Annotated in this window: 93 protein-coding genes, 1 tRNA gene and 1 riboswitch (2 of these 95 cut by a window edge); of the genes, 52 read left to right on the forward strand and 42 right to left on the reverse strand. The window is 61.4% G+C overall.

Annotated features, from left to right (window positions below; translation table 11 throughout):
- A protein-coding gene (locus ACRTG1_RS12335) for a DUF2865 domain-containing protein (protein ID WP_432516372.1) crosses the window boundary here: on the forward strand, nt 1-1052 show its 3' portion. It extends 49 nt beyond the left edge of the window; only the last 1052 of its 1101 coding nucleotides appear in the window; its start codon lies beyond the left edge, outside the window; the stop codon is at nt 1050-1052.
- Here ACRTG1_RS12335 and gltX read toward each other — a convergent pair.
- Both gltX and ACRTG1_RS12345 read right to left on the reverse strand, forming a co-directional pair.
- Entirely contained in the window at nt 970-2343 is a 1374-nt protein-coding gene (gene gltX / locus ACRTG1_RS12340) for a glutamate--tRNA ligase (RefSeq protein ID WP_432516373.1), read from the reverse strand. The genes ACRTG1_RS12335 and gltX overlap by 83 nt on opposite strands.
- Nucleotides 2344-2392: 49 nt before the next feature.
- Nucleotides 2393-3610 carry an MFS transporter gene (locus ACRTG1_RS12345; RefSeq protein WP_432516374.1) on the reverse strand — a complete coding sequence of 406 codons (1218 nt, stop codon included), beginning with the start codon at nt 3608-3610 and terminating at the stop codon, nt 2393-2395.
- A 162-nt stretch (nt 3611-3772) separates the two neighbouring features.
- Between ACRTG1_RS12345 and ACRTG1_RS12350 the strand changes: the two genes are divergently transcribed.
- Genes ACRTG1_RS12350 through ACRTG1_RS12360 form a run of 3 tightly spaced genes read left to right on the forward strand, consistent with a single transcriptional unit; the run spans nt 3773 to nt 5101 of the window.
- Nucleotides 3773-4087 (forward strand): ArsR/SmtB family transcription factor, encoded by a 315-nt coding sequence (locus ACRTG1_RS12350; RefSeq protein WP_113155380.1) that lies wholly within the window; start codon nt 3773-3775, stop codon nt 4085-4087.
- Nucleotides 4084-4440 (forward strand): SRPBCC family protein, encoded by a 357-nt coding sequence (locus ACRTG1_RS12355; RefSeq protein WP_113155381.1) that lies wholly within the window; start codon nt 4084-4086, stop codon nt 4438-4440. Before ACRTG1_RS12350 ends, ACRTG1_RS12355 begins: the two co-directional genes overlap by 4 nt.
- Nucleotides 4441-4480: 40 nt before the next feature.
- Entirely contained in the window at nt 4481-5101 is a 621-nt protein-coding gene (locus tag ACRTG1_RS12360) for an ATP-dependent Clp protease proteolytic subunit (protein ID WP_206546300.1), read from the forward strand.
- Nucleotides 5102-5230: 129 nt separating this feature from the next.
- Here ACRTG1_RS12360 and ACRTG1_RS12365 read toward each other — a convergent pair whose 3' ends face one another.
- The 8 genes from ACRTG1_RS12365 to rpiA all read right to left on the reverse strand — a co-directional run bounded on the left by ACRTG1_RS12365 (nt 5231) and on the right by rpiA (nt 13174).
- Entirely contained in the window at nt 5231-6916 is a 1686-nt protein-coding gene (locus ACRTG1_RS12365; RefSeq protein ID WP_432516375.1) for an NAD+ synthase, read from the reverse strand.
- Nucleotides 6917-7001: 85 nt separating this feature from the next.
- On the reverse strand, nt 7002-7595 hold the full coding sequence (locus ACRTG1_RS12370) for a hemerythrin domain-containing protein (protein WP_206546302.1): 594 nt from the start codon (nt 7593-7595) through the stop codon (nt 7002-7004).
- Entirely contained in the window at nt 7592-8023 is a 432-nt protein-coding gene (locus ACRTG1_RS12375; protein WP_297559782.1) for a GFA family protein, read from the reverse strand. The genes ACRTG1_RS12370 and ACRTG1_RS12375 overlap by 4 nt, the downstream gene beginning before the upstream one ends.
- A gap of 100 nt (nt 8024-8123) precedes the next feature.
- Nucleotides 8124-9500, reverse strand: coding sequence for a class II 3-deoxy-7-phosphoheptulonate synthase (locus tag ACRTG1_RS12380; RefSeq protein WP_206546304.1), 1377 nt, complete (start codon nt 9498-9500; stop codon nt 8124-8126).
- Between the two features lie 154 nt (nt 9501-9654).
- Entirely contained in the window at nt 9655-10236 is a 582-nt protein-coding gene (locus ACRTG1_RS12385; protein ID WP_206547465.1) for a gamma-glutamylcyclotransferase family protein, read from the reverse strand.
- Between the two features lies 1 nt (nt 10237).
- Nucleotides 10238-11623: a glutathione-disulfide reductase gene (gene gor / locus ACRTG1_RS12390; RefSeq protein WP_432516376.1), complete on the reverse strand. Its 1386-nt coding sequence runs from the start codon at nt 11621-11623 to the stop codon at nt 10238-10240.
- A 287-nt stretch (nt 11624-11910) separates the two neighbouring features.
- Nucleotides 11911-12462 (reverse strand): DUF2059 domain-containing protein, encoded by a 552-nt coding sequence (locus ACRTG1_RS12395; RefSeq protein ID WP_432516377.1) that lies wholly within the window; start codon nt 12460-12462, stop codon nt 11911-11913.
- A 22-nt stretch (nt 12463-12484) separates the two neighbouring features.
- Complete coding sequence (gene rpiA, locus ACRTG1_RS12400; RefSeq protein ID WP_432516378.1) at nt 12485-13174, reverse strand: ribose-5-phosphate isomerase RpiA; 690 nt, start codon at nt 13172-13174, stop codon at nt 12485-12487.
- Nucleotides 13175-13318: 144 nt separating this feature from the next.
- On the opposite strand from rpiA, the gene ACRTG1_RS12405 reads away from it, so the two are divergent.
- The 14 genes from ACRTG1_RS12405 to ACRTG1_RS12470 all read left to right on the forward strand — a co-directional run bounded on the left by ACRTG1_RS12405 (nt 13319) and on the right by ACRTG1_RS12470 (nt 30125).
- Nucleotides 13319-14002, forward strand: a complete 684-nt coding sequence (locus ACRTG1_RS12405; RefSeq protein WP_113155391.1) for an HAD family hydrolase — start codon at nt 13319-13321, stop codon at nt 14000-14002.
- Between the two features lie 79 nt (nt 14003-14081).
- A tRNA-Val gene (locus ACRTG1_RS12410) sits at nt 14082-14156 on the forward strand.
- 315 nt (nt 14157-14471) lie between these two features.
- Nucleotides 14472-15950 carry a pyridoxal phosphate-dependent decarboxylase family protein gene (locus tag ACRTG1_RS12415; protein ID WP_206546309.1) on the forward strand — a complete coding sequence of 493 codons (1479 nt, stop codon included), beginning with the start codon at nt 14472-14474 and terminating at the stop codon, nt 15948-15950.
- Nucleotides 15951-16193: 243 nt separating this feature from the next.
- Nucleotides 16194-17582, forward strand: a complete 1389-nt coding sequence (locus ACRTG1_RS12420; protein ID WP_297559786.1) for a GGDEF domain-containing protein — start codon at nt 16194-16196, stop codon at nt 17580-17582.
- Nucleotides 17583-17844: 262 nt separating this feature from the next.
- Nucleotides 17845-18051 (forward strand): hypothetical protein, encoded by a 207-nt coding sequence (locus ACRTG1_RS12425; protein ID WP_113156323.1) that lies wholly within the window; start codon nt 17845-17847, stop codon nt 18049-18051.
- A gap of 221 nt (nt 18052-18272) precedes the next feature.
- Nucleotides 18273-18476, forward strand: a complete 204-nt coding sequence (locus ACRTG1_RS12430) for a hypothetical protein (protein ID WP_206547462.1) — start codon at nt 18273-18275, stop codon at nt 18474-18476.
- A 113-nt stretch (nt 18477-18589) separates the two neighbouring features.
- On the forward strand, nt 18590-19075 hold the full coding sequence (locus ACRTG1_RS12435) for a hypothetical protein (RefSeq protein WP_113155395.1): 486 nt from the start codon (nt 18590-18592) through the stop codon (nt 19073-19075).
- A gap of 471 nt (nt 19076-19546) precedes the next feature.
- Nucleotides 19547-21349, forward strand: coding sequence for a hypothetical protein (locus ACRTG1_RS12440; RefSeq protein WP_432516379.1), 1803 nt, complete (start codon nt 19547-19549; stop codon nt 21347-21349).
- A 168-nt stretch (nt 21350-21517) separates the two neighbouring features.
- Nucleotides 21518-23491 (forward strand): type I secretion protein, encoded by a 1974-nt coding sequence (locus tag ACRTG1_RS12445; protein WP_432516380.1) that lies wholly within the window; start codon nt 21518-21520, stop codon nt 23489-23491.
- A gap of 20 nt (nt 23492-23511) precedes the next feature.
- Nucleotides 23512-25656: a type I secretion system permease/ATPase gene (locus tag ACRTG1_RS12450; protein ID WP_432516381.1), complete on the forward strand. Its 2145-nt coding sequence runs from the start codon at nt 23512-23514 to the stop codon at nt 25654-25656.
- 14 nt (nt 25657-25670) lie between these two features.
- A complete protein-coding gene (locus ACRTG1_RS12455) occupies nt 25671-27014 on the forward strand; it encodes an HlyD family type I secretion periplasmic adaptor subunit (RefSeq protein ID WP_432516382.1) in 1344 nt (447 codons plus the stop codon).
- Between the two features lie 88 nt (nt 27015-27102).
- The gene (locus tag ACRTG1_RS12460; RefSeq protein ID WP_113156324.1) at nt 27103-27597 is read left to right on the forward strand and encodes a hypothetical protein; all 495 of its coding nucleotides are present in this window, start codon (nt 27103-27105) and stop codon (nt 27595-27597) included.
- Between the two features lie 145 nt (nt 27598-27742).
- Nucleotides 27743-28537 (forward strand): methyltransferase, TIGR04325 family, encoded by a 795-nt coding sequence (locus ACRTG1_RS12465; RefSeq protein WP_432516383.1) that lies wholly within the window; start codon nt 27743-27745, stop codon nt 28535-28537.
- Between the two features lie 133 nt (nt 28538-28670).
- Entirely contained in the window at nt 28671-30125 is a 1455-nt protein-coding gene (locus ACRTG1_RS12470; protein WP_113155400.1) for a TrkH family potassium uptake protein, read from the forward strand.
- A gap of 109 nt (nt 30126-30234) precedes the next feature.
- Here ACRTG1_RS12470 and ACRTG1_RS12475 read toward each other — a convergent pair whose 3' ends face one another.
- Together ACRTG1_RS12475 and ACRTG1_RS12480 are read right to left on the reverse strand one after the other, a co-directional pair.
- Nucleotides 30235-32118, reverse strand: a complete 1884-nt coding sequence (locus ACRTG1_RS12475; protein WP_432516384.1) for a L,D-transpeptidase family protein — start codon at nt 32116-32118, stop codon at nt 30235-30237.
- A 190-nt stretch (nt 32119-32308) separates the two neighbouring features.
- Nucleotides 32309-33262, reverse strand: a complete 954-nt coding sequence (locus ACRTG1_RS12480) for an alpha/beta fold hydrolase (RefSeq protein ID WP_432516385.1) — start codon at nt 33260-33262, stop codon at nt 32309-32311.
- Nucleotides 33263-33310: 48 nt separating this feature from the next.
- Here ACRTG1_RS12480 and ACRTG1_RS12485 point away from each other — a divergent pair, with 48 nt between their 5' ends.
- Nucleotides 33311-33763 (forward strand): MarR family winged helix-turn-helix transcriptional regulator, encoded by a 453-nt coding sequence (locus tag ACRTG1_RS12485; protein WP_113155403.1) that lies wholly within the window; start codon nt 33311-33313, stop codon nt 33761-33763.
- Nucleotides 33764-33881: 118 nt separating this feature from the next.
- On the opposite strand, the gene ACRTG1_RS12490 is transcribed toward ACRTG1_RS12485, so the two are convergent.
- Nucleotides 33882-34709 carry an AraC family transcriptional regulator gene (locus ACRTG1_RS12490; protein ID WP_432516386.1) on the reverse strand — a complete coding sequence of 276 codons (828 nt, stop codon included), beginning with the start codon at nt 34707-34709 and terminating at the stop codon, nt 33882-33884.
- Nucleotides 34710-34844: 135 nt separating this feature from the next.
- Here ACRTG1_RS12490 and ACRTG1_RS12495 point away from each other — a divergent pair, with 135 nt between their 5' ends.
- Both ACRTG1_RS12495 and ACRTG1_RS12500 read left to right on the forward strand, forming a co-directional pair.
- Nucleotides 34845-36047 (forward strand): MFS transporter, encoded by a 1203-nt coding sequence (locus tag ACRTG1_RS12495; protein ID WP_224873418.1) that lies wholly within the window; start codon nt 34845-34847, stop codon nt 36045-36047.
- Nucleotides 36048-36119: 72 nt separating this feature from the next.
- Complete coding sequence (locus ACRTG1_RS12500) at nt 36120-36470, forward strand: VOC family protein (RefSeq protein WP_206546319.1); 351 nt, start codon at nt 36120-36122, stop codon at nt 36468-36470.
- A gap of 23 nt (nt 36471-36493) precedes the next feature.
- Here the strand turns inward: ACRTG1_RS12500 and ACRTG1_RS12505 are convergent, their stop codons facing one another.
- The gene (locus ACRTG1_RS12505) at nt 36494-37087 is read right to left on the reverse strand and encodes a pyridoxamine 5'-phosphate oxidase family protein (RefSeq protein ID WP_432516400.1); all 594 of its coding nucleotides are present in this window, start codon (nt 37085-37087) and stop codon (nt 36494-36496) included.
- A gap of 40 nt (nt 37088-37127) precedes the next feature.
- Entirely contained in the window at nt 37128-37481 is a 354-nt protein-coding gene (locus tag ACRTG1_RS12510) for a gamma-butyrobetaine hydroxylase-like domain-containing protein (protein WP_206546320.1), read from the reverse strand.
- 178 nt (nt 37482-37659) lie between these two features.
- On the opposite strand from ACRTG1_RS12510, the gene moaA reads away from it, so the two are divergent.
- From moaA to ACRTG1_RS12560, 10 genes are all read left to right on the forward strand, one after another.
- Nucleotides 37660-38664, forward strand: coding sequence for a GTP 3',8-cyclase MoaA (gene moaA, locus ACRTG1_RS12515; protein ID WP_206547454.1), 1005 nt, complete (start codon nt 37660-37662; stop codon nt 38662-38664).
- 418 nt (nt 38665-39082) lie between these two features.
- Nucleotides 39083-40003, forward strand: a complete 921-nt coding sequence (locus ACRTG1_RS12520; RefSeq protein WP_113155407.1) for a DMT family transporter — start codon at nt 39083-39085, stop codon at nt 40001-40003.
- 100 nt (nt 40004-40103) lie between these two features.
- Complete coding sequence (locus ACRTG1_RS12525; protein ID WP_113155408.1) at nt 40104-41309, forward strand: multidrug effflux MFS transporter; 1206 nt, start codon at nt 40104-40106, stop codon at nt 41307-41309.
- A gap of 9 nt (nt 41310-41318) precedes the next feature.
- On the forward strand, nt 41319-41948 hold the full coding sequence (mobA, locus tag ACRTG1_RS12530; protein WP_432516387.1) for a molybdenum cofactor guanylyltransferase MobA: 630 nt from the start codon (nt 41319-41321) through the stop codon (nt 41946-41948).
- Nucleotides 41945-42463, forward strand: a complete 519-nt coding sequence (mobB, locus tag ACRTG1_RS12535) for a molybdopterin-guanine dinucleotide biosynthesis protein B (RefSeq protein WP_432516388.1) — start codon at nt 41945-41947, stop codon at nt 42461-42463. The genes mobA and mobB overlap by 4 nt, the downstream gene beginning before the upstream one ends.
- Before the next feature lie 404 nt (nt 42464-42867).
- Nucleotides 42868-43653: an ABC transporter substrate-binding protein gene (locus tag ACRTG1_RS12540; RefSeq protein WP_113155410.1), complete on the forward strand. Its 786-nt coding sequence runs from the start codon at nt 42868-42870 to the stop codon at nt 43651-43653.
- 169 nt (nt 43654-43822) lie between these two features.
- A complete protein-coding gene (locus tag ACRTG1_RS12545; protein ID WP_432516389.1) occupies nt 43823-44536 on the forward strand; it encodes an ABC transporter permease in 714 nt (237 codons plus the stop codon).
- Nucleotides 44533-45357, forward strand: coding sequence for an ABC transporter permease (locus tag ACRTG1_RS12550; RefSeq protein WP_113155412.1), 825 nt, complete (start codon nt 44533-44535; stop codon nt 45355-45357). The genes ACRTG1_RS12545 and ACRTG1_RS12550 overlap by 4 nt, the downstream gene beginning before the upstream one ends.
- Before the next feature lie 24 nt (nt 45358-45381).
- Nucleotides 45382-46272, forward strand: a complete 891-nt coding sequence (locus ACRTG1_RS12555; RefSeq protein ID WP_224873420.1) for an NAD(P)-dependent oxidoreductase — start codon at nt 45382-45384, stop codon at nt 46270-46272.
- Between the two features lie 9 nt (nt 46273-46281).
- Nucleotides 46282-46872, forward strand: coding sequence for a DUF3299 domain-containing protein (locus ACRTG1_RS12560; RefSeq protein WP_432516390.1), 591 nt, complete (start codon nt 46282-46284; stop codon nt 46870-46872).
- Here the strand turns inward: ACRTG1_RS12560 and ACRTG1_RS12565 are convergent.
- From ACRTG1_RS12565 to ACRTG1_RS12580, 4 genes are all read right to left on the reverse strand, one after another.
- On the reverse strand, nt 46827-47321 hold the full coding sequence (locus tag ACRTG1_RS12565; protein WP_113155415.1) for an Lrp/AsnC family transcriptional regulator: 495 nt from the start codon (nt 47319-47321) through the stop codon (nt 46827-46829). The two genes, ACRTG1_RS12560 and ACRTG1_RS12565, sit on opposite strands and share 46 nt — an antisense overlap.
- Before the next feature lie 99 nt (nt 47322-47420).
- Entirely contained in the window at nt 47421-48053 is a 633-nt protein-coding gene (locus ACRTG1_RS12570) for a uracil-DNA glycosylase family protein (protein WP_432516391.1), read from the reverse strand.
- 2 nt (nt 48054-48055) lie between these two features.
- Complete coding sequence (locus ACRTG1_RS12575; RefSeq protein ID WP_432516392.1) at nt 48056-48667, reverse strand: glutathione S-transferase; 612 nt, start codon at nt 48665-48667, stop codon at nt 48056-48058.
- On the reverse strand, nt 48654-49280 hold the full coding sequence (locus tag ACRTG1_RS12580; protein ID WP_206552350.1) for a thermonuclease family protein: 627 nt from the start codon (nt 49278-49280) through the stop codon (nt 48654-48656). Before ACRTG1_RS12580 ends, ACRTG1_RS12575 begins: the two co-directional genes overlap by 14 nt.
- A gap of 68 nt (nt 49281-49348) precedes the next feature.
- Between ACRTG1_RS12580 and ACRTG1_RS12585 the strand changes: the two genes are divergently transcribed.
- Nucleotides 49349-50890 carry a sensor histidine kinase gene (locus ACRTG1_RS12585; protein ID WP_283800834.1) on the forward strand — a complete coding sequence of 514 codons (1542 nt, stop codon included), beginning with the start codon at nt 49349-49351 and terminating at the stop codon, nt 50888-50890.
- Between the two features lie 14 nt (nt 50891-50904).
- On the opposite strand, the gene ACRTG1_RS12590 is transcribed toward ACRTG1_RS12585, so the two are convergent.
- On the reverse strand, nt 50905-51873 hold the full coding sequence (locus ACRTG1_RS12590; protein ID WP_432516393.1) for a nicotinate-nucleotide--dimethylbenzimidazole phosphoribosyltransferase: 969 nt from the start codon (nt 51871-51873) through the stop codon (nt 50905-50907).
- Nucleotides 51874-52016: 143 nt separating this feature from the next.
- Here ACRTG1_RS12590 and ACRTG1_RS12595 point away from each other — a divergent pair, with 143 nt between their 5' ends.
- Both ACRTG1_RS12595 and ACRTG1_RS12600 read left to right on the forward strand, forming a co-directional pair.
- Entirely contained in the window at nt 52017-52241 is a 225-nt protein-coding gene (locus ACRTG1_RS12595; protein WP_206547710.1) for a DUF1289 domain-containing protein, read from the forward strand.
- A gap of 2 nt (nt 52242-52243) precedes the next feature.
- Nucleotides 52244-52945: a retropepsin-like aspartic protease family protein gene (locus ACRTG1_RS12600; protein WP_206547448.1), complete on the forward strand. Its 702-nt coding sequence runs from the start codon at nt 52244-52246 to the stop codon at nt 52943-52945.
- A gap of 66 nt (nt 52946-53011) precedes the next feature.
- Here the strand turns inward: ACRTG1_RS12600 and ACRTG1_RS12605 are convergent, their stop codons facing one another.
- The 5 genes from ACRTG1_RS12605 to ACRTG1_RS12625 form a co-directional block, all read right to left on the reverse strand.
- Complete coding sequence (locus tag ACRTG1_RS12605) at nt 53012-57703, reverse strand: DUF7507 domain-containing protein (protein ID WP_432516394.1); 4692 nt, start codon at nt 57701-57703, stop codon at nt 53012-53014.
- Between the two features lie 173 nt (nt 57704-57876).
- The gene (locus ACRTG1_RS12610; protein ID WP_432516395.1) at nt 57877-58836 is read right to left on the reverse strand and encodes a hypothetical protein; all 960 of its coding nucleotides are present in this window, start codon (nt 58834-58836) and stop codon (nt 57877-57879) included.
- A gap of 520 nt (nt 58837-59356) precedes the next feature.
- Complete coding sequence (locus tag ACRTG1_RS12615; RefSeq protein ID WP_432516396.1) at nt 59357-64924, reverse strand: DUF7507 domain-containing protein; 5568 nt, start codon at nt 64922-64924, stop codon at nt 59357-59359.
- 595 nt (nt 64925-65519) lie between these two features.
- The gene (locus tag ACRTG1_RS12620) at nt 65520-70052 is read right to left on the reverse strand and encodes a DUF7507 domain-containing protein (RefSeq protein ID WP_432516214.1); all 4533 of its coding nucleotides are present in this window, start codon (nt 70050-70052) and stop codon (nt 65520-65522) included.
- Between the two features lie 154 nt (nt 70053-70206).
- The gene (locus ACRTG1_RS12625) at nt 70207-75801 is read right to left on the reverse strand and encodes a DUF7507 domain-containing protein (protein WP_432516215.1); all 5595 of its coding nucleotides are present in this window, start codon (nt 75799-75801) and stop codon (nt 70207-70209) included.
- A gap of 337 nt (nt 75802-76138) precedes the next feature.
- On the opposite strand from ACRTG1_RS12625, the gene rpmG reads away from it, so the two are divergent.
- Nucleotides 76139-76306, forward strand: a complete 168-nt coding sequence (rpmG, locus tag ACRTG1_RS12630; protein WP_007008183.1) for a 50S ribosomal protein L33 — start codon at nt 76139-76141, stop codon at nt 76304-76306.
- A gap of 575 nt (nt 76307-76881) precedes the next feature.
- Here the strand turns inward: rpmG and ACRTG1_RS12635 are convergent.
- From ACRTG1_RS12635 to ACRTG1_RS12645, 3 genes are all read right to left on the reverse strand, one after another.
- Nucleotides 76882-78957, reverse strand: coding sequence for a TonB-dependent receptor domain-containing protein (locus tag ACRTG1_RS12635; protein ID WP_432516216.1), 2076 nt, complete (start codon nt 78955-78957; stop codon nt 76882-76884).
- Between the two features lie 372 nt (nt 78958-79329).
- Complete coding sequence (locus ACRTG1_RS12640) at nt 79330-80694, reverse strand: PleD family two-component system response regulator (RefSeq protein ID WP_297559912.1); 1365 nt, start codon at nt 80692-80694, stop codon at nt 79330-79332.
- Between the two features lie 42 nt (nt 80695-80736).
- Nucleotides 80737-81108: a response regulator gene (locus ACRTG1_RS12645; protein ID WP_113155424.1), complete on the reverse strand. Its 372-nt coding sequence runs from the start codon at nt 81106-81108 to the stop codon at nt 80737-80739.
- Nucleotides 81109-81333: 225 nt separating this feature from the next.
- On the opposite strand from ACRTG1_RS12645, the gene ACRTG1_RS12650 reads away from it, so the two are divergent.
- Complete coding sequence (locus ACRTG1_RS12650) at nt 81334-81618, forward strand: DUF3572 domain-containing protein (protein ID WP_113155425.1); 285 nt, start codon at nt 81334-81336, stop codon at nt 81616-81618.
- 21 nt (nt 81619-81639) lie between these two features.
- A complete protein-coding gene (locus tag ACRTG1_RS12655) occupies nt 81640-82293 on the forward strand; it encodes a hypothetical protein (protein WP_206546332.1) in 654 nt (217 codons plus the stop codon).
- A 184-nt stretch (nt 82294-82477) separates the two neighbouring features.
- On the opposite strand, the gene ACRTG1_RS12660 is transcribed toward ACRTG1_RS12655, so the two are convergent.
- On the reverse strand, nt 82478-83053 hold the full coding sequence (locus ACRTG1_RS12660; protein ID WP_432516332.1) for a GNAT family N-acetyltransferase: 576 nt from the start codon (nt 83051-83053) through the stop codon (nt 82478-82480).
- A gap of 112 nt (nt 83054-83165) precedes the next feature.
- Between ACRTG1_RS12660 and ACRTG1_RS12665 the strand changes: the two genes are divergently transcribed.
- Nucleotides 83166-84476, forward strand: coding sequence for a DNA polymerase IV (locus ACRTG1_RS12665; RefSeq protein ID WP_206546334.1), 1311 nt, complete (start codon nt 83166-83168; stop codon nt 84474-84476).
- A gap of 21 nt (nt 84477-84497) precedes the next feature.
- Here ACRTG1_RS12665 and ACRTG1_RS12670 read toward each other — a convergent pair whose 3' ends face one another.
- From ACRTG1_RS12670 to ACRTG1_RS12690, 5 genes are all read right to left on the reverse strand, one after another.
- Nucleotides 84498-85520, reverse strand: coding sequence for a M48 family metallopeptidase (locus ACRTG1_RS12670; protein ID WP_432516217.1), 1023 nt, complete (start codon nt 85518-85520; stop codon nt 84498-84500).
- A gap of 57 nt (nt 85521-85577) precedes the next feature.
- Nucleotides 85578-86681 (reverse strand): YjgN family protein, encoded by a 1104-nt coding sequence (locus tag ACRTG1_RS12675; RefSeq protein WP_299935402.1) that lies wholly within the window; start codon nt 86679-86681, stop codon nt 85578-85580.
- 100 nt (nt 86682-86781) lie between these two features.
- Nucleotides 86782-90306, reverse strand: coding sequence for a DNA polymerase III subunit alpha (gene dnaE, locus ACRTG1_RS12680; RefSeq protein ID WP_222474237.1), 3525 nt, complete (start codon nt 90304-90306; stop codon nt 86782-86784).
- Nucleotides 90307-90409: 103 nt separating this feature from the next.
- Nucleotides 90410-91093, reverse strand: coding sequence for an HAD hydrolase-like protein (locus ACRTG1_RS12685; RefSeq protein ID WP_206546337.1), 684 nt, complete (start codon nt 91091-91093; stop codon nt 90410-90412).
- Nucleotides 91094-91106: 13 nt separating this feature from the next.
- Nucleotides 91107-93119 carry an acetyl-CoA carboxylase biotin carboxylase subunit gene (locus ACRTG1_RS12690; protein WP_297560065.1) on the reverse strand — a complete coding sequence of 671 codons (2013 nt, stop codon included), beginning with the start codon at nt 93117-93119 and terminating at the stop codon, nt 91107-91109.
- Nucleotides 93120-93315: 196 nt separating this feature from the next.
- Here ACRTG1_RS12690 and ACRTG1_RS12695 point away from each other — a divergent pair, with 196 nt between their 5' ends.
- The 8 genes from ACRTG1_RS12695 to parE all read left to right on the forward strand — a co-directional run bounded on the left by ACRTG1_RS12695 (nt 93316) and on the right by parE (nt 103290).
- Nucleotides 93316-94443, forward strand: a complete 1128-nt coding sequence (locus tag ACRTG1_RS12695) for an S-(hydroxymethyl)glutathione dehydrogenase/class III alcohol dehydrogenase (protein ID WP_113155433.1) — start codon at nt 93316-93318, stop codon at nt 94441-94443.
- Between the two features lie 4 nt (nt 94444-94447).
- Nucleotides 94448-94912, forward strand: a complete 465-nt coding sequence (locus ACRTG1_RS12700) for a YaiI/YqxD family protein (protein WP_204360909.1) — start codon at nt 94448-94450, stop codon at nt 94910-94912.
- Nucleotides 94913-94916: 4 nt separating this feature from the next.
- On the forward strand, nt 94917-95756 hold the full coding sequence (fghA, locus tag ACRTG1_RS12705) for an S-formylglutathione hydrolase (protein ID WP_432516218.1): 840 nt from the start codon (nt 94917-94919) through the stop codon (nt 95754-95756).
- A gap of 221 nt (nt 95757-95977) precedes the next feature.
- Complete coding sequence (locus tag ACRTG1_RS12710; protein WP_113155436.1) at nt 95978-96361, forward strand: helix-turn-helix domain-containing protein; 384 nt, start codon at nt 95978-95980, stop codon at nt 96359-96361.
- A 125-nt stretch (nt 96362-96486) separates the two neighbouring features.
- A riboswitch (glycine riboswitch) is annotated at nt 96487-96585 on the forward strand.
- Between the two features lie 148 nt (nt 96586-96733).
- A complete protein-coding gene (gene gcvT / locus ACRTG1_RS12715; RefSeq protein ID WP_206548895.1) occupies nt 96734-97837 on the forward strand; it encodes a glycine cleavage system aminomethyltransferase GcvT in 1104 nt (367 codons plus the stop codon).
- 7 nt (nt 97838-97844) lie between these two features.
- Nucleotides 97845-98213 (forward strand): glycine cleavage system protein GcvH, encoded by a 369-nt coding sequence (gcvH, locus tag ACRTG1_RS12720; RefSeq protein ID WP_113155437.1) that lies wholly within the window; start codon nt 97845-97847, stop codon nt 98211-98213.
- 9 nt (nt 98214-98222) lie between these two features.
- Nucleotides 98223-101024, forward strand: coding sequence for an aminomethyl-transferring glycine dehydrogenase (gene gcvP / locus ACRTG1_RS12725; protein WP_432516219.1), 2802 nt, complete (start codon nt 98223-98225; stop codon nt 101022-101024).
- Between the two features lie 193 nt (nt 101025-101217).
- Complete coding sequence (gene parE, locus ACRTG1_RS12730; protein WP_206546342.1) at nt 101218-103290, forward strand: DNA topoisomerase IV subunit B; 2073 nt, start codon at nt 101218-101220, stop codon at nt 103288-103290.
- Between the two features lie 44 nt (nt 103291-103334).
- Here the strand turns inward: parE and ACRTG1_RS12735 are convergent, their stop codons facing one another.
- Nucleotides 103335-104450, reverse strand: a complete 1116-nt coding sequence (locus tag ACRTG1_RS12735) for a DUF2336 domain-containing protein (RefSeq protein ID WP_432516220.1) — start codon at nt 104448-104450, stop codon at nt 103335-103337.
- Between the two features lie 177 nt (nt 104451-104627).
- Between ACRTG1_RS12735 and ACRTG1_RS12740 the strand changes: the two genes are divergently transcribed.
- On the forward strand, nt 104628-105083 hold the full coding sequence (locus ACRTG1_RS12740; protein WP_432516333.1) for a MaoC family dehydratase: 456 nt from the start codon (nt 104628-104630) through the stop codon (nt 105081-105083).
- Nucleotides 105084-105085: 2 nt separating this feature from the next.
- Nucleotides 105086-105964: an HpcH/HpaI aldolase/citrate lyase family protein gene (locus ACRTG1_RS12745; RefSeq protein ID WP_317087890.1), complete on the forward strand. Its 879-nt coding sequence runs from the start codon at nt 105086-105088 to the stop codon at nt 105962-105964.
- A 58-nt stretch (nt 105965-106022) separates the two neighbouring features.
- Here ACRTG1_RS12745 and ACRTG1_RS12750 read toward each other — a convergent pair whose 3' ends face one another.
- Together ACRTG1_RS12750 and ACRTG1_RS12755 are read right to left on the reverse strand one after the other, a co-directional pair.
- Nucleotides 106023-106631 (reverse strand): flavin reductase family protein, encoded by a 609-nt coding sequence (locus tag ACRTG1_RS12750; protein WP_206548891.1) that lies wholly within the window; start codon nt 106629-106631, stop codon nt 106023-106025.
- Complete coding sequence (locus tag ACRTG1_RS12755) at nt 106631-107191, reverse strand: nitroreductase family protein (RefSeq protein WP_210343945.1); 561 nt, start codon at nt 107189-107191, stop codon at nt 106631-106633. Before ACRTG1_RS12755 ends, ACRTG1_RS12750 begins: the two co-directional genes overlap by 1 nt.
- 222 nt (nt 107192-107413) lie before the next feature.
- On the opposite strand from ACRTG1_RS12755, the gene ACRTG1_RS12760 reads away from it, so the two are divergent.
- Nucleotides 107414-108307, forward strand: a complete 894-nt coding sequence (locus ACRTG1_RS12760; protein WP_113155444.1) for a hypothetical protein — start codon at nt 107414-107416, stop codon at nt 108305-108307.
- Between the two features lie 77 nt (nt 108308-108384).
- On the opposite strand, the gene thrS is transcribed toward ACRTG1_RS12760, so the two are convergent.
- The 4 genes from thrS to ACRTG1_RS12780 all read right to left on the reverse strand — a co-directional run bounded on the left by thrS (nt 108385) and on the right by ACRTG1_RS12780 (nt 111692).
- Nucleotides 108385-110361 (reverse strand): threonine--tRNA ligase, encoded by a 1977-nt coding sequence (gene thrS / locus ACRTG1_RS12765; protein WP_432516221.1) that lies wholly within the window; start codon nt 110359-110361, stop codon nt 108385-108387.
- Nucleotides 110362-110485: 124 nt separating this feature from the next.
- Entirely contained in the window at nt 110486-110905 is a 420-nt protein-coding gene (locus tag ACRTG1_RS12770; protein ID WP_113155446.1) for a DUF2267 domain-containing protein, read from the reverse strand.
- Entirely contained in the window at nt 110902-111243 is a 342-nt protein-coding gene (yidD, locus tag ACRTG1_RS12775) for a membrane protein insertion efficiency factor YidD (RefSeq protein WP_113155447.1), read from the reverse strand. The genes ACRTG1_RS12770 and yidD overlap by 4 nt, the downstream gene beginning before the upstream one ends.
- 2 nt (nt 111244-111245) lie before the next feature.
- Nucleotides 111246-111692 (reverse strand): iron-sulfur cluster assembly scaffold protein, encoded by a 447-nt coding sequence (locus ACRTG1_RS12780; protein ID WP_432516222.1) that lies wholly within the window; start codon nt 111690-111692, stop codon nt 111246-111248.
- 243 nt (nt 111693-111935) lie between these two features.
- Between ACRTG1_RS12780 and folE the strand changes: the two genes are divergently transcribed.
- The 3 genes from folE to ACRTG1_RS12795 all read left to right on the forward strand — a co-directional run bounded on the left by folE (nt 111936) and on the right by ACRTG1_RS12795 (nt 114219).
- On the forward strand, nt 111936-112601 hold the full coding sequence (gene folE, locus ACRTG1_RS12785; RefSeq protein WP_113155449.1) for a GTP cyclohydrolase I FolE: 666 nt from the start codon (nt 111936-111938) through the stop codon (nt 112599-112601).
- A complete protein-coding gene (gene hisI / locus ACRTG1_RS12790; RefSeq protein ID WP_113155450.1) occupies nt 112601-113047 on the forward strand; it encodes a phosphoribosyl-AMP cyclohydrolase in 447 nt (148 codons plus the stop codon). The genes folE and hisI overlap by 1 nt, the downstream gene beginning before the upstream one ends.
- 188 nt (nt 113048-113235) lie before the next feature.
- Nucleotides 113236-114219, forward strand: coding sequence for a patatin-like phospholipase family protein (locus ACRTG1_RS12795; protein ID WP_371685904.1), 984 nt, complete (start codon nt 113236-113238; stop codon nt 114217-114219).
- Nucleotides 114220-114228: 9 nt separating this feature from the next.
- Here the strand turns inward: ACRTG1_RS12795 and recJ are convergent, their stop codons facing one another.
- A protein-coding gene (gene recJ, locus ACRTG1_RS12800; RefSeq protein ID WP_432516223.1) for a single-stranded-DNA-specific exonuclease RecJ crosses the window boundary here: on the reverse strand, nt 114229-115343 show its 3' portion. Its footprint extends 667 nt past the window's final position; only the last 1115 of its 1782 coding nucleotides appear in the window; its start codon lies beyond the right edge, outside the window; it ends in the stop codon at nt 114229-114231.

A 115343-nucleotide genomic window follows, 5' to 3' on the forward strand; every position in this document is an offset into this window, starting at 1 on the left:
TGAGCATGGTCGGCATGGCTGCAACCATTGCAGACGCCGAGGCGAAGTCGCGCACATGCAGGAAGCTTGAAACACAGCTCGCCGCAGCCTCTGGCGGATCGTCCAGCAAAGCCAAACGCTACGATCGGGCAATTGCCAAACAGAAGAAAGAACTCGGCGTCGTTCGCGCCCGGCTCAGTAAGATGCGATGCGGGTTCGCCATTTTCGGGGATAATGCCCGGCAATGCGCGCAACTCAACAGATCTGCCGCCCGTATGACGCAGAACATTGCCGAATTGCGGCGTCAGCGGGGCTGGAAGGGTGGTGGTTCTCCTGGCCAGCGCTCTCGAATCCGCGCCGCGCTCAAGGCAAACAATTGCGATGCAAAAACGGCATCCCGGGCTCGCAAGGCCAAGAAGGCGGCAAATTCGGGCACCACGAGCTCCCGGAAGCTGCGTCGCCCTGGCACGGTCTTCCAGACCATGTGCGTTCGCACGTGTGACGGATACTATTTCCCGATCTCGTTTTCAGTCTCGAAAGACAAGTTCTCACGAGATGCCGAGACATGCACGGCCCGGTGCCCGGGCGCAGAAGTGGCGCTTTACGCGCATGACGTGCTGAACGAAGAAGCCGAAAACATGATCTCGGTCGCGGACGGCACGCCGTATCGGGAGTTGCCCAAGGCTTTCAGCTACCGTGAAAACGGGGTCTCGAAAGCCGCGTGCGGCTGTCGCAAGGACAGGAATTTCACGATTGTTGCCGGCCAGAGAGCGGTCGAATTGCAAGGCTTCGCCCGCGGTGAACCGTGGCAGGAACCGGAAATGAAAGAGGAATTTCCGGCCAGTGAAGCTGCCAGCGCAAAGGAAACGAGCTTCTACATTGCAAAGGCGCCAGAACGAAAACCGGTAGACAGCGCTGGCGATGCATCAGCGCTTCAGCAGGGTCCTAACCCGGCGCGGTCGCTCGACGACGAGGCCGAGCAGCGCCGTGTCAGGATAGTCGGGCCAGCGTTTCTTCCCGACCCAAAAGGGGCAATAGACCTGCGAGCTCCGGCCCCTGCTCCCGCCCCGTAAGGGCAATCCGCAGCGGCATGAAGAGGCCCCGGCCCTTGCGGCCCGTCTCCGCCTTCACGGCGCCCGTCCATGCGCGCCAGGTCTCGACGTCCCATGGCTCCTGCGGGAGATGCTTCCCCGCCTCGCGAACAAAGTCACGATCCTCGTCCAAAAGAACGGCATCCTGAGCAGGTTTCACGCGAAGGATGCTCCACCAGTCAGCCGCCTCAGCGACCGTCTCCACATTGCCGCGCACGGCAAGCCAGAAGGCTTCTGCATCGTCTCCGGCAATACCAAGACCCGCCAGCCGCTCTTTCACATCGCCGAACGTCATGGCCTGAATGAGATGCCGGCTGAGACCTGAAAGCTCTGCCGGGTCGAACCTGGCAGCCGATTTCGATGTGGAAGTGGGGTCAAACAGCGCCGCCAGTTCATCCATGGATGCGGCAGCCGTTACGTTTTCCGACGTGCCGATCAGGACGGCCAGCGACGCCACCGCCATGGGTTCGATGCCGCTTTCACGAAGGCTCGCCACGGAAAGTGCGCCTGTGCGCTTGGAAAGCCCTTCGCCAGAAACCGTGGTCAGAAGATTGTGGTGACCGAAGGCCGGCGGCTCAGCGCGCAGCGCCCGGAACAGCGCAATCTGCGCGCCAGTGTTGGTGACGTGATCGTCACCACGGATGATGTGCGTGACGCCGAGATCAATGTCATCGACCACGGAAGGAAGCGTATAGAGATAAGTGCCGTCGCCGCGAATGAGGACGGGATCGGACATGGAAGCCAGATCGACCGTCTGCGGCCCGCGCACCACATCGTCCCAATGCACCTCGGTGCGGCTGGTCACGAAGGGATCGTCTTCGAAATTGGGCAGGAGGAAGCGCCAGTGCGGCTTGCGGCCCTCGGCTTCAAGCGCAGCCTTCTCCTCATCGGTAAGTTTCAGCGCCTCGCGGCCATAGACGGGCGGCAGACGGCGCGACAGGCGGATCTTGCGCCGGCGCTCCAGCTCTTCGGGAGTCTCGTAGCAGGGGTAGAGAAGGCCTGCGGCCTTCAGCTTTTCAGCGGCGGCGTCATAGCGATCAAAGCGCGCCGACTGGGCGACCGTCTGATCCGGCTCGATGCCAAGCCAGGTGAGATCGCGGGCAATGCCTTCGGCATATTCCTGTCGCGAGCGCTCCACATCCGTGTCGTCGAAACGCAGGATGAAACGGCCGCCATGCTTCTTCGCATAGAGCCAGTTGAAAAGCGCGGTGCGGGTGTTGCCGATATGGATGTGGCCGGTCGGAGACGGCGCGAAACGAACGGTGACTGTCATGCCTGCGGGCGTAGCCAAAAGTGCCGCAGCTGGCAAGAAGAACGTGGCCTCAGGCCCCTTTCAGCCGCGCGCTCAGAGAGCGCGAGACAAAGAAAAGAACCACGCATGCCGCAAGGCAATAGACGCCCATCACGCTGATCTGCAGCGGGTAGCTCACGCCACGGTCGATCAGGAAGCCGGTAATGCCCGGCCCCATCGCCGTGGCGAAGACCATGATGGCGACCGTCAGCGCGCGAATGGAGCCCAGATGCCGGATGCCATAGACTTCTGGCCACAGCGCACCGAACAGGGTGGACGAGAAGCCGTAGGACACACCCATAAGCCCCATGAAAGCGAAGGCGCTCCACTGGGCCTCACTGCCTGCCAGAATGAGACAGGCAGCCCCCAGCGGGATCAAGAAGCCGGGCAGAAGCGCGACAGCGGAGAAACGGTCAATCAACTGGCCCGAGATCAGCGCAAAAATGACCGTCATGGACGCCATGAAGGTGAAGGAAGATGCAAACACCTCCAGCGACCAGCCACGCAGATCCACCAGATAGATCTGATGGAAGAAGATGGTGGTGCCGATGAAGCCCGGCGCCATGACGCCGAGCAGCAGAAGATAGAAAACCGGATCGCGCACCACCTCGCCGCGCGTCCAGTCACGCACGGTGCTGCGGCGGGATACCGGATCGCTGTCGCGCGGGGCGCGCTCAACAGCGATCAGGCCGGTGATGACCGGTAGTGCGAAAACGAGCAGCAGGGCTGCGGCGATGAACCAGCTGTTGCGCCAGCCGACGACGGCTGCAACAGCAACGAAAGCGAGCGGCAGGATCGCCTCACCCACATTGTGCCCGAGCGTGGCGACGGAGACCGCACGGCCGCGCTGGGCAGAAAACCAGCGCCCCATGGCGGTCAGCGAATTGTGGGTCATCATCCCCTGCCCGAACAGGCGCAGCATGTAGATGGTGACCACCAGGACGATGATGGAATGCGACAGCGCCATCGATACACAGGCGAGCGCCAGAAGCGGGATGATGATGAAGGTGACCGTTCGCGCCGAGTGGCGGTCAACGATCTGGCCAAGCTTTGGCAGGGTGAACGCGCTGGCGAGCGTCGCCAGCATGTAGAGCGCGCCGAACGCCCCGTGGGACAGATCATATTCAGCGCGGATATCGCCTGCCGAGAGTGAGATGAAGAAGGTCTGCCCGAAAGAAGAAAACAGCGTGAGCAGGAAGCCGCCCGCAAGCCAGCGCGCATTTTCGCGAAGAAAGACGAGATAGGACATCGACGAACTCTGGAGCTTGGCGGCGCGCGCCGTGGGAAGACCGCGAAAGCGGCTTGGGTGCATCGTAGACGCAGGCACAAATATCGCAATGGCCGCGATGGCCCCATGAAATGCGCCAGAAGCCCCTTGCGTAAAACATAAGAATCGACTTATCTATTGCGCATGACAGAAACGGATATCTTCAAGGCGCTGGCCGACCCGACCCGCCGGCACATGCTGGAACGGCTGAGTGCTGGCGAACGCAACGCGACAGAGCTGCGCGAAGGGCTCGCCATGTCACAGCCGGCGATCTCGCAGCATCTGGCCGTGCTGCGCAGCGCGGGCCTGATCGAAGAGGAAAAGAGCGGCCGGCAGATGCGCTACCGCATCCGGCCCGACGGGCTCGCCCCGGTGGTCGACTGGCTCGCCCGCTATCGCGCCTTCTGGCCCGAACGGGTCGACAGGCTCAAAACGCTGCTCAGGGAGATGGACCAGTGAGCGACGCGAACGACGAAAAGACGAACGAAAACATCGTTCTGGAGTATGTTCTGGAATCATCGCCGGAGAAGGTCTGGCGTGCCCTCACCATTCCCGAACTGGCGGCAAGCTGGCTCGGCGAACCCGGCGACGGCGAGACATCGCCCGCCTATGAGATGGTGGACGAAGAGCCCTGCTCGCGTGTTCGCTATGCCTGGCGCGACCGGAACACCGACGCGCCGGATACGCTGGTCACCTTCGAGATCAGCCCCGCCCCCGGCGGGCACACGCATTTTCGTCTGACGCACAGCGCCAGCACGTTGCCGCGCATGGCCGCCAATGCCAATGGAGTGCCGATGGCGCGCGCCGCCTGACGCCCACGCAAACCGACATCGACAACAAAGGAGATCGCGCATGCGCGAAACGATGGCGCTCGTCCCCATGGTGGTGGAGCAATCGCCGAAAGGCGAACGCTCCTTCGACATCTTTTCAAGGCTCCTGCGGGAGCGGATCATCTTTCTGAATGGCGAGGTGAACGACGACTCGGCTGCACTGATCTGCGCGCAGCTTCTGTTTCTGGAATCGGAGAACCCGGAGCGGGAAATCTCATTCTACATCAACTCGCCGGGCGGCGTGGTGTCGAGCGGCTTTGCGATCTACGACACGATGCGCTTCATCAAGAGCCCGGTGGCGACCGTGTGCATGGGCACCGCCGGTTCGATGGGATCATTCCTCCTGATGGGCGGAGAAGCCGGCCGGCGCGCCGCACTCGCCAATGCAAGCATCGTTCTGCATCAGCCCTCCGGCGGCTTTCGCGGCCAGGCATCCGACGTACAGCGCCATGCCGAGGATATCCTCAAACTGAAGCGGCGGCTGATCGGGCTTTATGCGCATCATTGCGGGCGCACGGAAGACGAAGTGGAGCGCACGCTCGACCGCGATTTCTTCATGACCGCGCAGGAAGCCTGCGACTGGGGGCTGGTGGACCGGGTCTACTCAACGCGGGCGGAACTGGAAAACGAAAGAGAGCGATAGAAACGGGAAAAGACAGTAGAAACAGCACTCTGCACTTCATCCCGAACTCAATCTGCGAATAGAAATGCGGCCCGCATCGGTCTGGTGCGAGCCGCATAAAAATTCAGAAAGCAATTTCGAAACAGAGCCTTACGAACGGTCCCTGAATCTGTTCGTGATCGGATAGCGGCGGTCGCGCCCGAAATTCTTCTTCGTGATTTTGACGCCAGGCGCTGCCTGCCGGCGCTTGTACTCGGCGATGTAGAGAAGATTCTCGATGCGATGCACCGTGTCGCGGTCATGGCCGCGCGCGACGATGGCGTCGACGCTCATCTCGCCTTCCACCAGACATTCCAGAATATCGTCGAGCACCGGATAGGGCGGCAGGGAATCCTGATCCGTCTGGTCGGGGCGCAGCTCTGCCGAGGGCGCCTTGTCGATGATGTTCTGCGGGATGACCTCGCCGGATGGACCGAGCGCGCCGGGCGGCACAGTCGTGTTGCGCCACGCCGACAGGGCGTAGACCTGCATCTTGTAGACATCCTTGATGGGATTGAACCCGCCATTCATGTCGCCATAGAGCGTCGCGTAGCCGACCGACATTTCCGACTTGTTGCCAGTGGTGACGACCATGGAGCCGAACTTGTTGGAGACGGCCATGAGGATGGTGCCACGGGTACGGCTCTGAAGGTTCTCCTCCGTCACCCCTTCATTGGTGCCCTCGAAGAGCGCGGCAAGCGCACTCGAAAAGCCCTCGACCGGCTCTGAGATCGGCACGATGTCATAACGGCAGCCGAGCGCGCGGGCGCAATCCTGCGCATCCTTGAGCGATTCCTCGGACGTGTAGCGGTAGGGCAGCATGATGCAGCGCACCCGTTCCTCGCCCAGCGCATCAACGGCAAGCGCCGCGCAGATCGCGGAATCGATGCCGCCGGACAGGCCCAGCACCACATTCTTGAAGCCGTTCTTGTTCACATAATCGCGCAGGCCCAGCATGCAGGCGCGATAATCGGCCTCTTCTGCCTCCGGGATCTTCGAAAGCGGGCCGTCGTCGCAGCGCCACCCCTCGCCATCCCGCTTCCATGTGGAGATGGAAACGGCTTCCTCGAATTCGCTCATCTGGAAGGCCAGCGACTTGTCGGCCTGAATGGCGAAGGATGCGCCATCAAAGACAAGCTCGTCCTGACCGCCAAGCTGGTTGGCGTAGAGGATCGGCAGGCCGCTCTCGATCACTTGACGGATGACCACCTGGTGGCGCACCTCGACTTTACCCCGATAATAGGGAGAGCCGTTGGGCACCAGAAGCATCTCCGCGCCGGATTCGGCCAGCGTTTCGCACACATCGAGATTGCCCCAGATGTCCTCGCAGACAGGAATGCCGATGCGAATGCCGCGGAAATTGACCGGTCCCGGCATGTCCGGCCCCGGCTGGAAGACGCGCTTTTCGTCAAATTCGCCGTAATTGGGCAGGTCCAGCTTGTAACGCTCGGCGATCACCTCACCACCATCCAGCACCATGACCGCATTGTGCAGACCGCTCTTGCGCTTCAACGGAACGCCGATGATGACACCGGGGCCGCCGTCCTTCGTCTCTTCGGCGAGTTCCCGCACCGCGCGCTCGCACGCTTCAACGAAGGCAGGCTTCAAAACCAGATCTTCCGGCGGGTAGCCGGCGATAAACAGTTCGGTGAACAGGACCAGATCGGCGCCATGACGGGCAGCATCCGCGCGTGCTTCACGCGCCTTTGCCAAATTGCCAGCCACATCGCCCACAACCGGATTGAGCTGGGCGGTGGCGATGCGCAGAATATCGGGAGAGGCAGGTTTGGGGGCCATGACGTTCCTGTTCAATGGGCGAGAACTGCTTGGACTTCAAAGCGTTTAGCCTTTGCATCCCCTGCTTGCAACACGCTGCCGGGGATCAGAGGCTGACGCCAAGCCCCTCCTCACTGCGGTCTAGAATGAGCGGGATGATCAGATCCTCTTCATCGTCCAGATGCCGCAGAAGCATGGCAAGCAGCGCCTCGTTCTCGCGCGCATAGGCGTCGGCGGCAAAACGCTGGCGATCCTGATCGGCCTGAAGCGCCTGAAGGAACGCGGTTCCTGCCTGCGCATTGCGCTCCAGCGCGTCATGGATGACGTGATGATCGCTGTCCAGAAGATCGAAGCCGTGTTTCATCCGCGCCTCCGCAGCGGCGAAGACCGGAAAGTAATGCATATCCTCGATCTGGTGGTGGCCATTGAGCTGCTGCAGGAAGAAGCGAAGGCGGGGCGCAAACCAGCCGGCGAACTCACGCGGCGCGAGACGCCCTTCCCTGTAATCGCCCATGCTGGTCTTCAACATGCCGCCAAGTTCGCGAAACATGTCGTGCCGTTGCAGCCAGAACTGCGCCATCTCGCCGAGATTGGGATGGGTGGGCCAGACCTCGCGCGGGTATTTTTCCACGAGATAGCGCAGATCGGCAGGCAGACCGGGGCGCGTATCCAGCCTCAGCGTTTCGGGCAATTCGGTCATTCCTGTGCATCACTCCCGGCAACGATAATATCGGGACTGCCGCGCGCATGCTGCGGCAACCCGTCGGCGATAGCATAGAAATCGCCTTTTCCGGCCACGAAAATATGACGTTCCGCCGCAAGGCCGGATGGCAGATCGAACGCGCCGGCAAGGATGGAAACCCGGTCTGCGCCGTCCCGCTTCCAGAAAAGCGCAGAGCCGCAGGTTTTGCAGAAACCGCGCTTGGCAAAACCGGATGCCGCATACCAGGTGAGACTGTCTTCACCCTCAATGGCAAGGTTACAGACATCCACATCGGTGGCGGCGTAATAGAGCCCGGTCTGCTTGCGGCACTGCGAACAATGGCAATAGACGACGCCACGCAGCGCGCCCTCAGTGTGAAAACGGACCGCGCCACAAAGGCACGATCCGTCATGTCGTTCAGTCATGGCATCCCTCCGAAACCAGTCGAACCGTTTCGGAACCATGATATCAGCCGCGCGCCGCAACAGGCATCGCGAAAGCCTGAACCCAGGGTTCAGGCCAGCTTCACGCGTTGGCGACCTTGTCTGCCGGCAGAGCCTCACGGTCCTTTTTCAGGAGTTCAGCCACCAGGAAAGACAGTTCGAGCGCCTGATCGGCGTTGAGACGCGGGTCGCAATGGGTGTGGTAGCGATCCTGCAACTCCTCGTCGCGGATGGCGCGCGCGCCGCCCGTGCACTCGGTGACGTTCTTGCCGGTCATCTCCACATGCAGACCGCCCGGATGCGAGCCTTCGGCGCGGTGCACCTCGAAGAAGGTCTGAACCTCCTTGAGAATGCGGTCGAAGGGACGCGTCTTGTAGCCGGCAGCAGTGACGGTGTTGCCGTGCATCGGATCGCAGGACCAGACGACCTTGCGCCCTTCCTTCTCCACCGCGCGGATGAGCTTGGGCAGGTAGTCGCCCACCTTGTCCGCACCAAAGCGGGCGATCAGGGTGAGACGGCCCGGCTCGTTTTCCGGGTTCAGAATGTCGATCAGTTCAAGCAGACCATCCGGCGAAAGCGAAGGACCGCATTTGAGGCCGAGCGGGTTCTTGATGCCACGGCAGTATTCCACATGCGCATGGTCGGGCTGGCGGGTACGGTCGCCGATCCAGATCATGTGGCCGGACGTGGCGTACCAGTCGCCGGAGGTGGAATCGACGCGCGTGAGCGCCTCTTCGTAACCGAGAAGCAAGCCCTCATGGCTGGTGTAGAAATCCGTCTCGCGCAGCGCATGCGTGCTTTCACCGGTGATGCCGATGGCGCGCATGAAATCGACCGTCTCGGAAATGCGGTTGGCCAGTTCCTGATAACGCTCAGCCTGCGGGCTGTCGGACAGGAAGCCCAGCATCCACTTGTGAACGTTGTCCAGATTGGCGAAACCGCCCTGCGCGAAAGCGCGCAGCAGATTCAGGGTCGCTGCCGACTGGCGATAGACCATTTCCTGGCGCGCCGGATCGGGAATGCGCGAGCTCTCCTCGAACTCAATGCCATTGATGATGTCGCCGCGGTAGCTCGGCAGAACCACATCACCCTTGGTCTCGTTGTCGGAGGAGCGCGGCTTGGCGAACTGACCGGCAATGCGGCCAACCTTCACCACGGGCTGCGAGCCAGCATAGGTTAAGACGACGGCCATCTGCAGGAATGCGCGGAAGAAGTCGCGGATATTGTCCGCGCCATGCTCGGCAAAGCTCTCGGCGCAATCGCCGCCCTGCAGCAGAAAACCGTTGCCCTCGGCCACGGCAGCGAGCTGTTTCTTGAGCTTGCGCGCCTCACCTGCAAAAACGAGCGGCGGATACGTGGCCATGCGTGCCTCGACCTCGGCCAGGGCGGCGGCGTCCGGATAAGCCGGAACCTGCAGGATAGGCTTGTTTCTCCACGAATTCGGCGACCACTTCGTCATCTTGCTTACTCGACAGTTGCTATAGGATCATGCCCTCTATCCGCTCAAAACTCCAAGACGGATACTGGAAGGCCATCTCCTTAACCAAAGGATGCGCCCGATACTAGCCCGCAATTGTGGCGGACAGGAAACACCGGCGCACGAAAAATGCATTTCATTCGATTTTTTGCATTAAAATTGCATCGAACAGGCTCTTTTCTTCATCGCTGAGCACCACCGCACGCGGGTAGGTTGGCGTCTTGCGATCAGCAAGAATTTCCGCGTCAAACCCTTCGGTCTCGGAGACGAAGCGCTCGACGCCGGAACGGCCATATTCGCGCAGGAATCCCTGAAGCACGGCGTCGAGATAGGATTGGATGATTTCAAGCCGAACGGGCGCATGAACCAGGTTCGCTTCATAGACGTGAAGCGGGCAATCGGCGGGCAAGTCCGCCGAAAGCTCAAGGTCTGCTGGCGCAAGCGACACGCGCTGATAGCGCTCTTCGCGCAGATCGACCGCCGGCAGGTTTTCCGCCCGGTCAATAACCAGGAGCCCGTCGATGACGGATGCCGGATCGCGCCGCACGCTCAGAAGCGCGCGGCTGCTTTCTTCGTCACGACGCACCCAGTGGCGTCGCCAGCCTTTCAGGCGCGCAGGCAGCGCGTCGACGATCTCGGTGCGGTGGGTGTCGCGATTGACGAGCGACCCATAACCGAAATAGGCGACCAGAGCGCCTTCACCCGCACGCCTGTCCATGTCAGCCGACCCGCTCGCCCTTCTCGACGCGATAGGTCGGCGCGTACATGGTCACAAGCTCCTCGGCGGCGGAGGGATGCACGGCCATGGTGCGGTCGAAATCGTCCTTCGACAGGCGCGCCTTCAAGGCGATGCCCAGAAGCTGCGCCATCTCGCCGGCATCCGGACCCATCACATGAGCACCGATCACGCGGCGGCTGTCGCCATCGACAACGAGCTTCATGAGCATCTTTTCCTGACGGCCAGACAGGGTGTGACGCATGGGGCGGAAGCTGGCGCGATAGATCTCGAGCCTGTCGAAACGCTTCGCGGCCTCATCTTCGGAGAGGCCCACAGTGCCGATCTCGGGCTGCGAAAACACGGCCGTGGCGATCATGTCATGATCGACCTCGGTCGGGTTGTTCCGGTACTCGGTCTCGATGAAGCACATGGCCTCTTGGATCGCGACCGGGGTGAGCTGCACGCGGTTGGTGACGTCGCCCAGCGCCCAGATGTTGTCGACATTGGTGCGCGAGTAATTGTCGACCGGGATCTCGCCGCCCTTGCCCGTCTCCACACCGGCAGCCTCAAGCCCGAGACCTTCCGTGTTGGGCAGACGGCCAATGGCCAGCATGACCTGGCTTGCCTCGATTGCCTTGCCCGATTTCAGATGCACCAGAAGATCGCCCTCGCCGCGCTTTTCGACCTCGGTCAGCACGTCATGGCACAGGATCTTGATGCCCTTCGCTTCCATCGTGGCGTGAAGTTCGCGGCGCAGATCCTGATCGAAACGCGACAGGATTTCCTTGCCCCGGTAAACGAGCGTTGTGTCGACGCCCAGGCCATGGAAGATGTTGGCGAACTCGACGGCGATATAGCCGCCGCCCTCGATGACGATGGCCCTGGGCAGTTCCGCCAGATCGAAGGCTTCATTCGAGAAGATGCAATGTTCGTGGCCGGGAAGCGCCAGATGCGGGTTGGGACGACCACCGACAGCGATGATGATCTTGTCAGCCGTCACGCGCCTGCCCCCTACGTCGAGCGTATGGCGATCAACCAGCGCGGCGCGGGCTTCGATGATCTCGGCCCCGGCATTTTCCAGCCCCTTGCGGTAAAGCCCTTCAAGCCGCGTGATTTCGCGTTCCTTGTTGGCGACCAGCGTCTTCCAGTCGAAAGTGGCTTCCGGCACCGTCCAGCCATAACCGGCGGCATCCTCGAAATGCTCGGGAAACTGCGAGGCATAGACATAGAGCTTTTTCGGGACGCAGCCACGAATGACGCAGGTGCCGCCGAAACGGTACTCCTCGGCCACGGCGACGCGCTTTCCAAGCCCCGCCGCCAGACGCGCAGCACGCACGCCGCCCGATCCGCCACCAATGACAAAGAGATCGTAATCGAATTCGCTCATCTTCTGATCCTCGCCCCCCAGGGCCTTGCGGAGCGCGTCTCGAAAGCGAATTGCGCCCCTATCGCAAACATGCGGCGCCAACGCGTGGCGCCCGAACCTTACGGTGATCCAGAGCATCGGACCGAAAAGTGGCATCCGGTTTTCGGGTTGTTCCGATGCCCCATCGATCGTCCAGATCGTCCGTTGTGCGTCCGGATGGACGCGCAGCGATCCAGAGGTAGAAACCGCCGCACAAGAATAAAAGCCCGGTGCGACGACCGGGCTCTAACTGTTTCGTGATCGAAAGCTTACTGGGCCGGGGCGGCTTCGCCCTCGCCGGCAGCAGCTCCGCCACCGGTCGCCTGGGCGGCGGCCTGGATCTGCTCGCCGACCGTCTGCGCCAGATCGCGGGCAATGCCGCGACGCCAGATCTCGCCGGCCTTGAGCACTTCGCGGGTCACGATGGGACCGTCCTCAATCAGCTTACGACCGGTGGGCGAATCGTAAAAATTCGCGATCTCGGTCAGCTCCTGCTCGGTGAACACGCGGGCATAGGCCTGAGCGGCCTCACGCTCGAGATCCACACGGCGGGTTGCAAGCTCGATGGCTTTCTCGTCCACCGTGGCGTTGATGAGCGCCACCAGATCCGGGTTCTTGCGGATCAGCTCGGACTTCAGCGCGGCGGCGGCCTGCGGCAGCACGCCATCGAAATCGTCGGTCGCGTGAATCGCATCGATTGCGGAACGCGCCGCAGCAAGATGCGAAGCGGAAATGTCCTGCGCGTTGGCAGGAGCGAATGCGAACGTCATCGCCACGGCTGCAGAGGCAGCGGCAAGGCGCATGCGGGTTGCCAGGTTCATGTGTTTCTCACTCCATTCTTGTTCATGCGGCCCCGACGGTTCGCACCTGACCGTCTCCCGCCACGAAGGCGGTGTCGGCAAGGTCGAGAAACAGGCCATGTTCAACAACGCCGGGTATGGCGTTCAAGGCGATTGCCAATGCTCTTGGATCGGGAATGCGGCCAAAAGATGCATCGACGATGAGATGTCCACCATCGGTCACAAAGGGTTTGCCATCGCGCTCACGAACCGCAAGCGGTCCTTCAAGCCCAAGCTCTTTCGCAACCTTTTCAATGGCCACCACGGTGGCGCGCAGACCAAACGCGTTGACCTCGATGGGCAGCGGGAAGCGACCGAGCGATTCGACCATCTTGGTCTTGTCGGCGATGACGATCATGCGCTGCGAGGCAGCAGCCACGATCTTTTCGCGCAGGAGCGCGCCGCCACCGCCCTTGATGAGGCCGAGTTCCGGGCCGATCTCGTCGGCGCCGTCGATGGTGAGGTCGAGTTCAGGCGTTTCGTCCAGCGTGGTCAGCGGCACACCGAGTTCTTTACAGAGCGCAGCCGTGCGTTCCGACGTCGGCACACCGATGACGGAAAGCCCGCCAGCGACCCGCTCGGCCAGAACGCGCACGAATTCCTCGGCAGTCGATCCGGTGCCGATTCCCAACCGCATTCCATCCTGCACCTGGCCCAATGCGGCACGCGCCGCCTCGATCTTCAATTCACGCATATCAGCCGACAATTTAGCCCCCGGTCCGTTCTGAGCGGTTCCTAACCCGTTTTACCGCTCCCCGCAATGCAAGGCACATAAGCGGCATACCTTGCCTAGACCTGCACTGCGCGCTATCCCAAGATTATTCAAGAAGGGGACAACATGTCAGCGCCAATCATCGTTTTCGACCTCGACGGCACGCTCGTGGATACGGCACCCGACCTGCTCGACAGCCTCAACCACTGCCTTGCAACCGTCGACATGGAACCGGTGAAAAGCGAAGACATCAACCGCATTGTCGGTTTTGGCAGCCGCGTGATGATTGAACGCGCCTTCGCGCTGCGCCAGCGGCATCTTGCGGAAGGCCAGCTCGACGCGCTGCAGGCCATCTTCCTCGACCACTATACGGCCAATGTTCCCGGCCGCTCAAAACCGTTCCCCGGCGCGATCGAAGCCATCGAACGCTTTCAGGCTGCGGGATACACGACCGCCGTTTGCACCAACAAGCTTGAAGGCATGTCGCTCTCGCTTCTCGAGGCGCTGGGCGTGATCGGTCATTTCAAGGCAATCTGCGGCGGCGACACGTTTCCGATGCGCAAGCCCGATCCGGGCCACCTTCTGCGCACCATCGCCATGGCCGGGGCCGACCCGGAGCGTGCCGTGATGGTGGGCGATTCGCGCACCGACATCGACACTGCCAAGGCGGCCGGCATTCCCGTCATTGCAGTCGACTTCGGCTATACGGACCGCCATGTCAGCGCATTCGAACCGTCCCGCGTCATCTCGGGGTTCGACGAACTGACTGTCGAGATGGCCGAGAGCCTGATCGCCGCCACGGCATCCTGAAATCAGTTTCGAAAGCCCGCTTGACACCCGGCCACCCCGCCCCTTATATCCCGGCTCGCTTGACGAAGCTTTCGTCAACGGGCGCGTAGCTCAGCGGGAGAGCACACCCTTCACACGGGTGGGGTCGCAGGTTCAATCCCTGCCGCGCCCACCATCAACACTCCAGACGATGTCTTGGTTTTGTTGATGGAATTGCATTGAAGCGAATGCACGACAAACATCACGTTTCAGCATAGCAAAGCATGAGAGCGAAACACGACTTCCCTGCTCGTGGAACGCATTCTCCCTGCCAGGCTCCTTGAAGCCGACACGCTCCCGATTCCGAAGATCCGTTCACTCAGCGACTGCGTTCGTGCCCAGCCCGCAAACGCCGGGATCTTGCAAGTCACGCATACCGAAAACCGTGGTAAGCTCCTGCCTGACGTTGGGTACGGAAAACGGTCAGTGACTTCGACGAGGAGTGTTCACAATGGACCAAGCCAATAGCCAAATCCGCGAAGAAACTCTGGATCCGAACGACTGGGAGGCGCTGCGTCAGCTGGGCCACCAGATGATAGACGACGCAGTGGCGCATATCAGGAACGTGCGTGACCGCCCGCTCTGGCAGGAAATGCCCCCTGCCGTTCGAGAAGCCTTTGCCTCCCCTCTCCCGAAAGACCCCGCTCCTGCGGCAGAACTCTATCAGGAGCTGCAGGAAATCCTGATGCCCTACCCGATGGGCAACATCCACCCCCGATTCTGGATGTGGTTCATGGGTTCGGGCAGCCTGACCGGTGCGCTTGCCGAATTCCTCGCTGCGGTCGACGGTTCGAACCTCGGGGGTGGCAACAACGCGGCGGCCCTGATGGATCGGCAGGTGGTGGGATGGCTCAAGACACTGATGGGCTTCCCCGCCGATGCGAGCGGCACGCTGGTGAGTGGCGGGTCAATGGCCAACATCATCGGCCTGACCGCTGCCAGAAACGCCATGGCGGGCGGCGATGTCCGGGCGAACGGCGTTGCCCAACTTGAAAAACCGCTGAGGTTCTATGCCTCAGACCAAGTCCATAGCTGTCACCAGAAAGCCGTCGAACTGCTTGGTCTCGGCAACAACGCCCTGTGCCGGGTGCCAACCGGTCCCGACTACCGGATCAATCTGGACGCGCTGGCGGACTGTATCGCCCGGGACCGCGCGGCAGGCTTTCTCCCGGCCTGCGTCATCGCCACCGCCGGCACGGTCAATACGGGGGCGATAGACGACGTAAACGGCCTCAGGACACTTTGCACGCGCGAGGGTCTTTGGCTGCATGTTGACGGGTGTATCGGCGCGCTCATCGCGATTGCTCCGCAAAACCATGGGCTCGTGGACGGGATCGGAGAAGCAGATTCACTTGCTCTCGATCCCCACAAATGGCTGCATGTGCCCTTCGAAGCCGGCTGCGCGATCATCCGGGATGCATCGGTCCATCGCGGCACCTTCGCGTTGCACCCGGAATATCTCGAGGAGAAAACACGCGGCATCGCGGCCAGTGAGTTCCTGCACGACTATAATTTACAAACCTCCCGCGGCTTCCGCGCCCTGAAGGTCTGGCTGACACTGAAGGAGCACGGCAGTGAGAAGTTTGGCCGTCTTATCGATCAAAACATCGCGCAGGCGGCATATCTGGCGCGACGCATAGAAGAGGCCGCGAAGCTCGACCTCATTGTGGCGCCGACCGTTAATATCGTCTGCTTCCGCTACGATCCGGGCGGGATGACGGAGGCCGCGCTGCGAGATCTGAACGTCGAGATCATGCTGCGCCTGCAGGAAGCAGGCATCGCTGCCATTTCGGACACGACAGTCTCCGGCAAGCATTGTCTGCGTGTGGCGATCTGCAATCACAGGACGACGACCGGGGATCTGGAGATGTTTTTGCAACAGGTCATCGAGCTTGGTGAGCTTGTTGGTCTTCAAAAATCTGGTTCGTAGCGTTTTCGGACAAGAAGACAGCTGCTTGAGTGAATGGCCTTCTGGGACCGACTAGCAGCGGCTCCGCGCCCCTCGCGGCCACCTTACGCACCGTCCTGCCAGAGCACCTGCATGCGCATGTCGGGCAACACGGGAATTGGGCCTGTACGTGGGCAAGATTGTCCCACCTCCCCATCATCGCTTGATTCCTTCAGGGTGCAACGTAAAGGGGAGCCGACGAAAGATTCGACGGGGGTTTGAGCGATGAACGGTCGGGCCGGAGTGCTGGGATGGCTTTCCTCCAGTGAAGACGAACGCGAGGCGGCTCGCAGCACGATTGTTCGTATCGTTCATCAGGAGGCCGACGCGCTGGTGGCCGCCTTCTACGAAGTCTTCCTTGGCGACACCCAGAGCGCCCAGTTTCTCAGCCACAATGTCGTGCAGGACAGGCTGCGCCACTCGCTGCGCAAATGGCTTCTCGCACTGGTGGAATTCGATCCGCTGGCCGACATTGAGGCTTTTGAGCGCCGGCAGATCGAGATCGGCGAAGTGCACGCCCGCCTGAACATCCCCAACAATCTCGTTATGGAGGGCACGACCCTCATCAAAACGAAGGTCGCAGACAAGATTGCCACCGCCGGCAATCACAGCCCGTCCGCCTTCCATGCGATCATCCTGTTCAACGAGGTCGTGGATTACGCAATCAGGCTCATGAGCACGGCCTACATGTCGGGCGCGAACCGGCGAACCAAGACGGAAGAGGCCTTTCGCATCTTCTCGCTCGGTCAGGACATCAACCTGGAACGCGAAACCCAGCGCGCCGCGCTCATGGAATGGAGCCATTCTGTGCTCTTATCCATGCTCGGCAATGAGAGCGAGCCGTCTCACAACAGTTTTGCGGCCTCGCCATTCGGCCTCTGGATCCGCCACCGTGCGGCAGTGCTGTTTCAGGGATCGCCACTGCTCGATAAGATCCAGCATCTCATCCGCGAAGTGGATACCGAGATCCTGCCGAACATTTCGAGCAGTCAGCCGGCATCACTGGTGATGTTTCAGCGGCGCATCGACGAAATCAAGTTTCTGCTCAACGACCTGTTCAAGCTCGCAGCCGGCGTTGAGAACGGGCGCGATCCGCTGACGCAGACGCTGAACCGGCGCTTCCTGCCAACGGTTCTCGGGCGCGAAATCAGCCTGTCGAAGAAGGCAGGCACGCCACTGAGCGTGCTCATGGTCGACCTGGACCACTTCAAGACCGTCAATGATCGCTTCGGTCATCCGGCCGGTGACGCGGTTCTGAGCCAGACGGCGGAAACGATCCTCAACAATGTCCGTGCGACCGACTTCGTCTTTCGCTATGGCGGCGAAGAGTTTCTGATCGTACTGGTCGAGACGGCGGAGAGCCAGGCCCAGGCTCTGGCGGAGCGCATCCGCACGGAACTGACGAAAACGCCCATATCCGTGGCCGAAACCGAAAGCATCAAGGTCACGGCTTCCATCGGCGTTGCCGCCTATGAGGGCCATCCGGACTACGAATATCTGATCAATGCTGCAGACGCCGCCCTCTATGCGGCAAAGCAGAATGGCCGCGACTGCGTCGTGGTCGCCGGAGACGAAAGCGGCACGTCCGCACTTTCTGCGTCCGGCCAAGGGTAATCCGTCCAGCTTGAGGCAAAAAGGCGCACGGGTTTGACTTCCGGGCGCCAGTGTCCGACATGTCAGTCATGCTCACCCACGACCGTCATAGACCGCGTTTTCTAAAGGGCAGCCGCAAACCCGGCTAGTTGCCTGACGCCACTACCTGCGAAGGCAAGAGCGGCGTCAGGATTATTCCACCCAAAACACGATCTGGACACAGCACGATGCCGCAGCCCCGCTGCGCGCGTCTGCGATCCTTTGCGAATTGAAGGAATGCAAAGTGAGCTTCAAATACAGTTTCACCTTTCCCATCGAAGGCCCCAACAAGCTCTCGCGGTTCAAGAGCTGGCTCGAGAAGAACGCGCCTGGCGTCGCCGTTTCCCTGCCCCCGCAGGTGCCCTCGAAAAGCACGTCGCTGACCGTGCGCGTCAGTTCCGTCGCCGACCGGGACATCCTGCTCAGGAACCTTGACGGGGCCTCGATCTAAGCCATGGGGCCGGCGTCGCCATCACTGGCGGCGCTGGTCCGCGCTACAGGCGTCCCGGACCGCACCATGGCGGTCCGGGATGTTTCGAAAACGAACCAAGGTCGTTCAGCTATTTAAAATTTTACTATTATCCTATTGTTTTTACTCATCTCTCTTTCATCAGAATCAACGATGCCTCTGCCGGTGAGCATTGTGACTTAACCCGATGAAGGAGACGGGACTTGAAAGACCGCTACGAGACCATCCTCGACCCTTCAAACCTCTGGACCGTCTGGGACAACTTAACCAACGAGCCGGCGGTGATCGGCATGACCATCGTTGCCGGCATCACCCAGTCCGAGGCCGAGGACGCCTGCTATGTTCTCAACGAAGTGGAGAAACGGCGGCGCAGCAGAGAAGAGCGCAGGCACGCCGCGAATTCCTGAAACATTCACTGAGACAGGCGCACGTGCCGCAGATTGCGCCACATCCGGGCTTTCCTGCTTCAGAATATCGTCCTATTCGGGAACGGAACGATCCGATTCCCGAAGAGGACATCATGAACCGCACCGCATCCGCCTTTTTGCTTGTCGCCGTACTGACGGGCCTTCTTGTCGCGCTCAGCTTCGCGCTGCGGATCAAGGGATACGGTTTCGGCACGCTCGGCATCGAGCGCCTCGACGGTCTGGCCAATGCCGCCAGCTTCATCCCGCTGGCAGCGCTTTACGCGTTCGCAGCCATGCTCGTGACAATCCTCCCCATCCGCGCAGCAGCCGTGGTTCACGCCAATGGCACAACACCGGTCTACTCAACGGCGCTGGTGCTTCTGGCAACCATTGTGGGCGTACAGGTCGCGCGCTTCGCCTTCGGCAATAATTCAGCGCTGTGGACGCTGATTGACTGGCAGTTCATCTTCGCCGCCGGCATCATCGTCGCGCATCTGTCGCTCGATACGCTGCGCCGCAACGTCCTTCTGCGGACGCTGGCATTCATCGGCTTCACGATCGCCACCCTCGCCTGCCTCTACTGGACGTTCCGCTTCTAGAACCGCCGCGAATCGCCGCCCGGTCTTGCGCGCCGCGTCGGCGCCAGAAGCAGCGTCTCAGCATCACAATCGACGCGTTTCCCCCAAAGATTACTACCCCGCCTCTAATCATTTTTAGGTGGGGGCTGAACCTATGGTGAGGCCTTAAACGGCCCTGCTCCACCGAATTTGCGGGTTTTTAGTCGCCGGTTCACGCACGACAATCCCTCCCGTCGGATAACTCCGAAAGGTCTGCCGCGAGAACTGATCTCGGGTCGCATCAAAGACGCGGGCGGTGGGGATTCGCTTCAGACACACAGGGTCGTCCGAATGAGGGAGGAGTGCATCTCGTTCGACATCCGAACGTGTTTCCGCACTTCAAAGGCGGCCGGATGGCCGCAAAACAGCAGAACCGTGTGAGCACAATATCACCTGAGAGATGAACAGTGATCGTGTCCACACGGTTCTCATTTTGAGGATGAGGACACGATCATGCCCAAACAAAACGGTTTCGGCGTTTTCTTTCCTGGTTGGCCTGGGAACAGCCAGTCGCAGGATCAAGACCAGGATCAGGACCAGCATCAACATCAGGGTGAATGGCAGCATCAGGGCCAGGAACAGACTGCCCTGAACACGGCGGAAAACACGGCCGGCAATGATGCCGACAACAACGCCGACAATGATGCGAACAACACCAGCAACAATACCGGCACGAACGCCGCCAACAACACCGCTGGCAACGCCGCGCAGAACGGTGCGAGCAATCAGGCAGAAAATGCCGCTGGCAATGAAGCCGCCAACGAGGCGGCCAACGCCGCGAGCAATGCGGCGCAGAACTCGGCCACCAACAACGCCACGAACAACACCGATGTGGCGACTGCCGTGGCCACATCCGTCAACACGTCCGTGAATGTCGGCCTCGACGGGTTCATCCCGAGTGATGACGACTTTGCAGATGTGGATGTCTATGACGGCGGTTCGGTCGACCAGCTGTTCATCAATCGCGATGGCGAGATTTCCTACGATCCGGGCGACGACATGACGTTCGAGGACATCCTGAACGACTCGCTCAATGGCGGCGGCAATGACAATGCCTTCGTGATCGGTCAGGTGAACGATCTCGTCGACAATGACACGCTTGAGAACCCGACCGTCTCCAACAATGCCGACTTCAACCAGAACGGCGACGCATCGGGCGGTGACGCCTATGCCGAAGAAGGCATCGTGGCCGGCGGCGACGGTGGCGAAGGCGGCGGCGATGCAGACGCTGACGGCGGTGCTGGCGCTCATGGCTGGGCCGATGGCGGCAACGCCAATGGCGGCGCGACCGATGACGCCAAGGCCTATGGCGGCAACGGCAATGGCGCAGCCGGCGGTTCCGGCGGCACGGCGACCGGTACGGGCCTTGGCCTCGGTGGTCTGGGCGTCGGCGTCGGTCTCGGCGGTGAAGGCGGCTCCGGTGGTGCCGGTGGCGCTGGCGGTGCTGGCGGCATGGGCGGCCTTGGCGGCACGGCAACCGGCGGTGACGGCGGTGAAGGCACCGGCGGCGACGGCGGTGAAGGCACCGGTGGCGAAGGCGGCACCGGCGGAGAAGCCGGCGATGGCGGCGATGGCGCAGCAGCGGCCTCCGCAGCGGCGGCAGCAGACGCAGCAGCGGCTCTGGGCTTTGCAGACGCAGCAGCAGATGCAGCCGCAGCAGCCGCAGCAGCCCCTGGTGGCGATGGCGGCGCAGCAGGCGCTGGCGGCATGGGCGGCACCGGAACAGGTGCGGCAGGGGCTGAAGGCTCCGGCGGCAATGGCGGAACCGGAACCGGCGGCGACGGCGGCATGGGCGGCATGGGTGGCATGGGTGGCACCGGTGGCGCAGCCGACGGCGGCGGCGGCCTTGGTTTCGGCGCAGGTCAGGGCATGGGTATGGGCCTCGGCGCTGCCCGTGGCGGCAATGGAGGTGATGGAGGCGACGGCGCAGGCGGTTGGGCTTCTGCAGTCGGCGGAAACGCCGGTGATGCATGGGCCGGACCGGTCTCAGGCGGCAACGGCGGCGCCGGCGGCATGGGCGGCATCGCAACCACAGGTGCTGGCGGCGCAGGCGGCGCTGGCGGCATGTGGGGCTCCAACAATGGAGATGACGGCTATGTGACCGGAATCTCCGAGGCATCTGCCGATGCCATCGTGGATACGAGCGCCTTCAATCAACAGATCGTCATGGGCGCCAACGTGCTTGGAAACTCCGTGGACACGACAGTGGTCGGCGGCGATCTCAACAGCACGGTTGTCGGCGAAGACGACGCCTGACGGCAAACGAGAATTCCGGCGCCCTGTCCCCCTGGGCGCCGGAACCGGAGGTTTGCGCCTTTCACCCTTCGCCTGACACCCGCAAACCTCCGATCCTTTTTCGGGGCTGTCGACCGGCGATGGCAGAACACGAGGTTACTCGCCAAACCCGCAGCAAGGTAATGCTCCATGCATCTGGACTCCACCACGGAAGCAATCGCCCACTTCATAGGACTGTTCTCGCAGACGGTCGAAGAGGTGCGCATGCGGATGGATTATGTGGAGTTCGATCCGCTTGAAGAGCGAGCGCCGGAGCAGGACGAACTCCTCAACATAAACATCAACATCATCAGCCCCTACCTTTTGAAGGACTACAGCCCGCGGGTGGAATACACGCCGCCTCCGACAGATCAGTTCAGGGAGAAGGTGGTTTCAGCGGTCGCGCACAATCCGATGGCGCTCGACGCCCAGAGCGGTGGCTTTGGCGGCGCGGGCCCGTCTACTGACGCGATCGCCATCAGAACCGGTGCCGAAGCTCCCGCCTTTCCCGAATACCAGCCGCTTGGCTCTCTCGCATGGTATGTGAAGCAGGAAGCGCGGCTCGAAGACAACGATTATCTCAGCATCGGTGATCATGGTCTGGTCATGAGCCAGGTCGGCGATCCCGGCGCAGCCCTTGCAGCACTGATAGGCGCTGCATCCGAATTCCAGCCCTTCAGCCATCTGGACGAACCCGGCTCGGCGGAAGAGATCGGCGATTTCATCATGCACGCGCCGCATCTGGCGGACGCCTTTGCAGATGATTTGCCCGATGGCGCAGACATATTCATCGCCCGCAGCGTGGCTCTCGAGGGGCAGTATGTGAATGGCGAGGCCGTTGAGGAAACGCCGCTTCTTGAAGACCACCTGCCTGATGGCCTGAAGGCGAATGCCAGCGAAGATGACGATGCAGAAACCGACTTCTCGCTCCATGCGAAGATCGAGGTTGAAGCCGGCGGCAATCTTCTGGTCAACGAAGCCATCCTCGTGAACGACTGGTATGGCGCGCCAGTTCTGGCCGTTGCCGGCGACTATGTTCATTTCAACACCATCAGCCAGTTGAATGTCTGGAGCGACAGCGACGCCGTTGGCGGCGCGCTCGAAGGCTGGCAATCGCTCACGGCGCAGCCGACAAAAGCCTTCAACATCGCGACGATGCAGACCATCGACAATCCGCGCCCTGAAACGGCCGGCAATGGCGAGGGCGAACCCGACTTCCCTTCCCACTGGCTGGTGTCGCGGATCGATGGCGACCTTGTTCTTGCAAACTGGGTCAAGCAGGTCAGCTTCGTCGAAGACAACGACATCACGGTGATGTCGGCAACCGGCGGCGGCACCGTGATTGAACTGGGCGGGAATCTGACCGTCAACGTCGCCTCGCTGGCCGAACTGGGCATCTATTACGACCTGATCATCATCGGCGGGAACATCTACAACGCCAACATCATCAGCCAGACGAACATCCTGCTGGATGATGATCTGGTGGGAACGCTCCAAGGTTTCGAAACCAGCGGCGCGGCCTCGCTTTCCACCAGCGGGAACCTGCTCTGGAACGAGGCCTCGATCACCCAATACGGCACCATGTCGTTCGAGGCGCTGCCGCCGTCCTATCTGGAGGCGGCAAACCAGCTGGAGGCAGGCCCGGGCGCAGCTCCGGGCGCCCTGCTCGCCAGCGATGACTTTTCGGGAATGACGAACCTCAAGGTTCTCTACATTTCAGGCGACGTGGTGGACCTGCAATATATCAGCCAGACCAACGTTTTGGGCGATGCCGATCAGGTGGCGCTTGCAAAGGCGGGCGCAGAAGCCAACGCCGATGGCGACTGGAGTGTGTCGACCGGAGGGAATGCGCTGGTCAACCAGGCTGCGATCACCGATGGCGGCGTCAATGCGACGACCTATGCGGGCGGCAACGTCTATTCGGACGAATTGCTGATCCAGGCCGAGCTCATTTCAGACGATACCGGTCTCTACACGCAAAGCGGCGATGCGCTGGTGAACGAGGCGGTGGCATTTCTCAGCGATGACCTGATGGCTCCCGAACAGGATGGCGGGCACTCCGCACCGGATGCGGCAACACCGGATGCGGGTTCGGCAGACGTCATGCAGACCATGCTGGGTTAGCGGATACCGGGGGGAAACGCATGCTGGACAAACCGACAAAGCAACCTGCCCACGCGAAGGATGCATCATCCTGGGTGATCGAAGAAGCGCGGCCGAGAGAACAACGCGCAGAACCGCGCAGCAAACCACAGACGCTCTCGGTGGATCAGGAGATTTCCCGGATTTTCAGGGAAGTCGATGCGCGCGCGGCGCGGATGGCACAGGAAGCAGCCAAACGGGAGGCGCAGCAGGACCGGGCAACGGATAATGCCGCCCCCAAAGCTTCCGAAACACCGCAGGCAAAGACTGCCCAGCGGGAAGCGGCAGCGCCGCAGAACAAGCCCCGGGAAGACAGGAAGAGCGCGGCGAAAACAGCTCCTGCCGAGCAAAGGCAACGGTCGGCTGAGGAAGCGCCTCAGATCAAACAGTCCGGCGACACGAAGGAAAAATTCCATCGCCGTCTGGGGCCGGTCGACTTCTCAAAGAGCCTGTCCGCAGGGCTGGGCGCAGTGCGCAAGAACCTGCTGATGGTTCTGCTTTTCACCAATGCCAGCAACATTCTGGTGCTCGCGATCCCTGTCTATCTCTTCCAGATTTCGGACCGCGTTCTGACCAGCCGCTCCACCGATACGCTCATCATGCTGACCATTGTGATCATCGGGGCGGTGTTGCTGCAGGCGATTTTCGACGCGATCCGGCGCTTCATCCTGATGCGCACGGCCGTTGAGGTAGCGGCACAGCTGGGCGCGCCCATTCTGAGTGCGGCAGCGCGCGCTTCGCTGCATGGCACGGGGCGCGAATACCAGACGCTGGGCGACCTGCAACAGCTGCGCTCCTTCCTGGTTTCGGGCACGCTTCTGTCGTTCCTCGACATCCCGTTTACGCCGATCTTCGTTCTCGCCGTTTTTCTGGTTCACCCGCATCTCGGCAGCATCGTGGTGCTGTCGGCCTTCCTGCTCATGATCGTCGCCTTCATCAACCAGCGCGCGACCGCTGCCCCGTTCGGCGAGGCCAATGTCTATCAGAGCAAGGCCAATATGCATCTGGATTCCATGGCGCGGAATTCGCAGATCATCAACGCGCTGGCGATGATCCCCGAAGCGGTGAAGATCTGGGGGCAGGACACGGCCGGATCACTGAAGGCGCAGGTCAAGGCGCAGGACCGCAACATCATGTCGGCCGCCACTTCGCGCGCGATCCGCCTCCTGACGCAGGTGGCCCTGCTCGGCTGGGGCGCTTATCTGGCGATCCAGGGATACATTACCGGCGGCATGGTGATTGCCGCGTCGATCATCGCCGGTCGCGCGCTCGCGCCCATAGAAGGCTCCATCGAGGGCTGGAACCAGTTCATCCTCTCGCGCGGCGCATACCGGCGCATCAAGGCGCTCCTGCAGGCCTCCCCGCTCAATCTGGAACGGCTCGTGCTGCCGAAACCCGAGGGAAGGCTCGATGTGGAGCGCGTTCTCTACGTGCCGCAGGGAACAAAACGGGTCGTGCTCAACGGCATCAATTTCTCGCTGCGCCCGGGGGATTCGCTCGCAATCATCGGCAATTCCGGGGCCGGCAAGACCACGCTCGGCAAAATGCTGGTCGGCTCCATCCTGCCCACATCGGGCAGTGTGCGGCTCGATCTGATGGACCTGCGCAACTGGGACCAGCGCCAGTTCGGCGACAATATCGGTTATCTGCCGCAGGACGTTCAGCTCTTCCCCGGCTCGATCAAGGCCAATATCGCGCGCATGCGCGACGATGTGGACGACAGGGAAATCTATCAGGCGGCCATCCTGGCCGACGTGCATGAGATGATCGCCACCTTCCCGCAGGGCTATGAAACCATCGTGGCCGCCGATGGCTCACCGTTGTCGGGCGGGCAGAAGCAGCGCATTGCGCTGGCGCGCGCATTCTTCGGAAATCCACGCATGATCGTTCTGGATGAGCCGAACTCCAATCTCGACAGCGCCGGCGACGCCGCGCTTGCCCGCGCACTCAAACACGCCAAGGAAAACCGGATCACCATGATCGTCATCACGCAACGGCCATCGCTGCTGCGCCATGTCGACAAGATCCTGCTGATGACCAACGGAACCATCTCGATGTTCGGCCGGCGCGAGGACGTGCTGCGCGCCCTTGCCGCCCACCAGGCCGGACAACTCGAAAACGGTCCCTTCGCCAACCAGCTTCCCTGAAGGGCAGGTCCATCATGAGCTCCACCGAAATCGCCAAGCTTCAAGACATGACGTGGTACTCGGAGGTGCCGCGTTCGATCCGCAAGCAGAGCATTGCCGGCATCATCCTGCTCATTCTCTGTTTCGGCGGGTTCGGCATATGGGCCGCCTTCGCGCCGCTTGCAGCCGCCGTCATCTCACAGGGCAGTTTCGTCGCCACCGGTCAAAACAAGATCGTGCAGCATCTTGAAGGCGGCGTGATCAAGGACATCCTGGTGTCCGAAGGCGATCATGTGACCGCCGGCCAGCCGCTGGTGCAGCTGGACGAGACCTCAGCCCTTGCCAATGAACGCCAGCTTTTCCTGCGACGGGCGCGGCTTGTGGCGATCGTCGCGCGGTTGTCTTCTGAATATGAGGAAAAGACCAGCATCGACTTCCCCGCCGATCTGACGGAGCGGATGGCAGACCCGGAGATTGCGGAAATACTGGCGAGCCAGCGGCTCAATTTCGAATCCTCGCAGCGCAAGCTCCACAGTGAACTGGAGCTGTTGAACAACAACATCGCCGCGCTGGAAATTCGCGGACGCGGCTACACGGCCCAGCACGAGGCCCTGACGCGGCAGCTCGCCTTCCTGACAGACGAGTATTCCGGCAAGCAGAAGCTCTATGAGCAGGGGCTGATGCGCAAACCCGAAATCTCCGCCATCCGGCGGGCCATGGCCGAGGCGGATGGCCAGCTCGGGCGTCTTTCGGCCGAAGTCGATGAAACACATGCCCAGATGAAGCGCTATCGAGAGCAGGCCAACCAGACGCTCGCCGCCTATCGGCAGGCGGCCCTTGATGAGCTGCAGAGCATCGAGGCGGAGCTCGACGCGGTTCGCGAGCAGTCGCGCGCGGCAGAAAACATCCTGCGTCGCGCCACGATCAACACGCCAGTCGCAGGCACCGTCGTGCGGCTCTACTACCACACGCCCGGCGGCGTGATCGAAAGCGGCAAGAGCATTGCAGAGATTTTACCCTCGGACGTGCCGCTGATCATCGAAACGCAGATCCCGCGCACAAAGATCGACAGCGTGCGGGTGGGACAGGAAGCAACCGTGCGTCTGACCGCGCTCAACCAGCGCACCACGCCGGTCCTGACGGGCGAAGTGTTCTATGTTTCGGCCGACGCGCTGCGCGACGGCTCGGTCGATGAGAAACGCGAAATCTATCTGGCGCGGGTGCGGCTGCCGCCGAGCGAACTGGCGCGGGTTCACGGCTTCCTGCCGACACCGGGTATGCCGGCCGAAGTCCTTATCCAGACGGCCGAACGCACCTTCTTCGAATATCTCTCGAAGCCCATCATGGACAGCATGAACCGGGCGTTTCGCGAGAACTAGGAAGGGTCACAGAAAGTAGACGACTGAAACGTGCGGTGATAGCATGAGGGACAATGAGCTATCCGAGGTGGACGCGAGCCGTTTCGCCATGAATGAGGCTACCCCACGTTTCCGAAAAGTACTCACACTGCTGGGGCAGCTCAATTACACGTGGACCAACACCGAGAGCCTTCTCATCCACCTGATCGCGGGACTTGCGCGGGTGGACATGGAAACGGCCACGATCATTTTCCTGACGCTGAACACGTCGCGCGCGCGGGTCGATCTGGTGGAGCGGCTGGCCAAGACATCACGCACGGATGAGGCGGTTCGCAGGGATGTGCTGGGCGTTACGCGCCGGATGATGAGCGAAGCCAAGCTCAGGAACAAATACAACCACTGCATCTATTCCTTTGACGACACGGGCGAAAATGTCTCGACCCTGCTCATGCGGATATCCGACAGCGGCGACCGGCTGAAATATGGCAAGGTGGACGCCATCGATGATGCGGAAATCGACAACATCACCGGGTCCATCAACCGGCTGATCGAGACCAACCGGGACATCTGGGCAATTGCAAAGCGGTATGGATTCCCGCTGTAAGGCCCGGCGTTAAGCCTATTTGGCGCAGCATTCATCAGTTTTGCCGTATCGGTCATCCCCTTTGCAGCAGGTAATGTTTTGTCGTGACCGGCTTTGGCCCGGCGGCGACAAGGGGGACCAGGGGGACCAGGGGCCAGACATGCCGATGGAGCAGATCAAACAGAGGATCAAGGGAGCCCGGGGCGCGGTCGCCCTGCCCTTCAAGACGGCGGCGGGTCGTCTGCGCATGGCAACAGGTCTTCCCGTGCGCTTTTCCGGCGCCTATGCCTCATTCGATGAAGCGCTTGCCGCCGCGCAGCGTCAGGGGCTTGCGGGCTATGATCACGACGCGGTGGCGGACGTTGCCTTCGAGCGCATGTGCCAGCTCGTCCCCTGGGATTATCCGGTTCTGTTCTGGCTCAGCCGACTTGAGAGCCGCATCGCCACGGTGGTCGATGCGGGCGGTCATATGGGCACGAAGTTCAGGGCGTTCCGCAGGTCTCTGCCCTCCATCGACAGGCTGAACTGGACCGTCTACGACCTGCCCGCCATCGTCAAAGCCGGTGAGAAACGCGCCAGGGCGGATGGCCTGAGCGCCCTCACCTTCACGAGCCGGCTCGAAGATGGCGGCCCCTGTGACCTGTTTCTGGGGTCGGGTCTGCTGCAATATCTGAACGTTCCCCTGCCGGAGCTGCTTGGACGCCTGAGCGCTCCGCCCCCGCATCTTCTGTTGAACAAGGTCGCGCTGCGCAAGGGAAAAACGCTCGTGACGCTGGAGCGCATCGGCCCCGCTCTCGTGCCCTATCAGATCCGCAACGAAGCCGAACTTCTGGAGATGCTTGCAGCTCTTGGCTACAGGATTGAAGACCGCTGGAGCATTCCCTCGCTCTCCCATACCATCGACACGCACCCCGAATTCGGCGCCAGCGAAAGCGCTGGGTTTTACTGCGTAATGCCATGATTGCCGGGCTTTGGAGGGGCTGTTGCTCACTGGCAAGCCCTGCCGGTTATGCATGGCTACCCTCTCCAAAACCACTTTTCCTCACGCATTTTCTCCTCTACCAACGGTGCCCGCACCTACCGAGGTAGAGACATTGCAAACATCGACAATCCGGACAGCCACCTATCCAGCGGCCATTTTTGCCGTCTACGTGGCCGCTTCGATGCTCCTTCCCGCCGCCGTCGATCTCTATTACGGCAATGATGACTGGCAGGTTTTCGTCGTCTGCTCACTGGCGACAGGCGCAATCGCACTGACAATCGCAGCCGCCACACGCGCCCCTCTTACCCGTGGCTCCACCCAGTCCACATTTCTCGTGGTGGTCATTCTCTGGCTGATGCTCGGCCTGGTCGGCGCGCTGCCATTCTACACCGCCTCGCTCAAGCTCGATCTGGCCGAGGCCGTTTTCGAATCCGTCTCGGCCATCACGACGACCGGCTCCACCGTGATCTCCGGGCTCGACGGACTGCCGCCCGGCCTTCTCCTCTGGCGCTCCATCCTGCAATGGATCGGCGGCATCGGCGTTGTGGCGCTTGGCCTGTTCCTGCTGCCACTTCTCAAGGTCGGCGGGTTTTCCTACTTCCGGGTGGAATCCTCCGACATCGAAAACCGCCCCTTCGACCGTTTCATCAGCTTTCTGTTCGCGCTGGTCGGCATCTACTGCCTTTTGACCGGGCTCTGCGCGCTGTCCTATGCGGCCGCGGGCATGGACAATTTCGACGCGATCAATCATGCGATGACCACCATCGCAACCGGCGGGTTCTCCACCCATGATGCCTCGTTCGGCTATTTTGAGGGCAATACGGTGCTCTGGGTCGGCACATTCTTCATGCTGATGGCGGCCCTGCCCTTCTCGATCCTCGTCCTGTTCTTCGCACGCGGACGGCTCGACGCGCTGCGCGATCCGCAAATCCGGCTGTTTCTCGGCTATGTGACGGTGATCGTCATCGTGCTGGCCGTTCAACGCAGGATCACGACCGGCCAGCCCTTCGATGACATTCTTGCTTCCACGGCGTTCAACTTCGCGTCGATCATCACCACAACGGGTTTTGCCAGCGAGGACTACACGCTGTGGGGACCTTTCGCGGTGACGCTCGCCTTCTTCGCGACCTTCCTCGGCGGCTGTTCCGGCTCCACTTCGGGCGGCGTGAAGGCGTATCGCTTCCTCATACTGGGCGCGATGCTGCGCAATGGTCTGCGCCTTCTCATCCATCCACATTCCGTGCGCGCCCTGCGCTATGGCAAGCGCATCGTGGATGTGGAGATGCAGCGTTCGGTGGTTCTGTTCGTGGTCGGCTTCCTTGCCTCCTGGGTGCTGGCAACGCTGCTTCTGGCCGCCACCGGGCTCGACTTCCTGACCTCGCTCACGGGTTCACTGACGGCGCTTACCAATGTGGGTCCGGGCCTTGGCACCACCATCGGACCATCCGGCAATTTCGCGCCGCTCAGCGACTTTGCGAAATGGGTTCTTTCAGCGACCATGCTGCTTGGCCGGCTGGAAATCCTTGCGGTCGTCGTCCTGCTGCTGCCGACTTTCTGGCGCGATTAACGAGCCTGCTGGCCAGGGGCAGGACCCTGGGTCAGACAAACAAAAACGGCCACCGCTCAAGAGCGATGGCCGCAAAACCCTGCCGCAATGCGACGCCTGATCCTCCCGATCAGGAATTGGGCGAGCGCGTATCGGTGACCTTCTCGATCGCAATCCCCAGGCGCTCATCACGCCCATAGACATCGCCATGATAGGCGATCACACCATCCGTCTGCGGCCATGCCGTGAAATAACCGACATAGACGGGGATCTTGCGCTCGATCTTGCGCCGTGTCGGGCGACTGCGATCACCGCTCTCAATGGCGCGCGCCACGTCGTCGACGGAAACATCGAGCAGCGCCGCCGCCATGGCGCGCGGATCGGCCAGACGCACGCAACCATGGCTGAATGCGCGTGTGTCGCGCTGGAACAGGCTCTTGGAAGGCGTGTCATGCATGTAGATGGCGTGCCGGTTGGGGAACAGGATCTTCAACTCACCAAGCGCGTTGCGGCGGCCCGGCTTCTGACGGACGCTGAAAGGCACATTGCGGCCATACTGGCCCCAGTCGACGGCGGACGACGAGACCTTGCGCCCCTGACCGTTGATCACCTCGTAGCCGTTCCGGTCGAGATAGCTCGGATCGCGCCACAGCTTGGGCAGCATCTCGTTGACGATGATGGAGCGCGGCACCCCCCAATAGGGGTTGAATTCCACCGTCTCCAGCTCGTCATGGAAGAAATTGGTCTGGTTGGCAGTCCGGCCCACCACCGTGCGCATGGAGATGCGCGGCTCGCCCTTGTCGAAGAAATCAACATTGAAGGAGGCGGCGTTGATCACCACCCGCGTTTCGCCCAGCTCCGAGGGGTGCCAGCGCAGACGCTCCAGCGTGTAGAGAACCTTGTCGATGCGCGCAGCCTTGGAAACGCCGGCAATCGCGGCAACGGTGCGCGGCCCGATGACGCCATCCGGCTTGAGGCCCCTCTCCTCCTGCGCGGCCTTCACCACAGGCACCAGCGCCTGAACATAAACCTCACTGCCGGCATGCTCTTTCAGCGCCGCGCCATGGGTTTCCAGAAAAGCGGCATCCGCATCGCGCTCGATGAGCTTGAGCAGCTTTGCCAGTTCGGGATTGGTTCCGCCCGGGCGGACAAACGTCTTGGGGTCTACGATGATCTCACGCTCGGCAGCGCCGCGCAGCATCTCCAGCTCCGCGCGCAGCTTGCGATAAGTGTCGTTCTGCGGGTGCTGCCGCTCCAGATAGATATCGGCATCGGCCATATTGGCCATGAAACCGAGCGACTGCTCCAGGTTCATCGGCTTCTTGGCGAAGTCGTGATAGCCGGATAACTTGTTCGGATTGATGCGGCCCGCGTGGGCGTCACGCGCATAGCGCAATGCACGGGCAGAAAGCATCATCTCGAAGCGGATCAGTTCCTTCTGGCGTGCCGCGATGTCATCATAGGAAAAATCGCTGCCCGGCACACCGACCGTATAGTCGCTGTCGGAGAGCCCATAGCTGGAAGCCTCAGAAAGAACGCGCAGAACCTGCCGCGCACGATCATTGGGCTGGTATCCGGAAACCCAGATGAAATCGGGCCTGCTCGAATAGAAGCCGACCAGCGCCTTCGCGATATCCTTCTCGGCGTAGAGTTCCATCCCCTCCAGCATCGGCAATGCCTCGCGGAAGGAAACGCCCTCGAGGGTCGGCTGAAAAGCGCCCTCTACCTCTGGAAGCGTGATCTCGGAGAACTCGACATGGGCGAGGCTCTCCGGCTTGTAATTGTAATAGGAAGGCGCGGAGATCTTTGGCGCCTTCGCAGGCACACGACGCTGCGGCGCGGGCTCAACAGGCTTCGGCGGCGGCGCGGAACGCGCGGCGCTGGAGCGGTTGTTGCCACCGAACAGCATATCGAAAAGATTGTCGCCCTGGGCATGTGCTGCCCCTGCATGCCCCGCAAACACAGCCAGGGCCGCACAGGCCAGCCAGGTCTTGCGTGTGGATTTCAAAATCATCGATCACCCCGCCGAGATCCGAACTATATTCCAGGAGCGCCATTTGCGGACAGGCTTCCAGCGGCGGCCAGAGACCGCAACCGATGACGCCTGCACGTAAAACGCTTCCCAAACATGAATCGCAACCAAAATAACAGTTCAAACAGGATCGGTCGCGGGCAGATCGATAAAATTGTCGGGAAATGCACGCTCAGTTGGGGATTGGTAAATGATTCTCTAATGACCGCATAAGGGGCACATCCTCACGCCGCAGCTTGCGCGTGGCGACAAAGGCGGCGACACGCGCTGCGATCCCCGGATCGGCGAGAATGCGGCGATGACCGAGCCCCGGCGCCCATGTCACCGAAACATGCCGCCCTGCTGCCGCCATCGCCCTGGCGTCGGTGGCAGGAACCTCCTTGTCATCGGGCGCGTGGACAATCAGGGTCGGGATATCGAGGGCGCTCAGTTGATCGCTCCCGACGAAACTGGAAAGCGGCGTTCCGGCAATGATCTCAACCCGCCCTTCAAACTCCTCTTGAGCCTTTGGGGTGAGTTTCAGAAACTGCCCGAACTGCGTGAAAAGATCAGGCAGCGCATTCGGTGCACCGATCATAACCAGCCTGCGCACCGGAACCGGCGGTATTCCATCAACGGACCCGGCCACCGCATTGAGGGCAACGGCGCCACCGAAGGAATGCCCGACCATCGCGTCGAACGGCCCAAGCCATTGGGCCGCACTTTGGACGGCTGCGACGGCCTTGGGGATGTTCAAAACCCGCCCGCCGGACGAGCCATGGCCCGGAAGGTCGAGCGACACCACGCGAAACCCGCGCTCCAGAAGCGCCTCGATGATGGCGCGCATATGCTCCGTGCGCGAACGCCAGCCATGCAGCACAAGCACGGTCGGCCCGTCGCGACGCCCGCCCCAATTGGTGAACTCGTAAGCCGCAACACGGCCGTGCTCCGTCGTGAGACTGTGCCTGCGGGCGCTGCTCATGAAATTCTGCGCCTTTGACAGGAGACGTTTTTCCTTCTCTGTCAGCTTCTGCGGACTCGGCGTACGGCAGAAGAGCCGGAAGGCAAGACGACCTGCGAGGCTTGGCGCGACATGATCGATTGTGCCAAAAAGACCCCGTAAGATCCTCAGATTGAGTGCGGTCATGTCGGCAATCCATGATAATGTTCAATCATGAACAAAGTTAGTTCAAGCATGAACAAAAAACAAGAACTTCCCTGGGACAATCCGCGCTTCCGTACATGGGTTGCAGTCGCGCGCGCAGAAAAGGCCATTGTAAGGGCCCTTGGCAAGGCACTCGAACCGCTGGGCCTGAAGATCGCGCAGCTCGACATGCTGATGAATCTGTATCGCCACCCCGGTCAGTCGCAGCACGATCTGGCGCGCAGGCTTCTGGTCGGCCGCTCCAACATCACCATGCTTTTGCCGCAGCTTGAAACCCAGGGGCTCGTGCGCCGCGAGAACGACGCAAAGGACCGTCGCATTCTCAGGCTCTACCTGACGCCCGATGGCGAGGAACGGCTGATGGAAGCGCTCGCCGTCTATACGGAACTTATCGACCGCGTCATGGCCCAGTCCACGCCGGAACAGTGCGAGGCCATGGGCGAGCAGATGCGCAAGATCAGCGAGACACTGGCGCAGGACTAGCGCTTCGGCCCGAAAGTCGGAATCGATGTTCGGAAAACACGATGCGTCGATTCAATAGGTTAGAGCGTCCTTTGTGCGTCCGAATGGACGCACGGCGCTCCAGCGGCAGCGCGCGGGGTCAGGACCCGTCTTCCCTCTCGGGCAGTTTCAGATAGTTGCGCGGCGAAGAGCCGAGCATGCGTTTGAACATGGTGGTGAAGGCGGCGACACTGTCATAGCCGAGATCATAGGCGACGCTCGTCACCGGCTCGCCGCTCACAAGCCTGGGCAAGGCCGCAAAGAGGCTCGCCTGCTGACGCCAGACCGAGAGGCTAACACCCGCTTCCTGCTTGAAGCGCCGCGTGAACGTGCGTCGGCTCATGCCCGCGTCGCGCGCCCAGTCATCAATGGTGACCCGGCTTGCCGGCGCATCGAGAAAGGCCCGGCACATCCGCGCAAGCCGCGCATCAGCGGGAAACGGCAGGCCGAGCGGCAATTCCGGCAGGCGCGGAATTTCGTGCAGAATGAGCTTGTAGATAAGCCCGTTGCGCCCGGTCGGCTGCGCCACATGGGGCAGCGGCGCCACCTCCTCCAGAAGACTGTGCATCAGCGGGGTAACACCGACCACACGCGGCCTGTCGGGCAGATCGGAAATCGCCTCCGGCAGCACATAGACAGACTGCATGCGCACATCGGTCACCATGTCCACGGCATGCACGATGCCGGGCGGAATCCAGATCGCCTGCCCCGTCGGCACCATCCAGTGCCCGAACACGGTCTTGACCAGAACAACCCCGCTGCGCGCATGAAGAAGCTGGCCGCGGCTGTGGCGATGCGCTTCCACCTGAACATGCGCCGCCTGCTCGATCTCGCCAACGACAAGATCGCCTTCCGCCTCCTCGATCCACGACCGGCGCTTTTCGTCATTGACCGGGCGATCCCCGTTCATGACGACGGTACTGGGCATTCTATTGGCTCTGTCGGGTGGATTCATTTGGCCCACTTGCGAAAAAACTAGACCAAATCACCAAGGAAGGTCATTTGCAACAGGCGTATAAGCGGTTGCCGCTTCGCCGACGGCGTTTTCGCATGGAGTTCCTACGTGACCGACACCACCGCCAATCGCGTTCCCGTTCAGGCCGAGAAGACCGCTTTCGCGGTGCTCATCGCGGTCAGCTTCTGCCACATGCTCAACGACATCATGCAGTCGATGCTTGCGGCCATCTACCCGATGCTGAAAGCGGATTACGGACTCGACTTCTGGCAGATCGGTCTTTTGACCATGGCGTTTCAGGTCACCGCTTCGCTGCTTCAGCCAGCCATCGGGCTGACGACAGACAAGAAGCCGATGCCCTATTCGCTGCCGGTCGGCATGGGTTCGACCTTTATCGGCCTTCTGCTTCTGGCGACGGCGGCCAATTACTCGCTGCTTCTGGTCGGCGCGATGTTCGTCGGCCTCGGATCAGCGATCTTTCACCCGGAATCGTCGCGTGTGGCGCGCCTCGCATCTGGCGGGCGCTACGGCCTTGCACAGGCCGTATTTCAGGTGGGCGGCAATGCCGGAACGGCCATTGGGCCACTGCTTGCCGCCTTCATCGTGGTGCCGCGCGGCCAGACCAGTGTTGCCTGGTTCTCGCTCGCAGCCCTTCTCGGCATGATCGTGCTGTGGCGCGTCAGCGCCTGGTACGCAGCCTATCGCCAGCGCGCGGCCTCTCGTCCGGCGCCAGCAAAAACGCTCACTCTGCCAAAAGGCAAGGTGGCCATGTCGCTCGCCATTCTCGTCTCGCTGGTCTTCGCCAAGAATGTCTATATGGCCGGCATTTCCAGCTACTACACCTTCTTCCTCATCGAGAAGTTCGGTGTGACGGTGCAGCAGTCGCAGATCCTGCTCTTCGTCTTCCTGGGGTCCGTTGCGGCCGGCACGGTTCTGGGCGGGCTGGTCGGCGACCGCATCGGCTCAAAGACGGTGATCTGGTTCTCGATCCTCGGTGTGCTGCCCTTCACGCTGGCCCTGCCCTATGCGAATTTCTTCTGGACGCCGATCCTGACCGTGGCCATCGGCCTGATCCTCGCATCGGCCTTTCCGCAGATCGTGGTTTTCGCACAGGAGCTTCTGCCCGGTCGCGTGGGCATGGTCGCAGGCATGTTCTTCGGCTTCGCCTTCGGTCTCGGCGGGCTTGGCGCAGCGGTGCTCGGCATCGTCGCTGACAGTCAGGGCATCGAGTTCGTCTACAAGATCTGTTCCTACCTGCCGCTGCTTGGTCTGTTGACCGTGTTCCTGCCGAACCTCAAAAAGGCAGGCTAGATCGCCGTGCGCCCATCCGGACGCACAAAGGACGATCTCAACCATTGACGGAGCTTCAAGAGGAAAAACGCCATGAGGGTGAAGCGCATCGTCAGCAACATCGCCGCAGACAGGCCTGAAGCGGCACGCCGCTTTTATGGCGATGTTCTGGGACTGGAAACGCTGATGGATCAGGGCTGGATCGTCACCCATGGCGCAGACGAACAGATGAGCGTTCAGCTCAGCGTCATGTCCGAAGGTGGATCGGGCACGCCCGTGCCCGGTCTGTCGATCGAGGTGGATGATCTCGACGAGGCGCTGCGGCGGGTCGAGGCGGCAGGCTTTCCGATAGAATACGGACCTGCCGACGAGCCCTGGGGTGTGCGCCGTTTCTACACGCGCGACCCCTTCGGCAAGCTCATCAACATCCTCACCCACAAATAGGCAACGGCCCGCCAATCAGCGCGTCACCACATGGTCTGGCGCGCACGCTCCGGCCAATCGCGATCATAAGCCTCGCCGTCGATCTCAGCGCGGCTTGTCGCCTGCAGTATCTGGCCGGCCGTTGGCAGGCTCTGCGGATCGACATGGTTTTCAGCGTTCCACAGACCGGACCGGACAATCGCCCGCGCGCACTGAAAATAAATCTCGTCAACCGCAAGCACGATGACCGAACGCGGGGCAGCCTCGTCGACCGCAAAGGATGCACACAGATCGGGATCAACCGAGAGCTTCGCACGCCCGTTGACGCGCAGCGTGGTGCCCGATCCGGGAATGAGGAAGAGGAAAGCCGCGCGGTCATCACGGATGATGTTGCGCAGGGAATCGGTCCGGTTGTTGCCGCGCCGGTCGGGCATCATCAGGGTGCGGTCACCGTGGATGCGCACGAAACCCGGCCTGTCGCCGCGCGGAGAACAGTCAATGCCTTCCGGCCCGATGGTCGCCAGCGCCACAAAGGGCGAGGCTTCGATCAGCTGCGCATATTCGGGGATGACACGGTCGGTAACCTTGGTCAGCGAGGCCGCGCCCGGCTTTCCGTAAAGCGCCTCAAGCGCCTCCATGGAGGCGATGATGTGTTCTTCATTCTCATGCGTTGCAGCGTCATGCGTCACGGCTCAACCCCTTCTCCTCCAATTCATCCAGATACCCCTGCCATTTGGCGTCTTTCTGCGCAGCGAGCTCATGGAGGTAGACCCATGTGAAAATGCCGCTCTGATGCGCATCGCTGAACACGATCCGCACCGCATAATTGCCCACGGGCTCAACCCGGCTGATGGTGACATGCCGCTTGCCGGGAACGGTGACGCGCTGCTCGGGCGAATGGCCCTGCACTTCAGCGGATGGAGAAAGAACCCGCAGCATCTCGGCGGAAAGCTCCGCCGGCTCGGCATCGGGAAACAGAACCGTCAGCAAAGAACGATCCCTGGAAACACGCAATTCCTTGGGTGGTCTCATTGTGCACCGCCTTTCGGCCAACAGACCTATTCAGCTTTGGTTCAACTGAAAAGCCCTGCGATGCGGATTGCCCACGAGAACAGCCCGGTGCTAGTGTCACGGCGCTTGAATTGTCTGCCCCGATCCACGACATGAGAAGGGTGGAAACATGATCGGAACCGCCAGCGGAAGCGAGCCTATGACGCAGAGCAACATGATCGACCCCTTTGGCCGCGCCATCGACTATCTGCGCGTTTCGGTTACTGATCGCTGCGACTTCCGGTGCGTCTACTGCATGGCGGAAGACATGACGTTTCTGCCCAAGCGCGATCTTCTGAGCCTGGAAGAGCTGGACCGGCTGTGCACCGTCTTCATAGAAAAGGGCGTGCGGCGGCTTCGGCTGACCGGCGGTGAGCCGCTGGTGCGCAAGAACATCATGCATCTGGTGCGGCAGCTTTCGCGCCACCTGAAATCCGGCGCACTCGATGAGCTGACGCTCACCAGCAATGGCTCCCAGCTCGAGCGTTTTGCCACCGAGCTTGCCGATTGTGGCGTTCGGCGCATCAACGTTTCCATCGACACGCTCGATGCGGACAAGTTTCACGCCATCACCCGCTGGGGCAAGCTCGACAAGGTGATGCGTGGCATTGAAGCTGCGGAGGCCGCCGGCCTCAAGATCAAGCTGAACACCGTCGCGCTCAAGGGCTTCAACGAAGACGAAATACCCGAAATGCTGCGCTGGGCGCATGGCCGCGGCATGGACATGACCGTGATCGAGACCATGCCCATGGGCGAGATCGACGGCGACCGGACCGACCAGTATCTTCCGCTTTCGCTCCTGCGCGCACAGCTTGAGAAGCAGTTCACGCTGACCGACATTCCGTTCAAGACGAGCGGACCGGCGCGCTATGTCGAGGTGGCGGAAACGGGCGGCAAGCTCGGCTTCATCACCCCGATGACGCATAATTTCTGCGAAAGCTGCAACCGCGTGCGCATCACCTGCACGGGCATGCTCTACATGTGCCTGGGTCAGGACGATTCCGCCGATCTGCGCGATGCGCTGCGGGCTTCGGAAGGCAATGACCTGCTTGCCGAAACCATCGACAGGGCCATCGCCCGCAAGCCCAAGGGGCACGACTTCATCATCGACCGGCGCACCAACCGCCCCTCGGTCTCGCGCCATATGAGCGTTACTGGCGGTTAAGGTCCCGGACCGAAAGGCGGAACGCTTCTTCGGTCTTTCCCATATTCCATCGTATTCACGCGATGCATGGTTCGGCTGGCTCACCATGAGGGAAGCAGTTCGTGACAAGGCATCTTGATCAAAGACGTTTCAACGCGTTTGGCAGTCAGCGCCCTCCCTCATGGTGAGCCAGCCGAACCAAGCGCGTTCTGAAAATCTTCGTGTGTCTCGCAGGGTGCGTCAGAATGGATCCGGGGCCGGATTCGGGGCGTTTTTCGCGGCCTCAACGATTGCCAAATCAATAAGGTATACTTAGCATCAACACGAGATGTGCGGGGAGCAGATTCGCTTTCGCGCATAACCGTTGAAACTCCTTCGACGTGGAAGCGCCGCCCCCGGCGGGCGGTGTGTTTCCACGTGCCTGCATCGCGGGGTAGTCGTGTCCTTTTCGCCGAATGCGCGCGGTGCGCTTTTCATGTGTGTGGCCCTTGCCGGCTTCACCATCAATGATGCTTTGACCAAGCTTGTAGCCGAAGTCATGAACATGGGACAGGTCATGCTTGTGCGCGGCGTCATGGCGACCGCGCTGATGCTTCTGTTCGCGTGGCGCACCAAAGCGCTGCAGCAGCCCAGAGCCATCCTGCACCCCATGGTCGCGCTGCGGGTTGCCGGCGAGACAGGTGCAACGATCTGCTTCCTGTCGGCTCTTGCGCATATGCCCATCGCCAACCTGACAGCGGTCATGCAGGTGCTGCCACTCACCGTCACCATGGGCGCAGCCTTCTTTCTCAGTGAGCCCGTTGGCTGGCGTCGCTGGAGCGCGATTGCCGTGGGCTTCATCGGCATTCTGATCATCATCAGGCCGGGCTTTGACGCCTTCAACGCCTATTCGCTCTATGGCGTGGCGGCAGTTGCCTTCGCGACCATGCGCGACCTGACAACACGCAAGATCCCCGAGGATATCCCCTCATCCCTGATCTCCACCGCCACCGCCGCAGCGGTCACGCTTGCCGGCGCTGTTCTGGTCGTCCCCTATGGCGGCTGGTCGCCGATGAGCAATGCGGATTTCGCAATCCTTGTCGGCGCGACGCTGTGCGTGGTCTGCGGGTATCATTTCATCGTGGTTTCGCTTCGCGTGGGGGAACTCTCCTTCATCGCGCCCTTCCGGTACACGGCGCTGCTCTGGGCCATTGCGCTCGGCATCGTCCTTTTCGGCGACTGGCCGGACTGGGCCATGATCCTCGGCGCAGGGCTGGTTGTCGGTTCCGGCCTCTACACGCTCTATCGCGAACAGATCATCGACAGGGTCAAACCTGCCGCTGAAAGCACAACCCCCAGCATGGCCACGGAGGGCACATGAGGGGCAACAGGCAGTCACAAAAGCGCCTGACCATTGCCAACGAGGCTGTGCACCGCATCTCCGGTCACAGTCTCTGATAAATCAAGGTTCTCAAGACGTTATGGAAAAGCATTTGCCCCGCTCTGCCACCCCTCCCCATATCGTCACGCTGGTGATCGCGAGCGCCACCGCCGCTGTCTCCATGAACCTTTTCCTTCCCTCACTGCCCGGAATGGCAGAGTATTTTCAGGCCGATTACAGGGTCGTCCAGCTTGCGGTTTCGCTCTACCTGGCCGCAACCGCCATATTGCAGCTCGGCATCGGCCCTGCGTCTGACCGCTTTGGCCGCCGGCCGGTCATGCTCACCTCTTTCGTCATCTTCATCCTGGCCACCATCGCCGCCCTTGTGGCCCCCAACATCACCATTTTCCTGATCTGCCGGGTGATGCAGGCCTTCGCCGCCGCCGGCATGGTCCTGTCGCGCGCCATCGTGCGCGACACGGTCGGCGCGGACGAAGCGGCAAGCCGCATCGGCTACATCACCATGGGCATGACGCTGGCACCCATGCTCGGCCCCGTTATCGGCGGCTTTCTGGATGAGCTCTATGGATGGAAGTCCACCTTCTATCTCATTCTGGGCTTTGGGCTTATCTCTTTCGTGGTGGTCTATCTCGACCTCGGCGAGACCCATCACAACCGTTCGACCAGCCTCACCAAACAGCTGAAAACCTACCCCGAACTGTTCCGCGCCCGTCGCTTCTGGGGTTACACCGCCACTGCGGGGATGGCGTCCGGCGCGTTCTTCGCGTTTCTTGGCGGCGGTCCCTATGTGGCCACCGAGATCCTGGGTCTGACGCCATCGCAATACGGCCTGTATTTCATCTTCATCTCGGTCGGCTACATGATCGGCAACTTCATGTCCGGTCGCTATTCGCGGCGCATCGGCATCAACCCGATGATGCTCGCCGGCAACATTGTCGCCTCGCTGGGCCTCCTGCTGGCTCTGGCGCTGTTCCTTGTCGGCTTCTACCATCCAATGTCGCTGTTCGGCCCCTCATTCCTCGTGGGCATCGGCAATGGCATGACCATGCCCAACGCCAATGCAGGCATTGTCAGCGTGCGTCCACATCTGGCCGGCTCGGCGTCGGGCCTGGGCGGAGCGTTGCAGATCGGCGGCGGCGCGGCCCTTTCCGTTCTCGCCGGCGCTCTCCTTTCACCCGATACCGGCCCCTACCCGCTCATCTGGGTCATGCTGATCTCGTCGTCGCTCGGCATCGTCACATCGCTCTATGTGATTTACGTTGCCCGGCAGGTCGGAGATGTTTGAGGCAGGTATATGAGCATGAGCAAGGGCATTGTCGGGATCATTCTTGCCGGTGGCGAAGCCAGCCGCATGGGCGGCGGCGACAAGGGCATGCTCGCGCTTGAGGAAGCCTCGCTGATGGAAACGGTGATCGCGCGGCTTTCCCCTCAGGTCGACCGGCTGGCGCTCAACGCCAATGGCGATCCCGAACGCTTTGCGACACTGGGGCTCGATGTGGTCTCCGATCCGCTGCCAGAGCGCGTCGGTCCTCTGGGCGGCATCCTCGCCGGCCTGCAATGGGCACGGCAAAATGCGCCCGGCGCCACCCACATCGTCACGGCAGCAGCCGACACGCCCTTCTTCCCGGATGATCTGGTGGACCGGCTGGCCGAAGCCGGCGGGAGCGCCAAAACGGTGGCCCTTGCGCGTTCAGGCGAAAGGCTGCATCCGGTTTTCGGGCTCTGGCCTGTGTGCATCGCCGACGATCTCGCCCGACATATCGCCGAAGGCGGAAACCGCCGTGTCGCCGCCTATGCCTGCGATATCCAGAAGGCGGCAATCGTGGATTTCCCGCAAAGCGCCGAAGGCGATCCATTCTTCAACGTCAACACGCCCGATGACCTTGAACAGGCGCGTGAAAGAAGCAGAAGAGAGAAGTCGTGAATCAGCCCGTATTCGGCATTGTCGGCTGGAAAAATTCCGGCAAGACCACTTTGACCGTCGCGCTCGTTGAGACGCTGACGAAACGCGGCTTCAGGATCGCAACGCTGAAGCATGCGCACCACGATTTCGACATTGATCACGAAGGAACGGATTCGTTCCGCCATCGCCGCGCGGGCGCAGGCGAAATCGCCATCGTGTCTGGCAGGCGCTGGGCGATGATCCATGAACTCACCGATGAAAAAGAGCCAACAATGGAGGAGATGCTGTCACGGCTTTCTCCCTGCGATCTGGTGCTCATCGAAGGCTTCAAGCGCGCCGGCCACCCAAAGCTCGAATGCCGCCGGCGGGCTTCCGGCGACAAGGCCTTTCTTGCGGCATCAGACCCGACAATCGTTGCTGTGGCGGCCGACCACGAAACCGAAGGCGGCGCATTGCCGGTCTTCGACCTTGATGACGTAGACGCCATTGCCGATTTCATCGTCAATCATACGGGAATCGCGCGCAGCGGCGGCTAGGGTCAGACCCATTAATATGGCCGAAATGGTCGGCCTGATTTGTGCGGATACGCGAAGCAAGACCGCAGGAAGACTTCACGTCTTTCAAGGGTTTGCGACAAGGTAGCCCGTGCAAATCAGGCCGATCCGAAAGACGCTCGATAGACCGGCGACCTGCTGCGTCACCCCCCTTGACCGGGGGAAGACCCCGCTCTGCTGGCGTTTCCTTGCATCTTTTGGTCTATCGAACGCCATTGCGGCCATATTAATGGGTTCTGCCCCTGGGTTCCTGCGCCTTCCTTGCATTGCCCGGGAGCCGTCACCTTTACGGTTGCAATTTGCGGCAAATCGGTGGGAATATCCGGCTTCATGCACCGCCCCGGTCAAAATGGAAGGCGGCACATAATAAGATGAGAGGAACTAGAATGCTTATTTCACGGCGTATCGCGCTCGCCCTGCCCGCAGCCGCTCTGGCGCTCGCAGTTGGCTCGGCCCATGCCCAGGACACGATGAAGCTGAAGATCGGCACCGAAGGCGCCTATCCTCCCTTCAACAACCTGACCGCCGATGGCTCTCTGGAAGGCTTCGACGTAGACATCGCCAAGGCGCTCTGCGCCGAGATGAAGGCGGAGTGCGAGTTCGTGACGCAGGATTGGGACGGCATCATTCCCGCCCTTCAGGCCGGCAAGTTCGACGCCATCATCGCTTCCATGTCGATCACCGAGGACCGCAAGAAGCAGGTCGACTTCTCCAACAAGTATTACAACACGCCGCCGGCGCTCGTTGTGCCGAAGGAATCCGACATCACCGGCACGTCCAGGGAGGATCTGGCCGGCAAGGTGATCGGCGCGCAGGGCGCAACCACCCATGCGACTTTCGCCGAAACGACCTTCAGCGACAGTGACGTGAAGGTTTATCCGACCGCCGAGGAATACAAGCTCGACATGGTGAACGGTCGTCTGGACGCCGTGATCGATGACGTGATCGTGCTTCAGGAGTTCCTCGACAGCGAAGATGGCGCCTGCTGCAAGGTGCTCGGCACGCTTACCCCGGATGAAGCCATCTACGGCCCCGGCATCGGCATTGCCGTGCGTCAGGGCGAGGATGAGCTCCGCGAGAAGCTGAACGCTGCCATCACCGCCATTCGGGAAAACGGAAAATACAAGGAAATCAACGACCAGTATTTCTCGTTCGACGTCTACGGCGATTGAGCGCAGTCATCATGTGTCGATTGACATAGCCGCAGGCGGCCGGACCCGAAAGGTTCGGCCGCCTGTTGCGTATCGGGCGGCGTTTGCTTAAGGGCACCGTTACCAGAAATGAAATCGCCAATCCGCATGGGGGTGCAGGATCAGGCGGTTCGAGTAAGGATTTTGGGAGATGGAAGGGGTTTGGACCCTTTTGAGTTTCGGCCCTGAGGGCTGGGGCGACAATATCGCCAAAGGCGTTCTGTTGACGGTAACCCTGGCGCTGGCCACCTTACCTCTGGGGCTCGCCATCGGCTTCTTCGTCGCGCTGGGCAAGCGCTCGAACGACAAGGCCTTACGGCTTGCAGCAAACATCTACACGACGATTTTCCGCGGTCTTCCTGAACTGCTGACGCTGTTTCTCGTCTTCTACGGCGCGCAGATCGGCCTGCAGAAGCTCGTGCATTTGTTCAACCCGAATGCCAATATCGAGATCAACGCATTCGTGGCCGGCATGGTCGCGCTGGGCGCTGTGTTCTCCTCCTATGCCAGCGAGGTTTTCCTTGCGGCGTTTCGGGCGATCCCGGACGGGCAATATGAGGGCGGCCACGCAATCGGCCTTTCCAACGGGCAGACCATGCGGCTTGTCATCCTGCCGCAGCTCATCCGTCTCGCCCTGCCCGGCCTGTCCAATCTGTGGCTGATCCTCCTCAAGGACACCGCACTCGTGTCCGTCATCGGCCTCACCGACATCCTGCGCCAGACCGGCATCGCGGCCCGCGTCACCAAGGAGGCGTTCCTGTTCTACGGCATTGCCTGCCTCCTCTATCTCGTCCTCGCCATGCTTTCCTCCATCGTCCTCGGCGCGATCGAAAGACGGACGAAACGCCATGGAGTGCAGCGATGAGCGCGAACGGCACAATTGCGGTGGAACGGCCACCGGAGGTGAAACAGGGCTGGACGCGCGCCCGCATCATCGGCGTCGTTCTGCTCACGATCTGGGCAGCACTTGGGCTCGGCGTGCTGATCTTCATGGTCAATGCATGGGATCCCGAGATCTTCGCCCGCTATGCGCCGCGCTACCTGTCGGGCCTGTGGGTCACGATCCAGCTCGTCGCCGTTTCGGTCATCTGCGGCGCACTGCTCTCCGTTCCCATCGCGCTCGGGCGCATGTCGCGGAACAAGCTGATCGCCGGACTGGCCTATGCCTATGTCTACTTCTTCCGCGGCACGCCGCTTCTGGCGCAGACCTTCCTGATCTATTACGGTCTCGGTTCGTTTCGCCCGGAACTTCAGGCCATCGGTCTCTGGGGCTTTTTCCGCGAGGCCTGGTACTGCGCGGCCTTTGCCTTCACGCTCAACACCTCTGCCTATCAGGCGGAAATCCTGCGCGGCGCGGTGGAAAGCGTCGGGCGCGGACAATGGGAGGCTGCTTCGGCTCTGGGGCTTTCAAAACTCCAGACGCTCCGCAAGATCATCATCCCCCAGGCCCTGATCGTGGCGCTGAGGCCCTATGGCAATGAGATCATCCTCATGATCAAGGGTTCGGCCATCGTCGCCATCATCACGGTCTACGACCTGATGGGCGAGACACGGCGCGCCTATGCCCGCACCTTCGACTTCCAGACTTACATCTGGGCCGCCATCATCTATCTTGGCATTGTCGAGGTGCTGCGCAACGCGATCGACTGGATCGAACTCCGCATCACAAAGCATCTGAAGCGCTAGCGCAACCTGCGCCAGCACACGCATATCAAGGGAGAGAATTTCCGAATGGCAGACGTCGCATTCATCGGGCTCGGGGTCATGGGATATCCGATGGCCGCGCATCTTCAAAACAAGGGCGGTCATACGGTCACGGTCTACAACCGCACGGCCGCCAAGGCCCGGAAATGGGTTGAAGAGCATGGCGGCGCGAGCGCCCCGACGCCCCGTGAGGCCGCCGCAGGCAAGGACTTCGTGTTTTCCTGCGTCGGCAATGACGATGACCTTCGCTCGGTGACACTCGGCGAAGACGGCGCTTTCCAGAGCATGAAGGAAGGCGCCATCTTCATCGACAACACCACGGCGTCGGCGGAAGTGGCGCGCGAACTGGCCGAGGCAGCACAAAAGAGCGGGTTTGGCTTCATCGATGCGCCGGTCTCCGGCGGTCAGGCCGGTGCTGAAAACGGTGTGCTTACGGTCATGTGCGGTGGTGACGAAGCCGTCTTCGAGAAAGCGAAGCCGGTCATCTCCTCCTTCGCGCGCATGGTCGGCCTGATGGGCCCGGCCGGCTCCGGCCAGCTCACCAAGATGATCAATCAGATCTGCATTGCAGGCCTCGTTCAGGGGCTGGCCGAAGGCATTCATTTCGGCCAGAAAGCCGGTCTTGATATCGAAAAAGTCGTCGATGTGATCTCCAAGGGCGCTGCCGGTTCCTGGCAGATGGAGAACCGTCACAAGACGATGAACGAAGGCGCATATGAGTTTGGCTTCGCGGTCGACTGGATGCGCAAGGATCTCGGCATCTGCCTCTCCGAAGCCAATCGCAACGGGGCGAGCCTGCCGGTCACGGCGCTGGTCGACCAGTTCTACAAGGACGTGCAGAAGATGGGCGGCAATCGCTGGGACACTTCATCCCTCCTCGCCCGGCTGTCAAAATAGGAGCGAGCGATGGCTGGCCGGTTCCGGGTGTTTCATGCAGCGATCCTGAGCCTTCTCGTGACACCGGCCTTCATCCCAACGGCCAGCGCCAGCGCAGTTGAGGCACGAGAGATCGACTGGCCGGAACTCTCCCCCGCCCACGGCAATCCTGATGGGCCCGCGCTTGCAACGGGTCTGGACGGAGAAACGATCAGGCTGTCAGGTTATCTCCTGCCGGCCGATCGCGAGGGCGAACTGGTCTACGCCTTCATGCTGGTCGCGCGGCGCGGCGCTTGCAGCCACATGCAGCAGCCGCCGGCCAATCAGGTCATCCGCGTGGTGCCATCAGAGCCCTACCGGCTCAGTTCCAACTATGAGCCGGTCACGATCACGGGCGCTCTGCGCCCCGGCCTGGAAAAGACGCAGCTTTTCATTCTGGACGGAGCGGCCATCATCCAATCCGGCTACACGATGCGCCGCGCGGAAGTCAGCCCGAACCGGAACGGGCCTGCATGGCGCGACCCGTCACAGGACAATCCGTGGCATCGGGTCACAAGAGGTGCCGAACTTTCCGCTCAGCCGCCGTTGGAGCCGCCGGAATCCTTGTCGAGCACCAGATAATCCAACGGCAGCTCGGTCGTGTATTTGATCTGCTCCATGGCGAAGGTGGACGAGACATCGCGGATCTCGATCTTGCCTATGAGCTTCTTGTAGAAAGCGTCATAGGCCGCAATGTCCGGCACGACCACGCGCAGCAGATAGTCCACATCGCCACTCATGCGGTAGAATTCGACCACTTCGGGAAACTGCTGGATCACTTCGGAAAAGCGCTTCAGCCATTCATGGCTGTGCATGTTGGTGCGGATCGAGACAAAGACATTGACCCGCGCGTTGATCTTTTCCGGATCAAGCACCGCCACACGCCGGCGAATGACGCCTTCTTCCTCCAGCTTCTGAATGCGCCGCCAGCAAGGCGTCGTCGACAGGCCCACCTTTTTTGCAACATCGGCAACAGCAAGGGTCGAATTTTCCTGCAAGAGGCGCAGGATCTTGCGATCAAGGCGGTCCATGACAAACTCCAGAGAAAATGATTTCCTAAAATGACAGGAGCCACACCGCTCAACAAGAAATTTTTTGCTCGAAAACTCGAGATTTAGACCGCAGAATTCTCAAACCGGTGAGATAAGCCGATGGATTTCCTCTCGGAGAACCGGCAGCAGATCGCGCTCGAACCAGGGATTCTTCCTGAGCCAGGCAGTGTTGCGCCAGGAGGGATGCGGCAGAGGCAGAACGCGCGGGCTTCGAGGCAGCGCCAAAAGCCGCCGCCAGTCGCCAACCGTCTCTGTCAGCGTGCGTGAACGCTCGCCCCCCAGATGCCAGGCCTGCGCATATTGCCCGATCACCAGCACGAGTTCGATCTGCGACATGAGCGCCATCAACTGCCCACGCCAGGCGGGTGCGCATTCCCGGCGCGGCGGCAGATCTCCGCCTTTCGCATCAAGGCCCGGAAAACAGAACCCCATCGGGACGATGGCAAAACGGGACGGATCGTAGAATGTCGGGCGGTCCACCTGAAGCCAGTCCCGCAGCCGGTCTCCCGAGCGATCGTCGAATGGCAGGCCGGAAGCGTGAACCCGCGTGCCCGGCGCCTGCCCGGCGATCAGAATGCGCGCGGTCGAGGAGCCCACCACCACGGGGCGCGGTTCATGCGGGAGGGGTTTGCCCTCGGGCTCTTCCACGCAGAGACGGCAGGCGCGGACCTGCTCCAGAAGGGCTGCCAGCGCTCCGTCCTGCATGTCCATGCTCAGGCCTGCGCGCTCGGCCTTCCGGCCACCGTATGATACCAGCGCATCACATGATCGAGCCCATCGGGAATGGAAATCCGCGCCAGCTTCATGAAATCAACGCTTGAGAGCCCGGTAATGTCGGCGATGCTGTAATCATCACCGGCGATGAAAGGCCGGTCAGCGAGTTCAGCATTGAGATAGGTGAGAAATTCCAGTGCCCTGGGCTTGTTCGCCTCACCCCATTCGCCCACCTGCGGCACTTCCCAGTCTTTCATGGCCGGGTGCAGATGGCGAAACGCCTGTGCGATGGGAAAGAACAGATGCATCTCCACGCGACGCTGCCACATCTCCACCTGCGCCATCCCGAGCGCGCCCTTGCCGAACAGGGCAGGTTCCGGGTGCAGCGCCTCGAAATACCGGCAGATCGCCACCGTCTCGGTGAGAACCGTGCCATCATCAAGCTCCAGCACCGGCAGGCGCTGCAGCGGGTTCAGCCGCGTCAGCGTTTCCGACTTGTGCTCAAGCGCGCCCATGTCCACGGGGACAATCGGCACTTCAATGCCTTTCTCGGCCAGGAATATGCGCACACGCCGTGGATTGGGCGCCCTGCCCCCGTCATAAAGCTTCATCTTGCGTTCCCTGTCCTTCGCCTGAAAACCATTGTCTTACCCGTTCCCAGAGGCCGCCGAGCAAATCATCATCCTGCGACGGAACCTCGCCCTGATGCGCGGCGCGCCAGTCCCGCGGCGCATCGAAGCCGCCGGCCCAGATGCCCCGGCGCGCGCGGCGCGCCTCCGCCTCGACTGCATCGTAATCGCCATAGGCCATCGCCCAGCCAGCCTCCACGAGCGCACGGCCGATATCCTCTCCATCCACCATACAGCGGGCGAGAAGCCGCTCATAGCGATCACGCTCATATCCCTCGCAAACCACCTCCGCCCGCACCACCAGCCGCTGCAGGGCGCGAAGCGCCTCACGCCCGCAGGCATAGTTTTGACCATCGCGCGTGCAGGACTGGTTGTATTCCGGCGCATCAATACCCTTGAGGCGGATACGTTCGCCGGACAGGGTGAGCGTATCGCCGTCATGGACGATCACGGCGCCAGTGAGCGTCTCGGTGCTCAGCCACTGAAGCCGGTCAACGAGAAGCGCAATCCCGCCCAGAAGCAGCAGGGTCAGAGCAAGGTCTGCAAGGCGTATGCGCCTGCGACCACGGCGGCGCGTGTATCGACGGCCACTCATTTCCTGAAGGGTCTCTTAATCATTCACGAATAATCTGGGTGGCGAATAGCGGGAATTCGAAACAGGTGATGGTGCCGGAAGCGTCAAAATCGGCCGACAAGTTCGCCGACAAGTTCATTGTGGACCGCACCAAGCCGCATCGCAACAGCAATGTGGGGCTTGCCGTGCGGCGCACGCGTGATCGGCTGTCCCAAAATCTCGGCCCGCCCGATTTCAACCGCGACATGCTCAAACTGCATGCGCGGGCCATCCTCTCCAACGCCATCAAGCCGCCCCTGCTGATCGTTTCAATCTGCGTGGGCGGTCTCTATGCGGGGTTCGACGCACAGCGGATTTTCACCTGGGCGTTTGCCTGCCTCGCCTGCTACCTGCCGCTCTTTGCCCTGGCGCATCGCCTCAACCGGCTGCCGGAAAACGAAATCGAGGTCACGCGCACGCGTTATCGCTTATATGCCGCGCATTTCGCCAGCGGCCTCGGATGGGCCTATTTCGCCATCTTACCAGCCCCCGCAGGCGCATTGACGGACCCGGCCGTCATTCAGGGCGCGGTGCTTCTGTTCGTCATCGCGGGAACGGCCATCGTCACCGCATCGCTTGGCGGTGCGCTTGTCGCGGCCTTCGCGCTGCCCGTTTGCCTCTTCGCCTTCACAGTCAGCGCAGAGCCCGACACAGCGAGCATGGTAACGGCGCTGGTTCTCGCCGCATCGCTGCCATTCCTCGCCTATGTGGCGCATCACCGCAATCGTGCGGCTCTGAGACTGCTTGCCTTTGAGAGCGAAAAGAATGCGCTGATCGGAGAACTGGAAACCGCAAAATCCATGTCGGATGAGGCGCGCCGGCGCGCCGAAGAGGCAAATCTCGCCAAGTCGCGCTTTCTCGCATCCATGAGCCATGAGCTCAGAACGCCGCTCAACGCCATTCTCGGCTTTTCCGAGGTCATGGCGAACCAGGTGCTCGGTCCACTCGACAATCCCACCTACCGGGATTACGCAAACGACATTCACACATCCGGCAAACATCTGCTCAGCCTGATCAACGAGATCCTCGATCTTTCGCGCATCGAGGCGGGACGGTACCGGCTGAACGAGGAACCGCTCCTTCTCGGCCCCATCGTGGAAGACTGCTGCCGACTGATGGAGATGAAGGCGCGCGGCAAGGGCATCAGCCTCAGGCTGGAAGTCGAACCGACGCTCTTACGCCTTTTCGCCGACGAGCGCGCCATCCGCCAGATCACGCTCAACCTGCTTGCCAATGCGGTGAAATTCAGCCCCACGGGAAGCGAAGTGCGCATTCGCGTCGGCTGGACGGCCGGTGGCGGGCAGTATCTGGCAATCAAGGACAATGGCCCCGGCATCCCCGACGACGAGTTGGCCGTGGTTCTTTCGGCCTTCGGTCAGGGCTCCATCGCCATCAAGAGCGCCGAACAGGGCACGGGCCTTGGCCTGCCCATCGTACAGGGGCTGACAGCGCTGCATGACGGGGTCTTCGAGCTGAATTCAAGACTGCGCTCGGGCACGGACGCCATTGTCGCCTTCCCCCGCTCGCGGGTGATGGAAGAGCTTCCAGCCGTTCCAAGAGAGCGCAAACGCGCCTCAGGCGGAGCCGCCTGAGGCTGCCTGACAGTTTATCCTAATCGCTTGGCGACTTCCGCCACGCCGCCGGCAAGAGCGGCAGCCGACTTCACGAGACCGACCGCAATCGCACCGGCGCAGCCTTCTTCGCCCGAGAACCCGAGGTCGAGAAGCGGCTCAAGTTCGAGCTTTTCAGCCGCCCATATCTCAAGCGAAGAGCCGGCGCCGGCCAGAACGCAATGCGAGATCATGTCCGGCGACAAACGGTAAAGGACAGCGGCAGCGGCAAGCGCCGGCACACCGTCGAGAACCACAGGAATGCCCTGCGCGCGGGCTGCAAGAATGGCGCCGGTCAGAGCCGCGATGTCGCGCCCGCCAAGCCGGCGCAACGCCTCCAGAGGATCGGCAAGCTGCCCCGCATGGAAAGAAAGCGCGCCTTCGACGATCACCCGGTCAGCGCCATCGACCACATCGGCTCCGCCCTCGAACAGTGCCGTGAGAAGTGCGGATGCAGCCGCCCTTGCCTGCGCGCCAACAGCACCGACGCAAAGCAGGTCAACGCCTTCGGCCGTTGCCTCCATGCCGAACGCGATGGTCGCGGCGCAGGAGCGTTCATCCAGAGATGCGCCCTTGCGGATGTCGTCCGCGGGCAGATCAAGCGCAAGGTCGAACACATTCAGCGAAAGATCGTTCGCCACGCAGAGATGGGAAACGGCAGCCGCACCGGCAGCAACGGCATCCACGCGCGCACGCTGCGCGGCAAGCGGATCGCCTGCATCTTCCGTCGCAAAGCCATGCGTCGCGGCATAGAGCGCGACACCGGATTTGCCGATCAACGGCGGCACACGGCGGCGCGTGCGCGCAAGCCAGACACCCAGCGTCCTGAGACGGCCCAGCGCCCCTCCCGCATAACCCGCCCGGTCGAATGCCAGCGCCATGGCTGTCGCGGCATTGTCGTCAGGCGCTTCGATCTGCTCGAGCAGCGAGCGCACATCGTCGAAAGGCATTCCGGAGAAGGACATGAAATCTGGTTCCCGATTGGTTTCGGCAACGAGATACCCACCACAGCCGCCCGGTGCAATGGTGAATAGACGGGCGCGGCGACTTGCGCCACAGGACGCCATGCCCCATGTCTTGGCAGAACACTGGAAAGACCGTGCCTGACATGAAATCGCCCTGCATCCTCGTATGCTCCATCGACCTGACATCGGGACTTTGCTTCGGCTGCGGGCGCACGCGCGAGGAGATCGCCGGCTGGATCGCCATGTCGGACGAGGAGCGCGGCGCAATCATGGACGCACTTCCGGAACGTCTTGAGACGATAGAACGCAAACCACGACGCGAAACCCGGCGGAGCCGGCTCGCACGAACGCGCGCACAGGAGCAATAGCCATGCGGCTTTTCTGGATTGTCATGGCGCTGCTTGGCGGCGGATTGATCCTGCTGATCGCCAATCACGATTCCGGCCGCGTCCTCGGGCTGGAGAACGCCACCTTTGCCGCAACGCTTTATCTCGGGCTCTGGGGCGCGGTCCTGCTGGTCGGCATTCTGGGATCGGGCATGCGGATTGGCGAAGCCGCACGCTCCCTCGCCTTCTGGGTGTTCCTGCTTCTCGCACTCATCGCCGTCTATCAGTATCGCTACGAGCTTCAGGATGTCGCAAGCCGCGTCACGGCCGGCCTCATCCCCGGCAGCCCCGTCTCCATAGTCAGCAGCGAGGGCAATGCCCGGGTCATGGTGGAGCGCTCGGCCAACGGGCATTTCGAGGTGATCGCCGATGTGAACGGACAGGCTCTGCGCATGCTCATCGACACAGGTGCGAGCAGCATCGTTCTGTCCGACGACGATGCGAGACGGGCCGGTTTCGACCCGTCCACGCTGCGTTTTCAGATCCCGGTCGCGACCGCCAACGGCACCGCCATGGTCGCCCGCGCCCGGGCGCAGGAAGTGCGCATAGGCGCCATCGCGCGCAGCGATGTGCCGGTCTACATCGCCCAGCCCGGCCGCCTTGGGCAGAGCCTTCTGGGCATGAGTTTCATCAACACCCTTTCCGGCTTCGAACTGCGCGGCGACCGGATCGTCCTGCAGGACTGACAGGCCGTTGAAGGTCCGACGCATCACGGACCTCCTCCAGCAAATCGCCGGAGGAGATCTGGTTTATCAGCGAGAACCCGACAGGACTTTGGCTTCGACTTCCAGCCGATAGCGGGCGCCGACCCTCCGCCATTCCCTGGCAATGTCCTTGCGCATCACCTTGAGACGCTTCTGGGCCAGACGCCTGCCTTCTCCATTTTCCGTATAGACCAGCCTTAGAACCGACGGCTCCTTGTCGAGCAGCTCGACCATCCGGGCAAGGCCAGCCTGCCATTCAGGACGCAGAGCCACCACACCCTCGTCAAAGGCCGCGTCGCTCAGATCAAGCCGCACAACACGACCAACGGAAGCACCGAACAGGAACTTGGAGGCCTTGCCGGCAGTCAGGCGGACGACACGCGGATTCTCCGTCGTGAGACGATAGCCGGAAGGCAGGGAACGCGTGTCGAGCTTCAGAATGTAGTTCGAGCCTATACGGTGATCGGGCAGATCCGCACAGGCGATGTGGAAGCGACCTTCCGCATCCGCCGTCACCAAAAGCCCTTTCACCGTGGCAACCCGAACACCGGCAAGACCGCGCTCCCCATCGTCCTGATACCCGTTGCGGTTCTTGTCATCGAACACCTTGCCGATGATGTCGCCACAATCAAACAGCGGATCAGCCATGACTTCCACCACAGCCGTCGCCACCCCAGACAGCTGCCTGCCATCAAGACTGCTTATCCAAGCCCGGTTGACATGTTTGCCCGTTTTGGCTGCCGCAGCGACGGCGAGATCAAGCGTGATCTCAACAGCACTGTCTTTGGCCAGCGTGACATTTTCGAAGGTAAGCTGCTGGCCCACCGCCACAGGGGTGATGGCCGCACCGTCAAGTCTGGCCGACCCCGGCACAAAACTCAGGCCCGGCGGCATCAGGTCCACGATGTTCACCGTTGTGGAGCCAGGAAGCCCAAGCAGCTTGGCCCGGATCGTATAGGGCACCCTGCCGCCACGGTTAACTTCGCTCAGCGATGCCATCTTGCTGATCGCAAACCCCGGCAGTTCGACCAGCGCTTCGACTTCGGGTGCCTTAGCGGTCTGACCTCGCGGCCCCGTCCCCGTCGCCGACGCCGAGTTCTTCACACCGTCTTCAATGCCCTGAGCCGCATTGATGTCGCCCTGCGTCAGCGCATAGCGGGCGGTAAAGCCAGCGCTTTCACCGGCGGCCAGGTCAACGCTCGATGGCGAGAAGGGCGACATGCTACCGCCACCGGGGTGTCCGTTGAAGCGCGGTCCGGCATCAACCGGCACCACATCCTCAAGGCTCACATTGCTGTCATTCGTCACCGTGAACGTATAGAGGATCGTGTCGCCGGGCTCGGCCAACCCCTGGTCATCGGCTTCATACGCACCAGTCTTGTCAACCGTCAGCACCACGTTCTGCAACAACGGGGTCGCAGTCGGATCATCCGCCTCGCCATCCCCTTCGATATCCGTGTCCGCGATATCCAACGGGTCATCCGAGTGATCCGAAACGGGTGTTCCGCCAACCGCAAGCCCCTGAGCCTTTGCCTTTGCAATGACCCCGCCGGCATCAATATCCGCCTGCGTAAGAAGATAGGACGCGGTGAAAGTCGTGTTGTCGTCCGCGCCAGGCGCCAGGCTGGCAAGCGCACCGCTTGGCACAGCAACCTGGACCTGTGGCTGCGGAGCTTCGGAAGCGCCAGGACTGCTGTTGACCGCCACATCAAACGAGGCCAAGGCGATGTTCTCGACCGTCACATTGCCGGTATTCCTCAATGTAAACGTGTAGTTCACGGGTTCATTCGGATCCGGAAACCCGTTGCTGTTCGAATCAACCCATTCATCATGGAGATCAAGTTCGATAGACGGGTTCAGCGCGAAGGTGAGCGCTGTTTTTTCCCCCGGCTGTCCAGTAGCGGGCCGGCTCTCGGCCGTAACCGTGTCACCCTGCGGTTCCTTACCGGTGGCGCTGGCGATGTTCTCAAAAACACCGGCGTCGATATCGGCCTGCGTAATCCGGTAGAGCCCCGTCACGCTTGTATCAGCATCCCCGGGCGCAAGAGGCCCTGCAATCGGACTGCCCGAGATATCCGCCTTTTCATCTTCGATGGAAATATCCGTCAGCGTCACATTTCCCGTGTTGGTAACGGTGAAACGGAACTCAATGAACTCGCCCTTGTCCGGAAAACCATTCTCATTCGTGTCGCTCAGAACAGCTTCCTTGATCACATCAATTGCGCCTTCGGCATCTGCCGTAAAGCTGGTGCTGTCGCCGGGACTGCCGCCCGGCGGACGCGAATCCTGATGGATCGGGTCTCCGTTCGGATCCTCGGCGCTCATCGACGCCACATTGTCCACGCTGCCACTGTCGATGTCCGCCTGCGTCACATCGTAATAGCCGGTGATCGTCGTCGCATCGGTCACACCCGGTGCAAGCGTGGCAATCGGACCGCCTGTCAGCGTCGCCCGCGGATCTGTCACCGTCACATTTGAGAGCGTCACATTGCCCGTGTTCTCGACACTGAACGCGTAGTTCAGCCGCTCATCGGCATCCAGGAGCCCATCCCCGTCCGTATCGTCATGCGTCACCGTCTTAATGAAGTCGCTCGACGCGGTCTGCGGAATATCCGTCCGTGTCGGCGTGCCCGCTGCTCCACCCGTCGGATGCGACTGCACCGTCACATCCGCATTGACTGGATCCTTGCCGGTGGCGCTCGCAAGATTGTCCACGTGACCTGCATCGATATCCGCCTGCGACACCGTATAGGTCCCCGTCAGCGTCACCGCATTCGTGGGACCCGGTGCAAGGGTCGCAATCGGACTGCCCGTCACTGCCGCATGATCGTCACTCAGAACCACATTGGTCAGCGTCACATTGCCGGGATTCGTGATCGTGAACGTGTAGCTGATCGTCCCGTCACCGTTCAGGACAGACGTCTTCAACACATCCAGAGCGCCATCAAATGCAACCGTGAAACTTGTGCTGTCGCCGGGACTGCCGCCCGGCGGGCGCGAATCCTGATTGACCGGGTCTCCGTCGGGATCCTCGGCGCTCATCGACGCCAGATTGTCCACGCTGCCACTTTCAATGTCAGCCTGCGTCACATCGTAATAACCGGTGATCGTCGTCGCATCGGTCACCCCCGGCGCAAGCGTGGCAATCGGACCGCCTGTCAGCGTCGCCCGCGTGTCCGTTACCGTCACATTGGAGAGCGTCACATTGCCCGTGTTCTCGATGCTGAACGTGTAGTTCAGGCGCTCGCCCGCATCCAGAAACCCATCCCCGTCCGTATCGTCATGCGTCACCGTCTTGATGAAGTCGCTCGATGCGGTCTGCGGAATATCCGTCCGCGTCGGCGTGCCCGCCGTCCCGCCGGTCGGGTGCGACTGCACCGTCACATCCGCATCGCCCGGATCCTTGCCCGTGGCGCTCGCCAGATTGTCCACATAACCGGCGTCGATCTCCGCCTGCGTCGGCGTATGGGTGCCCGTCAGCGTGACCGCATTCGCGGGACCCGGCAGAAGCGTTGCAATGGGGCTGCCCGTCACAGTCGCGTGATCGTCGGTCAATGCGACATCGGTCAGCGTCACATTGCCCGTATTCTCCACCGTGAAGGAATAGGTAATTGTTCCATCGCCATTCAGAACCGAGGCCTTCAGAACAGAAAGACCGGTCGAAGCGGTTGCCGTAAAACTTGTGCTGTCACCCGCAGTCCCGCCGGGCGGACGTGAGTCCAGCTCAACCGGGTCCCCGTTCGGATCCTCGGCGCTCATCGACGCCACATTGTCCACGCTGCCACTGTCGATGTCCGCCTGCGTCACGTCATAATAGCCGGTGATCGTGGTCGCATCGGTCACGCCCGGTGCAAGGCTCGCAATCGGACTGCCTGAGATCGTCGCCCGTGGATCCGTCACCGTCACATTGGAAAGCGTCACATTGCCCGTGTTCTCGACGCTGAACGCATAATTCAGGCGTTCCCCCGCATCCAGCAAACCGTCATTGTCCGTGTCGACATGCGTCACCGACTTGATGAAGTCGCTCGACGCGGTCTGGGGAATATCCGTCCGTGTCGGCGTCCCCGCCGTCCCACCGGTCGGGTGCGACTGCACCGTCACATCCGCATTGTCCGGGTCCTTGCCCGTGGCCGACGCCAGATTGTCCACGTGACCGGCATCGATATCCACCTGCGTCACCGTATAGGTCCCGGTCAGCGTCACCGCATTGGCGGGACCGGGCGCGAGTGTGGCAATCGGGCTGCCCGTCACCGCCGCATGATCATCGCTCAGAACTATGTTGGTCAACGTCGCATTGCCCGTGTTCTCAACCCTGAACGTATAGCTGATCGTGCCGTTGCCATTCAGGACGGACGTCTTCAGGACTGTAAAAGAGGGCGTTGGAGGAAACCTCAGCACGATATCTGTGCTGTCATTGCCTGTATCAAAATCATTGTTGGTCGCGTCAGCATCTCCATCCGGCGCAGATCGCCCGAGAACAACGGGTACGGTGTAATCACCCGCCTCAGTGGGCTCTTCGACCACAACAGGAACGTCAAAACTGACCGTCCCCCCGGAAGCGCCCGGTCCGGAAGACGCCATTAGAGGCGTAGCATCAAGGCTACAGGTCACGGTAGAACCGCCCTGTACACAGCCCGTCGGCAGTGCGCCACTGGTCGTCCAGCCGGCTGGAAGTGTGGCAATTAGCGTAAAGCCATCATCTCCATCGGTCGCTCCGGGCCCATAGTTCGTAGCCGTCATGGTAAAAGTCTGCGTAACGCCATAATCGCTAAAGGGACCAGCCGGAGCAGTCGCAGTAACGCCGATATCAGGCAGGCCGTTGATGACCAGCTCACAGGTGCCATCCTGTTCATCGGCAAGTGCGAATGCATTGCCCCCCGCGCATGAGCCCGCTTCTACATAGGTGTCCGCATTTATTCCCGCCGGTCCTGCTGAATCCGGGCTCCATAATTGCTGGCGGGCGTGACATAGAGCTCATGGGCGCTTTGGAAAAGCAAAGGGTCATTGTCGCCTGGCAACGCGTAGGCATCTGCAGCGGCTCCATTAGGGAGTACTGTTCCTCCTTGAGCCAAAGCCGTGCTCCAGCCGACTCCACCAACAGTCTGATCCCATGCAAAATCGCTGAACACCATTGCGGCTGACAGCCTGGCCTGGCCGAAGCGGCCGCAATAAGGGCGGACGCCGTCATAGCCTTCTCCGCCACGTTGAGCCGCGTAAGCGGCAAATGCAATGTCAGCATTCCCCCAGCAAAACGGGCCACGACTGGTATGGGGTGCGTTGCCCTCAATCAAGCCGGCATCGAGGCGACCGGAGTTGGAGGCAACATTGAAGTGAATCCATTGTCCGGCTTTCAAATCCAGCCTGGTGCATAAAATGCCAACCTGGCTGGACAAGGCATCGGTATTAGTCTTCCTGTCCCGACCGTAAAATCCCCTGGCAATCATTCCGGTCGGACAAACAGCGGTCCGGATTGCCTGGACCTCGTCATATGCGTAGCCATTCACCCAGAAAGACGATCCCATGGACACAGTCGTGCCATCAGTGGTCACTCTCGAACAAAGAAGGTCTACTCTGGTTGTCATCCCATATCCGGGGGCCCAGCCGACATTGGCCCTGTCGTAGTGTCGCACCCCACGCACAAATGAGCCGGTCGGGCATCGTGTGAGGCCAGTTTGGCCCGTGTTCTTGCCAATTAGGCCACCATTATAAAAACCCGTGATCGCAAACCCTTCACCAGCCTGGGCCCAGCCACCACCACCCCAAAAAGCAATGAACAACAAAGCCAGATATGTCAGAATTTTCCTGAAAATGCTTCGTCCCACACCGCCTGCAAAGCCGTTCCGGAGCGTGTTCATGCGGTATTTCATGTTCATGATGACCGACCTATGATACAAATTGCTGAGAAAATGGCGTCCAACTGGTGCGTCCAATCACTGGGAGCGGAGCGTTTTCAAACGGTACCGGACACGCAAAGCGGATTTGCTCCTAAGGAAGCAGGGCCGGTTCCACACCTCACCGAACAGCGGATTCCGGAAGAGCCAAATTCGCTGAAGAGGACGCAGCAACATCTCTGGAAGACGACTGCGCTGGAGTTCGATGCTCGCGCACACCCAGCTGTCGGCGCTCATCAAAAATGAGGAACGACGGTTGGTACGGTCTGTTGCGTGACAACATTGGCAGGCCCTCATCGAACTATCACTTTTTGCTCTAGTCACCACCAGAAGAGCACTTTGGAGGAGCGCGAACGCACTTCGCCCTCAAGTGCAGAGAAACGATGAACGATACATGGCGCCCATATCCCGCGGGCTTCAGTAGTCTGACCGTATAATTACAGTTAGCGCTCAGCGTGCAGCCCTTGAACCACAAGGCTTTTCCCGCTGTTCACAAGACGCCCTACCTGTAGCCGAAAGCACGTTGAGGCCGGTCTGGGAGCGCCCCAAACGCCTGAACGCGAATCTCTATGTCCAGCCGATATCGGGCGCCGGCCCTCCGCCACTTACCGGCAATCCCCTTGCGCACTGCCTTGATGCGCTTCTGGGCCAGACGCCGGCCTTCCCCTGTCTCTGTGTAGACCAGCCGCAGGGACGATGGTTCCTTGTTGAGCAGCTCGATCATCCGGGCAATGCCAGACTGCCATTCAGGGCGCAGCACTGCCCCGCCCTCCTCAAAGGCAGTGTCGCTCAGATCAAGCCGCATGACACGACCAACGGAAGCGCCGAACAGGAACCTCGACGCCTTCCCGGCCGTAAGGCGAACCACCCGCGGGTTCTCAGTCGTCAGACGATAGCCGGAAGGCAGTGAACGCGTGTCGAGCTTCAGGATGTAGTTCGTGCCAATCCGCTGGTCCGGCAGGTCTGCACAGGGGATGTGGAAGCGCCCTTCCGCATCTGCGGTGACCAGAAGGCCTTTCACGGTCGCAACCCGAACGCCGGCCAGACCGGGCTCCCCCCTGTCCTGATAACCATTGCGGTTTCTGTCATCGAACGCCCTGCCTATGATGTCGCCGCAGTCAAACACGGTTTCGACAACGACCTCCACCGCCGCCGTTGCAATGCGCGAGATGGATGTCCCTTCAAGATCCTCCATCCATGCCCGGTTCACATACTCACCGGGCTTGGCCGCAGAGGTTACCAGGAGTTCAAGCGTAATCTCGACAGCCTCGCCCTCTTTCAGGACAATGTCGTTGAAGACAAGCTTCCGCCCCGCAACCACTGGAGCGATGGCCGTATCGCCCAGTCTTGCCGACCCCGGAGCGAAGACCAGCCCGGGCGGCGTCATGTCTACGACATTGACAGTGCTGGAGCCTCGAACGCCAAGCATTTTCACCCGGATCGTGTAAGGCACCCGACTGCCACGGCGCACCTGGCCAAGCGCGGTCGTCTTGCTGACTGCATAGCCCGGAAGCTCGACAACACCTTCAGCCTCCGGCGCCGTGACGCTTTGGCCCTGCGGTCCCGTGGCCGAGGCCGTCGCCGTGTTCTTCACACCATCCTCAACACCCTGTGCAGCAGCGATGTCTCCCGGTGTCAGCGTGTAAGTTGCGGTGAATACCGCACTTTCTCCCGCTCCGAGATCCGCGCCCGGTGGCGAGAAACTCGACATCCGCCCTTTGGCGGGGCGCTCATTGAAGCGAGGTCCGACATCTACCGGGGTCACATCTGACAGGCTCACATTGCCGTCATTCGTCACCGTGAATGTATAGAGGATCGTATCGCCGGGCTGGGCAATAGCCTCGCCACTCCCCTGAAATTCGCCCGTTTTCATCAACGCCAGAGCTGCTTTCTGAGGCAGAACCGTGACAGTCGGATCGTCCGGCTCTTCATCGCCCTCGGTATCGACATCGGTGAAGTCATGCGGGTCGTCCGAGATATCTGAAACAGGCGTGCCGTTCACAGCCACACCAACAGTCTGCGCCGTTGCAATCAGTTTACCGGCATCGATATCGGACTGCGTGAGCAGATAGGATGCGCTGAAGGTCGAAGAGTCCTTGTCTCCCGGCGCCAGACTTGGCAATGTGCCGCCGGAGACGGGAACGAGCGCGCGCAAACGCAACAGCCCCGACGATTTCCTGACGGAAACTGCCGCCACATCGAATGTGTTGATGGTAATGTTCTCAACCGTCTCATTGCCGGTATTCCTGACTGTGAAAGTGTATTTCACGGGCTCGGTCGGGTCGGGAAAACCGCTTTTGTCCGTATCGATCCACACACCAACCAGATCGAGTTCAATGAGCGGGGTAAGCTTGAACCTGATCACCGTCGCTTCGCCCGGATTGCCATCTTCGGGGCGAGACTGGGCTGTAACGGTCTCACCGTGCGGATCCTTGCCAGTCGCTGTAGCGACGTTCTCAAATGAACCCGCGTCGATATCCGCCTGCCTGATCGTATAGCTGCCCGTAACGCTTGTATCGCTGTCACCCGGCGCGAGAGAGACAATCGGGCTGCCCGTTATCTCGGCCTTACTGTCTTCCACCGCGATCTCCGACAGAGTGACATTGCCGGTATTCGTGACAGTGAAACGATAATCGATCGTCTCGTTTTTATCGGCATAGCCATTGTCGTTGACATCATTCAACACAGCCACTTTCACGATATCCAGCGCGCCACGGGCCTCAGCCTCGAACTCCGTGCTGCCGCCTGCGGTCCCGCCGGGCGGGCGCGACTGCTTCTCGACCGGGTTCCCCTTCGGGTCCTTCGCACTCATCGACGCCAGATTGTCCACGCTGCCGCTGTCGATGTCCGCCTGCGTCACATCATAGTAACCGGTGATCGTCGTCGCATCGGTCACGCCAGGCGCAAGCGTGGCAATCGGACCGCCCGTCAGTGTGGCCCGTGTGTCCGTCACCGTCACATTGGACAGCGTCACATTGCCCGTGTTCTTGATGCTGAACGTGTAGTTCAGGCGTTCATTCACATCCAGCAGACCGTCATTGTCCGTGTCGACATGCGTCACCGTCTTGATGAAGTCGCTCGAAGCCGTCTGCGGAATGTCCGTCCGCGTCGCCGTGCCCGCCGTCCCGCCGGTCGGATGCGACTGCGCCGTCACATCCGCATCGGCTGGATCCTTGCCCTTGGCGCTCGCCAGATTGTCCACATGACCGGCATCGATATCCGCCTGCGACACCGTATAGGTCCCCGTCAGCGTCACCGCATTGGTGGGACCCGGTGCAAGGGTCGCAATCGGACTGCCCGTCACTGCCGCATGATTGTCGGTCAGCGCAACATCCGTCAGCGTCACATTGCCCGTGTTCTCCACCTTGAATGTGTAGCTGATCGTTCCATTGCTGTTCAGGACAGATGTCTTCAGGACCGAAAGACCCGTCGACGCGGTCGCCTTGAAGCTGGTGCTGTCGCCTGCGGTCCCGCCGGGCGGGCGTGACTGCTTCTCGACCGGGTTCCCCTTCGGGTCCTTCGCGCTCATCGACGCCAGATTGTCCACGCTGCCGCTGTCGATGTCCGCCTGCGTCACATCATAGTAACCGGTGATCGTCGTCGCATCGGTCACACCGGGCGCAAGCGTGGCAATCGGACCGCCCGTCAGCGTGGCCCGTGTGTCCGTCACCGTCACATTGGACAGCGTCACATTGCCCGTGTTCTTGATGCTGAACGTGTAGTTCAGGCGTTCATTCACATCCAGCAGACCGTCATTGTCCGTGTCGACATGCGTCACCGTCTTGATGAAGTCGCTCGAAGCCGTCTGCGCAATGTCCGTCCGCGTCGCCGTGCCCGCCGTCCCGCCGGTCGGATGCGACTGCGCCGTCACATCCGCATCGCCCGGATCCTTGCCCTTGGCGCTCGCCAGATTGTCCACATGACCGGCGTCGATATCCGCCTGCGACACCGTATAGGTCCCCGTCAGCGTCACCGCATTGGTAGGACCCGGTGCAAGGGTCGCAATCGGACTGCCCGTCACTGCCGCATGATTGTCGGTCAGCGCAACATCCGTCAGCGTCACATTGCCCGTATTCTCGACCTTGAATGTGTAGCTGATCGTTCCATTGCTGTTCAGGACAGATGTCTTCAGGACCGAAAGACCGGTCGACGCGGTCGCCTTGAAGCTGGTGCTGTCGCCTGCGGTCCCGCCGGGCGGGCGCGACTGCTTCTCGACCGGGTTCCCCTTCGGGTCCTTCGCACTCATCGACGCCAGATTGTCCACGCTGCCGCTGTCGATGTCCGCCTGCGTCACATCATAGTAACCGGTGATCGTCGTCGCATCGGTCACGCCAGGCGCAAGCGTGGCAATCGGACCGCCCGTCAGTGTGGCCCGTGTGTCCGTCACCGTCACATTGGACAGCGTCACATTGCCCGTGTTCTTGATGCTGAACGTGTAGTTCAGGCGTTCATTCGCATCCAGCAGACCGTCATTGTCCGTGTCGACATGCGTCACCGTCTTGATGAAGTCGCTCGAAGCCGTCTGCGCAATGTCCGTCCGCGTCGCCGTGCCCGCCGTCCCGCCGGTCGGATGCGACTGCGCCGTTACATCCGCATCGGCAGGATCCTTGCCCGTGGCGCTCGCCAGATTGTCCACGTGCCCCGCGTCGATATCCGCCTGCGACACCGTATAGGTCCCCGTCAGCGTCACCGCATTGGTGGGACCCGGTGCAAGGGTCGCAATCGGACTGCCCGTCACTGCCGCATGATTGTCGGTCAGCGCAACATCCGTCAGCGTCACATTGCCCGTGTTCTCCACCTTGAATGTGTAGCTGATCGTTCCATTGCTGTTCAGGACAGATGTCTTCAGGACCGATAAAGATGGCGCGGCGGGGAAACTCAGGGGAACGCTAGCGCTGTCATTGCCGGTGTTAAAATCGTTGTTCGTCGCATCGGCGTCTCCATCCGGCGCGGATCGCCCCAGAACAACGCTTACACTGTAATCGCCTGCCATCGCTGGCAGGTTGACAGCAACAGGGATAGCAAAGCTGACCGTCCCTCCCGCAACACCCGGCCCTGACGAGGCCGCAAGCGCCGTTGCATTAAGGCTGCAGGTAACCACCGCACCGCTTTCCGTACAACCCGCCGGCAATGTGCCACTGGTCGACCAACCAGCGGGGAGCGTGGCGACCAGCGTAAACCCGTCATCGCCATCGGTCGCACCAGGACCATGATTCGTGGCCGTCATGGTGAAATTCTGCGCAACGCCATAGCCTGTAAAGGAACTCGCCGGGGCGGTGCCGCTCACACCTATATCGGGCAGGCCATTGATCGTCAGTCCACAGGTTCCGTCCTGCTCATCGACAAGAGCAAATGCATTGCCCCCGGCGCATGACCCCGTTTCCACATAGGTGGTCGCATTTATTCCGGTCGGGCGCTGATTAACCAGCGCTCCGTAATTGCTCGCTGGCGTGACATAGAGCTCGTGCGCGCTCTGGAAGGCCATAGCGTCATTGTCGCCTGGCAGCGCATAGACATCGGCAGCGGCTCCATTCGGAAGCGCCGTGCCCCCCTGAGCCAGCGCCGTGTTCCAGCCGCTTCCGCCAATTGTCGTGTCCCATGCAAAATCGCTGAAGGCAATCGTGGCCGAAAGTCTGGCCTGGGCGAAATAGCCACAGTATGCGCGAATGCCGTCATACCCTGCGCCACCGCGCTGAGGCGCATAACCGGCAAACAGTCTGTCATCGCTGCCTAAGCAAAACCCGCCGCGACTGTAGTGAACCGCGTTGCCTTCAATCACGCCGGCATCAAGACGGGTGGAGTTGGACGCCGTATTGAAGTGAATCCATTGTCCGGCTTTCAGCTCCAGCTTGGTGCACAGGATTCCAACCTGGCTGGTCCAGGGTACAGAGGCGGTGGATCGATGCCGACCATAAAAGGCCCTGGCGATCATCCCGGCAGGACAGGTCTTAACTCGTATACTGCCCGGACGGGGATATGCATAGCCATTCACGGTGAAAAGCGGCTCCAGATTAATGGTTGTGCCGTCCGTCGTCACACGCGAGCAATAGAGATCCACTCTCACCGTCATGCCGTGGGTGCTGCTGGTGCCAGTAAAGTTATGATCTGTATGGCGCACTCCCCTCAAAAATGTTCCTGCAGGGCATTGCGTAATTGAGGTGTGGCCCTTGTTGGAGCCGATGAGCCCGCCGTAATAGGTGCCAGAAACCCCCAGACCCTCAACAGCCCGCGCGCGCTCGACGCCGCCCAGCAGGGCAATCATTGAAATCACGATACAAACCTGAGCCTGTCTGGAGAGGCCTGCTGCGAACCGCACGCAGAAAGCGAGTACAATGAGCCTCAAATGTCCGTGAACCAAGCGCCGTGCAGTCATGGCAATCGATCTTCGTTTTGAGTTTTCTGACAATGTACCTGCGCCAAAATGCGTTCTCCGACACGGAGAAGACCGCTTCAGCAACAGCCACGCCCAATGCGCAGAGACAGGAAACGACAGACCCGGGACCAGTACAGGATCATTCAGCAAGATCAGCGCCACCTGCAAACAGCGGACAGGCTTGAATGAACGGCCCCTTGTGCGGTCAGACCGAAGAGTTCCACGCATCCCGCCGCCTGTGGGCCGACGAGATGCGCGAAATCATACGAGGTGAAGCAAGGGCACCTGGGACTTACTTATAGAGCGTAAGATCGTTCACTGGCTCCACGGGCACATCGCCAACAGCGGTGTGAAGCTGGCTTTCGATCTCGAGGCGATAACGACGACCGACCTCACGCCATTCACGGGCAATGTGCTTGCGCATTGCCTTGCTACGCTTCAGCGCCAGCTTTTTCCCCTCACCCGCTTCCGTGTAAACCAGCCGCAGAATCGATGGCTCCTGCTCAAGCAGGTGCATCATCTGAGCAAGTCTGGTCTGCCATTCCGGGCGAAGTTCCGTGCTGTCTTCCTGGAAAGCGGCATCGCTCAGATCAAGACGCACAACCCTTCCGATGGAAGCGCCGAAGGTGAATTTCGACACCTTGCCGGCAGTCAGTCGGATCACACGCGGGTTTTCGGTAGTCAGGCGGTACCCTGAAGGCAACGAACGCGGGTCCAGTTTGAGGATATAGTTGGTTCCGATACGCTGGTCCGGGAGGTCAGCACAGGCAATGTGAAAGCGACCCTCCGCATCTGCCGTTACCAACAGTCCCTTGACCGAAGCGACCCGAACACCTGCAAGGCCGGTTTCACCATTGTCCTGATAACCATTGCGGTTCTTGTCGTCGAACACCTTGCCGATAATATCGCCGCAATCGAAGACCGCCTCGATAACCACCTCGACAACGGCAGTGGCCACACGCGAGATCGGATTACCCTCAAGGTCCTCAACCCAGGCCCGGTTCACATACTCGCCGGGCTTGGCAGCCGCAGTGACGGCCAGATCCAACGTGATTTCCACGGCCTCATCGCCTGTCAGAACGACATTCTCAAAGGTGAGTTTGCGACCTGCCACGACCGGGGCAATCCCGGTATCACCGAGCATCGCCGAACCTGGTACGAAGGTAAGCCCGGGAGGCGTCATGTCGATGACATTGACCGTACTCGAACCCGGCATGCCGAGCATCTTGACCCGGATCGTATAGGGCACCTTGCCGCCACGGCGAACCTCGCGCAGAGGAGACATCTTGCTTATCGCATACCCCGGCAGATCCACCGACGCTTCCGCTTCCGCTGCCACGGCCTTCTGGCCGCGCGGTCCCGTACCTGTGGCCGTCGCCGTGTTTTTCACCCCATCCTCAATCCCCTGAGCAGTATCGATATCAGCCTGGCTCAGAGTATAGGTGGCGGTGAAGGTTGCGCTGTCACCGGCTGCGATATCCGCACTTGATGGCGTAAAGGAAGACAGGCTTCCTGTGCCCCGGCGTCCATCGAAACGCGGCCCTGCATCAACCGGAACCACATCATCAACAGTGACATTTCCGTCATTCGTTACCGCAAAGGTGTAGAGAATCGTATCACCGGGTTCGGCAAAGCCGGTGCCGACGCCCTGGTATGCGCCGCTTTTCTCGAGGACCAGCGACACCTTTTGCGGCAGGGGCGTGGCGGTTGGATCGTCCGGCTCACCATCCCCTTCCTCTTCGACATTTTCGCCATCATGAGGATCGTCGGAGAGATCAGACACTTCTTCACCGTTTGGGGTCAGACCTTCTACCTCTGCAGTCGCCGTCTGCCCGCCAGCATCAATCTCGGCCGCCGTCAACGGATAGGACGCGGTGAACGTGGTTCCATCTTCGCTGCCCGGAGCAAGGCTTGCGAGCGTACCGCCCGCAACGGGAACCGTTGCCCTCACACCAATTCCAACATCCGCCGGATTGACATTGGGGTCCGGAACCACTTCCAGCGAAGGAATGGTGATGCTGTTGATCGTGACGTTACCGGTATTCTTCACCGTAAAGGCATAATGTACTGGCTCGCCCGAATCCGGGAAACCGCTACCGTCAGAATCGCTCCACTGGTCCACCAGGTGAACTTCGATGGACGGGTTCGGCTGGAACTCGATCGTCGTCGGGTCGCCCGCTTCTCCATCTGCAGAGCGGGATTCAGCTGAAACCGGCTCGCCCTGCGGGTCCACGCCGGTAGCGGTGGCAACATTTGCAAAAGACCCGGCATCGATATCGGCCTGTGTAATCGTATAGCTGCCTGTCGCACTCGTGTCGCTTTCCCCCGGAGCCAATGGTCCGGCAATCGGGCTTCCAGAGATTTCAGCCTTGTCGTCTTCGATTGCAATGTCTGTCAGGCTCACATTGCCAGTGTTCATGACCGTGAACGTGTAGCCGATTGTCTCATTGGCATCAGCAAAACCGTTGCCATTGGCATCGTTCAGCATCGCTTCCTTGACGACATCCATGGAGCCCTGCGCCACCACTGGCTGCGTGGTGTTGTCGCCGGGAATCCCGCCCGGCGGCCGCGAGGTACGCTTTACAGGAGCCCCGTTGGGGTCCGAAGCCGTGGCTTCAGCGACGTTGTCCACGCCACCGCTGTCGACATCCGCCTGGGTGACATCGTAGTAGCCCGTGATTGTCGTCGAATCCACGTCATCGGGGGCTAGAGAGGCGATGGGGCCACCAACGATCTGCGCCTTGCTATCGCTGACAGTGACGTTGGTGAGCGTCACATTGCCCGTGTTCTCCACCGTAAACGTGTATTCAAGCCGCTCACCCGCATCCACAGCGCCATTCCCATTGGCATCGACGTGAGACACCTCCTTGACGAAATCACTCTCCGGCGTCTGGAGCAGTTCCGTTTCAGTCGGTTCGCCAGCAACGCCTCCCGGTGCACTCGATTGAGCCGTGACATCATTTCCAGCCGGATCCTTACCGGTGGCTGACGCCAGGTTTGCGACAGAACCGGCATCAATATCGGCCTGTGTGATCTTATAGGTTCCGGTCACGCTTGTATCACTGTCGCCCGCCGCAAGCGGCCCTGCAATCGGGCTACCCACGAGATCCGCCCGGTCGTCTGAAACCACGATGTCTGTAAGCGTGAGATTGCCCGAATTGGTGACGGTGAACGTGTATTCGATCATCTCGCCGGCGTCGGGACGACCGTTAGCGATGGTATCGTTCAAAGTTGATGTCTTGATGATCTCGACTGCTGCGCTTCCCGGCAGGTCAATGGTCGTGGCGTCTCCCGGTTGACCGCCTGGAGGTGCCGATTCAGCACGGACCGGATCACCATCGGGGTCCTGAGCATTCACGGTGGCGTGGTTTTCCACCGAGCCAGAATCAATATCAGCACCGGTCAGGGTGTACTCGCCAATAATCGTTTCGCTGTCCGTCACGCCCGGCGGCAGCGTTGCAATCGAGCCACTTGTCACGATGCCCGGATCATCAACCGTCACGTTTGAAAGCGGCGCTGCGCCCGTATTGGTGACCGTGAAAGTGTAGATGATCTTCTCATCAACGTCCGGGACGCCGTTATTGTTGGTGTCCTGCAGCTCCGCTTCCTTGGTCAGGGACATGGACGCTTCCTGCGTCACATCCGTCGCCGTGTTGTCGGCAAGATTGTTGTCGACAACATCATCGGGAAGCACGAGCGAAACCGTGTTGCTGAGCTCGCCGGTAAAGTCGTCCGGAACCGACATGGTGATCGTGTAGGTGGCCGACGCGTTGGCAGGGAGGTTGAGATGTTCTGCATCAATGCCACCGGTCCCGCTGGCGTTCTCACATGTCGCGCCGCTCGCACCCGCGCATGTCCAGTTCGCGGTGGCAATGCCAGCCGGCAGCGGGTCCGAAACCTCGATGGCCTCTGCGCCGAAGGGGCCATTATTGGTGACCTGCATCGTATAGGTGACGTCCTGCCCGGGCGTATAGGCTTCCTGTCCGTCCGTTTTGGTGATCTGAATATCCGCCTCGAACTGAAGAGACGACGTCACACATTTCAGGCCATCATTGTTTCCCGAGCCGGGCGAGGATGAAATAAGGGTCGACTGGCCCGTCGTGGTATTGAATTTGTAGAAGCCGTTCCCGCCATTGTCGGAACCGTACACGGCATCCGGCGTTCCAAACATCGCACCAAACTGCGTTCCCGCGGCCAGGCCGGTATTGCCGACGCTTGTCACCGAGCCGGTCACCGGATCAATGGCGATTAGATCCGTAGCGCCCCCCTCCTTTGTGTAGAGGCGGCCACCGGACCATGCCAGGTCGAAAATGTTGATGGCACGGCTGAGTGTGATTGTTGTCGCCGAGACCGTCCCGACATCGATCTTGTAAAGGGTACTCGGCGCAGCGCTGCCGATCACATAATAGCTCCCGTCATCCGCGATCTCACCTGCATTGATGTTGGGGGCCGAAGGAATCCCGGCGATGGCGCCCAGATTTTGTGTCTGTCCATTCGAGCCAAGGCGCAGCAGATTGGGAGTCGGACCCGCCTGAATGGCATAGCCATAAAAGTCTGTGGGATGGAAACCTGCCGCGTTGTGCGCGAACGTCTCTCCGCCCTCATTGGTGAAGGTAAAGGGATTTGTGGTCATCCCCACCGAGAGCAGATCTGTCGGATTTCCCTGGGTCAGCCACAAACGTTCATCGCACGTGGAAAAATCAGGAACCTGCGCCCGACTATCATCCATGGACACCAGAACGGTTACCATGGCAGCAGCGAACAGACCAAGGCGCATGCGGCCTTTATGGGGTTTCGTTCGATTGAGATATTCTTCTATTTTCATAATAATCTCATTTGTGTCCAATGATGAAATTATTACTCTTCAATTAATATAAATGGGACTATAAATATTAATTGATACAATTCTCAAACATGAAGGAACGAAATACAACGATTAACCAGCGATGATTAGAGCCAAACGGCATTCCATACGGTCATCATCTCGTATCGCCGATCATTCTGGTCTCCACCTCGAGACGATAGCGACCACCGACCTTCTGCCACTCACCCGCAATGTGACGCCGTAATGCGCGCATGCGTCGCGCCGCCAGCCGTCCTCCCGCATTGCTGCTCTGGTACACAAGACGAAGAACGGAAGGCTCCGCATCCAGCAGAGTGACGAGCTGCTTGATCTGCCCCTGCCATGCGTCCTGCAACTCAACGCCATCCGGCGCGAAAGCAGCGTCAGACACATCCAGCCGCACCACCCGTCCGATGGTCGTGCCAAACAGAATGTTTGTCACCTTACCGGCGGTCAGCCGGACAACACGCGGGTTCTCCGTGGTCACCCGATAACCTGACGGCAGAGAACGCTGGTCGAGCTTCATGATGTAATTCGTACCGATCCGCTGATCCGGGAGATCGGCACAGGCCACATGGAATTTGCCCTTCGGTCCGGCCGTGACCAGCAATCCCTTTGCCGTGGCCACCCGCGCACCCGCAATGCCCTCTTCACCGGCATCCGGATAGCCGTTGCGATTGCGGTCATTGAAAACGAGACCGGTGATATCGCTACAGTCGAACACCGGCTCAACGATCACTTCCACAGTCGCGGTGGCAACTCCCGTCAAAGCCTCTCCGGAAGGATCCTCCACCCAGGCCTGATTGACATACTCACCCGGCTTCACACTCGCCGTCGCCAGCAGGGACAGGTCGATGAGAAGTGGCTCGTCCGGCTGGAGCTCGACATTTTCAAAGATGAGCCTGCGCCCCTCCAGTCTCGGCGCCAAACGTCCATAGGACACGGACGCGCTGCCGGTCTGGTAGGTGAAGCCCTGCGGGAGAAGGTCAATGACGTTCACCTCCACCGCCGTCTTGAGCGCGTAAGCCGCGACCCGCAACTGATAGGGCACACGGTCGCCGCGCCTCACCTGCGAAAGCGGGGTGCTCTTGCCAATAAAAACACCGGGCATGGGCACGCTGGCCTCGGCCTCCGGCGACACCACATTGCGCCCATGCGGCGTCGCGCCCTGCGCAACTGCGGTATTCACCGCGCCAGCCTCATGAGACCGGGCATTGCGGATGTCCGTCGCAGTCAGGACATAGTCGGCAGTGAACCTCGCCTTGTCACCCGGCGCCAGCGTCGCACTGGCCGGCGCAAAGGCCGAAAGACTGCCGCTTGCAGGCGCGCCGCCAAAGAGCGGGCCGGGATCTGACGGCGCAACATTGTCAACCGTGACATTGCCGTCATTCTCCACCTCGAATTCATAGTGGATCGTTTCGCCGGGATGCGCCTGCACCCCGCCAGCGCCACGATATTCACCCGTCTTCGTCAGAGCGAGAGACGCCAGTTGCGGCAGCGGCAACTCATGCTGAGAACTTGCGGAAACCTCTTCGCCGGACGGATCCGAACCGGTTACCGTCGCAGCAGCGTTCAGCAATCCCTGATCGATGTCATCCTGCGTCAACCTGTAGCTTGCGGTAAACGCATCCGTGTTTGTCCCGCCCGGCAAAAACCCGTCCAGCGGCCCGCCGCTGACCGGAACCTGCACCTCCCGGCCGTCAGGCAGGGTAAGCGTCACAGACGGGATGGACACACCGGAAAGGGTCGTGTTCCCCGCATTCGTTACGGCCAGTTCGTATTGCACAATCTCACCGGCATCCGGATAACCGTTTTCATCCCCGTCAACGAGCGTTCCCGTCAAGACGAGTTCCACGGCCGGCTTGTGCTCAATCACCAGGACGGTATCGCCAGCCCCCTCATCCGTCTCCGACACAACCTCCAGAGCAGTTCCATCCGGCGCCTTCGCATGCAGCGTGGCAGTGTTCCGCACCTCCCCCGCATCGACATCCGCCTGCGTGATTTCGTAGTCGGCGCTGAATGTCGTTTCATCCGCATCGCCAACGTTCAGGCTGCTCAACGGGCCGCCGGCGACCTCAACCTTCTCGTCCTCCACCCTGAGATCACTCAATGTCACATTGCCGATATTCTCAACCTTGAAGCGGTACTCGACATGATCCTCGGCATCGACGCGGCCATTGCCATTGCTGTCGACATGCACCGCCCGCTTGATCAGTCGCGCCTTGGGAGCCGCAGTCAGCGGAACCTCGAGACTGCTGGAACCGGTCACCTGCTGGCTCGATGGATCAAGCGCCGCGACCTGCGCTTCATTCAACACCTTGCCCTTGTCCAGATCGGCCTGCTTCACAAGATAGGCAGCGGTGAATGTGCCTTCATCAACGTCGCCCGGCGCAAGGGTCGCAAGCGGTTCGCCGCTCACCTGCGCAGTCGGATCGGTCACACGGACATTGCTGAGCGTCACATTGCCGGTATTTTCCACGCTGAACTTGTAAATCAGCGCATCGTCAACATCGGTGACCCCGTTCTCGTTGCGGTCTTCCGTGCGGACGAGCGTCTTGGTCAGTTTGATCGACGCGGACTGCGCAATCTCGACCGTCGCGCTGGCCTCACTCGTTACGGTCTCCTCCTGTCCAACCGGCACGGTCGCGGTGGCCTTGTTGTCGACCCTGCCTTTGTCGATGTCAGCCTGCGTCAGCCTGTAGAGCGCACTCACCGTCGAATCACTGTTGCCCGGCGTCAGATCCGGAACCGTCGTCGCGGAGAGCGACAGAGCGGGGTCGGTAATCTTGACGGCCGCGAGCGTCACATTGCCGGTGTTCGTGACCTTGAACGCAAATTTGATGTGATCGTCAGGATCTGCGACCCCGTTGCCGTTCGTGTCTTGATAAACGCCTGTCTTCTCAAGCTTCATGGCCGGCGCTGCCGTAATGCTGAAGGAGGCAGTGGAAAGAGCTTCCGCCTTTTTCCCGCTCGGCGACGTCCCTTCCACGGACGCCGTGTTCGAGTAGGCGCCGTTGTCGACATCCGCCTGCGTCAGAACATGATAGCCCGTGACCGCCGTATCGTTGCTCGCGCCCGGCGTGAGGTCTGGAACCGTCGTGCCCGACAAAACGGCGCCCGGATCACTTAATTTGATGCCCGAAAGAGACACATTGCCATTGTTCGTAACCTTGAAACGGTAGTTCAGACGGTCGCCAGGCTCCATCACGCCGATGGTTCCCTGATCCTGAAAAGTCACGGTTTTCTCGATCTTGATGGATGCCGCCTCGGGCAGGCTGACTGATGTCGAGCCGGTGTCATCCACATCACCGTCATCGGGCGCTTTCGCCTTCACGGTCGCCGTGTTGACCACCGAGCCACGGTCCAGATCGGCCTGGGTCAGATCATAATTCGCGGTCAGAGGCGTCGTGTTTGAATCCCCGGGCGCGAGCGTCCCTGACACGGCGAGACTGCCATTGATCAGGGGGTCCGACACGCTGATATCCTTCAGCGTTACCTCGCCCGTATTCTTCACAGCGAACGTGTATTCGATGCGATCCCCCAGATCAGCAACCTTGTTGTTGTTGGTGTCCACCCATTTACCGGTCTTATCCAGCGAAACAGCTTCTTTCGTGTCGATGGAAACCGTCACTTCAGATGTGTCGCTCGTCGCGTGACCGTGCGGATCCTTGGCGCTGGCCGTGGCCTTGTTCACGACCTCGCCCCTGTCCAGATCGGCCTGCGTCAAAGTATGAAAGGCCGAGAAAGTGGTGCTATCCTCATCCCCGACAATGAGTTGCGAAAGCGTGCCCCCGGAAACGCTGACAGAAGGGTCCGTGATGCTGATGTCGGAAAGCGTCAGGGAACCGGCATTCTTGACCTTGAAACTGTATTTGATCCGGTCGCCCACATCGGTTTTCTGGTTGCCGTTCGCATCGACATACACCCCCGCTTTTTCGAGCACGATCTTGCTCGTGCCTTCCTCATGGGTGGTGACCGACGCGCTGTCCGTCACGGGCGTGTCGTCCGGCGCCTTCGCGGTCACGGTCGCCGTGTTCTTCACATCGCCATTATCGATGTCGCTCTGCTTCAGATCGTAGCGCGCCGTGAATGTGGTGCTGTCCGATACGCGGGGGGCAAGCGTGGCGATCGGTCCGCCGGTGACACTCGACGCCTTGTTGTCGGTCAGGCTGATGTCTTTCAGTTCGACATCGCCGGAATTGGTAACGGTGAAGGAGTACTGGATATGGTCGCCGAGATCGACAACCGAATTGTTGTTGGCATCCACATGAACACCACGCTTCTCAAGCTTGATCGAATGCTTGCTGCCCAGCCCGGTCGTCAGCGAGGCGGTGTCGCTTATTGTCTTGCTGTCCGGATCCTTCGCCTCGACCTTCGCGGCGTTGATCACTTCGCCCTTGTTGATGTCCGCCTGCGTGAGATCATAGGCAAGAGAAAAGGTCGTCGTATCCTTGACACCGGGAGCCAGCGTCGCCAGAGGGCCGCCATTCACCGTGCCCAGCGGGTCCGTCACCTTCACATCGGTCAGGGTGACATTGCCGGTATTCTCCACCTCGAAGCTGTAGATGATGCGATCGCCGACATCGAGAAGCTGGTTCGCATTGGTGTCCTGATAGGCCCCTTTCTTGACCAGATCGATCGCGGACGTCCTCGGCAGATTTATGACCGTCGGGGCCTGATCGCCATCGGCCTTCGCCTGCGAGTAGATCGTGATTTCCTGACCGCCGGGCAATGTGCCCGCCCCAACGGCCTGGTTGCTGAGTTTGCCAACATTCACATCGGCCTGGGTGAGCCTGTAGGTAGCCTTGAAAGTCGCAGTCTCACCGGGCTGCAGGGACCCTTCCGGAGATGAACCGCTGTTGGAAACAAAGGTCGGCCCGGTGGTCAGCGACAGCGCGGTGCCGTCCGAACGCTCAAGGAAATCCTCCTTGATCCGGACATTGGTCATCGGATCAGCACCAGTGTTCTTGACGGAGAAGGAGAACGTTACATCTTTACCGGCCAAAGCTTGCCCCACCGACGCTGTCTTGATCACTTCGAGGGGATAGGCACCAATAGCAAAGTGGGCGACGCAGGACTCAGAGGAGGACGCACCGGTCTTCTTATAAGCGCTCACGGTCAGTCTTTGCTTTGTCGCAGTGGCCGTGAATTCGAGTACCGACTGGGTCCAGGTTGTCGATGGCATTGGAAATTTTTGCGGCGTCTTTTGGTCAATTCGCAAGCGCAGCCCCTCACATGCTTCGTTATGATTAACACGCTGCGCCCCCCGCATCAGCCCATAGAAGGGAATCTTGTAAGAACGCCCGACAACCAATCCTGTTATATTTGTATAAATAGCTTCCGCATGATCTGCTTTGGCCCACATTGTAGAAAATGTCTCATCGCCAGTCGGAAGCGCTGGAAGGGGGCCATCAATCCACCGATTCCCCCAGCCCCACTTTTCAAGGTTGGAACAGTCCGGTGACCCTGCCGCCTTAAACCAACCAGCCGGCGTGGTGTCCTCCCCAAAGACGCAGGGTGCCGTGGGCGGAATGTGCTGCGCATAGCCCGGCAAGGAAAATGAACTGCCCCCCGCCACAACGAGAAGGAAGAGCAACAGGAGAGACAGCCCTCCCTCACGACTGGCCAGCCGCAACGAAAACCGGCCTGCCACAGCAAGAGAAGCAGCAAACCTTTGCACATTCATCAGCAGCACGTTCATTGAGGTCACCTGGATTGGCGCAGCGTTCATGTACCCCTAAAAAGACCTGAAACTCGCGACTATCGAAACAAGGCCGAACACTGCGAAAGCGGGATTGAGAGTTAGTCCCGCGCACTCTAGTGAGGATCGCGCCGCGACATGAGTTGCCGTGCCGTATCTTTACGGTTTCAGCGCCGGCCGCACCGGCCCCACGCCACCGGCTTTCCGGCATCGGCAAAGCAACGGATCGCGGCTTACCGGCACCCCGCCAGCAAGACCGGCTTGACATTCCGCGCGTACCCTTTATGTGTCCGCCAGACTCTTTAAGCGCCTGGTGGAGAGATTCTGCTGATGCGCGACCAACAAACATCAGGAACGGACGACAGCTATGGCGAAGGCCACGACCATCAAGATCAAGCTCCAGTCGACGGCCGACACGGGCTTCTTCTACGTCACGAAGAAGAACAGCCGGACGATGACCGACAAGATGACCAAGCGGAAATACGACCCCATCGCGAAGAAGCATGTGGAGTTCAAGGAAACGAAGATCAAATAGATCCCGTTTTAGCCGTACAAAAACGCCGCCCCGAGCGGCGTTTTTTTATGCGCGCATGAAACGGCCTGACCGTCACGCTTCTATGCCTGGCGGAGCCCACGAACTTCTATGCGCGTTAAAGGAAATGGGGGTCGGTCGGCAAACTGGCAGCGGTACGAGGAGGCCACTAAAGACCAGCGCCGACCGACCGACCCCACGGACCCAGGAGATGCGGCGGACCTGAGCATCATGGGGTATTTGGGGCATGGCGCGTCAGAGCCATATCGGCCCGACCATGCAACTGCCCTTATCGGTCGAGAGATTTGCGCAGGGCAGTAAGAAAATCAACACTTACTTAACCATTGCCGCCAACTCCCTGACGTTAGGGTAAATATGGCGCGCGACCGGCTTTGCGTCAGCCCCCAATAGGGTGAGACCGTCATCACTCTTTCGTGCCTGACAGATGATCGGCCTACCACGCCCGAAACAAAGCCACCCACCCACAACCGAAAACGCCGCACATCCGGGAGGATATGCGGCGCTCTTGACGGCAGGAATGCCGTGCGACCGAAACCGCACGGCGAAGGGATGGCGACCTAGAATTTCGCAGTCGCTCCCAGAATGAAGGTCCGGCCCCTGCCCCTTTTTGAATTCATCGATTCCGGCCCGGACGCAGCCACCGCGTAGCTCTTGTCGAACAGATTTTCGACCGTGAAGAACACGTTGAAATCCTCGCGGATCTCATAGCTGCCATAGGCATCGTAGAGCGTGTAGGCCTCAAGGTCCTCCGGCTCCATCATGCCGTTTGCCTGCCGGCTTGGGCCGACATAACGCATCTGTGCGCCAAGATTCAGCCGCTGCTCGAGAAGACGCACGCCCACATCCACCGTGGCGTAGGTCTCGGGCAGGAAGCCGGCATCACCATTGCCCCAGCCCGTGCCGAAGCCGACCGGCTGATCGGTATCCGCATTGGTGTAGGACGCATTCACGTAGAAGGCTCCCGCATCATAGCTGCCCTGCACTTCCCAGCCGGACATGCGGGTGGTGCCGGGCGCATTCACCCATTTGGCGACCTGCCACGGAATTCCCGTCACATCCGCCAGATCGTTGACGATGTAGTTTTCGATGTCGTGACTGTAATAGCCGACCTTCAGGCGCAGGCGGTCGTCGGGCAGCAGGACACCATCCCTGTGCAGATTGACGCCCACATCCCAGCCTCTGCGAACCTCCGGCTCAAGCCCCAGATTGTTCGCATAGGCCGAGCCAATGCCGTCGCCAAACGGGATCATCGTCCACAGCATCTCCTGAACGGTGGGAGGGCGGGCGGTGTGCGCATAGGTGGCGTAAAGCTGCATCCAGTCGAGCGGATCGGCGGCAAGCGTCACCCTGGGCAGGAATTCACCGCCGGAGCGCGAGACCTTCCGGTTGCCGCAGTCCGGCCCGCCGGGCGGACAGTCACCCGTACCCGCACTGTATGCGGTCTGTTGCCCGGACATGTTCCAGTAATCGTAGCGCAGCCCGGCCGTCAGCGAGAAGATGCTCCAGTCCAGCGTGACATCGGAGAAGGCGCTCGCCTTCTGCATCCTGCCCGGCGGGTTCGCGCCACGGCGACGCAGCACCTCGAAATCCGTGGAACCGTAGGAAAGCCCGTAATACCAGGAAAGGTCCACGCCCTCGCCCACCACGAAGCGTGACGTGTTGGCGAGGCTCGCACCGAAGGAACGATCCCGGGATTCACGACCGCGATAGCCGCCGCCAAACTCGGAATCGTAGGTCATCTCCGTTTCGTTGTAGTAGACATTGGCCGCAAGATCGATCAGCGCCGACCCCGGATCATATGTGTAATCGAGCGTGTAGGTCTGGTTCTTCAGGGTTTGCTCGTAATTGCTGCTGGTGAAGCGGTTGTCATACCAGCGCCCGCCAAGCTTGAGCCGATGCTCGCCATTGGGTTCGAAATCGAGCTTGACCAGTCCACCCGCAGGCGCATTGGCAACCCTGTCGTAATCGGGAAACACCGCGCCATCCGCCGTTTCATAATCGTGAAAATCGGAATAGGCGAGCGCGCCGACAATGCTCACATCGCCAGTCTGACCGGGGAACATCTTGCCCCGCGCGCCGCCAGCGAGCAGACCTGACCAGCGATAACCATTGGTGCCGGCCTTGAAGCGGGTGAGCGCACCGATGTCAGCGCCCGGCTTCAGAACGTCATCCACCTCAAGCGTGCGGAAATTGGCAGCGCCGGCCAGCGTTCCCGCACCGGCCGCGCCCGAAACCGCGCCGCGCGCCACATCCACACCGGCCAGAAGCTCCGGATGTACGTAAAGCAGATTGCCGCCTGACGAACCATGCCCGCCCACATTCCGGAAGGTCTGCGGCACGCCGTCGATCATGGCATTGACGCGGCCATAGCCGGTCAGTCCGCGAATGTTGACCTCAATCGCCGGATTGGTGCTCGGCGAATAGGTAAAGGCGCCCGGAACTGAACGCACCGCCGTTCGCACATCGCCGCCGAAGCGCTCCTGCAGTGCCTGCTCATCAAGTGAGCCGACCGCCGCAGGCGTGGTGTAGACTGCTTCGCCCGAGGGCAGAAGCGTCTGGTCATCAACCACCACCAGCCGTTTCAGCCGATGGGTCCTGCCCTCACCCACGTCACCCGAAACGGCTTGCTCCACCTCTTCCTCTGCCGGTGATGCCTGCTCCTGGGCAAAGGCTGCATGCGCACATAAGAAAGAACAAGCGAAGACACTTCCCGCAAACAACCTGCGGGAATCATCGATGATCAAAGCCAACGAAACCTCCTGTCGGACTAAAGCAGAATTTCGGGCTGGCTGAACATTTGCTTGCTGGAATGTACTTTTGCTTAGCCTCGCGGCATCAGCACGTCAAACGGGCTCCCAAAACCACTGGGCAACGCCTTAGACCGCGGCAAACCGTTATCCGCCACGGAAAAAACATGATTACTATGGTCAAGTTTAAGGACGCGAGCGCGCAGACTGCGACAGTTTTACACAATAAATTTTATCAAAAGACCGCAGCACGCCACCTCACGCGGCGGGAGCCACCACGCAATTGCGCCCTGCATTCTTGGCATCATACAGGGCCAGGTCGACACGTTTGAGCAGAGTGGCCGGATCGTCATGCGCGCCGGCGGTGGCCACAACGCCCACACTGGTCGTCACCGCAATCGCATTCTTGCCACCATCGACCGTGAACGGGTCGCTGGCAATGGCGACACGAAGACGCTCGGCCACGGTCTCTGCAACATCGAGCGGGGTATCCGGCATCACCACCACGAATTCCTCACCGCCAAAACGGCAGATGAGATCAATGCCACGAATGTTCTGGCGAAGCCGGTCGGCGAATTCGCGCAGCACATCGTCGCCGCCCTGATGCCCCCAGCTGTCATTGATCGCCTTGAAGCAGTCGATATCGGCCATCATCACCGAGAGAGGCCGCCCGCGCGCGGCGGCACGGGCAAGAAGCCTCGGCAGATGCGTGTCCAGATAGCGTCGGTTGTGAAGCCCCGTCAGCGGGTCGGTTACGGCCATCTGGAAGCTCTCGCTCACGCTGGAGCGCAGACGGTCATTGTAGCGTTTGCGGCGCAGCTGCGTGCGCAGGCGCGCCATGAGTTCCTGTTGATCTACCGGGCGCACGATATAGTCGTTCACGCCGAGTTCGAGAGCCCGCGCGATCATCGCATCGTCGCCCTTGTCGGCCACCAGCATGACCGGCAGAAGCCGCGTGCGATCCAGCGCCCGTAATTGTGCGCACAGCCGCAGCGGATCGTAAGTCGTATAAGCAGATGTGACGAGAATGCACTCGTAGCTGCCATCGGCGGCGCGGAACAGGCCGGCCTGCGGGTCATCCTCGACATCAACCCTGTAGCCATCACGCAGCATGTTGGCGATGGTTGCAGAAGACTGCGCGTCTTCATCGATCAACAGAATGGAGGGCGCAGCACGACGCTCCTCTTCAATTCCATCGTCAAAACCGGCATTGCGCGCCGTCACGGTGCGCAGGCGCAATTCGTCCGTCAGCATTTTCAGCCGCACCAGACTTTTCACCCGCGTCACAAGCTGCAGATCATTGACCGGCTTCGAGAGAAAATCATCCGCACCGGCTTCAAGCCCCCTGATGCGATCCGCCGTCTCTTCAAGGGAGGTGACCATGATGACGGGAATGTGCTGCGTAGCCGGATCGGCCTTCAGCCGGCGGCACACCTCGAACCCATCGAGCTCCGGCATCATCACGTCCAAAAGCACGACATCCACCTTGCCGTCCGCGCAGATCTTCAGCGCCTCTGCGCCACTATGCGCGCAGACCACCTCGAAATACTCGGCCAGAAGCCGGCTTTCGAGCAGCTTCACATTGGAAGGGACATCATCGACGACAAGGATGCGCGCGGTCATGGTCGGCTCCTCAGATGAATACTGGAGAGGCCGGGTGCAGCATCAGGCGTCTCCGAGATAGGATTTGATCGTTTCGATGAAGCTCGGCACGGAGATCGGCTTGGAAATGTAAGCCTCGCATCCGCCCTGGCGGATCCGCTCCTCATCGCCCTTCATCGCAAAGGCGGTGACCGCGATGACCGGGATCGTGTGCAGATCATCATCCTGCTTGAGCCATTTGGTGACTTCCAGACCGGAAACCTCCGGCAGCTGGATGTCCATCAGGATGAGGTCGGGCCGATGCTCACGCGCAAGATCAAGCGCATGCAGCCCGTCGCGCGTACGCACTGTCTCATAACCGCTTGCCTCGATGAGATCGCGAAAGAGCTTCATGTTGAGCTCATTGTCTTCGACGATCATGACTTTCTTCGACATCAAACCCCGTCCCACTCAACTCCGCCGTAACAGCAGACCGCCGGTTGCCGACCGCGATGTGCGATACACCGAAATTTCAGACGCCACCCTTGCACGATTTGATTTATGAATCGGTAATGGGCGCCTGCGAATCGTAGTCTTCCAGCATAACGGCCCTGGTTTTGCGCGCAATTCACGTGTTGAAAATGCAGCAGCGGGCCAAACACCCTATATTGAGGATGAACCATGCAACGCGAGGAAGCCGAAACCATTGCCGTGTCCGCCCTGGCCTTCATTGCGGCAGACGGCGAACTTCTGCCGCGCTTCCTGTCGCTGACCGGCATCGAGGCCCACCAGATCCGCGCTGCCGCCGCCGAACCGGGTTTTCTGGCGGGTGTTCTGCAGTTCGTGCTGGCGCATGAGCCGACAGTGCTGCGCTTTTGCGAAGAAAGCGGCATCGCGCCCGAGCGGGTTGCGCGCGCGCCAGCCGCCCTGCCCCATGGCAACACATCTTACGACATTCAGCCCTGACACGATTTGGACGGCACAAACATGACGATCGATCCGGAAACCTCCCGGCAAATTGACGAATTATCGCTCGGCAGCGATCCCCTGCTGGTGCTCGATGTGGACGACGTGATCCTGGAATTCATCCGGCCGTTTCCGGAATATCTGCGCACGCGCGGCTTCGAGCTGAAGCTCGAAAGCTTTGGCCTCAACGGGAACGTCACCGACCTCGCCTCCGGAGACCGCGTGAGCAATGAAACCGTGGCGCAGCTCGTCGATGCGTTTTTCGAGGTCCAGCATGACTGGCAGGCGCTGGCCGAAGACGCCTCCGAAACCATTGCACGGCTTTCGAAAGCAAGCCAGGTGGTGCTCCTGACCGCCATGCCCCACCGCTACCGGCAGACGCGCCGCACCCTGCTCGACCAACTGGAAATGCACTATCCGCTGCTCACGACCGAGCGCGCCAAGGGCCCGGCAATCCAGCGCCTGCGCGGCGAGCATCAGCGTCCCGTCGCCTTCGTCGACGACATGTATTACAACCTCGTCTCGGTGCGCGACACGGTGGAGGACGCGCATCTCTTCCACCTGATGGCCGACAATTCCGTGCGCACGCTGATGCCGCCGATCCCCGAGGGCGTAACGGCTGTGGAACACTGGAAAGAGGCCGGCGAGAAAATCGCCCGCTCACTGCAGATCTAAAGCGATTCCAGCAAAAGTGGAAACCGATTTCCCGGCCAAAATTGCGCAAAATCAATGAGATAGCGCATTACCGGCGAACCTTTTCTCGTCAGCAACGCTCTGAACAGTCACACCGCACCTGCCGGGCCTGGCAAAGACAACGCCGCGCCCGGCCAGAACCACAGCGCATCCCGGCATCACACAGTCAAAGCGTAAACCGCATCAGCGGCCGCCCCGCCTTGCGCTCTGCGACCGTCTGGAACCCGGCCTTTTCAAAGACCCGCGTCGAGCCCACGAACAGGCCGATGGAACGCTTGTCGTTCGACCGGGTGATCGGACAGGCTTCCAGCAGGCGCGCGCCGTTTTGCCGGGCAAAATCGATCCCGCCGGCAACAAGCACGTGAGACAGGCCCTTTCGGCGCGCCGAGCTTCGCAGGAAGAAGCACGAGATCGCCCAGATATCCACCTCACGCTCCTCGCCCTCTCCCAGCGGCGCAGAGACACGCCCCTTGTTGTTCCATTCGGAAATGTCGGCGCGCGGCCCGATCTGCATCCAGCCATCCGCCTTTGCGCCATCCATGAGCAAGATCCCCGGAGGCGGGCCGGCTGCAATTCGCGCCTTGATGTGATCCCTGTTGCTCTCGCGGTCGTTTTGTCGCCGCACCGCCGGTGGCAAACGAAAATGCGTGCACCAGCAACCGTAACAGGCGCCCTGCCTGCCAAACAGATCCTCGAATGCCGGCCACAAATCCGGCGTCAGGGGCGCAATCCGATAGTCCACCCTGACCTGTTGCAACCCGGCTTCTGGCAACCCGCCTGCTCCAGACCGCAGCTTGTGCCATGGCGGTGTTTCAAGTAAGATGCATGTTCACTTTATGTTCACATGATCAATCATGCCTGTCAACGCCCTCACGCATGGCATTTGCCGCGATTGCCTGACCCCGGCGAACACCGCATCGCGGCGTTGCCGGTCATGCGGGAGCCCGCGCATGCTCGCCCATGCCGAGCTTGACCGCCTGTCTCTCGCCCATGTCGACTGCGATGCCTTCTACGCCTCGGTCGAGAAGCGGGACAATCCGGCCCTGCGCGACAGGCCGGTCATCATTGGTGGGGGCAAACGCGGTGTCGTCTCCACCGCCTGCTACATCGCCCGCATCCACGGCGTTCGCTCTGCCATGCCCATGTTCAAGGCGCTCGAAGCATGCCCCGAGGCCGTCGTGGTCAAGCCGGACATGGAGAAATATTCAAGGGTCGGCCGTCAGGTGCGCTCAATGATGGAGGCGCTCACCCCCATGGTCGAGCCGCTGTCCATCGACGAAGCCTTTCTCGATCTCGCCGGCACGGAGAAACTGCATGGTGCGCCCGCCGCCCTGGTGCTCGCCCGCTTCGCACGGCAGGTGGAAGAGGAAGTCGGCATCACCGTTTCGGTCGGCCTCTCCTACTGCAAATTCTTGGCCAAGGTGGCTTCAGACCTGGACAAGCCGCGCGGCTTTTCCGTGATCGGTCAGGAAGAGGCCGTCAGCTTTCTTCAGAGACAGCCCGTCACGCTCATCTGGGGCGTCGGCAAGGCCTTTGCCGCCACGCTCGGCAAGGATGGCATCCGCACCATCGGCCAGCTTCAGACCATGGAGCGCAACGAGCTGATGCGGCGTTACGGCACGATGGGCGACCGGCTCTATCACCTTTCGCGCGGCATGGACGAACGCGGCGTGAAACCGCGCAGTGAAGCAAAAAGCGTTTCGTCTGAAACCACGTTCAACACGGATCTGTCCCGGATGGAGGATCTGGTGCCGGTGCTGCGCGCGCTTTCCGAGCGGGTTTCCGCCCGGCTTAAGGAGGCCGACATTGCCGGTCGAACCGTCGTTCTGAAACTCAAGACCGCCGAGTTCCGGCTGCGCACACGCAACCGGCAGCTGGGAGACCCGACACGGCTCGCCGACCGCATCTTTCACACGGGGCTGGAACTCCTGAAACGGGAGGTGGATGGCACGCGCTTTCGCCTTCTGGGCATCGGTGTCAGCGACCTGACCGACGCCGGCAGGGCCGATCCGCAAGACCTTGTCGACGGGCTTTCCCACAAGCGCGCACTCGCCGAGGGCGCCATCGACAGCCTGCGCGAAAAATTCGGCAAACAGGCCGTCGAGACCGGCTATACGTTCGGGCGCTCCAAAGTCGCGCGCCCACAGCGTGACGGCGACGATTGAGCCAGCTGCTTGAGGCCTGCCCTACTGGCCGCGAAGTTCCTCAACACGCTGCCGAACCGCCTCACGCCGATCCTTCGTGCCGGGATGCGTGGAGAACCAGCCTGTCTCATCGGAACCGCCAGCGTCCTCAACCACACGGTCCAGAAGCCCCACAAAAGCCAACGGATCGCGGCCCGCCTTCGCCATCAGCCCGACACTGTAGAGGTCGGCATGGGTCTCGAACTCACGCGAATAGACAAGGGTCTGCAGAGCGCTTGCCTGCACGATCACATCATCGACCAGCTGGCTCGCATCACCACCGATCAGCCCCACCATGAAACCAATGCCCAGAACGCGATAGATCTGCTGCAGCGAGTGCCGCTCGCGCACATGGCCGATCTCATGGGCGATAACGCCGGCAATCTCGTCGTCAGACCGGGCAAGCCCGACCAGTTCGTCCGTAACAATGATGGTGCCGCCCGGCAGCGCCAGCGCATTCGCGCCTATCATGCCGCCCTGCCGGAGTTCCAATCTGAGCGCGGGTCCATCATCGCCTGCGATCTGCGCCAGTTCACCGAACATGTCGTGCAGCGCCTTCTGGCGCTCTTCGGCAAGTTCCGTGGGGGAGAACACGGTGCGATCCACCGTCTCAAGCGTTCCCCGGTCCATCGCGACGATGATGGGCTGCGGCGTCACCAACGCCGCACCCGACGCCAGAAGCGGGACACCAAACCGGTAGACGACGAAGATCAGCCCCATCGTCACCACGGCGGCCGCCGCCACGAAGCCCGGATGCCCCTCAAGGCGCATCAGCCGGGCGAAGAAGCTGCCACCCGTCTTCAGGAAGCCGTCCACATCGGCGCCAAGCGGGGCTTCGAAAACACCGCCATCGGCAAAGGTGATCTTGCGCGGAACGGCGGCAACCGGGTCGGAGACGGACACGATTACCGGCTCCAGCGCCTCCGTTTCGTCGGCAAGACGCAGCACCAGCCGTTCCGGAACGCCGGAAAGGCTGGCCGCCACGACACGCGAGGAACCGGGTGGGAAATAACGTCCCTCAATCATGGCCTATCCCTGTTTCGACGCAATCGACCATGCAGGTCTGGAGAATGGCGCAAGCCCTCAAAGTCCGAAATCGATGCCTTCGATATCGAAGAACTCGGCCGCGCCGACATTGCCCTCCGGTGCGGCTTCATCGACGAAATCGTCAAGCGGGCCGACCGCAAACACACCAGTGCTGACCACCAGATAGCGCCAGCTGCGCACTGCGGCCCACGGCCGCAAGAGGCCAAGCGTCAAAATGGTGGCGAACAGGTTTGAGACCAGAATCCAGACATAACGAAGCCGCCCCACGCGGGAGTTGAAGCGGTGCCGGCCATCAAGCACGGTGTGATTGTAGGCGATGTTGCGCACACCGGCCTCATAGAAGAGATAGGCAAGCGCCAGCGCAATATAGGCACCTATGGAAGCGCCAGTCAGGATGCCAGCCATCGATCCATAATTGAAGACATCGAATAGCTCATCCGGACCAAACTGAAGCCCGCCTCCCGCCGAAACCAGTCCGGCCCCGATCAGAAAGCCCCCTCCGACGAAAACCACTAGGACAAGCCCTATGAAAATAACCGTCACGCCCAGATTTGCGTAAAGCGCTGTGAGCGGCGCCTGGGTCTCAAAGCGGGTTGACCCATAGCCCAGATGGCGGCCGAGATAGTTGCGCGCCAATTTCGAAGCCACCGGAGCAAGAAGCCCTGCGGATACAAGGGCGACCACCGGCATGATCACGAAGGCGAAAAACGCGCCCCAATAGGTCCCGCGGAAATTCAGCCGCACATTGCGATAGCTGGTCATCCGTGCGTTGAACGCCATCGACTTGTTCAGAAGCCACGGAAAGGCAATCAGATAAGGGATGATGAGCAACCCGAAGAATGGCGAAACACTGATCAGCACATTGTAGGCAAGCAGAAAGGCCACCACGATGATGCGCCCGATCAGGATCCTGGTGGGCCGCGCGTGGTATTCGAAATTGTGCCCGTCGAGCCAGCTGTTTCCATAAAAGTAGCGCAACCGGCGCACCTTCGCCCAGGCAGTGTAGATGCCGAGCGTGATGATCGACAGGAACAGATTGACAATCCAGATGCCGAAATACTCAGAAGCGCGCCCGGTGAAGGAAAACGGCAGATGTACAGGCGTTTGGCGGCTTTCCGCCGCCGTCTCAACGTAATTCATGAAAAACAGGCCCCAAAACTAAAAAATAATGAAAAATCCCTGATCGCGGAAATTTGCAAAAACGACCAGAAGTTGCTGCGCTCACCTTGTGGCGCAACGCCTAAACAAGTTCAACCTCTACAACGCCCGGCACGGCCCGCATGGCGGCCGCAACCTGCGGTGAGATCCGGTAGCGGTTGGGTAACCCGACCTCGATCTCGCCCTGCCCGCCTTCCTTGATGACGACGAGGCTCACCTGCGCATCACCGCGCTGGGTGAGCTGCGAGGAGATGGCCGCCAGCGGCTTGGGGTCGCGCAGATAGATGCGCAGCGCCTTCTGCATCCGGCAGGCTTCTTCCTCGAGCGACTGCACGCCCTGAATGCGCAGATTGACGCCTTCGGGCCGGTTTTCAGCCCCCACCATGATGACCACGGAGGAACCCGCTTCCAGAAGATCGCGATATTGCGCGAGCGCCTCGGAAAACAGGACGGCCTCATACTGTCCGGTGGCGTCGGACAACTGGATGATGCCCATCTTGTTGCCGGTGCGCGTGCGCCGCTCCTGCTTGGAGGTGACGGTGCCGGCAAGCCGCCCGGCGGTCGCCCCGCGCTTCACTGCAGCCTGGAATGTGCCCCAGTTCTGCACGCGCATCTTTTCCAGGATCTCGGCATACTCATCCAGCGGATGCGCCGAGAGATAGCAGCCGACCACCTGGAACTCGCGGTGCAGCTTGTCGGCGGCGGACCATGGCTCGACCACCGGCAGATGGAGCTTCTGCGGCTCGCCGCCGCCCGACATGCCGAAAATGTCGCCCTGCCCCATGGCCGCGTCTTCGGCCGCGCGTGCCGCCATGCCCATAAGCCGGTCGATGCCGCCGAACAGGGCCGCGCGGTCGAGACCGAAACAGTCGAATGCGCCGGCCTGAATCAGGCTTTCCAAAACCCGTTTGCCGACGATCTTGGGATCGATGCGGGCGCAGAAATCCTCAAGGCTCTCAAACTGCTTCTCGTTGCGCTTCTCGACGATGTGCTCCACCGCCGCGTCGCCCACGCCCTTGATGGCGGCGAGAGAGTAGAAAATCTTGTTCTCACCCACTTCGAACGGACGATGCGAGGTCAGAACCGATGGCGACACGACTTCAATGTCGAGCCGCATGGCGTCGCGGCGGAAGTCGTTCAGCTTGTCGGAGTTGGCCATGTCGTAGGTCATCGACGCGGCGAGGAACTCGACCGGGTAATGCGCCTTCAGATAGGCCGTCTGATAGGAGACGATGGCGTAGGCAGCGGCGTGCGACTTGTTGAAGCCGTAGTCGGCGAACTTGGCGAGCAGGTCAAAGATGAAGTTTGCCTGCTGCTTGGAAACGCCGCGCTCGGTCGCGCCATCCACGAAGATGCCGCGCTGCTTCTCCATCTCCGCGCGGATCTTCTTACCCATGGCGCGGCGCAGAAGGTCAGCCTGACCGAGCGTGTAGCCGGCCAGCTCCTGCGCGATCTGCATCACCTGCTCCTGGTAAACGATAACGCCCTGCGTCTCCTTCACCAGATGGTCGATCTTGGGGTGGATCGAGGCGATTTCCTCGTCACCATGCTTGCGCGCATTGTAGGTGGGGATGTTCTCCATCGGACCGGGACGATAGAGCGCGACCAGCGCGATAATGTCCTCGATGCGGTCGGGCTTCATGCCGATCAGCGCCTTGCGCATGCCGGCCGATTCCACCTGGAACACGCCGACCGTCTCGCCGCGCGAGAGCATCGCGTAGGTTTCCGGATCGTCGAGCGGGATATGCGCCAGATCGATCTCGATGCCCCGGCGGCGGATGAGCTTCACCGCCGTTTCCAGAACGGTCAGCGTCTTCAGGCCGAGAAAGTCGAACTTCACCAGCCCCGCCTGCTCGACCCATTTCATGTTGAACTGGGTGACCGGCATGTCGGAGCGCGGGTCTCGATACATCGGCACCAGCTCGGAGAGCGGCCGGTCGCCGATCACGATGCCGGCGGCGTGCGTCGAGGCGTGGCGGTAGAGACCTTCTAGCTTCTGGGCATAATCGAGAAGCGTGCCGACAATCGGCTCCTTCTCCACTTCTTCGGCGAAGCGCGGCTCATCCTCGATGGCCTTGGGCAGCGGCGTGGGATTGGCCGGGTTCGAAGGCACCATCTTGCAGAGCCGGTCGACCTGGCCATAGGGCATCTGCAGCACGCGCCCCACATCGCGCAGAACGGCGCGGGCCTGCAGCGTACCGAAGGTGATGATCTGACCCACCTGATCGCGGCCATATTTGCGCTGCACGTAGCGGATCACCTCTTCGCGGCGATCCTGACAGAAGTCGATATCAAAGTCAGGCATCGACACGCGGTCGGGGTTCAGGAAGCGCTCGAACAGAAGCGAGAAGCGCAGCGGGTCCACATCGGTAATGGTGAGCGCGTAGGCGACGAGCGAGCCAGCACCCGAACCACGCCCCGGTCCCACAGGGATATCCTGAGCCTTCGCCCATTTGATGAAGTCCGAAACGATCAGGAAGTAGCCCGGGAACTTCATCCGCTCGATAATGCCGAGCTCATAATCGAGGCGCTCGGCATATTGCTCGCGCGTATAGCCTTCGGCCAGACCCTGTGAATTGAGGCGGTGGTCGAGACCTTCGCGGGCCTGACGCCGCAATTCGTCAGCCTCGGCCTGAAGCGCCGCCTCGGCGTCGGCCGCATCCGCGCCCGTAAAGCGCGGCAGGATCGGCGGATGCGTCTGCGTGAAATAGGAACAGCGCCGGGCGATCTCGATCGTGTTGTCGATGGCCTCGGGCAGATCGGAAAAGAGCCGCGCCATCTCGGCCTGGCTCTTGAGATAATTGTCCGGCGTGAGCTGGCGGCGGTCGTCCATGGCGATCACCGCGCCCTCGGCGATGGCGATCAGCGCGTCATGGGCCTCGTAATCCTCACGGGCGGGAAAAAACGCCTCATTGGTCGCAACCAGCGGCAGTTCGAGCTTGTAGGCGAGATCGACGGTTGCCGCCTCGACAACCCGGTCGTACCCCTCAAAACGCTCCAGTTCCACATAGAGCCGGTTGCCAAAGCATTCCTTCAGGAAAAGCAACCGCTCCTCGGCAACCTCGGGCCGGTCGGCCTTCAATGCGGCGCCGATCGGCCCGCGCGGACCGCCGCTCAGGCAGATGATGCCGTCGGCCAGCTCGGTCAGCCATTCCGTGGTGATATGGGTCGCCTCGCCCGGCTCATTGTCGAGATAGGCGCGGCTGACGAGCCGTACCAGATTGGCGTAACCTGCCTCGGTCGAAGCGATCAGAACCAGCGGTTCATACTGCGCGCCCCCACCCTTGCGGCCATTGCCGCGGCGGCTTTCCGCCAGCGCGTCCTCAAACGCGCAGTCAAGCTGGCAGCCGACGATGGGTTGCAGCCCCTCCTTGGAGGCTTTCTGGGAAAACTCCAGCGCGCCGAACAGATTGTTGGTGTCGGTGATGGCGATGGCCGGCGCTTCATCCTTCAGCGCATGGCCAATGACCTTTCCAAGAGGCAGCGCGCCTTCCAGCAGCGAATAGGGCGAATGCACCCGCAGGTGAATGAAGGGCCGTTCGGGCCGGTTTCTTTCACGCTCCGCCGCTGCGAAAATCGGATCGCGCAAACGCCTGTCGCTCGCCATGAATTGCTGCCAACTGCTTCTTGAAGACTCAAAGCTCATTGTCCCGCATCGGGCACCGGGGGTAAAGGCCCGTCACCCGGCAGCACACGGCTTTCTGAACGCGTCAGACCGTCTCTGCAGCCAGAACCCGGTCGATTTCGACGGCCAGCTCTGCCGGCTCTTCCACGATACCGACCGCGCCCGCTTCCGCCAGCTCGGCCCGGTCGCCAAATCCCCAGAGAACGCCAATGGCCGGCACGCCATTCGCCTTGCCGCCGGCAACATCGTGAAGCCGGTCGCCGATCATCACCGTGTTTTCGGGCTCGATCCCTTCACTGGCGATGATGTGCCGGATCAGGTCCGCCTTGTTGGCATTGGTCCCATCGGGGGCAGAGCCGTGCACTGCATCGAAGAAGCGCGCGAGATCGAAATGCGCAATGATATCCTTGCTGTAGGCTTCCATCTTCGAGGTCGCCACGGAGAGGAAATGCCCTGCATCGACACAATGGGAAAGCGTCTCCCTGATGCCGGGAATGAGCTCATTCTCGAACTTTCCGACGTCCTGATAACGTTCGCGATAGTGCCCGACGGCCTCCCAGATGCGCCCTTCGTCGCTGGTTTCCAGAAACGTGGCGAAGGTGACCTGCAGGGGTGGCCCGATATGGGAGCGAATGGTGGCGTCATCCGGGGCCGTGCGCCCCATCTTCTCCATTGCATGGCGGATGCAGCTGGAAATGCCGACAAACGGGTTCGTCAGCGTGCCGTCGAGATCGAACAGCACCGCTGCCCGCTTTTCCATCTGCGCCATTTTTGGAAAGCTCCTATTCGAATTCCATGATGACCGCATCCACGGCGAGGCTGTCACCGGGCGCGGCATTGATCTTTGCCACCATCCCGTCACGCTCGGCGCGCAGGACATTCTCCATCTTCATCGCCTCGACAACGGCGAGTATTTCGCCCGCCTTGACCTCCTGCCCGGTGGCGACCGCGATGGACACGACCAGACCCGGCATCGGGCAAAGCAGCATTTTCGACGTATCGGGCGCTTCACGCACGGGCATCAGGCGGTCAAGCTCGGCAATGCGTGGCAGCATCACGCGCGCATTCGCAGCCACACCCTGCCAGGCGACCTGAACGCCGTTGAGGATCGGACGCACCTGAACGGCGACAGTGCGGCCATTGACATCGCCTTCCCAGACCGGCTCCCCCGGACGCCAGGAAGAGCGCACGGTCACCGGATCGGCATCGCCAATGCGAATGTCCATTTCCAGCGGGATCGAGATCATGCCTTCGACAAGGCTGACGGACAGATAATCGTCATCGAGCCGCACCACCCAGTCGCGCTTCAGTTCGCCCGAATGCGGTGCAAGACGGCCGGTCAGCCGGTCGAGACGATCACGCCGCAGAAGCTCCACGGCCAGCGCCACCGCAGCAAGCACCGTGCGCTCGCCCGCCATGGGCGATGGCGGCGCAAACCCGTCAGGAAACTCCTCCGCGATGAAGCCGGTTGACAGACGCCCTTCGCGCCAGCGCGGATGGCTCATCAGAGCTGCGAGGAATGGAATGTTGTGCTCGATTCCGTCGATCACGAAACGGTCCAGCGCCTCGCTCATCGCGTTGATCGCATCAAGTCGCTCGGGCGCCCAGGTACAGAGCTTGGCGATCATCGGGTCGTAGAACATCGAGATTTCCGACCCTTCCGTCACGCCCGTATCGTTGCGCAGGACGGCATCGCCCAAACGCCCCTCCTGCGGCGGACGGTAACGGGTGAGCCTGCCGATGGACGGCAGAAAGTTACGCACCGGATCTTCGGCATAGATACGGCTTTCAATGGCCCAGCCATTGAGCTTCACATCGGCCTGACCGAAGGACAGCGCCTCGCCTGCCGCCACCCGCAGCATCTGCTCCACCAGGTCGATGCCGGTGACAAGCTCGGTCACCGGATGCTCCACCTGAAGGCGCGTGTTCATCTCCAGAAAATAGAAATTCCGGTTCTTGTCGACGATGAACTCGACCGTGCCGGCGCTTTGATAATCAACGGCTTTTGCGAGCGCCACAGACTGTGCGCCCATGGCCGCGCGCGTCTCGGCATCCAGAAAGGGCGACGGAGCCTCCTCCACCACCTTCTGATTGCGGCGCTGGATGGAGCACTCGCGCTCGCCCAGATGCAGGCACGCGCCATGCGCGTCCGCCAGCACCTGTATCTCGATATGGCGCGGCTCCTCGATGAATTTCTCGATGAAGATGCGATCATCGCCGAAAGAGGACGCAGCTTCCGATTTCGAGCGCTCGAACCCTTCGCGCGCCTCGTCATCGTTCCAGGCAATCCGCATGCCCTTGCCGCCGCCGCCCGCCGACGCCTTGATCATCACCGGGTAACCGATTTCACCCGCGATGCGCACCGCATGTTCGGCATCATCGATCAGTCCCATGAAACCGGGAACGGTCGAGACTCCGGCCTCGGCGGCAATCTTCTTGGAGGTGATCTTGTCGCCCATGGCCTTGATGGCCTTCGGCTTGGGGCCGATGAAAACGATGCCCTCGGCTTCCAGTCGCTCGCAGAACCCTGCATTCTCGGAAAGGAAGCCATAGCCCGGATGCACGGCCTCTGCGCCGGTCTCCTTGCAGGCGGCGATGATCCTGTCTGCGACCAGATAGCTCTGACTGGCGGCGGGCGGTCCGATGTGAACGGCCTCGTCGGCCATGTCCACATGCACCGCGTCGGCATCGGCGTCGGAATAGACCGCAACGGTGGCGATGCCCATCCTCCTCGCTGTCTTCATGACCCGGCAGGCGATTTCACCGCGATTGGCGACGAGGATCTTCTTGAACATGAACGGTGTTTCCCCCCAACGAGCGACGTCGTTTCTGTTTTATGGCTTTGCTTGCCCCCGCTCAAGCGTTTCACACAATTGTCGCATGAGAAGCGGGTTTGTCAGATTGCGTCATCCTATGGCCGGAACGGGCTTGCGGGACATAACAATTCCTGAAACTTTCGGCTTAGATTCCGGACTTGCAGGAGAATTGTCCATGAAAACCCGCGCCGCTGTTGCCGTTCAGGCAGGAAAACCACTTGAAATCATGGAGGTAGACCTCGATGGCCCGCGCGAAGGCGAAGTGCTGATCGAGGTGAAAGCGACCGGCATCTGCCATACGGATGAGTTCACCCTCTCCGGCGCAGATCCGGAAGGCATCTTCCCGGCGATTCTCGGCCATGAAGGCGCTGGCGTCGTCGTTGATGTCGGTCCCGGCGTGACGAGCCTCAAGAAGGGCGATCACGTGATCCCGCTCTACACGCCCGAGTGCCGTGCGTGCCCGTCCTGCCTGTCGCAGAAAACCAATCTGTGCACCGCCATCCGCTCCACCCAGGGCCAGGGCCTGATGCCGGACGGCACGAGCCGTTTCTCCCTCAACGGCGAGAAGCTGCATCACTATATGGGCTGCTCGACCTTCTCGAACTTCACCGTTCTGCCCGAAATCGCGGTCGCCAAGGTCAACCCCGACGCGCCCTTCGACAAGATCTGCTACATCGGCTGCGGCGTGACCACGGGCGTCGGCGCGGTCATCAACACCGCCAAGGTCGAGATCGGCTCGACGGCCATCGTGTTCGGCCTCGGCGGCATCGGCCTCAACGTGATCCAGGGCCTCCGGCTTGCCGGCGCCGACATGATCATCGGCGTGGACCTGAACAACGACAAGAAGGAATGGGGCGAGAAATTCGGCATGACGCATTTCGTCAATCCGAAGGAAGCCGGCGAAGACCTCGTCCCCTATCTCGTCAACATGACCAAGCGCGGCGCAGACCAGATCGGCGGCGCGGACTACACGTTCGACTGCACGGGCAATGTCCATGTGATGCGTCAGGCGCTGGAAAGCGCGCATCGCGGCTGGGGCGAGTCCATCATCATCGGCGTGGCCGGTGCGGGTCAGGAAATCTCCACCCGTCCCTTCCAGCTGGTCACCGGACGCACCTGGAAAGGCACCGCCTTTGGCGGCGCACGCGGCCGCACGGATGTGCCCAAGATCGTCGACTGGTACATGGAGGGCAAGATCGACATCGACCCGATGATCACGCACACCCTGTCGCTGGACGAGATCAACAAGGGCTTCGACCTCATGCATGCGGGCGAATCCATCCGCTCCGTGGTGGTCTACTGAGGCCATCACCTTGTCGACCATCTATGTGGATGCAGACGCCTGTCCGGTGAAACCGGAAGCAGCCCGTGTCGCCGAGCGGCACGGGCTTGTCATCGTCTATGTCTCCAATGGCGGGCTGCGCCCCTCACGCGATCCCATGGTGCGGCATGTGGTGGTGCCCGGCACCGCCGACGCCGCCGATGACTGGATCGTGGAGAATGCCGTGGCCGGAGACATCGCCATCACGGCGGACGTGCCGCTGGCCGCGCGCCTGGTGGAGATGGACGTGCATGTGCTCGGCCCCACCGGCCGCCCGTTCACGCCCGAAACCATCGGCATGGCGGTCGCCATGCGCAACCTCAAACAGGATCTGCGCGAATCCGGTGAGATCAAGGGATACAATCCCGGTTTCACCGCACGCGACCGCTCCGACTTCCTGCAGGCGCTCGACCGCACCGTGCGCCGCGCTTTGAAAGAAAACAGGGACTGACCTCATGAAGACCGTCTCCACCGCACGCTCCCATGGCGGCGTCCAGGGCGTTTACAGCCACACCTCGAAAACCTGCCAGTGCGACATGACTTTCGCTGTGTTCGTGCCGCCGCAGGCAGCTGATGGCCCCTGCCCGGTCCTGTGGTATCTGTCAGGCCTCACCTGCACGCACGCCAATGTCATGGACAAGGGCGAATACCGCCGCATGGCCGCTGAACTCGGCATGATCGTGGTCTGCCCGGACACGAGCCCGCGCGGCGACGACGTGCCGGACGAGGCGGACAACTGGCAGTTCGGCAAGGGCGCAGGCTTCTATGTGGACGCCACGCAGGAACCCTTCGCCAAGAACTACCGCATGTATTCCTACATCACAGAGGAACTGCCGGCGCTGATCGCCGAAAAATTTCCGGCGGACATGGATCGCCAGGGCATTTTCGGACACTCCATGGGTGGCCACGGGGCGCTGACCATCGCGCTTAAAAACCCCGACCGCTTCAAAAGCTGCTCCGCCTTCGCCCCCATCGTCGAACCCTCGACTGCGGGCTGGTCGAAACCGGCGCTGGAGAAATTTCTGGGAGCGGACGAAGCCACGTGGCGCGGAAACGACGCCTGCGCGCTGGTAGCCGACGGCGCTCGCTTTCCCGAATTCCTGATCGATCAGGGCGCGGCTGACGGCTTCCTGGACGAGGGCCTCAGGCCATGGCTGTTCGAAGCGGCCTGCAAAAAGGCGGGCATTCCGCTCACGCTCAACATGCGTGAGGGCTATGACCACTCCTACTTCTTCATCTCGACCTTCATGGACGACCATCTTGCCTGGCACGCAAAGCGCCTCGCAGCCGGCTGACCTGAATCAACACATGAAGCCGATGAATCATCTCATCATGTTCTTCGACTAACATTCTGCCGGCAAACGGCTTTTCACCTCCACGACGATTGACGCGCCGGCGCAAACTTGTGCCGGCGCGTCGCATCCGGCATGCTTTCGGGAGCAAACCCGCCCTAAAATGCGGGATCATTGAGCTCAGAATGCCACCCAATGATGATCGAAAACGGAGGTGCTGCCCGGTGCAGGACACAGCACATATTTATTCAGACACACCCGACCGCGACACGATGGGCGGCCGCCTCTCCCGGGCGCGCGACGCCGTCGGCCTCTCGGTTGCCGAACTCGCCCGTCGCCTCGGCGTGAAGGCAGCCACGATACAGGCCTGGGAAAGCGACCGCTCGCAGCCGCGCGCAAACCGGCTGGCCATGCTCGCCGGCGTTCTCAATGTCAGCCTCTCCTGGCTGCTGCACGGCGTGGGCGTTTCGCCAGCCGACGAAAGCCGCTCGGAACTGGTCAACGCCGTCGCAGCCAACCTGAAGCGCATCCGCAGGCTCCAGGAAGAAACCAACCGCATTGTCGCGCAGATCGAAACCGACCTTGCGCGCGCTGAAGGCGCTGGCTGACGCGCGGATTTCTTCTGATGCGACATTGTGCACAGAAAGCGTGATGCCACGACCACGACCGGCGTTATGACAGGTGACAAACACAACGGCGTGCGCTAGTTTCCAGCCGTCGAGGGCAGCAGCCCTGCCTGTTTGCGGGAGAGAGCCAAACCGGGGAAAACCGGGGCGGACGCCGAAGGGGAAATCGCCCGAAATCTCTCAGGCAAAAGAACCGTAGACAGGTCAAGACACTCTGGAAAGTCGGGGAGCGATCCCCGCGCCGAAGGTGTAAGCGTGGTCGACAGAGTTCCGGCTGCGCGAGTCTCTCAGGCTTCCGACAGAGGGGCACGAACATGTCGCTTCCCGCGGCATGCGTGCGATTCTGGAGGAATGATGAGCAACACCGAATCCCTGAAACATCTGCCGCTGGAAGCGCTGCATGAAGATGCCGGCGCACGTTTTGGCGCATTCGCCGGCTGGCGCATGCCCCTGACCTATCCCGCCGGCGTGATGAAAGAACACATCCACACGCGCGAAAGCGCCGGACTGTTCGACATCTCTCACATGCAGCTCTTCGAGGTTGAAGGCGCAGACGCAGCAGCCTTCCTGTCGCGCGCCTGCCCGCTCGATGCGACGGCGCTCAGGGAAGGCCAGTCGAAATACACCGTCCTTCTCAACGAGAATGCCGGCATCATCGACGACCTGATCGTCACCCGGCTCGGCGAAAACCGCTACATGATCGTGGCGAATGCCGGCAATGCCGCGAAGGATGAAGTGCATCTCCGCGCCATCGCCGCAGATTTCGACATCTCCTTCACCGCGCTCGAGCGCGTCCTCCTCGCCCTTCAGGGCCCCGACGCAGAAGCCATCCTGATCGCCGCCGGCCTCGACCTCAGCGATCTCGTCTTCATGACCGGCACGGAGCCGCATGAGGGCTGGTTCGCCACCCGTTCGGGCTACACCGGCGAAGACGGTTTCGAGGTGGCGCTGCCGGTCGATCAGGCGGAGCGCTTTGCCCGCAAACTGCTCGACGACGAGCGCGTCCAGTGGGTTGGCCTTGCCGCCCGCGACAGCCTCAGACTCGAAGCCGGGCTCTGCCTGCATGGTCAGGATCTCGACGAGACGACCGATCCGGCCAATGCCGCCATCCTTTGGGCCGTGCCGAAGGCGCTGCGCTCCGAAGGCCGGTTCATCGGCGCCGAGGCCCTGCAGAAGATCATTGCCGATGGCGCGAAGGAAAAGCGCGTCGGCCTGAAGCCGGAAGGCCGCCAGCCGGTGCGCGCCGGCGCACCGCTCATCAACGAAGCCGGCGAAAAGGTCGGCCGCGTCACATCGGGCGGTTTTGGCCCCTCCGCCGGTCATCCGGTGGCGATGGGCTATGTCGCCAAGGCGCTTTCCGAACCCGGCACCCGTCTTTTCACCGAAGTGCGCGGCAACCGCATCGCACTTGATGTCCATACCCTGCCCTTCACGCCGCAGCGCTACAAAAAAGGATAACAGCCAGATGAGCCAGACCTATTTCACCGAAGACCACGAGTGGATCAAAGTCGAGAACGGCGTCGCAACCGTCGGCATCACCGATCACGCTCAGGAACAGCTCGGCGATCTGGTGTTCGTGGAACTGCCCGAAACCGGCGCAACGCTCTCCAAGGGCGACACCGCCGTCGTGGTTGAATCCGTGAAGGCCGCTTCCGATGTGTACGCGCCTGCCGATGGCGAGATCTCCGAGGTCAACGAAGCGCTTGCAAGCGACCCGGCCCTCGTGAACTCCGCCCCCACCGGCGATGGCTGGCTGTGGAAGATGAAGCTCTCCGATGAAAGCCAGCTCGAAGGCCTGATGGACGAAGCCGCCTACAAGGCGTCGATTGCCTGAGGAAACACCATGTCCGCCAACACACTCCCTTTCGCCGCCCGCCATATCGGCCCGCGCGGTGAAGAAACCAAGGCCATGCTGGCCACGCTCGGCGTTCCGTCGCTCGAGACGCTGATCACGCAGGCCGTGCCGAATTCGATCCGCCTCGACCGTCCGCTCGACCTGCCGCCGGCAGCCAGCGAGACCGAGGCGCTCGAAGAGCTCGGCGCAGCCATGCGCCAGAACAAGGTGCTCAAGAGCTTCATCGGCGCCGGCTATCACGGCGTGAAGGTTCCGCCGGTCATCCAGCGCAACCTGTTTGAAAACCCTGCCTGGTACACGGCCTACACGCCCTACCAGTCGGAAATCAGCCAGGGCCGCCTTGAGCTTCTGTTCCACTTCCAGACGCTGGTGACGGAACTGACCGGCCTGCCGGTCGCCTCCGCCTCGCTGCTGGACGAAGGTTCGGCCGTGGCCGAAGCCGTGGGCATTGCCTGGCGTCATCATCGCTCCAAGCGCAGCAAGCTGGCGATTGCCGGCGAACTGCACCCGCAGACCCGCGACGTGGTGGTCACCCGCGCGGAGCCGCTGGGCATCGAGGTCGATGGCGACACGATCGACGACAACACCTTCGCCCTCATCGTTCCGTGGACCGACACCTATGGCGTTCATGGTGACCACGGCGCGCTGATCGCCGAGGCAAAGGACAAGGGCGCCATCGTCATCATGGTGGCCGACCCGCTCGGCCTGCTGTTGAGCGAAACGCCGGCAGCACTGGGCGCAGAAATCGCCGTTGGCTCGATGCAGCGTTATGGCGTTCCGATGGGCTTTGGCGGTCCGCACGCGGCCTATTGCGCCGTATCGGACAAGCTGACGCGCCTCATGCCCGGCCGCCTCGTCGGCCAGTCGGTCGATGCGCATGGCCGTCCGGGCTACCGTCTGGCGCTGCAGACCCGCGAGCAGCACATCCGCCGCGACAAGGCGACCTCCAACATCTGCACCGCGCAGGCACTGCTTGCCAACATGGCCGCAGCCTTTGCCATCTGGCATGGCCCGGAAGGGCTCGCTGCAATTGCCGAGCAGGTGCATGAGCGCGCAGCCCGCTTCCATGCGGGCCTCAAGGCTGCCGGCCTTTCGCTTGCAGGCGATGTCATCTTCGACACGGTCACCGTCACCGTTCCCGGCAAGGCGCAGGAGATCGCGGCCGGAGCCGAGGCCGAGGGCCGCCTTGTGCGCGTTCTCGACGCGGACCGCGTCAGCGTCGCCTTTGACGAGACGACGACCGAAGACGATCTGGCCGCACTGGCAGCCCTGTTCGGCGCCACCGTGCCGGAAAGCGCACCGCGCCTTGCCCCGGCCGCAGCGCGCGGCGAAGGCTTCCTCACGCAGCCGGATTTCCACTCTCACCGCTCGGAAACGGAAATGATGCGCTTCCTGCGCAGGCTCGCCGACAAGGATCTTGCGCTCGACCGCGCCATGATCCCGCTTGGCTCCTGCACCATGAAGCTCAACGCTGCTGCCGAGATGATGCCCGTGAGCTGGCCGGAAGTGGGTGGCCTTCACCCCTTCGCTCCGCCGGAACACACGTTGGGTTATCGTCGCATGATCGACGATCTGGACCGCTGGCTCTCGGAAATCACCGGCTTCGACGCAGTTTCGCTGCAGCCCAATGCCGGTAGCCAGGGCGAATATGCCGGTCTCCTGGCCATCCGCCGCTATCACGCCGAGCGCGGCGAAGGTGACCGCGATATCTGCCTCATCCCCTCCTCCGCCCATGGCACCAACCCGGCGTCCGCCTCCATGGCCGGCATGCGGGTGGTGGTCGTGCGCTGCACGGAAGATGGCAATATCGATCAGGACGACCTGAAGGCGAAGGCGGAAGAGCACGCCGACAAGCTGGCGGCGCTGATGCTGACCTACCCGTCGACCCACGGCGTGTTCGAGGAAGGCGTGCGCGACATGTGCGCGGTGATCCACGAACACGGCGGCCAGGTCTATTTCGACGGCGCCAATCTCAACGCCATGGTCGGGCTTGCCCGTCCGGGCGATCTGGGAGCGGATGTCTGCCACCTGAACCTGCACAAGACCTTCTGCATTCCCCATGGCGGCGGCGGACCGGGCGTTGGCCCGATCGGCGTCAAGGCGCATCTGAAGCCGTTCGTGCCGGGGCATGTGGCGCTCGGCAGCAGCCATGCGGTGGCCGCAGCCCCCTATGGCAGCGCGTCGATCCTGCCGATCACATGGATGTATATCCGCATGATGGGCGGCGACGGCCTCAAGCGGGCGACGGAAATGGCAATCCTCAACGCCAATTACATCGCCCACAGCCTGAAGGAGCACTACCCGGTGCTCTACAAAGGCCGCAACGACCGTGTCGCGCATGAGTGCATTCTCGACACGCGGGTGTTCAAGGATCGCGCCGGCATCACCGTCGACGACATCGCCAAGCGGCTCATCGACTATGGCTTCCACGCCCCGACCATGAGCTTCCCCGTTGCGGGCACGCTGATGGTGGAGCCGACGGAGTCGGAGCCGAAGAGCGAAGTCGACCGCTTCTGCCAGGCGATGATCTCCATCGCCGAAGAAGCTGCGCGGGTGGAAAAGGGCGAATGGCCGAAGGATGACAATCCGCTCGCCAACGCGCCGCACACCGCGATGGAGCTGATGGGTGACGACTGGACGCATCCCTATAGCCGCAGCGAAGCCGCCTTCCCCGAAGGTTCGCTCGAGGCAGCGTCCAAATACTGGCCGCCCGTCTCGCGCGTCGACAATGTCGGCGGCGACCGCAATCTGGTCTGCGCCTGCCCGCCCATCGAAGCGCTGGCAAGCTGACCACGATGAAACGGATCATCTCCCCAAGCTGGGGAGATGATCGCCTCAATTGCCGCGCACCTCTTGGCGCGCGCCCCCGCTTTCTGGTAAAGCGTCGTCCACACACTCCGAACGGAACCGGAACAGGCTTCGCTTTGCCTTGCAAACCATGGCAAACTGCGGGCTGATTCGCGGACAGGAAACAACACGCTTCATGGACGACAACAACGACCTCTTCGCCGGAATGCCTGCCGCCGGGACGCCTGCCAATGTGGAACGTGCGAAAACGCCCGAGCCGGCAGCGCCTCAGCGCAAGCCCGCTGCGCGTCCCGCGCCATCTGCATCGCCCGCCCCGTCGGGCGACGGCTACAGTGCGGCCGACATTGAGGTTCTGGAAGGTCTGGAGCCCGTTCGTCGCCGTCCCGGCATGTATATTGGCGGCACCGACGACAAGGCGCTGCACCACCTGTTCGCCGAAGTCATCGACAACTCCATGGATGAGGCGGTGGCCGGCCACGCCACCTTCATCGAAGTGGAACTCGACGAGGAAGGCTATCTCTCCGTCACCGATAACGGTCGCGGCATTCCGGTCGATCCGCACCCCAAGTTCAAGGACAAGTCGGCGCTCGAAGTCATCATGACGACGCTGCATGCCGGCGGTAAGTTCGATTCCAAGGTCTACGAGACCTCCGGCGGCCTGCACGGCGTTGGCGTGTCCGTGGTCAACGCCCTGTCCGAACTCCTTCAGGTGGAGGTTGCCCGCAATCGCCAGCTCTTCCGCCAGACTTTTTCACGCGGCCTGCCGCAGGGCGGACTGGAGAAGCTCGGCGACGTGCACAACCGGCGCGGCACCAAGGTGCGCTTCAAGCCGGACGAAGAAATCTTTGGCAAGGGCGCGAAGTTCGAGCCCGCGCGGCTCTACAAGATGGCCCGCTCCAAGGCCTATCTGTTCGGCGGCGTGGAAATCCGCTGGATTTGCGCCCCTTCCCTGATCGGCGAGAAGGACGAGACGCCCGAAAAGGCGACCTTCCACTTCCCCGGCGGTCTCAAGGACTATCTGGCCGCTTCGCTCGACGGGCAGTTCCAGGTCACCAAGGAGATTTTCTCCGGCCGCAGCGAAAAGACCACCGGTCATGGCGCCGTGGAATGGGCGATCACCTGGTATGGCGGCGACGCCATGCTCAACTCCTATTGTAACACCGTGCCGACGCCCGAGGGCGGAACCCACGAAAGCGGTTTCCGCAACGCGCTCCTGCGTGGCCTGCGCGGCTATGCGGAGCTGACCGGCAACAAGCGCGCTTCCATCATCACCTCCGAAGACGTGATGATCTCGGCCGCCGGCATGCTTTCCGTGTTCGTGCGCGAACCGGAGTTCGTTGGCCAGACCAAGGACAAGCTGGCGACGGCTGCCGCCACCCGCATTGTCGAAAACGCGATCCGCGATCCGTTCGACCACTGGCTTGCAGAAAACCCGCAGGAAGCCTCCAAACTGCTTGAATGGGTTGTGGCGCGCGCCGATGAGCGCCTTCGCCGCCGTCAGGAGCGCGAGGTCAGCCGCAAGAGCGCCGTGCGCAAGCTGCGCCTGCCCGGAAAGCTCGCCGACTGCACCATGGGCGCGGCAGCGGGTGCTGAAATTTTCATCGTCGAGGGCGACTCGGCTGGCGGCTCCGCCAAGCAGGCGCGCAACCGCGCCAGTCAGGCCGTTCTGCCGCTGCGCGGCAAGATCCTCAACGTCGCCAGCGCCGGCTCCAACAAGCTCGCCGCCAACCAGCAGATTTCCGACATCACACAGGCGCTCGGCTGCGGCACGCGCTCGAAATACCGTGAAGACGATCTGCGTTACGACCGCGTCATCATCATGACGGATGCCGACGTCGACGGCGCGCACATTGCCTCGCTGCTCATCACCTTCTTCTATCAGGAGATGCCGCAGCTCATCGAGAATGGCCATCTCTACATGGCTGTTCCCCCGCTCTACCGCCTCAGCCAGGGCGGCAAGACCATGTATGCGCGCGACGACGCCCACAAGGACGAGCTTCTGGAAACGGAGTTCACGGGGCGCGGCAAGATCGATATCGGCCGCTTCAAGGGTCTGGGCGAGATGATGGCGAGCCAGCTCAAGGAAACGACCATGGACCCGGCCAAGCGCACGCTGCTGCGCGTCACCGTGCTCGACGGTCAGGAAGCCACCAAGGGCGCCATCGACAGCCTGATGGGAACCAAGCCCGAAGCGCGCTTCCGCTTCATTCAGGACAATGCCGAGTTCGCTGAAGAACTGGATATCTGACGCGCAAAGCCGGCATTGATGCCGGCGACGCGGACGCCCTTCTGTCAGGCGGCGGCGATCGCCTGCGCCTGAAGGCGTGCGTTCTCACGCAGGGCATCGAGATGGATTGAGCGCAGCAGGCCAGCGAGCTCGGCAGATTCCGCTGCCGGACCGGACTGGCCGGGCGTCGCGCCAATGCTCTCCATCATCAGCCAGGAAACCTCCTGCGCACCGGCCACCCGCCGCCCCTGCGCCACGTCACGCCAGACCGACAGCGCGCGGATCAGGGGGCGGTGAAACGGCTTTGCAAGCCCCGCCTTCTGCAAAAGCGCCGATACGGCCAGATCGCGTCCGTTCACGAGCAGGCCGCGAATGCGCGTGTGCGACTGCCCGGTGAGCGCCATCATCACATGGCCGAAGAAATCGATCTTGCCATGCGCCACCATGCGCACGATGAAACCTGCCGTCAGATCACCACGCATGCGCAGATGCTCCACCAGCGCTTCGTGCTCATCCGGGTCAATCGTCTCGATCAGCGTGAGCGAGGCGCGCACGCATGCATCACGCGTCAGCTTCTCGGCCCGCGCCGCACCCACCAGCGCCTTAACCAGCGGCGCTTCGCGCAGGGCTTCGCCAAGCTGCACGAGAAGCGTGTGCCGGCAATCGGAAGGAAGACGCTGATCGGCCGCCAGCGCCACGCGCATGCGCGGCTCATGGCCATGACGCTCAATCATGCGGCGAAAGCTCACTGCGGCGATCTCCGCGCTCGGATTGTCGACCATCGCCAGACAGGATTCGAGCGATCCCACCTCTGCAATGGCGGCCGAAACCCCCATGGCAAGCTGCGGACGCTCTGCAACAAGCCGCTGCGTCCCTTCGCGGCCGTCGCCCACGCGGTCGATAAGGTCGGAATCGGAAAGCATCGGCGAGCGCGCCAGGATCGGCGCAGCAACGTCCGGCTGGTCGGCGGCAAGAGCGGCGATCACCTGCATGGGCGCATGCCGGCTCATCGAGAGCGCTTCGGCCAGTGCGGCGCGCACCTTGGATGAGGGATCGTCGAGCAGCGCCGTCAGCGCGGCCTCGGCCGCGTAGCGGTCCTCAAACGGCAGTTCCCGGTCGAGATAGGCTCTGGCGAGAGCTGTGGCAGCCCCTGCTCTGTCAACCACTCTGGCAGTCTCCATCCATTTAAGAAAATGCTGAACCACTTGCACTGAAGTCACGCTCCCGCCCTGTCTGGAATGACCCTAGCGCGAATTCGTATAGGAAACGTTTACCATAAGTGCCCGCTTGCGAGGGGCCGGCAGCCCGCCTATCAAGAAAGGGAGGATGCATTGGTCAAACGGGATGCGGAGGACACGATGGCCGGTCTTTACCTAGAGGAATTCCAGCCGGGACAGGTGTTCCAGCACACGCTGCGCAAGAGCGTCACCGAAAGCGACAACATGCTGTTTTCGACCATGACGCTGAACCCGCAGCCGCTCCACATCGATTTCGCCTTTGCCGAGAAGACCGAATGGGGCAAGCCGCTCGTCAACTCGCTCTTCACGCTGGGGCTGATGATCGGCATCTCCGTTCACGATACGACGCTTGGCACGACTGTCGCCAATCTGGGCATGACGGAGACGGGCTTCCCTCACCCGGTCTTCCACGGCGACACGATCCGGGTTGAAACAGAAGTCAAATCGGTGCGCGAATCCAAATCCAAGCCTGACCGCGGCATCGTCGAATTCGAGCACCGCGCCTACAATCAGGATGACCGGCTGGTGGCGCGCTGCCTGCGTCAGGCCATGATCCTCAAGAAGATAGACGCCTGATCATGCGTTCGCTTCTATTCGTGCCCGGGGATTCCGAGCGCAAGCTTGAAAAGGCGCTTGGTTCCGCAAGCGATGTGCTGATCATCGATCTGGAAGATTCGGTCAGCCCCGACCGCAAGGCCGAAGGCCGGCGCATCACCACCGCTTTCCTGGAGGACGCGCGCGGCCGTACGGGCGCGCAGCTCTATGTACGGGTCAACGATCTGTCGAGCGGCCTGACGGAAGACGACCTCGCCGGCGTCATGCAGGCGGGGCCCGATGGCGTGATGCTGCCCAAGGCCGAGGGCGGCGCAGATGTGGCGCGCCTTGCCGCCGCATTGCGCGTGCACGAAGCAGAAAACGGCATTGAAGACGGAAGCACACGCATCCTGCCGATCATCACGGAAACGGCGCTGGGCGTCCTCAACGCCGCCAGCTACCGGGATTCGAGCGACCGGTTGGCCGGGCTGACCTGGGGCGCGGAAGACCTGTCGGCCCATATCGGCGCGCTCGCCGCGCGCCATGAAGACGGAAGCTATACGCCGCTCTTTCAGCTCGCCCGCAGCATGACGCTGCTGGCGGCTGCGGCGGCAGGCGTTCCGGCCATCGACACGGTATTCCCGAACTTTTCGGATACAGAGGCTTTTGCAAGGGATTGCCAATTGGCGGCGCGCGATGGCTTCGTCGCCAAGATGGCCATCCACCCGGCGCAGGTCGCACCGATCAACGCCACCTTCACCCCCTCCGCCAAGGAGGTGGAGAAGGCCCGCGCCGTGGTGGAGGCCTTCTCTGCCGCCGGAAACGCCGGCGTGGTCAATATTGGCGGGCGGATGTATGACCGCCCGCACCTGGCGCTTGCCGAACGCGTGCTTGCACGCGCAGCCGACGCGTCGTCAGACTAGAGTGGGGAGAAGCATCGGATTAACCCGAAAACCGGGCTACTCCGACTGCCCTGGCGCGTCAGTCACCCTTCCACTGGGGGCGCGTCATCTGGAACACCTCGGTCACAGCCGAATAGTCACGATATCCAAGACGGGCGAGATTGCCGGCAGCAACGGCATCGAACATGCCGTCCTTCAAAACGGCATCGCTGATGTGAACGCCGACCACCTCACCGGTGACAACGATGACGCCGGCCCACGCGCCATCGAGGCCGAGCGGACGACGCACTTCGGTCACCTTGCATTCAAGCGCGGCGTGGCATTCGGCCACGCGCGGCGGCGCAACCAGCGTCGATGGGGCTTCCGTAAGTCCGGCAAAGGCAAACTCGCTGACACCGCGCGGCGCATCGACCGAGCTTGCATTCAGCTGCTCGGCCAGATCATGGCTTGCAAGATTGACGACGAACTCGCCGGTTTCTTCCGCATGGGTGGCGCTGTCCTTCGCCCCTTCCGAAGAGAAAAACACCAGATGCGGATTGGACGAGATCGCATTGAAGAAGGAGTAAGGCGCAAGGTTTGCCGTTCCGTCCTTCGACAGGGTCGAAATCCAGCCGATCGGACGCGGCGAGACGATCGCCTTGAACGGATCATGCGGCAGGCCATGCCCCTTGGAGGGTTCGAAAAACATCATGCTTCCCACGGGCCGGAGTAATCGGAAACAATGGCGTCCAGCGCAGGGCGCGGCCGCTCGACCAGTTCCACATCATAGGAACCGATATGCACGAAGCCGACCACGCGCTCCTGCGGCGCCAGCCCCAGAATGCGGCGACCTTCCGCATCGTCGGAATACCAGTTGGTGATGAGATTGGTGCCATAGCCGAGCGCATTGGCTGCAATCATAAGGTTCATGGCTGCCATGCCGCCAGACAGGAACATCTCCCATTCGGGAATGGTCGGGCTTTCCTTGGGCACGCAAACCACACCGATCACCAGCGGCGCGCGGGAAAAGCGGTTGCGCTCCTGCTCCAGACGCGTTTCCGGCAGCTCGCCCTCACGCTCGACCGCGCGTTTGGCCAGTGCCTCGCCAATCTCGGTGCGCGCATCGCCACGATAGAGAATAAAGCGCCAGGGTGTCAGTCGCCCGTGATCGGGCACGCGCGAGGCTGCGGTCAGGATGGTCTCGATTTCCTTGTCGGAAGGAGCTGGTTCCGCGAGGTCTTTCACCGGCGTGGAGCGGCGCGCGAGCATGAAATCAAGCACGGATGGATGCACTGTCTGTCTCCTGTGGGATCTGCATTGCCTGAAACAGGTTGTCTGGCTGGCAAAAGCTGGCTTTTCGCTGGAACCAGATCGCATAATCGCCTTGAAATTGCCACCGCCTTGGGCTTCATGTCAGCTATGCGCGGTTCACTTAAAACGACTCTGTCTCTTCTCGCCCTGTGCACGCTGTCCTTTCAGGCGTCGAACGTCATGGCGCAGGAGGATGCGGCGAAAGCCGTCGACGGCCTGCGCCTGCCCGGCCTCAACAATTATGCCCCCGCCTCCGTGGATGATGCGCTCGCCATTGCCGACACCGGCGAGGTCACGCTGGTCGCGCATCTGAACGAAGGCGGCGACGAAATCCCGAACGGTCTCGTCTGGCGTATTTTCGGCACGCAGCCCGGCCCCGATGACAAACTGCCGCTCGTCGCAACCGCGCGCGGCGGCAACAGCGTCTTCGAACTCGCCCCAGGCAGCTATCTCGTCCATGCCGCCTATGGACGCGCAGGCGTGACAAAGCGCATCACGGTCAGCCGCGAGCCCATGCGCGAAGACCTGTTCCTCGATGCCGGCGGTCTCAAGCTCAACGCGATCCTGCCCGGCGGCGTGCGCATTCCGCAGAACCAGCTGCGCTTTGCCATCTATGAGGCGACGGAAGACAATATCGGCGACGGCGCGCTGATCCTGCCCAAGGTCGAGCCCGGCAGCATCGTCCGGCTCAATTCCGGCACCTATCACGTGGTCTCCAATTACGGAGACATCAACGCAGCGATCCGCTCCGACATCCGCGTGGAAGCCGGCAAGCTGACGGAAGCGACGGTGGAGCACCGCGCCGCCGACCTTACCATGAAGCTTGTGCGCGAACGCGGCGGCGAAGCCATTGCCGATACCGCCTGGTCGGTTCTGACCGACACGGGCGAAATCGTCTACGAAACGGTCAGCGCCTACGCCTCCATGGTTCTTGCCGAAGGCAATTACACGATTGTCGCCAAGAACCGCGACCGCATCTACCAGCGCGACTTTTCGGTCGTGCCCGGCCGCAATCAGGATGTGGAACTGCTGCCAACCGATCTGCTCGACACGCGCAATCAGTTTCCCGACTGAAAACCGGAACACATCGCAGAAATGAAAAAGCCCCGCTGCATCCAGCGGGGCTTTTTCATTTTGAGCGCCTTACAGCTCTAGGCCTTTGCAGCCTTGCGCTTCAGGTCCGGCGGCGTTGCCTCTTCGACCAGCATGGCGGTCACATCGGCCAGCGACATGGACGCCTGATCGCGGCTTCCCAGCCGGCGAATGTTCACCGTGCCTTCTTCCGCTTCGCGCTTGCCGCAGACGAGGATCACCGGAACCTTGGCCAGCGAGTGCTCGCGGACCTTGTAGTTGATCTTCTCGTTGCGCAGATCCACCTCGGCCAGAAGTCCGGCCTCCTTCAGCGTCTCCGTCACTTTCAGCGCATATTCGTCGGCATCGGACGTGATCGTCGCCACCACCACCTGCACCGGTGCGAACCAGAGCGGGAAGTGACCGGCAAAGTTCTCGATCAGAATGCCGAGGAAACGCTCCATCGAGCCGCAGATCGCCCGGTGCACCATGACCGGCTGCTTCTTCTCCGAATCCTGATCGATGTAGAACGCACCGAAACGCTCCGGCAGGTTGAAGTCGATCTGCGTCGTGCCGCACTGCCATTCGCGGCCGATGGCGTCCTTCAGAACATAGTCGAACTTCGGCCCGTAGAACGCGCCATCGCCCGGATTGATCGCCGTCTTGATGCGGCTGTCCGAGGCGGCGATCTTTTCGAGAACGCCCGTCATGATCTCCTCGGCGTGATCCCACAGCGCATCCGATCCGACGCGCTTTTCAGGCCGCGTGGAGAAGAAGACCGTGATCTCCTTGAAGCCGAAATCGGCATAGGTGGAGAGGATCAGGTCGTTGATCTTCAGGCATTCAGCCGCAAGCTGGTCTTCCGTGCAGAAGATGTGCGCGTCGTCCTGCGTGAAGCCGCGCACACGCATCAGGCCGTGCAGCGCGCCCGAAGGCTCGTAGCGATGCACATTGCCGAACTCGGCCATCCGGATCGGCAGGTCGCGGTAGGACTTCAGGCCATGCTTGAAGATCTGCACGTGACCGGGACAGTTCATCGGCTTCAGTGCGAAGGTGCGGGTGTCTTCCGCCTCGTCGTCCGCGCACTCGACCTTGAACATGTTCTCCTTGTACCAACCCCAGTGACCGGAGGTCTCCCACAGGCTCTTGTCGAGCACCTGCGGAGCGTTGACCTCATCATAGCCATCGGTTGCGAGCCTGCGACGCATGTAGCTCACAAGGTTCTGGAACATGCGCCAGCCCTTGGAGTGCCAGAACACGACGCCCGGGCCTTCTTCCTGGAAATGGAACAGGTCCATCTCGCGGCCAAGGCGACGGTGGTCGCGCTTCTCGGCCTCTTCCAGCATGTGGAGATACTGGTCGAGCTCTTCCTGCGTGTGCCAGGCCGTGCCGTAGATGCGGGTCAGCATCGGATTGTTGGAATCGCCGCGCCAATAGGCGCCGGCCACCTTCATCAGCTTGAAAGCCTTGCCGATCTGACCGGTGGAAGCCATGTGCGGTCCACGGCAGAGGTCGAACCAGTCGCCCTGCGCGTAGATCTTGACGTCCTGATCCTCGGGGATCGCGTCGATCAGCTCGACCTTGTAGCTCTCGCCCTTTTCGGCGAACACTTCCTTGGCCTTGTCGCGCGACCAGACTTCCCTGGTGAAAGGCTTGTTGCGCGCAATGATCTCCGCCATCTTCTTCTCGATGACCGGCAGGTCTTCGGGCGTGAAGGGCTCATTGCGGGCGAAGTCGTAATAGAAGCCGTTCTCGATCACCGGACCGATGGTGACCTGGGTGCCGGGCCACAGTTCCTGCACGGCTTCGGCAAGCACATGCGCGGCATCGTGACGGATCAGTTCCAGCGCGCGCGGGTCGTCACGGGTGACGATCTCGATATCGCCGGACGTGCCCACAGGCTCGGAAAGGTCACGCACCGTGCCATCGAGCGCATAGGCGACGGACTTCTTGGCGAGCGACTTGGAGATGCCGGCTGCAATGTCAGCGCCGGTCGTCGCCGCGTCATAATCGCGAACGGAGCCATCGGGAAATTTCAGGGAAACGGCCTCGGCCATAGGTCTTCTCCTTATCCAGTCCCGCCAACGAGCGCGGGTGGTTTGGGCATTTTGGGTTTGCGGGCCCGAAATAAGCATTTCGCCAGCGAAGGTAAAGGGCAAACCGGCGGCAGTAGTGTCGCGGCTATTTCAGCCAGTAGTCTTCCGCCCCTATTGGCATGGCGCCAAGCACCCGCCGCAGCCGCTCCTCGCCAACCTCCGCACGCAGGACAGCGGCGACATCTCCAATGGCGGTTTCAGGCGCAGTGTTGTGCGGTTCCCGCACGGCCTTCATCTCCCGGTGCAGCGTTTCACGATCGGGAAACGGAGTGACTTCTGCCTCAACATCCCAGCCTTCAATGAAGATCACCCGCAGGAGCGGTGGCAGGACTTCCGCAAAGGCCAGCGCGTCCTTCACCGGCACGTGGCTGCGAAACACGTGCAGCACGGCGCGCGTCATCGCATAGCTCTGATTATGCGAACCGCGCATGGACTGCTTTTTCACCGCATCGAGAAAACGTCGGAAATCGCGGCTGGCGTAAAGATAGTCCATCGGCACCGTCATGAATGCTCGCCTTTCTGCCGCGCCACCCGCCAGAAGCGCCACGGCGTCCACCATTTCAGGTCTTGTTCCAGCACATCGGGCACCGGGTCGATCCCATGCGTGCCGCCCGGCCCGCACCGCACCACGCGGAAAAGTCCCATCCAGCCGCCCGACCACAGCCCATGCCGGGCAATCGCCTCATAGGTGTATTCCGAGCAGGTTGGGAAATGCCGGCAGGAATTGCCGATGAAGCCCGACAGGGTGAGCTGGTAGAGCCGCACGAAAGCCGTTCCGAACAGGCGACCGGGCGTCTTCGGCCAGGGCCCCTGCCAGTTGCGGCTGCGAATGGGCTGGGCCATCGTCAGGCGGCAGCGCCAGCGCGCGCCTTTTCGATCTGGTCGATGGCATCCACCACCGCATCGAAGGTGAGAAGCGTGGAAGCATGGCGCGCCTTGTAGCCGCGCACCGGCTCCAGATATTTCAGATCCTCGAAGCGGCCGGCCGGCGGCGGGCCTTCTTCCTTGAGCATGGCGTACATCGCGTCGCGCACATGGCGCAGCTCATCAGCCTTCGCCCCCACCACATGGGCAGCCATGATCGAGGACGATGCCTGACCGAGCGCACAGGCCTTCACCTCATGTGCAAAGTCTGTGACCGTGTCGCCTTCCATCTTGAGATCGACAATGACGGTGGAGCCGCAAAGCTTTGAATGCGCCTTTGCCGTGGCATCGGGACTGTCCAGCCGTCCAACACGCTGAATATTGCCGGCAAAGCCAAGAATTTTTGCGTTATAGACATCGTCCAGCATGGTTTTCCCGCTCTGCCGCAGCCGAAACAAATCAAAGTCGTTTCGGCATCTTTCCTTCTGCTTCAAGGCACTTATATAATGATCGCTATGGGCCCGCGACAAGGCATGATGCCGCTGCGGGTTCCAGTTTCGCGCACGCCACTGTCGGGCCGGGCTGAGAATTTTTCTCCAATACCCGCTGGATAAGGCCGTGAACCGTTCAACTCGTTCCTGCTGAGACAGGAACTACGGGAGACGCCTTCTATGGACGCCATTATCAAGAACTTTCCGCCTCATGCCGATAAGGGTGAAGCCACTGCGGAGAAGAATTCCTATATGGACAAAGCAGTTACTGATCGCCCCTCTCAGGAAGAGGTCGAAAACGCCGTTCGCACGCTGCTGCGCTGGACAGGCGACGACATCAACCGTGAGGGCCTGATCGAGACGCCCAAGCGCGTCGCGAAGGCATATCGCGAAATGTTCTCCGGCTACGACCAGTGTCCCGCCGAAGAACTCGGCCGGACCTTCGAGGAGGTGCAGGGCTATAACGACATGGTCCTCATCAAGGACATCTCGTTCCATTCCCATTGCGAACACCACATGGTGCCGATCATCGGCAAGGCGCATGTCGCCTATCTGCCGGACGGCAAGGTGGTCGGATTATCCAAGATCGCCCGCGTGGTCGACATCTTCGCCCGCCGCCTGCAGACGCAGGAGGCCATGACGGCGCAGATCGCCCATGTGATTCAGGACGTCCTGAAGCCGCGCGGCGTTGCCGTTCTCGTGGAAGCCGAGCACATGTGCATGGCCATGCGCGGCATCCGCAAACAGGGTTCGGTCACGCTGACGACGACCTTCACCGGCGCCTATCGCGAAGACCTTCAGGAACAGGCGCGCTTCATGACCATGCTGCGCGACAAACACGGCTGATGACCACACTCACGTTTCCCCCTGCCCCATCCGACAAGGCCGCGCTCGAAGAGGGCGCGGCTTTTTCTCCGCGCTTCGATGCCAATGGCCTCATCACGGCCGTGGTGACGGACGCCGACACCAATGCACTTCTGATGGTGGCGCACATGAACGCCACGTCTCTCGCCATGACGCTTGAAACCGGCATCGCCCACTACTGGTCGCGCTCGCGCGGCAAATTGTGGAAGAAGGGCGAGACCTCCGGCAATGTCCAGCACATCGTCTCCATCGCCACCGACTGCGATCAGGATGCGGTGCATCTGAGCGTACGCGTCGCCGGCGATGGCGCAACCTGCCACACCGGTCGCCGCACCTGCTTCTACCGCAATGTGAGCATTCGCGACGGCAAACCGGTTCTGGTCGACCTCGGCATGAAGCCTTTGGACGACAAAGACGGACATGCCTGACCGAAAGTCGGTCTCGATTTCTTGAACGCCCGAAGCGTAGACTTTCTCCTCGGGAGCGCCCATCTACTGGGAAGGGGTAGTAGCCGCGTTCCTCGGTGAGGCAGCGTTGAACCATTCGGTTCGCCACAGCGACGCATATTCACCAATTCGATACAGTCCTCGGGCATGATGCTTCCGGGGACGAGGAGATGAACATGCTCGATTGGGCATCTCTACGCAGGAAACAGGAAAACCGGGAAATCGACGTGATTTCGCCGGAACCGCCCCCGCTTGATCCAGCGCCCGCGCCTGAAAAAGGCGGCATTGCCCTGGCTCTTGGCGGCGGCGCGGCCCGTGGCTGGGCGCATATCGGCGTCCTCCGCGCCCTCGATGAAGCCCAGATCCCCGTCGGCATGATTGCCGGAACCTCCATCGGTGCACTGGTCGGCGGCTGCTATCTGGCTGGCAAGCTCGATGAGCTGGAAGAATTCGCACGGTCCCTCACCAAACGCCGCATCTTCGGCCTGCTCGACATCAATTTTGGCGGCAGCGGCCTGTTCGGCGGCATGAAACTAACGGCCCGCATGCAGGAGCACCTTCAGGACGTCACCTTCGATGACCTCGCCAAACCCTTCGTCTGTGTCGCGGCGGAAATCCGCACCGGTCATGAAATCTGGCTGTCGAAAGGATCGCTGATCACCGCCATGCGCGCGTCCTATGCGCTGCCCGGCGTTTTCGAACCCGTCACCTGCAATGGCCGCGTTCTGGTGGACGGCGCGCTGGTCAATCCGGTTCCCGTTTCCGCCTGCCGCGCCTATGAGCAGCCTCTGGTCATGGCGGTGAACCTGCATTACGACCTGTTTGGCCGCGCCGCCGTCATCAAGCATTCCGCCGACATGCCGCAGGAAAGCGAGGAAGGCGAGACTGCGTCTCTGGTGGTCGACAAGGGGCCGCAGCAGCGCGATCAGCGCCTTGGCATCACCGGCGTCATGGTCGAGGCGTTCAACATCATTCAGGATCGCATTTCACGGGCGCGCATGGCCGGCGACCCGCCCGACCTGTCGCTTCAGCCCAAGCTCGGCCATATCGGCCTGACGGAATTTCACCGCGCTGACGAGGCGATCACCATCGGTTACGAAACCACGCAGGCCCGGCTTACCGAACTCGAACGCCTGCTCACGGTCCTTGGATAGGCGCAGCCCTCAGGCGCTGGCCGCATCCTGCAGCCGCAACTGGATACGCTTGTTTCCATTCCAGTGATTGGCCGCCAGCGTGCCCGCCACGTGAATGGTCGCACCGCGATTGCCAAACAGGAAATTGCCGAGATCCGTTTCCGCCGCACGGAAAGCAATCGCCTCCATGCGCGCGCCGGTCTGTGAGCGCAGTTCGGCGCGGATATGGCCATTGCCCACCACACGCGCATCCGCCAGACGGTGGCGCGGCAGCGCCAGAACCGGCGTCGAATGCCCGGACCCGAAAGGCCCGGCCGTCTCCAGTGCATCGAGCAGCGCAAGGTTCGCGCCATCGGCAGAAAGCGCTGCATCGATCTTGAGGCTCTCAGCGTCGCGCAGCCGCTTTACTGCACTCGCCGCCCGCTCCTCGAAGAAGGCGCGCAGCGGCCCAAGCTTCTCGCGCTCAACCGTAATGCCGGCAGCCATCGCATGCCCGCCGCCCTTGACCAGAATGCCCTCGGCCACCGCCTCGCGCACGATCTTGCCGAGATCGAAACCGGGAATGGAGCGGCCGGAGCCGGTGCCCTTGCCATTCGGACCGAAGGCGATGGCGAAGGTCGGTCGCCTTGCGTGATCCTTGAGACGGGAGGCGAGCAGCCCGACAATGCCCGGGTGCCAGCGGTCGCTTGCCGTTACCAGAACCGCAGGCCCCTCGCCCGAAATCAGTTCTGCATCGGCCTCCGCCTTCGCCTCGGCCAGCATCACCGTTTCCATTTCCTGCCGCTCGGTGTTCAACCGGTCGAGCGTCTCGGCGATCTTGGCAGCCTCGGCCGGATCGTCGCTGGCGAGCAGATTGCTGCCCAGCGCCGCATTGCCGATGCGCCCGCCCGCATTGATGCGCGGGCCGATCATGAAGCCCAGATGGTAGGGGTTGAGCGGTTCGCCGATGCGCGACACCCGCGCCAGCGCAGCCAGTCCCGGCGTGTTCATCTGGCGCGCGGCCACAAGCCCTTTCACCACGAAAGCACGGTTGACGCCAACGAGCGGCACCACGTCGCAGACCGTGCCCAGCGCCACCAGATCAAGAAGGCCGAGCAGGTTCGGCGGCGGCTTGGAGACACCGCCCTGACGCAGATGCTTCGCGG

It is taken from the genome of Nitratireductor sp. PBL-C9, from assembly GCF_050877045.1.
Lineage (GTDB): Bacteria > Pseudomonadota > Alphaproteobacteria > Rhizobiales > Rhizobiaceae > Nitratireductor > Nitratireductor aquimarinus.

Excerpts from the sequence above, each read along its gene's own strand:
- gltX (WP_432516373.1), bottom strand. The coding sequence starts at position 2,343 with ATGACAGTCACCGTTCGTTTCGCGCCGTCTCCGACCGGCCACATCCAT.
- ACRTG1_RS12345 (WP_432516374.1), bottom strand. The coding sequence starts at position 3,610 with ATGTCCTATCTCGTCTTTCTTCGCGAAAATGCGCGCTGGCTTGCGGGC.
- ACRTG1_RS12350 (WP_113155380.1), top strand. The coding sequence starts at position 3,773 with ATGACAGAAACGGATATCTTCAAGGCGCTGGCCGACCCGACCCGCCGG.
- ACRTG1_RS12360 (WP_206546300.1), top strand. The coding sequence starts at position 4,481 with ATGCGCGAAACGATGGCGCTCGTCCCCATGGTGGTGGAGCAATCGCCG.
- ACRTG1_RS12365 (WP_432516375.1), bottom strand. The coding sequence starts at position 6,916 with ATGGCCCCCAAACCTGCCTCTCCCGATATTCTGCGCATCGCCACCGCC.
- ACRTG1_RS12370 (WP_206546302.1), bottom strand. The coding sequence starts at position 7,595 with ATGACCGAATTGCCCGAAACGCTGAGGCTGGATACGCGCCCCGGTCTG.
- ACRTG1_RS12375 (WP_297559782.1), bottom strand. The coding sequence starts at position 8,023 with ATGACTGAACGACATGACGGATCGTGCCTTTGTGGCGCGGTCCGTTTT.
- ACRTG1_RS12380 (WP_206546304.1), bottom strand. The coding sequence starts at position 9,500 with ATGACGAAGTGGTCGCCGAATTCGTGGAGAAACAAGCCTATCCTGCAG.
- ACRTG1_RS12385 (WP_206547465.1), bottom strand. The coding sequence starts at position 10,236 with ATGGACAGGCGTGCGGGTGAAGGCGCTCTGGTCGCCTATTTCGGTTAT.
- gor (WP_432516376.1), bottom strand. The coding sequence starts at position 11,623 with ATGAGCGAATTCGATTACGATCTCTTTGTCATTGGTGGCGGATCGGGC.
- ACRTG1_RS12395 (WP_432516377.1), bottom strand. The coding sequence starts at position 12,462 with ATGAACCTGGCAACCCGCATGCGCCTTGCCGCTGCCTCTGCAGCCGTG.
- rpiA (WP_432516378.1), bottom strand. The coding sequence starts at position 13,174 with ATGCGTGAATTGAAGATCGAGGCGGCGCGTGCCGCATTGGGCCAGGTG.
- ACRTG1_RS12405 (WP_113155391.1), top strand. The coding sequence starts at position 13,319 with ATGTCAGCGCCAATCATCGTTTTCGACCTCGACGGCACGCTCGTGGAT.
- ACRTG1_RS12415 (WP_206546309.1), top strand. The coding sequence starts at position 14,472 with ATGGACCAAGCCAATAGCCAAATCCGCGAAGAAACTCTGGATCCGAAC.
- ACRTG1_RS12420 (WP_297559786.1), top strand. The coding sequence starts at position 16,194 with ATGAACGGTCGGGCCGGAGTGCTGGGATGGCTTTCCTCCAGTGAAGAC.
- ACRTG1_RS12435 (WP_113155395.1), top strand. The coding sequence starts at position 18,590 with ATGAACCGCACCGCATCCGCCTTTTTGCTTGTCGCCGTACTGACGGGC.
- ACRTG1_RS12440 (WP_432516379.1), top strand. The coding sequence starts at position 19,547 with ATGCCCAAACAAAACGGTTTCGGCGTTTTCTTTCCTGGTTGGCCTGGG.
- ACRTG1_RS12445 (WP_432516380.1), top strand. The coding sequence starts at position 21,518 with ATGCATCTGGACTCCACCACGGAAGCAATCGCCCACTTCATAGGACTG.
- ACRTG1_RS12450 (WP_432516381.1), top strand. The coding sequence starts at position 23,512 with ATGCTGGACAAACCGACAAAGCAACCTGCCCACGCGAAGGATGCATCA.
- ACRTG1_RS12455 (WP_432516382.1), top strand. The coding sequence starts at position 25,671 with ATGAGCTCCACCGAAATCGCCAAGCTTCAAGACATGACGTGGTACTCG.
- ACRTG1_RS12460 (WP_113156324.1), top strand. The coding sequence starts at position 27,103 with ATGAATGAGGCTACCCCACGTTTCCGAAAAGTACTCACACTGCTGGGG.
- ACRTG1_RS12465 (WP_432516383.1), top strand. The coding sequence starts at position 27,743 with ATGGAGCAGATCAAACAGAGGATCAAGGGAGCCCGGGGCGCGGTCGCC.
- ACRTG1_RS12475 (WP_432516384.1), bottom strand. The coding sequence starts at position 32,118 with ATGATTTTGAAATCCACACGCAAGACCTGGCTGGCCTGTGCGGCCCTG.
- ACRTG1_RS12480 (WP_432516385.1), bottom strand. The coding sequence starts at position 33,262 with ATGACCGCACTCAATCTGAGGATCTTACGGGGTCTTTTTGGCACAATC.
- ACRTG1_RS12485 (WP_113155403.1), top strand. The coding sequence starts at position 33,311 with ATGAACAAAAAACAAGAACTTCCCTGGGACAATCCGCGCTTCCGTACA.
- ACRTG1_RS12490 (WP_432516386.1), bottom strand. The coding sequence starts at position 34,709 with ATGCCCAGTACCGTCGTCATGAACGGGGATCGCCCGGTCAATGACGAA.
- ACRTG1_RS12500 (WP_206546319.1), top strand. The coding sequence starts at position 36,120 with ATGAGGGTGAAGCGCATCGTCAGCAACATCGCCGCAGACAGGCCTGAA.
- ACRTG1_RS12505 (WP_432516400.1), bottom strand. The coding sequence starts at position 37,087 with ATGGAGGCGCTTGAGGCGCTTTACGGAAAGCCGGGCGCGGCCTCGCTG.
- ACRTG1_RS12510 (WP_206546320.1), bottom strand. The coding sequence starts at position 37,481 with ATGAGACCACCCAAGGAATTGCGTGTTTCCAGGGATCGTTCTTTGCTG.
- moaA (WP_206547454.1), top strand. The coding sequence starts at position 37,660 with ATGACGCAGAGCAACATGATCGACCCCTTTGGCCGCGCCATCGACTAT.
- ACRTG1_RS12525 (WP_113155408.1), top strand. The coding sequence starts at position 40,104 with ATGGAAAAGCATTTGCCCCGCTCTGCCACCCCTCCCCATATCGTCACG.
- mobA (WP_432516387.1), top strand. The coding sequence starts at position 41,319 with ATGAGCATGAGCAAGGGCATTGTCGGGATCATTCTTGCCGGTGGCGAA.
- ACRTG1_RS12540 (WP_113155410.1), top strand. The coding sequence starts at position 42,868 with ATGCTTATTTCACGGCGTATCGCGCTCGCCCTGCCCGCAGCCGCTCTG.
- ACRTG1_RS12545 (WP_432516389.1), top strand. The coding sequence starts at position 43,823 with ATGGAAGGGGTTTGGACCCTTTTGAGTTTCGGCCCTGAGGGCTGGGGC.
- ACRTG1_RS12550 (WP_113155412.1), top strand. The coding sequence starts at position 44,533 with ATGAGCGCGAACGGCACAATTGCGGTGGAACGGCCACCGGAGGTGAAA.
- ACRTG1_RS12560 (WP_432516390.1), top strand. The coding sequence starts at position 46,282 with ATGGCTGGCCGGTTCCGGGTGTTTCATGCAGCGATCCTGAGCCTTCTC.
- ACRTG1_RS12565 (WP_113155415.1), bottom strand. The coding sequence starts at position 47,321 with ATGGACCGCCTTGATCGCAAGATCCTGCGCCTCTTGCAGGAAAATTCG.
- ACRTG1_RS12570 (WP_432516391.1), bottom strand. The coding sequence starts at position 48,053 with ATGGACATGCAGGACGGAGCGCTGGCAGCCCTTCTGGAGCAGGTCCGC.
- ACRTG1_RS12575 (WP_432516392.1), bottom strand. The coding sequence starts at position 48,667 with ATGAAGCTTTATGACGGGGGCAGGGCGCCCAATCCACGGCGTGTGCGC.
- ACRTG1_RS12580 (WP_206552350.1), bottom strand. The coding sequence starts at position 49,280 with ATGAGTGGCCGTCGATACACGCGCCGCCGTGGTCGCAGGCGCATACGC.
- ACRTG1_RS12585 (WP_283800834.1), top strand. The coding sequence starts at position 49,349 with ATGGTGCCGGAAGCGTCAAAATCGGCCGACAAGTTCGCCGACAAGTTC.
- ACRTG1_RS12590 (WP_432516393.1), bottom strand. The coding sequence starts at position 51,873 with ATGTCCTTCTCCGGAATGCCTTTCGACGATGTGCGCTCGCTGCTCGAG.
- ACRTG1_RS12595 (WP_206547710.1), top strand. The coding sequence starts at position 52,017 with ATGAAATCGCCCTGCATCCTCGTATGCTCCATCGACCTGACATCGGGA.
- ACRTG1_RS12600 (WP_206547448.1), top strand. The coding sequence starts at position 52,244 with ATGCGGCTTTTCTGGATTGTCATGGCGCTGCTTGGCGGCGGATTGATC.
- ACRTG1_RS12605 (WP_432516394.1), bottom strand. The coding sequence starts at position 57,703 with ATGACGGCTACGAACTATGGGCCCGGAGCGACCGATGGAGATGATGGC.
- ACRTG1_RS12610 (WP_432516395.1), bottom strand. The coding sequence starts at position 58,836 with ATGAACATGAAATACCGCATGAACACGCTCCGGAACGGCTTTGCAGGC.
- ACRTG1_RS12615 (WP_432516396.1), bottom strand. The coding sequence starts at position 64,924 with ATGACGGTGAGAGTGGATCTCTATTGCTCGCGTGTGACGACGGACGGC.
- ACRTG1_RS12620 (WP_432516214.1), bottom strand. The coding sequence starts at position 70,052 with ATGAAAATAGAAGAATATCTCAATCGAACGAAACCCCATAAAGGCCGC.
- ACRTG1_RS12625 (WP_432516215.1), bottom strand. The coding sequence starts at position 75,801 with ATGAACGCTGCGCCAATCCAGGTGACCTCAATGAACGTGCTGCTGATG.
- rpmG (WP_007008183.1), top strand. The coding sequence starts at position 76,139 with ATGGCGAAGGCCACGACCATCAAGATCAAGCTCCAGTCGACGGCCGAC.
- ACRTG1_RS12640 (WP_297559912.1), bottom strand. The coding sequence starts at position 80,694 with ATGACCGCGCGCATCCTTGTCGTCGATGATGTCCCTTCCAATGTGAAG.
- ACRTG1_RS12645 (WP_113155424.1), bottom strand. The coding sequence starts at position 81,108 with ATGTCGAAGAAAGTCATGATCGTCGAAGACAATGAGCTCAACATGAAG.
- ACRTG1_RS12650 (WP_113155425.1), top strand. The coding sequence starts at position 81,334 with ATGCAACGCGAGGAAGCCGAAACCATTGCCGTGTCCGCCCTGGCCTTC.
- ACRTG1_RS12655 (WP_206546332.1), top strand. The coding sequence starts at position 81,640 with ATGACGATCGATCCGGAAACCTCCCGGCAAATTGACGAATTATCGCTC.
- ACRTG1_RS12665 (WP_206546334.1), top strand. The coding sequence starts at position 83,166 with ATGCCTGTCAACGCCCTCACGCATGGCATTTGCCGCGATTGCCTGACC.
- ACRTG1_RS12670 (WP_432516217.1), bottom strand. The coding sequence starts at position 85,520 with ATGATTGAGGGACGTTATTTCCCACCCGGTTCCTCGCGTGTCGTGGCG.
- ACRTG1_RS12675 (WP_299935402.1), bottom strand. The coding sequence starts at position 86,681 with ATGAATTACGTTGAGACGGCGGCGGAAAGCCGCCAAACGCCTGTACAT.
- dnaE (WP_222474237.1), bottom strand. The coding sequence starts at position 90,306 with ATGGCGAGCGACAGGCGTTTGCGCGATCCGATTTTCGCAGCGGCGGAG.
- ACRTG1_RS12685 (WP_206546337.1), bottom strand. The coding sequence starts at position 91,093 with ATGGCGCAGATGGAAAAGCGGGCAGCGGTGCTGTTCGATCTCGACGGC.
- ACRTG1_RS12690 (WP_297560065.1), bottom strand. The coding sequence starts at position 93,119 with ATGTTCAAGAAGATCCTCGTCGCCAATCGCGGTGAAATCGCCTGCCGG.
- ACRTG1_RS12695 (WP_113155433.1), top strand. The coding sequence starts at position 93,316 with ATGAAAACCCGCGCCGCTGTTGCCGTTCAGGCAGGAAAACCACTTGAA.
- fghA (WP_432516218.1), top strand. The coding sequence starts at position 94,917 with ATGAAGACCGTCTCCACCGCACGCTCCCATGGCGGCGTCCAGGGCGTT.
- gcvT (WP_206548895.1), top strand. The coding sequence starts at position 96,734 with ATGAGCAACACCGAATCCCTGAAACATCTGCCGCTGGAAGCGCTGCAT.
- gcvH (WP_113155437.1), top strand. The coding sequence starts at position 97,845 with ATGAGCCAGACCTATTTCACCGAAGACCACGAGTGGATCAAAGTCGAG.
- gcvP (WP_432516219.1), top strand. The coding sequence starts at position 98,223 with ATGTCCGCCAACACACTCCCTTTCGCCGCCCGCCATATCGGCCCGCGC.
- parE (WP_206546342.1), top strand. The coding sequence starts at position 101,218 with ATGGACGACAACAACGACCTCTTCGCCGGAATGCCTGCCGCCGGGACG.
- ACRTG1_RS12735 (WP_432516220.1), bottom strand. The coding sequence starts at position 104,450 with ATGGAGACTGCCAGAGTGGTTGACAGAGCAGGGGCTGCCACAGCTCTC.
- ACRTG1_RS12740 (WP_432516333.1), top strand. The coding sequence starts at position 104,628 with ATGGCCGGTCTTTACCTAGAGGAATTCCAGCCGGGACAGGTGTTCCAG.
- ACRTG1_RS12745 (WP_317087890.1), top strand. The coding sequence starts at position 105,086 with ATGCGTTCGCTTCTATTCGTGCCCGGGGATTCCGAGCGCAAGCTTGAA.
- ACRTG1_RS12750 (WP_206548891.1), bottom strand. The coding sequence starts at position 106,631 with ATGTTTTTCGAACCCTCCAAGGGGCATGGCCTGCCGCATGATCCGTTC.
- ACRTG1_RS12755 (WP_210343945.1), bottom strand. The coding sequence starts at position 107,191 with ATGCTCGCGCGCCGCTCCACGCCGGTGAAAGACCTCGCGGAACCAGCT.
- ACRTG1_RS12760 (WP_113155444.1), top strand. The coding sequence starts at position 107,414 with ATGGCGCAGGAGGATGCGGCGAAAGCCGTCGACGGCCTGCGCCTGCCC.
- thrS (WP_432516221.1), bottom strand. The coding sequence starts at position 110,361 with ATGGCCGAGGCCGTTTCCCTGAAATTTCCCGATGGCTCCGTTCGCGAT.
- ACRTG1_RS12770 (WP_113155446.1), bottom strand. The coding sequence starts at position 110,905 with ATGACGGTGCCGATGGACTATCTTTACGCCAGCCGCGATTTCCGACGT.
- yidD (WP_113155447.1), bottom strand. The coding sequence starts at position 111,243 with ATGGCCCAGCCCATTCGCAGCCGCAACTGGCAGGGGCCCTGGCCGAAG.
- ACRTG1_RS12780 (WP_432516222.1), bottom strand. The coding sequence starts at position 111,692 with ATGCTGGACGATGTCTATAACGCAAAAATTCTTGGCTTTGCCGGCAAT.
- folE (WP_113155449.1), top strand. The coding sequence starts at position 111,936 with ATGGACGCCATTATCAAGAACTTTCCGCCTCATGCCGATAAGGGTGAA.
- hisI (WP_113155450.1), top strand. The coding sequence starts at position 112,601 with ATGACCACACTCACGTTTCCCCCTGCCCCATCCGACAAGGCCGCGCTC.
- ACRTG1_RS12795 (WP_371685904.1), top strand. The coding sequence starts at position 113,236 with ATGAACATGCTCGATTGGGCATCTCTACGCAGGAAACAGGAAAACCGG.